This is a genomic window from Streptomyces sp. NPDC058701 (genome assembly GCF_042715295.1).
GTDB lineage: Bacteria > Actinomycetota > Actinomycetes > Streptomycetales > Streptomycetaceae > Streptomyces.
In genome coordinates this window covers 57,672-173,014 of sequence record NZ_JBHXSY010000011.1, presented here as the reverse complement: position 1 = coordinate 173,014, position 115,343 = coordinate 57,672, and the positions used below count along the sequence as shown (strand labels likewise).

The 115,343-nt window shown below is 73.5% G+C and carries 91 protein-coding genes, 1 tRNA gene, 4 pseudogenes and 1 riboswitch (2 of these 97 cut by a window edge); of the genes and pseudogenes, 43 read left to right on the top strand and 53 right to left on the bottom strand.

Features of this window, described 5'->3' with window-relative positions:
• The 7 genes from ACFWW8_RS15120 to ACFWW8_RS15090 form a co-directional block, all read right to left on the bottom strand.
• On the bottom strand, positions 1-985 hold the 5' portion of the coding sequence (locus tag ACFWW8_RS15120; protein WP_386528459.1) for a hypothetical protein. Its footprint begins 1,010 nt before the window's first position; 985 of the gene's 1,995 nt are visible here — the first part of the coding sequence; its start codon is at positions 983-985; its stop codon lies beyond the left edge, outside the window.
• Between the two features lie 195 nt (positions 986-1,180).
• A complete protein-coding gene (locus ACFWW8_RS15115; RefSeq protein ID WP_386528457.1) occupies positions 1,181-2,239 on the bottom strand; it encodes a signaling protein in 1,059 nt (352 codons plus the stop codon).
• 166 nt (positions 2,240-2,405) lie between these two features.
• A complete protein-coding gene (locus ACFWW8_RS15110) occupies positions 2,406-4,544 on the bottom strand; it encodes a 3-hydroxyacyl-CoA dehydrogenase NAD-binding domain-containing protein (protein WP_386528455.1) in 2,139 nt (712 codons plus the stop codon).
• Complete coding sequence (locus ACFWW8_RS15105) at positions 4,541-5,767, bottom strand: thiolase family protein (RefSeq protein WP_386528452.1); 1,227 nt, start codon at positions 5,765-5,767, stop codon at positions 4,541-4,543. Before ACFWW8_RS15105 ends, ACFWW8_RS15110 begins: the two co-directional genes overlap by 4 nt.
• A gap of 236 nt (positions 5,768-6,003) precedes the next feature.
• Entirely contained in the window at positions 6,004-7,326 is a 1,323-nt protein-coding gene (locus ACFWW8_RS15100) for a ribonuclease D (RefSeq protein WP_386528449.1), read from the bottom strand.
• Between the two features lie 146 nt (positions 7,327-7,472).
• Positions 7,473-8,135 carry a response regulator transcription factor gene (locus tag ACFWW8_RS15095; RefSeq protein WP_267720058.1) on the bottom strand — a complete coding sequence of 221 codons (663 nt, stop codon included), beginning with the start codon at positions 8,133-8,135 and terminating at the stop codon, positions 7,473-7,475.
• Positions 8,136-8,479: 344 nt separating this feature from the next.
• On the bottom strand, positions 8,480-9,136 hold the full coding sequence (locus tag ACFWW8_RS15090; protein ID WP_386528446.1) for a DUF3000 domain-containing protein: 657 nt from the start codon (positions 9,134-9,136) through the stop codon (positions 8,480-8,482).
• A gap of 187 nt (positions 9,137-9,323) precedes the next feature.
• Here ACFWW8_RS15090 and hemE point away from each other — a divergent pair, with 187 nt between their 5' ends.
• On the top strand, positions 9,324-10,331 hold the full coding sequence (hemE, locus tag ACFWW8_RS15085) for a uroporphyrinogen decarboxylase (RefSeq protein ID WP_386528443.1): 1,008 nt from the start codon (positions 9,324-9,326) through the stop codon (positions 10,329-10,331).
• A 157-nt stretch (positions 10,332-10,488) separates the two neighbouring features.
• Here hemE and ACFWW8_RS15080 read toward each other — a convergent pair whose 3' ends face one another.
• Both ACFWW8_RS15080 and ACFWW8_RS15075 read right to left on the bottom strand, forming a co-directional pair.
• The gene (locus ACFWW8_RS15080; RefSeq protein WP_386528440.1) at positions 10,489-11,871 is read right to left on the bottom strand and encodes an FAD-dependent oxidoreductase; all 1,383 of its coding nucleotides are present in this window, start codon (positions 11,869-11,871) and stop codon (positions 10,489-10,491) included.
• An 86-nt stretch (positions 11,872-11,957) separates the two neighbouring features.
• Entirely contained in the window at positions 11,958-13,070 is a 1,113-nt protein-coding gene (locus ACFWW8_RS15075) for a DUF4349 domain-containing protein (RefSeq protein WP_386528437.1), read from the bottom strand.
• Between the two features lie 139 nt (positions 13,071-13,209).
• Here ACFWW8_RS15075 and hemG point away from each other — a divergent pair, with 139 nt between their 5' ends.
• Together hemG and hemQ are read left to right on the top strand one after the other, a co-directional pair.
• Positions 13,210-14,679, top strand: a complete 1,470-nt coding sequence (gene hemG, locus ACFWW8_RS15070; protein WP_386528434.1) for a protoporphyrinogen oxidase — start codon at positions 13,210-13,212, stop codon at positions 14,677-14,679.
• Positions 14,680-14,702: 23 nt separating this feature from the next.
• On the top strand, positions 14,703-15,416 hold the full coding sequence (hemQ, locus tag ACFWW8_RS15065) for a hydrogen peroxide-dependent heme synthase (protein ID WP_383919705.1): 714 nt from the start codon (positions 14,703-14,705) through the stop codon (positions 15,414-15,416).
• Positions 15,417-15,524: 108 nt separating this feature from the next.
• Here hemQ and ACFWW8_RS15060 read toward each other — a convergent pair.
• From ACFWW8_RS15060 to ACFWW8_RS15045, 4 genes and pseudogenes are all read right to left on the bottom strand, one after another.
• A pseudogene (locus tag ACFWW8_RS15060) lies at positions 15,525-15,734 on the bottom strand (alpha/beta hydrolase); the annotation flags it as partial.
• A gap of 192 nt (positions 15,735-15,926) precedes the next feature.
• Entirely contained in the window at positions 15,927-16,976 is a 1,050-nt protein-coding gene (locus ACFWW8_RS15055) for a TIGR04222 domain-containing membrane protein (RefSeq protein WP_386528430.1), read from the bottom strand.
• The gene (locus ACFWW8_RS15050; protein ID WP_386528429.1) at positions 16,973-18,388 is read right to left on the bottom strand and encodes a DUF692 domain-containing protein; all 1,416 of its coding nucleotides are present in this window, start codon (positions 18,386-18,388) and stop codon (positions 16,973-16,975) included. Before ACFWW8_RS15050 ends, ACFWW8_RS15055 begins: the two co-directional genes overlap by 4 nt.
• A gap of 119 nt (positions 18,389-18,507) precedes the next feature.
• Complete coding sequence (locus ACFWW8_RS15045) at positions 18,508-19,260, bottom strand: aminoacyl-tRNA hydrolase (RefSeq protein WP_386528426.1); 753 nt, start codon at positions 19,258-19,260, stop codon at positions 18,508-18,510.
• A gap of 71 nt (positions 19,261-19,331) precedes the next feature.
• Here ACFWW8_RS15045 and ACFWW8_RS15040 point away from each other — a divergent pair, with 71 nt between their 5' ends.
• Together ACFWW8_RS15040 and ACFWW8_RS15035 are read left to right on the top strand one after the other, a co-directional pair.
• A complete protein-coding gene (locus ACFWW8_RS15040) occupies positions 19,332-20,006 on the top strand; it encodes an AIM24 family protein (RefSeq protein WP_386528423.1) in 675 nt (224 codons plus the stop codon).
• A gap of 107 nt (positions 20,007-20,113) precedes the next feature.
• The gene (locus ACFWW8_RS15035; protein WP_386528420.1) at positions 20,114-20,305 is read left to right on the top strand and encodes a hypothetical protein; all 192 of its coding nucleotides are present in this window, start codon (positions 20,114-20,116) and stop codon (positions 20,303-20,305) included.
• Between the two features lie 22 nt (positions 20,306-20,327).
• Here the strand turns inward: ACFWW8_RS15035 and ACFWW8_RS15030 are convergent, their stop codons facing one another.
• The 3 genes from ACFWW8_RS15030 to ACFWW8_RS15020 form a co-directional block, all read right to left on the bottom strand.
• Positions 20,328-21,233 (bottom strand): polysaccharide deacetylase family protein, encoded by a 906-nt coding sequence (locus ACFWW8_RS15030; protein ID WP_386528417.1) that lies wholly within the window; start codon positions 21,231-21,233, stop codon positions 20,328-20,330.
• Between the two features lie 17 nt (positions 21,234-21,250).
• Positions 21,251-22,081, bottom strand: a complete 831-nt coding sequence (locus ACFWW8_RS15025) for a PPK2 family polyphosphate kinase (protein ID WP_386528573.1) — start codon at positions 22,079-22,081, stop codon at positions 21,251-21,253.
• 798 nt (positions 22,082-22,879) lie between these two features.
• Positions 22,880-24,256 (bottom strand): alkaline phosphatase PhoX, encoded by a 1,377-nt coding sequence (locus tag ACFWW8_RS15020; protein ID WP_386528414.1) that lies wholly within the window; start codon positions 24,254-24,256, stop codon positions 22,880-22,882.
• A 182-nt stretch (positions 24,257-24,438) separates the two neighbouring features.
• Between ACFWW8_RS15020 and ACFWW8_RS15015 the strand changes: the two genes are divergently transcribed.
• Positions 24,439-25,080 (top strand): GNAT family N-acetyltransferase, encoded by a 642-nt coding sequence (locus ACFWW8_RS15015; RefSeq protein ID WP_386528411.1) that lies wholly within the window; start codon positions 24,439-24,441, stop codon positions 25,078-25,080.
• Between the two features lie 92 nt (positions 25,081-25,172).
• On the opposite strand, the gene ACFWW8_RS15010 is transcribed toward ACFWW8_RS15015, so the two are convergent.
• Entirely contained in the window at positions 25,173-25,598 is a 426-nt protein-coding gene (locus ACFWW8_RS15010) for an OsmC family protein (protein ID WP_386528408.1), read from the bottom strand.
• A gap of 61 nt (positions 25,599-25,659) precedes the next feature.
• Positions 25,660-26,715 carry a cell division protein ZapE gene (zapE, locus tag ACFWW8_RS15005; protein ID WP_386528571.1) on the bottom strand — a complete coding sequence of 352 codons (1,056 nt, stop codon included), beginning with the start codon at positions 26,713-26,715 and terminating at the stop codon, positions 25,660-25,662.
• Between the two features lie 96 nt (positions 26,716-26,811).
• Between zapE and ACFWW8_RS15000 the strand changes: the two genes are divergently transcribed.
• The 6 genes from ACFWW8_RS15000 to ACFWW8_RS14975 all read left to right on the top strand — a co-directional run bounded on the left by ACFWW8_RS15000 (position 26,812) and on the right by ACFWW8_RS14975 (position 33,512).
• The gene (locus ACFWW8_RS15000) at positions 26,812-27,594 is read left to right on the top strand and encodes a pyrimidine reductase family protein (protein ID WP_386528405.1); all 783 of its coding nucleotides are present in this window, start codon (positions 26,812-26,814) and stop codon (positions 27,592-27,594) included.
• Between the two features lie 137 nt (positions 27,595-27,731).
• Positions 27,732-28,199, top strand: coding sequence for an indole-3-glycerol phosphate synthase (locus ACFWW8_RS14995; RefSeq protein ID WP_386528402.1), 468 nt, complete (start codon positions 27,732-27,734; stop codon positions 28,197-28,199).
• 91 nt (positions 28,200-28,290) lie between these two features.
• On the top strand, positions 28,291-29,694 hold the full coding sequence (gene murC / locus ACFWW8_RS14990; protein WP_386528399.1) for a UDP-N-acetylmuramate--L-alanine ligase: 1,404 nt from the start codon (positions 28,291-28,293) through the stop codon (positions 29,692-29,694).
• Between the two features lie 15 nt (positions 29,695-29,709).
• Entirely contained in the window at positions 29,710-30,117 is a 408-nt protein-coding gene (gene msrB, locus ACFWW8_RS14985; RefSeq protein WP_386528396.1) for a peptide-methionine (R)-S-oxide reductase MsrB, read from the top strand.
• A 476-nt stretch (positions 30,118-30,593) separates the two neighbouring features.
• Positions 30,594-32,654, top strand: a complete 2,061-nt coding sequence (locus ACFWW8_RS14980) for a phosphocholine-specific phospholipase C (RefSeq protein ID WP_386528393.1) — start codon at positions 30,594-30,596, stop codon at positions 32,652-32,654.
• Positions 32,655-32,756: 102 nt separating this feature from the next.
• Positions 32,757-33,512 (top strand): alpha/beta fold hydrolase, encoded by a 756-nt coding sequence (locus ACFWW8_RS14975; RefSeq protein WP_386528390.1) that lies wholly within the window; start codon positions 32,757-32,759, stop codon positions 33,510-33,512.
• Between the two features lie 96 nt (positions 33,513-33,608).
• On the opposite strand, the gene ACFWW8_RS14970 is transcribed toward ACFWW8_RS14975, so the two are convergent.
• The 3 genes from ACFWW8_RS14970 to ACFWW8_RS14960 form a co-directional block, all read right to left on the bottom strand.
• Positions 33,609-34,256 carry a hypothetical protein gene (locus ACFWW8_RS14970; RefSeq protein WP_386528387.1) on the bottom strand — a complete coding sequence of 216 codons (648 nt, stop codon included), beginning with the start codon at positions 34,254-34,256 and terminating at the stop codon, positions 33,609-33,611.
• Between the two features lie 250 nt (positions 34,257-34,506).
• Complete coding sequence (locus ACFWW8_RS14965; protein WP_386528385.1) at positions 34,507-36,534, bottom strand: RICIN domain-containing protein; 2,028 nt, start codon at positions 36,532-36,534, stop codon at positions 34,507-34,509.
• A 615-nt stretch (positions 36,535-37,149) separates the two neighbouring features.
• A tRNA-His gene (locus tag ACFWW8_RS14960) sits at positions 37,150-37,222 on the bottom strand.
• A 545-nt stretch (positions 37,223-37,767) separates the two neighbouring features.
• On the opposite strand from ACFWW8_RS14960, the gene ACFWW8_RS14955 reads away from it, so the two are divergent.
• Positions 37,768-38,928 carry a M24 family metallopeptidase gene (locus ACFWW8_RS14955; protein ID WP_386528382.1) on the top strand — a complete coding sequence of 387 codons (1,161 nt, stop codon included), beginning with the start codon at positions 37,768-37,770 and terminating at the stop codon, positions 38,926-38,928.
• A gap of 25 nt (positions 38,929-38,953) precedes the next feature.
• Here ACFWW8_RS14955 and treZ read toward each other — a convergent pair whose 3' ends face one another.
• Positions 38,954-40,702: a malto-oligosyltrehalose trehalohydrolase gene (gene treZ / locus ACFWW8_RS14950; protein WP_386528379.1), complete on the bottom strand. Its 1,749-nt coding sequence runs from the start codon at positions 40,700-40,702 to the stop codon at positions 38,954-38,956.
• Positions 40,703-40,812: 110 nt separating this feature from the next.
• On the opposite strand from treZ, the gene ACFWW8_RS14945 reads away from it, so the two are divergent.
• Positions 40,813-41,376, top strand: a complete 564-nt coding sequence (locus ACFWW8_RS14945; protein WP_386528376.1) for a DUF1707 and FHA domain-containing protein — start codon at positions 40,813-40,815, stop codon at positions 41,374-41,376.
• Positions 41,377-41,466: 90 nt separating this feature from the next.
• Positions 41,467-41,955, top strand: a complete 489-nt coding sequence (locus ACFWW8_RS14940; protein ID WP_386528374.1) for a GNAT family N-acetyltransferase — start codon at positions 41,467-41,469, stop codon at positions 41,953-41,955.
• Here the strand turns inward: ACFWW8_RS14940 and ACFWW8_RS14935 are convergent.
• Positions 41,952-43,262 (bottom strand): M14 family zinc carboxypeptidase, encoded by a 1,311-nt coding sequence (locus ACFWW8_RS14935; protein ID WP_386528371.1) that lies wholly within the window; start codon positions 43,260-43,262, stop codon positions 41,952-41,954. The two genes, ACFWW8_RS14940 and ACFWW8_RS14935, sit on opposite strands and share 4 nt — an antisense overlap.
• 141 nt (positions 43,263-43,403) lie before the next feature.
• Entirely contained in the window at positions 43,404-45,779 is a 2,376-nt protein-coding gene (gene treY, locus ACFWW8_RS14930; protein ID WP_386528368.1) for a malto-oligosyltrehalose synthase, read from the bottom strand.
• Positions 45,780-45,861: 82 nt separating this feature from the next.
• On the opposite strand from treY, the gene ACFWW8_RS14925 reads away from it, so the two are divergent.
• Complete coding sequence (locus ACFWW8_RS14925; RefSeq protein ID WP_386528366.1) at positions 45,862-47,142, top strand: MFS transporter; 1,281 nt, start codon at positions 45,862-45,864, stop codon at positions 47,140-47,142.
• A 79-nt stretch (positions 47,143-47,221) separates the two neighbouring features.
• Here ACFWW8_RS14925 and glgX read toward each other — a convergent pair whose 3' ends face one another.
• Positions 47,222-49,336, bottom strand: coding sequence for a glycogen debranching protein GlgX (gene glgX / locus ACFWW8_RS14920; RefSeq protein ID WP_386528364.1), 2,115 nt, complete (start codon positions 49,334-49,336; stop codon positions 47,222-47,224).
• Between the two features lie 274 nt (positions 49,337-49,610).
• On the opposite strand from glgX, the gene ACFWW8_RS14915 reads away from it, so the two are divergent.
• Positions 49,611-50,876: an SAV2148 family HEPN domain-containing protein gene (locus tag ACFWW8_RS14915; RefSeq protein ID WP_386528362.1), complete on the top strand. Its 1,266-nt coding sequence runs from the start codon at positions 49,611-49,613 to the stop codon at positions 50,874-50,876.
• 257 nt (positions 50,877-51,133) lie between these two features.
• Entirely contained in the window at positions 51,134-51,847 is a 714-nt protein-coding gene (locus ACFWW8_RS14910) for a 3'-5' exonuclease (RefSeq protein WP_386528359.1), read from the top strand.
• Positions 51,848-51,932: 85 nt separating this feature from the next.
• On the opposite strand, the gene ACFWW8_RS14905 is transcribed toward ACFWW8_RS14910, so the two are convergent.
• Positions 51,933-52,784, bottom strand: a complete 852-nt coding sequence (locus ACFWW8_RS14905) for a phosphotransferase (protein WP_386528356.1) — start codon at positions 52,782-52,784, stop codon at positions 51,933-51,935.
• 88 nt (positions 52,785-52,872) lie between these two features.
• On the bottom strand, positions 52,873-53,538 hold the full coding sequence (locus ACFWW8_RS14900; protein WP_386528568.1) for an HAD family hydrolase: 666 nt from the start codon (positions 53,536-53,538) through the stop codon (positions 52,873-52,875).
• 454 nt (positions 53,539-53,992) lie between these two features.
• On the opposite strand from ACFWW8_RS14900, the pseudogene mgt reads away from it, so the two are divergent.
• The 3 genes and pseudogenes from mgt to ACFWW8_RS14885 all read left to right on the top strand — a co-directional run bounded on the left by mgt (position 53,993) and on the right by ACFWW8_RS14885 (position 57,009).
• Positions 53,993-55,230: pseudogene (gene mgt, locus ACFWW8_RS14895) on the top strand (macrolide-inactivating glycosyltransferase).
• Positions 55,231-55,250: 20 nt separating this feature from the next.
• Positions 55,251-55,826: a DUF1697 domain-containing protein gene (locus ACFWW8_RS14890; RefSeq protein ID WP_386528353.1), complete on the top strand. Its 576-nt coding sequence runs from the start codon at positions 55,251-55,253 to the stop codon at positions 55,824-55,826.
• Between the two features lie 163 nt (positions 55,827-55,989).
• Positions 55,990-57,009: a ketopantoate reductase family protein gene (locus ACFWW8_RS14885; RefSeq protein ID WP_386528351.1), complete on the top strand. Its 1,020-nt coding sequence runs from the start codon at positions 55,990-55,992 to the stop codon at positions 57,007-57,009.
• 18 nt (positions 57,010-57,027) lie between these two features.
• Here ACFWW8_RS14885 and ACFWW8_RS14880 read toward each other — a convergent pair whose 3' ends face one another.
• The 14 genes from ACFWW8_RS14880 to ACFWW8_RS14815 form a co-directional block, all read right to left on the bottom strand.
• Complete coding sequence (locus tag ACFWW8_RS14880; protein ID WP_386528348.1) at positions 57,028-57,792, bottom strand: sirohydrochlorin chelatase; 765 nt, start codon at positions 57,790-57,792, stop codon at positions 57,028-57,030.
• Positions 57,793-57,800: 8 nt separating this feature from the next.
• Positions 57,801-58,703, bottom strand: coding sequence for an ABC transporter permease (locus tag ACFWW8_RS14875; protein WP_386528345.1), 903 nt, complete (start codon positions 58,701-58,703; stop codon positions 57,801-57,803).
• Positions 58,690-59,508 carry an ABC transporter ATP-binding protein gene (locus ACFWW8_RS14870; protein ID WP_386528344.1) on the bottom strand — a complete coding sequence of 273 codons (819 nt, stop codon included), beginning with the start codon at positions 59,506-59,508 and terminating at the stop codon, positions 58,690-58,692. Before ACFWW8_RS14870 ends, ACFWW8_RS14875 begins: the two co-directional genes overlap by 14 nt.
• A gap of 34 nt (positions 59,509-59,542) precedes the next feature.
• Positions 59,543-60,691, bottom strand: a complete 1,149-nt coding sequence (locus ACFWW8_RS14865) for an ABC transporter substrate-binding protein (protein ID WP_386528342.1) — start codon at positions 60,689-60,691, stop codon at positions 59,543-59,545.
• Between the two features lie 215 nt (positions 60,692-60,906).
• Positions 60,907-62,256 carry a sulfate adenylyltransferase subunit 1 gene (locus tag ACFWW8_RS14860; RefSeq protein WP_386528340.1) on the bottom strand — a complete coding sequence of 450 codons (1,350 nt, stop codon included), beginning with the start codon at positions 62,254-62,256 and terminating at the stop codon, positions 60,907-60,909.
• A 2-nt stretch (positions 62,257-62,258) separates the two neighbouring features.
• Positions 62,259-63,200, bottom strand: a complete 942-nt coding sequence (gene cysD / locus ACFWW8_RS14855; RefSeq protein ID WP_386528338.1) for a sulfate adenylyltransferase subunit CysD — start codon at positions 63,198-63,200, stop codon at positions 62,259-62,261.
• On the bottom strand, positions 63,197-63,742 hold the full coding sequence (gene cysC, locus ACFWW8_RS14850; RefSeq protein WP_386528335.1) for an adenylyl-sulfate kinase: 546 nt from the start codon (positions 63,740-63,742) through the stop codon (positions 63,197-63,199). The genes cysD and cysC overlap by 4 nt, the downstream gene beginning before the upstream one ends.
• Before the next feature lie 44 nt (positions 63,743-63,786).
• Positions 63,787-64,488 carry a phosphoadenylyl-sulfate reductase gene (locus ACFWW8_RS14845; protein WP_386528333.1) on the bottom strand — a complete coding sequence of 234 codons (702 nt, stop codon included), beginning with the start codon at positions 64,486-64,488 and terminating at the stop codon, positions 63,787-63,789.
• The gene (locus tag ACFWW8_RS14840; protein ID WP_386528331.1) at positions 64,485-64,664 is read right to left on the bottom strand and encodes a hypothetical protein; all 180 of its coding nucleotides are present in this window, start codon (positions 64,662-64,664) and stop codon (positions 64,485-64,487) included. Before ACFWW8_RS14840 ends, ACFWW8_RS14845 begins: the two co-directional genes overlap by 4 nt.
• Positions 64,661-66,370 (bottom strand): nitrite/sulfite reductase, encoded by a 1,710-nt coding sequence (locus ACFWW8_RS14835; protein ID WP_386528329.1) that lies wholly within the window; start codon positions 66,368-66,370, stop codon positions 64,661-64,663. The genes ACFWW8_RS14840 and ACFWW8_RS14835 overlap by 4 nt, the downstream gene beginning before the upstream one ends.
• 221 nt (positions 66,371-66,591) lie before the next feature.
• Positions 66,592-66,675: a putative leader peptide gene (locus ACFWW8_RS14830; RefSeq protein ID WP_312847410.1), complete on the bottom strand. Its 84-nt coding sequence runs from the start codon at positions 66,673-66,675 to the stop codon at positions 66,592-66,594.
• 231 nt (positions 66,676-66,906) lie between these two features.
• Positions 66,907-67,470: a GNAT family N-acetyltransferase gene (locus ACFWW8_RS14825; RefSeq protein ID WP_386528327.1), complete on the bottom strand. Its 564-nt coding sequence runs from the start codon at positions 67,468-67,470 to the stop codon at positions 66,907-66,909.
• A 5-nt stretch (positions 67,471-67,475) separates the two neighbouring features.
• Positions 67,476-68,738, bottom strand: coding sequence for a GAF domain-containing protein (locus ACFWW8_RS14820; protein ID WP_386528566.1), 1,263 nt, complete (start codon positions 68,736-68,738; stop codon positions 67,476-67,478).
• 373 nt (positions 68,739-69,111) lie between these two features.
• On the bottom strand, positions 69,112-70,755 hold the full coding sequence (locus ACFWW8_RS14815; RefSeq protein ID WP_386528324.1) for an acyl-CoA dehydrogenase family protein: 1,644 nt from the start codon (positions 70,753-70,755) through the stop codon (positions 69,112-69,114).
• Positions 70,756-70,772: 17 nt separating this feature from the next.
• On the opposite strand from ACFWW8_RS14815, the gene ACFWW8_RS14810 reads away from it, so the two are divergent.
• Entirely contained in the window at positions 70,773-71,888 is a 1,116-nt protein-coding gene (locus ACFWW8_RS14810) for a YihY/virulence factor BrkB family protein (protein ID WP_386528321.1), read from the top strand.
• Between the two features lie 85 nt (positions 71,889-71,973).
• Positions 71,974-72,732, top strand: coding sequence for a helix-turn-helix domain-containing protein (locus ACFWW8_RS14805; protein ID WP_386528318.1), 759 nt, complete (start codon positions 71,974-71,976; stop codon positions 72,730-72,732).
• On the opposite strand, the gene ACFWW8_RS14800 is transcribed toward ACFWW8_RS14805, so the two are convergent.
• Positions 72,651-73,064 (bottom strand): VOC family protein, encoded by a 414-nt coding sequence (locus ACFWW8_RS14800; RefSeq protein WP_386528317.1) that lies wholly within the window; start codon positions 73,062-73,064, stop codon positions 72,651-72,653. The two genes, ACFWW8_RS14805 and ACFWW8_RS14800, sit on opposite strands and share 82 nt — an antisense overlap.
• A 352-nt stretch (positions 73,065-73,416) precedes the next feature.
• Between ACFWW8_RS14800 and rsgA the strand changes: the two genes are divergently transcribed.
• A complete protein-coding gene (gene rsgA, locus ACFWW8_RS14795) occupies positions 73,417-74,526 on the top strand; it encodes a ribosome small subunit-dependent GTPase A (RefSeq protein WP_386528315.1) in 1,110 nt (369 codons plus the stop codon).
• A gap of 203 nt (positions 74,527-74,729) precedes the next feature.
• On the top strand, positions 74,730-75,263 hold the full coding sequence (locus tag ACFWW8_RS14790) for a putative immunity protein (RefSeq protein WP_386528312.1): 534 nt from the start codon (positions 74,730-74,732) through the stop codon (positions 75,261-75,263).
• Between the two features lie 345 nt (positions 75,264-75,608).
• Here ACFWW8_RS14790 and ACFWW8_RS14785 read toward each other — a convergent pair whose 3' ends face one another.
• Positions 75,609-75,791: a DUF1737 domain-containing protein gene (locus ACFWW8_RS14785; RefSeq protein WP_386528309.1), complete on the bottom strand. Its 183-nt coding sequence runs from the start codon at positions 75,789-75,791 to the stop codon at positions 75,609-75,611.
• 198 nt (positions 75,792-75,989) lie between these two features.
• On the opposite strand from ACFWW8_RS14785, the pseudogene ACFWW8_RS14780 reads away from it, so the two are divergent.
• Both ACFWW8_RS14780 and ACFWW8_RS14775 read left to right on the top strand, forming a co-directional pair.
• Positions 75,990-76,049: pseudogene (locus tag ACFWW8_RS14780) on the top strand (hypothetical protein); the annotation flags it as partial.
• Positions 76,050-76,275: 226 nt separating this feature from the next.
• On the top strand, positions 76,276-76,926 hold the full coding sequence (locus tag ACFWW8_RS14775) for a hypothetical protein (protein WP_386528306.1): 651 nt from the start codon (positions 76,276-76,278) through the stop codon (positions 76,924-76,926).
• A gap of 35 nt (positions 76,927-76,961) precedes the next feature.
• Here ACFWW8_RS14775 and ACFWW8_RS14770 read toward each other — a convergent pair.
• Positions 76,962-77,126: pseudogene (locus ACFWW8_RS14770) on the bottom strand (ATP-dependent helicase C-terminal domain-containing protein); the annotation flags it as partial.
• A gap of 1,088 nt (positions 77,127-78,214) precedes the next feature.
• Here ACFWW8_RS14770 and ACFWW8_RS14765 point away from each other — a divergent pair.
• Entirely contained in the window at positions 78,215-78,949 is a 735-nt protein-coding gene (locus tag ACFWW8_RS14765; RefSeq protein WP_386528303.1) for a dienelactone hydrolase family protein, read from the top strand.
• Between the two features lie 600 nt (positions 78,950-79,549).
• Here ACFWW8_RS14765 and ACFWW8_RS14760 read toward each other — a convergent pair.
• A complete protein-coding gene (locus tag ACFWW8_RS14760; RefSeq protein WP_386528302.1) occupies positions 79,550-80,035 on the bottom strand; it encodes a DUF456 domain-containing protein in 486 nt (161 codons plus the stop codon).
• A gap of 24 nt (positions 80,036-80,059) precedes the next feature.
• A complete protein-coding gene (locus ACFWW8_RS14755) occupies positions 80,060-81,037 on the bottom strand; it encodes a helix-turn-helix domain-containing protein (RefSeq protein WP_386528564.1) in 978 nt (325 codons plus the stop codon).
• A gap of 200 nt (positions 81,038-81,237) precedes the next feature.
• Between ACFWW8_RS14755 and ACFWW8_RS14750 the strand changes: the two genes are divergently transcribed.
• From ACFWW8_RS14750 to ACFWW8_RS14735, 4 genes are all read left to right on the top strand, one after another.
• A complete protein-coding gene (locus tag ACFWW8_RS14750; protein ID WP_386528299.1) occupies positions 81,238-85,005 on the top strand; it encodes a S8 family serine peptidase in 3,768 nt (1,255 codons plus the stop codon).
• Positions 85,006-85,839: 834 nt separating this feature from the next.
• Positions 85,840-86,949 carry a protein phosphatase 2C domain-containing protein gene (locus ACFWW8_RS14745; RefSeq protein ID WP_386528296.1) on the top strand — a complete coding sequence of 370 codons (1,110 nt, stop codon included), beginning with the start codon at positions 85,840-85,842 and terminating at the stop codon, positions 86,947-86,949.
• 84 nt (positions 86,950-87,033) lie between these two features.
• Complete coding sequence (locus ACFWW8_RS14740) at positions 87,034-88,776, top strand: pyruvate dehydrogenase (protein WP_386528293.1); 1,743 nt, start codon at positions 87,034-87,036, stop codon at positions 88,774-88,776.
• Between the two features lie 172 nt (positions 88,777-88,948).
• Positions 88,949-89,380, top strand: a complete 432-nt coding sequence (locus tag ACFWW8_RS14735) for an ATP-binding protein (RefSeq protein WP_386528561.1) — start codon at positions 88,949-88,951, stop codon at positions 89,378-89,380.
• A gap of 35 nt (positions 89,381-89,415) precedes the next feature.
• On the opposite strand, the gene ACFWW8_RS14730 is transcribed toward ACFWW8_RS14735, so the two are convergent.
• Positions 89,416-90,501, bottom strand: coding sequence for a DUF2637 domain-containing protein (locus tag ACFWW8_RS14730; protein WP_386528291.1), 1,086 nt, complete (start codon positions 90,499-90,501; stop codon positions 89,416-89,418).
• A 215-nt stretch (positions 90,502-90,716) separates the two neighbouring features.
• On the bottom strand, positions 90,717-91,577 hold the full coding sequence (locus tag ACFWW8_RS14725; protein ID WP_386528288.1) for a (2Fe-2S)-binding protein: 861 nt from the start codon (positions 91,575-91,577) through the stop codon (positions 90,717-90,719).
• Positions 91,578-91,706: 129 nt separating this feature from the next.
• On the opposite strand from ACFWW8_RS14725, the gene ACFWW8_RS14720 reads away from it, so the two are divergent.
• Positions 91,707-92,405: a GntR family transcriptional regulator gene (locus ACFWW8_RS14720; RefSeq protein ID WP_386528285.1), complete on the top strand. Its 699-nt coding sequence runs from the start codon at positions 91,707-91,709 to the stop codon at positions 92,403-92,405.
• 81 nt (positions 92,406-92,486) lie between these two features.
• Here the strand turns inward: ACFWW8_RS14720 and ACFWW8_RS14715 are convergent, their stop codons facing one another.
• Together ACFWW8_RS14715 and ACFWW8_RS14710 are read right to left on the bottom strand one after the other, a co-directional pair.
• Entirely contained in the window at positions 92,487-93,266 is a 780-nt protein-coding gene (locus ACFWW8_RS14715) for a hypothetical protein (protein WP_386528282.1), read from the bottom strand.
• Between the two features lie 165 nt (positions 93,267-93,431).
• The gene (locus ACFWW8_RS14710) at positions 93,432-95,111 is read right to left on the bottom strand and encodes a PucR family transcriptional regulator (protein ID WP_386528558.1); all 1,680 of its coding nucleotides are present in this window, start codon (positions 95,109-95,111) and stop codon (positions 93,432-93,434) included.
• 253 nt (positions 95,112-95,364) lie between these two features.
• Here ACFWW8_RS14710 and ACFWW8_RS14705 point away from each other — a divergent pair, with 253 nt between their 5' ends.
• The 7 genes from ACFWW8_RS14705 to ACFWW8_RS14675 all read left to right on the top strand — a co-directional run bounded on the left by ACFWW8_RS14705 (position 95,365) and on the right by ACFWW8_RS14675 (position 105,028).
• On the top strand, positions 95,365-96,258 hold the full coding sequence (locus tag ACFWW8_RS14705; RefSeq protein WP_267720136.1) for a xanthine dehydrogenase family protein subunit M: 894 nt from the start codon (positions 95,365-95,367) through the stop codon (positions 96,256-96,258).
• Between the two features lie 2 nt (positions 96,259-96,260).
• On the top strand, positions 96,261-96,872 hold the full coding sequence (locus tag ACFWW8_RS14700) for a (2Fe-2S)-binding protein (RefSeq protein WP_386528278.1): 612 nt from the start codon (positions 96,261-96,263) through the stop codon (positions 96,870-96,872).
• Positions 96,873-96,874: 2 nt separating this feature from the next.
• Entirely contained in the window at positions 96,875-99,277 is a 2,403-nt protein-coding gene (gene pucD, locus ACFWW8_RS14695) for a xanthine dehydrogenase subunit D (RefSeq protein ID WP_386528277.1), read from the top strand.
• Between the two features lie 319 nt (positions 99,278-99,596).
• Positions 99,597-101,060, top strand: a complete 1,464-nt coding sequence (locus ACFWW8_RS14690) for an NCS2 family permease (RefSeq protein ID WP_386528274.1) — start codon at positions 99,597-99,599, stop codon at positions 101,058-101,060.
• A 71-nt stretch (positions 101,061-101,131) separates the two neighbouring features.
• Positions 101,132-102,283, top strand: coding sequence for an XdhC family protein (locus tag ACFWW8_RS14685; protein WP_386528272.1), 1,152 nt, complete (start codon positions 101,132-101,134; stop codon positions 102,281-102,283).
• A gap of 157 nt (positions 102,284-102,440) precedes the next feature.
• Positions 102,441-103,703 carry a YncE family protein gene (locus ACFWW8_RS14680; RefSeq protein ID WP_386528269.1) on the top strand — a complete coding sequence of 421 codons (1,263 nt, stop codon included), beginning with the start codon at positions 102,441-102,443 and terminating at the stop codon, positions 103,701-103,703.
• A gap of 89 nt (positions 103,704-103,792) precedes the next feature.
• Positions 103,793-105,028, top strand: coding sequence for a GNAT family N-acetyltransferase (locus ACFWW8_RS14675; RefSeq protein ID WP_386528266.1), 1,236 nt, complete (start codon positions 103,793-103,795; stop codon positions 105,026-105,028).
• A 110-nt stretch (positions 105,029-105,138) separates the two neighbouring features.
• Here ACFWW8_RS14675 and ACFWW8_RS14670 read toward each other — a convergent pair whose 3' ends face one another.
• On the bottom strand, positions 105,139-107,355 hold the full coding sequence (locus ACFWW8_RS14670; RefSeq protein WP_386528264.1) for a germacradienol/geosmin synthase: 2,217 nt from the start codon (positions 107,353-107,355) through the stop codon (positions 105,139-105,141).
• A gap of 229 nt (positions 107,356-107,584) precedes the next feature.
• Entirely contained in the window at positions 107,585-111,202 is a 3,618-nt protein-coding gene (cobN, locus tag ACFWW8_RS14665) for a cobaltochelatase subunit CobN (protein ID WP_386528261.1), read from the bottom strand.
• A gap of 53 nt (positions 111,203-111,255) precedes the next feature.
• A riboswitch (cobalamin riboswitch) is annotated at positions 111,256-111,334 on the bottom strand.
• Between the two features lie 371 nt (positions 111,335-111,705).
• On the opposite strand from cobN, the gene cobG reads away from it, so the two are divergent.
• From cobG to ACFWW8_RS14650, 3 genes are read left to right on the top strand one after another with little or no spacing between them, the layout of a single operon-like run.
• Positions 111,706-113,007 (top strand): precorrin-3B synthase, encoded by a 1,302-nt coding sequence (cobG, locus tag ACFWW8_RS14660; RefSeq protein WP_386528258.1) that lies wholly within the window; start codon positions 111,706-111,708, stop codon positions 113,005-113,007.
• Positions 113,004-113,651 carry a precorrin-8X methylmutase gene (locus ACFWW8_RS14655; RefSeq protein WP_386528256.1) on the top strand — a complete coding sequence of 216 codons (648 nt, stop codon included), beginning with the start codon at positions 113,004-113,006 and terminating at the stop codon, positions 113,649-113,651. The genes cobG and ACFWW8_RS14655 overlap by 4 nt, the downstream gene beginning before the upstream one ends.
• A complete protein-coding gene (locus tag ACFWW8_RS14650; RefSeq protein WP_386528254.1) occupies positions 113,648-115,177 on the top strand; it encodes a precorrin-2 C(20)-methyltransferase in 1,530 nt (509 codons plus the stop codon). Before ACFWW8_RS14655 ends, ACFWW8_RS14650 begins: the two co-directional genes overlap by 4 nt.
• A 60-nt stretch (positions 115,178-115,237) precedes the next feature.
• Here ACFWW8_RS14650 and ACFWW8_RS14645 read toward each other — a convergent pair whose 3' ends face one another.
• Positions 115,238-115,343: the 3' end of a cobalt-precorrin-6A reductase gene (locus ACFWW8_RS14645; protein ID WP_386528252.1), read on the bottom strand. Its footprint extends 728 nt past the window's final position; 106 of the gene's 834 nt are visible here — the last part of the coding sequence; its start codon lies off the right edge, out of view; it ends in the stop codon at positions 115,238-115,240.

Here is a 115,343-nt window from a genome sequence, read left to right as displayed (position 1 = left end):
TGTCGCTGTCGCCGTGGCCGATGAAGACGTGCTTGACCTCGGCGCGCTGGAGCATGTGCACGTTCTTGCCCGCGTTGCCGGGGTAGAGGGCGACGCGGAGCTCGTTCATCTCGATCCGGGCCAGGTTGTCGGCCTTGGGAACGCAGATGACGGGGATCGACGTCGCGTCCAGGTAGCGCAGGGTGGCGCGCTCGCGCAGCACGATGATGGGCCGCAGGTCCAGTTCCTCCAGCGCCTCCAGCCACATGTTCACCTGGTACATGAAGTCTTTGGAGATGGCGGCGAAGGTGAAGTAGAGCGCGACCTGGGGGCGGTACTCGGCCAGCTGGTGGTTGAGCTCGTCGAGGGCCTCGTCGACGGTGGGCAGCTTGAGCGCGTTGCGCGCGTCGGGCACCAGCACCAGCAGGGAGAGGTAGGCGAGGAAGACGGTCGCGATCATGCCGTAGGTGACCCAGCGCCAGTTGTCCGTCGCGATGGTGGCGAGTGCGCCGCCCATCAGCGGGATGTCCATGTGCAGGGTCTTGCGGACGTGCTTGTCGACCAGGAACGGGTGTGGCATGCGGCGGATGCCGAGCGCCTCGAGGTCCAGCCCGCGGCTGGTGAACGGCAGCTCGTTGCGCATCTTGCGGACGTGCTTGAGGAGCGCGCCGTACGCGAGCTGGAGGATGAAGAGCAGCAGCAGCCCGATGGTCGTCATCTGCGCCACGAAGGACTCGATGTCGGCGATGGCCCCGCACAGGCCGAGCAGCAGGAACTGCCGGATGAGGAAGCGCATGGTGAGGCCGAAGCGCGAGTCGCGCAGCCGCTCCAGCGTCGTCGATTCGCTGTTGTGGAGCAGTAGGTCGGAGGCGTAGCTGACGGCCGCGCAGTACGCGAACATCGGGAGGGAGGCGAGGGCGACGGCGGCCATCATGCCGACGAAGCTGAGAATCAGCCCGGCGGTGATCAAGATGCCGAGAACGGCTTGCCGTCGTTTGGAGCCCATGGTGCGGTGCCTCCCCCGAGGAGGTTTGAGAATCCCGTGAAGTGTCGGAGTAGTATAAGCAGCCTTATGGAGGGCTGAAGAACTACAGGTGAACCCCGGGCCAATGCTTGGACATGACCCTCTGTAAAGGTCACATAAAGGTAACGGGGTCTTCGTCGGGCGCGGATGACGGGCCTTCGATCCGAAGGCGGCATCTCACCCGGTGAAGCGATAGAGCGTCAGTTCTCGACGGTCTTCGTTCTTCACGGAAAAGCCGATGCACAATCCCGCCCGGCCTCCCGCCAGGGTGACGGCCATTCCCTCGGGCTCCCGGTACGGGAGATCGGGCGCCACGGTGACGCGATGACGGCCCTGCGCCTTTCCGGTGGTGATGTCGATCGCCGAAACGTACGTATTGCCGCCGTACTTCCGGGGATTCTTGCCTTTTTTGTCCGTATACGGGTTTCCGGTCAGTATGTAGATGAAGTTCCCGTGCAGGGCGCAGCCCTGGAACCATTCCTCTTCCTTGACCTGGACGCCCGCTTTGACGAACTGTGCGGATTCCGTGCGCCCGGCGAGGAAATCCTCCATCTGGTATACGGCGAATCGCCGTTCACCGCCCCGTTCGTGACTCACCAGCACCCGGTTGCCGGCCAGGTCGAGGGAGGGGGAGACGTCGGAGGCGCCCGGCACCGGATCGAAGTGGGTCACGGCCGAGTCCGAGCTGTCCAGGATCGCGCCGTCCTTGAACGGCATACGGGCCACCGAGCGGCCGTAGCCGGTCCGCGGGTCGGCCTTCCCCTCCACCCACAGGTAGGTGCGCTTGCCCGCCGGCTCGACCGCGAAGGAAATTCCGTGCCCGAAACCGCGCAGATACATATGGCCGGAGACCTTCCCGGCCGCGGTCAGCCGCGTCAGACACATGTCCCCGGCCTCCTTGCGGTCGGTGGCGGCCAGCGGTTCGTCCTCGTCCGAAAGCCGGATTCCGGCCTGAAGGGTCTGGAGCGTGTAGACGAGACCGTTCGCGTCGTCGAACGCGAATGACTGCGGACCCGTCGTGTTGAAGAGGCGCACCGGCGCCAGCACCTCGGTGCCGGAGCGTATGTCGAATTCACCGGCGATCGCCGGAAGCCCGTTCTGCTCGTCCGTTAGGTCCGGCTCGTCCGGTTCGGGGCCCCGGGGCCAGGCCAGGCTGCCCGCGGTAATTCCGGCGGCAACGGCGCCCCCGGCGAACAGGAGGGTCCGCCGGCTGAAAGGTGTCTGGTTGTCCGCCATGTCCGGCATTCTGTCATCAGGCCCGGCCGGCCCCCGCATCGGCCCCCGGCCAGGCCCTATCGCAACGGCAACGGGCGTCCGTTCCCCGAGGGGGACGGACGCCCGCCGTGCATTCACCTCGTTATGCGGCGGTATGTCAGGCCAGAACCCGCCACACCGCGATTCCTCAGACCGGGACGCTCGCCAGGCCGGGGGCGAGGAACTTCTTGCCGTTCACGCGCTCCGAGACGCCCTCGCGGTCCAGGTACGGCGTGATGCCACCCAGGTGGAAGGGCCAGCCGGCGCCCGTGATGAGGCAGAGGTCGATGTCCTGGGCCTCGGCCACGACACCCTCCTCCAGCATCAGGCCGATCTCCTGGGCCACCGCGTCCAGGACGCGGTCGCGGACCTGCTCCTCGGTCAGGACGCTGTCGCCCTGGACCAGGAGGGCGGCGACCTCGGGGTCGAGCTCCGGCTTGAAGCCGTTCTCGGCCGAGTAGACGTAGAAGCCGCGCTTGCCGGCCTCGACGACCCGCTTCAGGTTGGGGGAGACGGTGAAGCGCTCCGGGAAGGAGCGGTTCAGGGTCTCGGAGACGTGCAGCCCGATCGCGGGGCCGACGAGCTCCAGCAGCACCAGCGGGGACATCGGCAGGCCGAGCGGCTCGATGGCCTTCTCGGCGGTGGCCACCGGGGTGCCCTCGTCGATGACGTTCTGGATCTCGCCCATGAAGCGGGTCAGGATGCGGTTCACGACGAACGCCGGGGCGTCCTTGGTGAGGACCGCGGTCTTCTTCAGCTTCCGCGCCACACCGAAGGCCGTGGCCAGCGAGGCGTCGTCGGTCTGCTCGCCGCGGACGATCTCCAGCAGCGGGAGGATCGCGACCGGGTTGAAGAAGTGGAAGCCGACCACGCGCTCCGGGTGCTGGAGCTTGGAGGCCATCTCGGAGACCGACAGCGAGGAGGTGTTGGTGGCGAGGATCGCGTGCGCCGGGGCGACCGCCTCGACCTCGGCGAACACCTTCTGCTTGACGGACATCTCCTCGAACACGGCCTCGATGATGAAGTCCGCGTCCGCGAAGCCCTCGGCCTTGTCCAGGACGCCCGTCACCAGGGCGGTCAGGCGGTTGGCCTTGTCCTGGTTGATGCGGCCCTTGCCCAGCAGCTTCTGGATCTCGGCGTGGACGTAGCCCACGCCCTTGTCGACGCGCTCCTGGTCGATGTCGGTGAGGACCACCGGCACCTCCAGGCGGCGCAGGAACAGCAGCGCCAGCTGCGAGGCCATCAGGCCCGCGCCCACGACGCCGACCTTGGTGACCGGGCGGGCCAGGGACTTGTCCGGGGCGCCGGCCGGGCGCTTGGCGCGCTTCTGGACCAGGTTGAACGCGTAGATGCCGGAGCGCAGCTCGCCGCCCATGATGAGGTCCGCGAGCGCGGTGTCCTCGGCGTCGAAGCCCTTCTGCAGGTCGCCGTCCTTGGCGGCCTCGATGATCTCCAGGGCGCGGTAGGCGGCCGGGGCCGCACCGTGCACCTTGGAGTCCGCGATGGCACGGCCGCGGGCGACCGCAGCGTCCCAGGCCTCGCCGCGGTCGATCTCGGCGCGGACGACCTCGGTGGTGCCCTTCAGCACGCCCGCGGTCCACAGGAGCGACTGCTCCAGGAAGTCCGCGCCCTCGAACAGCGCGTCCGCGATGCCCAGGTCGAGGACCTGCTTGCCGCGCAGCTGCTTGTTCTGGTTCAGCGAGTTCTCGATGATCACCGAGACCGCGCGGTCCGCGCCGATCAGGTTCGGCAGCAGGGCGCAGCCGCCCCAGCCGGGAACCAGTCCGAGGAAGACCTCGGGCAGCGAGAAGGCCGGGATGGCCTTGGAGACGGTGCGGTAGGAGCAGTGCAGGCCCACCTCGACACCGCCGCCCATCGCCGCGCCGTTGTAGTAGGCGAACGTCGGGACGGCCAGCGCGGAGAGGCGCTTGAAGACGTCGTGCCCGCCCTTGCCGATGGCGAGCGCCTCGTCGTGCTTCTTCAGCAGCTCGACGCCCTTGAGGTCGGCGCCCACCGCGAAGATGAACGGCTTCCCGGTGATGCCCGCGCCGACGATGGAGCCCGCGGCGGCCTCCTGCTCGACCTGGTCGATCGCCGCGTTCAGGTTGGCGAGGGACTGCGGGCCGAAGGTGGTCGGCTTGGTGTGGTCCAGGCCGTTGTCCAGCGTGACGAGCGCGAAGCGCCCGGCGCCGAGCGGCAGGTCCAGGTGGCGGACGTGCGCCTGCGTGACGACCTCGTCCGGGAACAGCTCGGCCGCGCCCTTCAGGAGCTCAGTGGTGGTGCTCACTTGGCGTCTCCCTCGGTGGTGAAGTGCGGGTTCTCCCAGATGACGGTGGCGCCCATGCCGAAGCCGACGCACATGGTGGTCAGGCCGTAGCGGACGTGCGGCTGCTCCTCGAACTGACGGGCCAGCTGCGTCATCAGGCGCACGCCCGAGGAGGCGAGCGGGTGACCGAAGGCGATGGCGCCGCCGTACTGGTTCACGCGCGCGTCGTCGTCGGCGATGCCGTAGTGCTCCAGGAAGGCCAGGACCTGTACGGCGAAGGCCTCGTTGACCTCGAAGAGGCCGATGTCGTCGATCGTCAGGCCGGCCTGCGCGAGGGCCTTCTCGGTGGCCGGGATCGGGCCGTAGCCCATGACCTCCGGCTCGACGCCCGCGAAGGAGTACGAGACGAGGCGCATCTTGACCGGGAGGTTGTTCTCCCGGGCGAAGTCCTCGGACGCGATGATCGCGGCGGTGGCGCCGTCGTTGAGACCGGCGGCGTTGCCCGCGGTGACGCGGCCGTGGGCGCGGAACGGGGTCTTCAGGCCGGCCAGGTTCTCCAGCGTGGTGCCCGGGCGCATCGGCTCGTCGGTGGTGACCAGGCCCCAGCCCGTCTCGCCCGCCGCCTCGTTGGTGTTGCGCACCGACACCGGTACCAGGTCCTGCTGGATCTTGCCGTCGGCGTACGCCTTGGCGGCCTTCTCCTGCGAGCGCACGGCGTACTCGTCGGCGCGGAGCTTGGTGATCGTCGGGTACCGGTCGTGCAGGTTCTCGGCGGTCATGCCCATGAACAGGGCGGACTCGTCGACCAGCTTCTCCGAGACGAAGCGCGGGTTCGGGTCCACGCCCTCGCCCATGGGGTGGCGGCCCATGTGCTCGACGCCGCCGGCGAGGGCGACGTCGTACGCGCCGAAGGCCACGCCGCCCGCGACCGCGGTCACGGCGGTGAGCGCGCCGGCACACATGCGGTCGATGGAGTAGCCCGGGACCGACTGCGGGAGGCCCGCGAGGATGCCGGCCGTACGGCCCAGCGTGAGGCCCTGGTCGCCGATCTGCGTGGTCGCGGCGATGGCGACCTCGTCGATCTTCTTGGGGTCCAGGTCCGGGTTGCGGCGCAGCAGCTCCCGGATCGCCTTCACGACGAGGTCGTCGGCCCGGGTCTCGTGGTAGATGCCCTTCGGGCCCGCCTTGCCGAACGGGGTGCGGACGCCGTCGACGAAGACGACGTCCCTGACGGTACGAGGCACGTTGGCTCTCCTCCAGGTGCGGGGTTGCACTGCTGCGCGGGAACGCGCTCGGCGGGTGCCGCTGAGCGCGCGCTCACCTCGCCCATGCTACTTGCGGGTAACTCATGTGGACACCCCCTCCGGGAGGAGCGGCGAAGGTCACACTCGGACGGCCCCGGAACGAGCGGAGCCCCCGGCCGGTGGGCCGGGGGCTCTGCCCGTACGGAACGGTGCGGATCGGTGCGGAGCGGCGGTGATCAGTCCGCGGTACCGGGCTGGTCGGCCGGCTCGGGGGCCGGCGGCGCCGTCGCGGCGAGGGCCGTGACGAGCGCCGGGGTCACCTGCTCGATCTGCCAGGGGCGGGCGCCGTGGCCCGCCAGGGCCTCCGCGATCACGGCCGGGTCGAGCCGCGACGGCGGCTCCCAGCACAGCCGGCGGACCGTGTCCGGGGCGATCAGGTTCTCCTGGGGCAGGTTCAGCCCCTCCGCGATCGCCGAGACGGCGGTGCGGGCCGCCGACAGGCGGGCCGCGGCCTCCGGGTCCTTGTCCGCCCAGGAGCGCGGCGGCGGCGGACCGGCCGCGCTGGCGCCCGGCTGCGGCAGCTCGCTCTCGGGCAGACCCTTCGCCCGGTCCACGGCGGCCATCCACTGGTCCAGCTGGCGCCGCCCCATCCGCTGCCCGAACCCGGGGAGCGCCGACAGCGCCTGGACGTTCGCGGGCAGGCCGAGCGCGGCCTCGACGATCGCCCCGTCGCTCAGCACCTTGCCCGGGGACACGTCACGGCGCTGCGCGATCCGGTCCCGGGACTCCCACAGCTCCCGAACGACCGCCATCTGCCGGCGCCGGCGCACCTTGTGCATGCCGGACGTACGGCGCCACGGGTCCTTGCGGGGCGGGGCGGGCGGGGCCGCGGCGATGGCGTCGAACTCCTGGCGGGCCCATTCCAGCTTGCCCTGCCGGTCGAGCTCCTTCTCCAGTGCGTCCCGCAGGTCCACCAGCAGCTCGACGTCCAGCGCGGCGTAGCGCAGCCACGGCTCCGGGAGCGGGCGGGTGGACCAGTCGACCGCGGAGTGGCCCTTCTCCAGGGCGTAGCCGAGCACGCCCTCGACCATCGCGCCGAGGCCGACCCGGGGGAAGCCCGCGAGGCGTCCGGCCAGCTCGGTGTCGAACAGGGAGGTGGGCACCATGCCTATGTCCCGCAGGCACGGCAGGTCCTGGGTGGCGGCGTGCAGGATCCACTCCGTGCCGGACAGGGCCTCGCCGAGGTCGGACAGGTCGGGGCAGCCGACCGGGTCGATCAGTGCGGACCCGGCTCCCTCACGGCGCAGCTGCACCAGGTAGGCGCGCTGCCCGTAGCGGTAGCCGGAGGCGCGCTCGGCGTCCACGGCCACGGGGCCGGTGCCCGCGGCGAAGGCCGCGACCACACGGGCGAGGGACTCCGCGTCGGCGACGACCGGGGGGATCCCCTCGCGGGGTTCGAGCAGGGGGATCGGCGGCCCGTCGGACGGAGCTCGTTCGTCCGGGGGGCCGCCCCCGGTGGTGGTGCGCGCGTCTGCTGCGGTCTCTTGGGCGTCGGTCACCGGTCAAGGGTATCCGTGGATGTGACGCACCCGTCGCCGGAACGTTCCGGCGACGGGTGCGGAGGGTGGGGGCGGACGGCTCCCCGGGCTTCCCCGGGGGCACCCCCGGCCACCGCTGGAGTTCGCCCGGGAGCCTCGGGGCGGGATCAGTGGATGATTCCGGTCCGCAGGGCGACGGCGACCATCCCGGCCCGGTCGCCGGTGCCCAGCTTGCGGGCGATCCGGGCGAGGTGGGACTTGACGGTCAGGGCGGACAGGCCCATCGATACGCCGATGGCCTTGTTGGACTGGCCCTCCGCGACGAGGCGCAGGACCTCGACCTCGCGGCCGGAGAGCTCTCGGTAGCCGCCCGGGTGGCTCGGGGCACCCGGGGGGCGGCGGTGCATGCGGGCGGCGGCAGCGCCGATGGGGGCGGCGCCGGGCCGGGTGGGGAGCCCGATGTTCGTCCGGGTACCGGTGACGACGTAGCCCTTCACTCCGCCCGCGAGGGCGTTGCGGACGGCGCCGATGTCGTCGGCGGCGGACAGGGCCAGGCCGTTGGGCCAGCCGGCGGCGCGGGTCTCGGAGAGCAGGGTGAGACCGGAACCGTCGGGCAGGTGGACGTCGGCCACGCAGATGTCGCGCGGGCTGGCGACGCGGGGACGGGCCTCCGCGATGGACGAAGCCTCGATCACGTCGCGAACTCCGAGGGCCCACAGATGGCGGGTCACGGTGGAACGCACGCGCGGGTCGGCCACGACGACCATGGCCGTCGGCTTGTTCGGGCGGTAGGCGACCAGGCTTGCGGGCTGCTCGAGAAGAACGGACACCTAGGCCTCCTGGGGGAGTGGCGGGACGGCCGGCTAGGGGAAGGAAGCCGGTGCGAACCGTGCGGATGGTCACTGACTCCTTCGGCACGTCACCCGCCCGGCTTTAGGGAATGATCACGATTTGGTGAGTAACAATTCGGGCAATTCGGACGGACGATCGATCATCGGGTGATCAGAAGCCCACAACGGACGCCCGGATCTGCCACTCGGTTCCGGGTTTCGAGCGGCCGTACGAGGCCGCCCGCGGATCCCACCCGGCCCGCAGGGGCTCCGCACGGCTCCGGGCCGGGGCCCGGGTACGGGTCCGCGCACGGACTCCCGCGCGCCGCCGTACGGCCCCGCGCCTACGGGTGGTGCGGACCGCGCCGCTGTGGCAGGGAGACCACGCCGGTGACCGTGTCCGTCGGGCCCACCGGGGGCAGCCCCGCGATCTGGCACAGCAGCTCGCACCACGCCGACAGGTGCGCCGAGGTGTCCGGCACCCCGCCCGCCCCCTCGCGGGGCGTCCACGAGGCCCGGATCTCGATCTGGGTCGCCGGCCGCCGCTCCGCGAGCCCGCCGAAGTAGTGCGAGCTCGCCATGGTGACGGTGCCGCTCGGCTCCCCGTACGTCAGCCCGCGCGCGTCGAGCGCCCCGGTCAGCCAGGACCAGCACACCTCGGGGAGGAGCGGGTCGGCGGCCATCTCCGGCTCCAGCTCGGCCCGTACCAGCGTCACCAGGCGGAACGTCCCGTGCCAGGCGTCGTGCCCGGAGGGATCGTGGAGCAGGATGAGCCGGCCGTCGGCCAGGTCGTCCTCGCCGTCGACGACCGCCGCCTCCAGCGCGTAGGCGTGCGGAGCCAGCCGCTGGGGTGGTTTCGTGGGGTCGATCTCGATCCCCGCACGCAGCCGCGCCTTCTTCAAGCCGTCGACCGCCCGCCGGAACGGGAGCGGGACGGCGCTCTCCTTCGCGCTGTCCGTACCGTCAGCGCCATCTGAAAATCGTCCCTGAGCCGCAGCCATGCGGGGAAGACTAGGCGGAACGGGAGCCCGTACGGCGCAGGGACACCCGCACCGGGCCGGGCACTTCGTCATACGTGCGAGGATTCGGGGCGTGAGTGCCAACGACCTTCCCCTCGCTCGAGGCTCCGCCCGAGCTGGGGAGACCCCGACCACGGGCCAGCCGAGTCAGACGTACGATTCCGCCTTCATGAAGGCGTGCCGGCGGGAGCCGGTGCCCCACACCCCGGTGTGGTTCATGCGGCAGGCGGGGCGCTCACTGCCGGAGTACCGCAAGCTGCGCGAGGGCACCCAGATGCTCGAATCGTGCATGCGTCCGGACATGGTCACCGAGATCACGCTGCAGCCGGTGCGCCGCCACAACGTGGACGCGGCGATCTTCTTCTCCGACATCGTGGTCCCGCTGAAGGCCATCGGCATCGACCTGGACATCAAGCCGGGCGTCGGCCCGGTCGTCGCCCGGCCGATCCGCCGCCGCGAGGACCTCGCACAGCTGCGCGACCTCACCCCGGAGGACGTCTCGTACGTCACCGAGGCGATCGGCATGCTCACGGGTGAACTGGGCTCCACTCCGTTGATCGGATTCGCGGGTGCTCCGTTCACCCTCGCGAGCTACCTCGTGGAGGGCGGCCCGTCCCGCAACCACGAGCACACCAAGGCCCTCATGTACGGGGACCCGCAGCTGTGGGCGGACCTGCTGGACCGCCTCGCCGAGATCACCTCGGCCTTCCTCAAGGTCCAGATCGAGGCGGGCGTCTCCGCCGTCCAGCTCTTCGACTCCTGGGTCGGCGCGCTGGCCCCGGCCGACTACCGCCGCTCGGTCATGCCCGCCTCGGCGAAGGTCTTCGAGTCCGTCGCGTCGTACGGCGTCCCGCGCATCCACTTCGGGGTGGGCACGGGCGAGCTGCTGGGCCTGATGGGCGAGGCCGGCGCGGACGTCATGGGCGTCGACTGGCGCATCCCGATGGACGAGGCCGTCCGCCGGGTCGGCCCCGGCAAGGCGCTCCAGGGCAACCTGGACCCCGCCGTGCTCTTCTCCACCCCGGAGGCGGTCGAGGCCAAGACGGACGAGGTCCTCGCGGCGGCCGCCGGCCTGGAGGGGCACATCTTCAACCTCGGGCACGGCGTCCTCCCGACGACCGACCCGGAGGCCCTGACGCGCCTGGTGGACTACGTCCACACCAGGAGCGCCCGCTGAGCCGGACGGCACCGACACAACCGGGACGCCGGTACCGCACCGTGCACGACACGGCGCGGACCGGCGTTCCGCGCGTCCGGCCACCGGCCGAGCCGCCCGCCGGGTCCGCCGTCCCGCCGGGTCCGCTGCACGCCGGATCCGGTACACGCCGGGTCCGCTACACGCCGGCGGCGCGCACCGCCGAGACCGCCTTGCGGGCCGCCACCAGCACCGGGTCCCAGACCGGGGAGAACGGCGGGGCGTAGCCCAGGTCCAGCGAGACCATCTGGTCCACCGTCATGCCCGCCGTGAGGGCGACCGCCGCGACGTCCACGCGCTTGGCCGCGCCCGCGCCGCCGACGATCTGCACGCCGAGGAGCCGGCCCGTGCGGCGCTCCGCCAGCATCTTCACCGTCATCTCCGTCGCGCCCGGGTAGTAGCCCGCCGTGTTGGTCGAGGTGATCGTCGCGGTGACGAAGCGCAGGCCCACGTCGAGGGCATCCTTCTCGCGCAGGCCGGTCCGGGCGATCTCCAGGTCGCAGACCTTGCTCACCGCGGTGCCGACCACCCCGGGGAACGTGGCGTAGCCGCCGCCGACGCCCGAGCCGATGACCTGGCCGTGCTTGTTGGCGTGCGTGCCCAGCGGAATGTGCCGGGTGCGGCCCGAGACCAGGTCCAGGACCTCCACGCAGTCCCCGCCCGACCAGATGTTCCCGTGGCCGCGGACCCGCATCGACAGGTCCGTGAGCAGGCCGCCCGACAGGCCGAGCGGCAGTCCGGCCGCGCGCGCCAGCGCGGTGCGGGGCTCCACGCCGATGCCCAGCACGACCACGTCCGCCGGGTACTCGTCGCCCGCCGCCGTCGCCACCGCCCGGACCCGGCCCTCGTCGTCGGTCAGGATCTTCGTCACCTCGGCCCGGGAGACCGTGGCGATGCCCATGCCGTTCATCGCGCGGTGCACCAGGCCGCCCATGTCCGGGTCCAGGGTGGCCATTGGCTGCTCGCCGCGGTGCAGGACGGTGACGTCGAACCCGCGGCCGACGAGCGCCTCCGCCATCTCCACGCCGATGTAGCCCGCCCCGACGACGACCGCGCGCCGGCCCTCCGTGCGCTCCAGGCTCGTCATGAGCCGCCGGCCGTCGTCCAGGCTCTGGACGCCGTGCACCCCGTGGGCGCCGATGCCGGGCAGCCGGGGCCGGACCGGGCGGGCGCCGGTGGCCAGGACGAGCTGGTCGTAGCCGGTCCAGGACTCGGACCCCGATTCCAGATCCCGGGACCGGACCCGCTGCCCGGCCAGGTCCAGTTCCACGACCTCGGTACGGGTGCGCACGTCGATGCCGCGGGCCCGGTGCTCCTCGGGCGTACGGGCGACGAGGTCCTCCGCCCCCGCGACCTGGCCGCCGATCCAGTACGGGATCCCGCACGCGGAGTACGAGGTGAAGTGCCCGCGCTCGAAGGCGGTGATCTCCAGCTCCGCCGGGCCCTTGAGCCGCCGCGCCTGCGACGCCGCGGACATCCCCGCCGCGTCGCCCCCGACCACCACCAGTCGTTCCGCCGCCATCGCCCGTACCGTCCTTCCGTCACCCGTCACCGTCGTCCGGGGGAACACGCTACGGGCGAAGGCGTGTTCCCCCTACCCGGCCGGCCTCAGGCCTGTCCGTCCGCCCCGGACCCGGTGCCGCTCCCGGCGGGGGAGTCGGCGGAGGAGTCGGCGGGGGACGAAGCCCTCGCGCGGGACGGAGCGGCACCGGGGGCGCCCGCCGGCGGCGCGGGCGTGCCCCACGGCCCGGCGGCACCCTGCGCGGGGACCAGCGCGGCGGCGGACGCCGGGCGCGGCTTCGCGGGCCGCAGCCTGCGGTAGACCCGGAACGCCAGCGCCAGCAGCGCCGCCGCGACCGCGAACGGCAGCACCGCGGCGATCGCGAGGACCAGGTACCGCACCAGGGTGGAGAAGACGTCCCAGCCGCCGCGCAGCGCGTCGGAGAAGCCCGCCTCGTCCTCCTTCTTCTCCGCGGCCTTCGGGGCCGGTTCGGACACCGAGAGGGTGATCGTGCCCAGCGCGGTCCGGTCCTTCAGCGCGCCCTGCTGGGCCAGCAGCGACTCCAGATCGGACTGGCGCCGGCTCAACTCGCCCTCCAGCATCACCACGTCGCTCAGCGCCGAGGCCCGGTCCATCATTTCGCGCACCCGGACCACGCTGGCCCGCTGCGACGTGACCCGGCTGTCGATGTCGGCGACCTTCTCGCCCACGTCCTGCGTCTCGACCTTGCGGTTCAGCAGCTTCCCGCCGCCCTCCAGCGAGCCGATCACGGCGTCGAAGCGCTCGCCCGGCACCCGCAGCGTCACCGTCGAGGTGACCAGGCCGTCCTTGCCGCGCCCCGTGGACTCGTCGCTCACGTAACCGCCCGACCGCTCCGCCTCCGTGCGGGCCGCCGCGAGGGCCTTCTGCGGCTCCTCCGTCTCGATGGCCAGCGTCGCCGTGCGGATCACGTGGGCGCGGACCGGGGCGGGCTGCGGCTGGGCCTTGGCGTCCGCCGCCGGGGGCGCGGCGGTTCCGGCACCCGGCTTGACGGCGGCCGCCCCGCCCTCCTGCGCCGCGCCGTCCTGCGGACCGGCCGCCGGGGCCCGGTCGGCGGCGGCCGGCCGCGCGGCGGACCTGTCCTCGGCGGAGCCGGCCCCGCAGCCGGTGAGCGCGAGCGCCGCGGCCAGGGAGAGGACGGCCAGAGCGGCCGCGGAGCGGTGTCCGCGCACGGAATGCATGATGGTGAACCCCCGGAGATCGGCTGGTGTTGCCGGTTCGACGTCCGGGGGCCAGGTGCGGGTTTCACCCGCGCGGTTCCGGCCCGGTCCCGATGCGGTCACGGTCCGGCGTCGGTGATCGGTCTGAGACGATGTGTCCATGCACGAAGCGGACATGCGTACGGACCGGCCGGACGTCCCCGGGGCCCCGGACGGCTCCCCGGGCCACGTCGTCGTGGTCGGCGGGGGCATCGCGGGCCTCGCCGCCGCCCACCGGCTGCTCGCCGACGGCGTCCGCGTCACCCTGGTGGAGGCCGGACCACGGCTCGGCGGCAAGCTGCGCGCCGGCGAGCTCGCCGGCCTGCCCGTCGACCTCGGCGCCGAGTCCGTGCTCGCCCGCCGCCCCGAAGCCCTCGAACTGGCCCGCGCGGTCGGCCTCGGCGAGGCCCTGCAGGCGCCCGCCACCGCCACCGCCCACCTGTGGACCCGCGGCGAGCTGCGGCCGATGCCGCGCGGGCACGTCATGGGCGTCCCCGGCGACCTGGGCCCGCTGGCCGCGTCCGGGGTGCTCTCCCCGGAGGGCCTGGCCCGGATCGGGGCCGAGCACGAGCAGCCGCCCACCGAGATCGGCGAGGACGTGGCCGTCGGCGCGTACGTCGCCGCCCGGCTCGGCCGCGAGGTCGTCGACCGGCTCGTGGAGCCCCTGCTCGGCGGGGTCTACGCCGGCGACGCGTACCGCATCTCCATGCGCGCGGCCGTCCCCCAGCTCTTCGAGGCCGCCCGCACGCACGCGCTGCTGGGCGACGGCGTACGGGAACTGCAGCGCCGGGCGGCGCAGCAGCCCCAGGCGGCCGGGCCCGTCTTCGCCGGCATCGACGGCGGCATCGGCCGGCTCCCGCTCGCCGTGGCCGACGCCTGCCGCGCGGCCGGGGCGCGGATCCTCCTGGACACCCCCGTCCGCGAGGTGACCCGTACCGCCGGGGGCTGGCGGGTGGTGGCGGGAGCGGAGGCCGTCGAGGCCGACGGCGTGATCCTGGCCACGCCGGCCGGAGCCGCCGCACGCCTGCTCGACGGGACCGTCCCGGCGGCCGCCGCCGAGCTGCGCTCCGTCGAGTACGCCTCGATGGCCCTGGTCACGATGGCCTTCCGCCGCTCCGAGCTGCCGGCCTCCGTCACCGGCGGCGGTGCCAGCGGCTTCCTGGTCCCGCCCGTGGACGGCCGCACCATCAAGGCCTCCACCTTCTCCAGCAACAAGTGGGCCTGGGCCGGGACCGACCCCGAACTCTTCCTGCTGCGCACCTCCGTGGGCCGCCACGGCGACGAGGCGGACCTGGCCCGGGACGACGCGGACCTGGTCGGCGTCTCCCTCGCCGACCTCGGCGCGGCCGTCGGCCTCGCGGCCCGCCCGGTCGCCTCCACCGTCACCCGCTGGGACGGCGGCCTGCCCCAGTACCCCGTGGGCCACCTCGCCCGGGTCGCCCGGATCCGCGACGCCGTCGCGGCCCTGCCCGGCCTCGCGGTGTGCGGGGCGCTCTACGACGGAGTGGGCATCCCGGCGTGCGTCGCCAGCGCGCACGCGGCCGCCGACGCGGTGACCGCCGTGATCGGCACCCCTGGCACCGACCACTGATCAGCACACGGGACAATGGACACATGACTGCACCAGAGAAGATTCCCAACGCGGGGAAGAAGGCGAAGGACCTCAACGAGGTCATCCGCTACACCCTGTGGTCCGTCTTCAAGCTGAAGGACGTACTCCCGGAGGACCGCGCCGGCTACGCCGACGAGGTCCAGGATCTCTTCGACCAGCTGGGCGCCAAGGACATCACCGTCCGCGGCACCTACGACGTGTCCGGCCTGCGTGCCGACGCCGACGTCATGATCTGGTGGCACGCCGAGACGGCGGACGAACTGCAGGGCGCCTACAACCTGTTCCGCCGCACCAAGCTGGGCCGCGCGCTGGAGCCGGTGTGGTCGAACATGGCCCTGCACCGCCCGGCCGAGTTCAACAAGTCGCACATCCCGGCCTTCTTGGCCGACGAGAACGCACGCGACTACGTCAGCGTCTACCCCTTCGTCCGCAGTTACGACTGGTACCTGCTGCCCGACGAGGACCGCCGCCGCATGCTCGCCGACCATGGCAAGATGGCCCGCGGCTATCCCGACGTGCGCGCCAACACCGTCGCCTCCTTCTCCCTCGGCGACTACGAGTGGATGCTGGCCTTCGAGGCCGACGAGCTGTACCGCATCGTCGACCTCATGCGCCACCTGCGCGCCTCCGAGGCCCGCATGCACGTCCGTGAAGAGGTGCCCTTCTACACCGGGCGCCGCAAGTCCGTCGCCGATCTGGTGGCCGGACTCGCCTGATACCTCCCCTGGGGGGAAGAACCGGCGTGCGCCCCTGACTGAGGCGCTGCCGGTGGATCGGGAGGCACAGCCCCCGAGTCGACGCAGCCGGAGACCCCGCCCGGAAGTTCAGACGGCAGGCGGCAGAAGTGCCCCGCGGGCACTCGCTGCTCGGCCGTCCAGCGACACCGGTGCGGGCTCCGGATGCGGTCCACACGTGACACGCCGTCCCGCGGCGTCACCTGGCAGCAGGTACCGCTCCACGTGACGGTCCACGCAGTCGTCGCGTCCGCCGACCACTCCGTGGTGGCCCGAGTCCCGCCCCGTGACCAGCACCGCCCCGGCGCCGAGACGCCGCCGGAGCTCCGGCGCCCCCCCCGGCCGTGTAGCCGGCCGTCGCGTTCTCCGCCGCCGCCGCCGCGCCCGCCTCCGAGGAGTCCGGGGCGGCCTGCGCGGCCGGCGGGCCCGGGTCGCCGCACAGCAAAGCCGCCAGGGCCGGTTGCCGTACCCGCGGACCGTCGTGACGGGCGTTCAGGAACTGCTGGAGCAGCTGGAGCCGGACGAGCTGCCGCAACTGGACCCGGAGCTGCTCGAAGAGTCGGACCCGCTGCTCCCGCAACTGCTGCCGCCCCCGCCCCCGCCGCCGCCCGAGGAGCCGCAGCCGGAGCCCGAGGAGCAGCCGGCGCCGCCCCCGGAGCAGCCGCCCGAACCGCCGCCGCCCCCTCCGCCGTCGCTCCCGGCGCACCAGAGGACCGGCAGGACGTCGGCCGACGACCCGTGGTCGTGGGACCCGTGGCGGCCGCGGTGACCGCGCGCCTGGGCCGCCGCGAGCCGGGTGCCGCGCGCCGCCGGCACCAACTGCTGCCGCAGGAACGGGTCGCGCAGGCCGCGCAGCCCGAACAGCGCGGTCTGCACGTGCGGGGTCGGGTCGTGCGCGTACGAGCCGCGCAGCTCGCGCAGCGCCCGGACGCCCGCCGGGGTCAGCCGGCTCCGGGCCCGGGCGGAGCCGATCAGGCCCGCGACGATCCCGCCCAGCAGCGCGGGCACCACCTTCACGGCGAACGGCACCGCCGGGCCGGGCTCCAGGACGTACGCGAGGAAGGTCAGCGGCAGCGAGAGGGGGATCAGCACCGCGCACACCACGGTCTGGACCAGCCCCCAGCGCCGCCAGGTGCGCCCGGCGCCGGGCGGGGACAGCAGCCCGCGGGCGGCCAGCGCGTCGCCGGTCTCCTGGACGCCGGGGTCGAGCATGGCGGCGTACCGGACCTGGTAGAGCCAGCCGGAAGGGGCCCACTGGTGCGCCTGGAGCACGGCGCGCTCGGCGATGTCGCCGGCCCGCGCCCCGGGCCGTACGTGGACGATGCCCGGGCCGCCGACGACCAGCCGGCCGTCCCCGAGGAGGGAGACGAGCGCGGTGTCCACCACGCCGCCGGGCCCGCCGGACAGGAACGCGGCCTCGGACAGGTCGTGGAGGCCGGCGACCGGCCCGGCCGCCGGGGTCCGGGAGCGGCGCAGGCCGCGGAAGAGCAGGACGGTGGAGGCGCCGACGCAGAGCCAGACGGCCAGGGCGAGGAGGTTCATGCCGCTCTCCCCATCAGGGCGCGGGCCCAGCGCACGATGCGGCCGGGCGGCCGGGCTCCGGCCCGGTCCTGCCACCAGGCGGTGAGCCGGCGCCGGGCGGCCGGGTCGGCCGGCAGGTCCCGGATGAGGAGGTGCTCGGCGAAGTCCAGCGCGTCCCGGCGGTACCCGCCGGTCATGGGACGACCCTTGGCGTACGCGGAGAACGACTCGCGGAACGGTCCGTCGCCGCCGAGGATCGCGGGGAGTTCGGGGGCCAGCCCGGCCACCACCCCGGCCCGCTTGGCGATGAGGGCGCGGGCCTGCACGCGGACGCGCTGCCGGTCGAACCCCTCGGGGACGGGCGTCGCGGCCACCAGGGCCGACAGCAGGGCGGCCTGCCGGAGCCCGACGCACGTCCGGGCGGCCTCACCGGCCGGGGCGGGCGCGGAACCCGGCTCCACGGCGTCGCCGCCGTGGCCCGCCGGGTCACCGCCGGACCCGTCGGCCGGAGCCGCCTGCGGCGCGGCCGTCGCGTCCGTCACCGCGGTGACTCCGGCCGCCGCGGTGACTCCGACTGCCGCGGTGACGCGTACGCGCGGCGGCGCGGCGTCCCGGCCGGCGGCCGTCAGCACCGTGCGGATCGCGGTCAGTTCCCCGGCGAGCTCCGCCTCCGGCGGGAAGTCGTCGTCCCGCTCCAGCAGCACGCCCGGCGGATCCACCCGGGACCGCAGTCCCGCCAGCAGGTCCAGCACCACCGGCGGCACCGGGTGCGCGTGCGTGTCGTGCCAGACACCGCCCCGCTCCACCCCGCCCGCCACGTGCACGTACGCCAGCGCCTCCAGCGGGATCGCGTCCAGAACGGCCGCCGGGTCCTCGCCCCGGTTGACCCGGTTGGTGTGCAGGTTGGCCACGTCGATGAGCAGCCGGACACCGGTCCGGGCCACCAGCTCCGAGAGGAACCGGCCCTCCGACATCTCCTCGTCCGGCCAGGAGATCAGTGCGGCGATGTTCTCCAGCGCCAGCGGCACGGGCAGCGCGTCCTGGGCGATCCGTACGTTCTCGCACAGTACGTCCAGCGCGTCCCGCGTGCGCGGAACCGGCAGCAGGTGGCCCGCCTCCAGCGCGGGCGAGGAGGTGCGGACGAACGCGATGTGCTCGGTGACCAGCGGCGCCCCCAGCGCCACCGCCCGCTCGGCGAGCGCCGCCAGCTTCCCCGGGTCGGGGCGGTCCGCGCCGCCCAGCCCCAGGGAGACCCCGTGCGGTACGACGCGCACGCCGCGTTCGCGCAGCCGCACCAGCGCGGCCGGGAGGTGGCCCGGGCAGATGTTCTCGGCCACCACCTCGACCCAGTCCAGGCCGGGCAGCCGCTCGACGGCGTCCGAGATCTCCGGCCGCCAGCCGATGCCCACCCCCAGGTGTGCCATGGGCTCCATGTCCCCCGCCCCCTCTCATCGGACCTTGTGCCGGTGTCTTCGCCCCGGCCGGGTCACGCCAATCGCGCGGGGGGACGTTCAGAGCAACATTTGAGGTTCCGCGGGGCCGCGGAACCGCCTCAGAGCCGTGCCCGCAGCGCCGGATGGTCCGCGACCACCGTGCACGAGCCGGGCGCGATCTCCGTGAAGCCGGCGTCGCGGACCACCGGCAGCCCGCTCCCGCTCAGCTCCGCCCACCGCTCGCGCGGAGGGGTCCGTACGGCCAGCCGGAAGCCGGACTCCCGCCAGGCGGCCCGCTCCGGTGCGGTCAGCTCCCACCAGGCGAGCTGCGCCGCGTGCCCGGCCTGCGCCATGGCCTTGCCGGCCGACATGTCCAGGCCGGGGTTGAGCCACAGCACGGGCAGGTCCGCCCCGGCGGGGGGCGGGGCGAGCCCGGGGTCGTCCAGGTCGGTGCCCGAGACCTGGAGCTTGGCCAGCTCCTTGGGCCAGCCGTCGAGGGGCACAGGCGGGAAGACCCGTACCTCCGCGGCGTCGCCGTGCACGGTGACGCCCGGAAGGGTCCCGGCCTTGCGCCACTCCGCGCCGCGCGCCCGCCGGACCACCTTGCGGATGCGGGCGTCCTGCCAGTCGCGGACCGCTTCGGCCCACTCGCCCTCGCCGTGCGCCCGCTCGTCGGTCAGCAGGACGAGCACCGCGCGGGCCGCGGTCTCCAGGGCGTCCGTGCGGGCGGGCGGCTCGGCCTTCTCGATCCGCACGACCAGCGGCAGAACGAATTGCGGGGCCTCGTCGCGGACGGCGTGCTCCTGGCGGAAGGGACGGTCGGACCCGACGGCGGGTACGTCCGTGGTGTCGTGCGCGGGCTGGCTGCTCATCCTGTCAAGGATGCCAGCCTCCGCCTTCAGGATGATGCCCAGGGGGCTCGCTCCGGGCGAGGATCGAAGCCATGAAGAGTGACCTGTTCGCGTCCGAGAACCTCGCCCGGCCCGCCACCGCCCCGGGCATGACCCTGCAGAACGCCAAATCGGTGAAGTACGCCGTCGACGGCGAGATGCTCGCGCGCCAGGGCTCGATGGTGGCCTTCCGGGGCAGCCTCCAGTTCGAGCGCAGGGGACAGGGCATCGGCGGCATGCTCAAGCGCGCCGTCACCGGCGAGGGCCTCGCGCTGATGACGGTGCGCGGGCAGGGCGAGGCCTGGTTCGCCCACCAGGGCGGCAACTGCTTCATCGTCGACCTGGAGCCGGGCGACGCCCTGACCGTCAACGGCCGCAACGTGCTGTGCTTCGACCCCACCCTGTCCTACGAGATCAAGATGGTGAAGGGCGCAGGCATGGCCGGCGGCGGCCTCTTCAACAGCCTCTTCACCGGCACCGGCAAGCTCGCCGTCGTCTGCGACGGCGCCCCGATCGTCATACCGGTGACCGCGCAGGCGCCCGTCTACGTGGACACCGACGCGGTCGTCGGCTGGAGCGCAGGGCTGGAGACGGGCCTGCACCGCTCCCAGTCGGCCGGGTCGATGATCCGCGGCGGCTCCGGCGAGGCCGTCCAGCTCATGCTGCGGGGCGAGGGCTTCGTCATGGTCCGCCCGAGCGAGGTCACCGAGCGGACCGGGGCGCACTGACCCCCGGGGGACGCCCTCCCCGGCCCGTCCGCCCTGGGCCGGGCCGCCCGCGGTCGCACTGCTGCCGGCCCCGCCGTCCGGCGGCCCGGCTGAGTAGGCTCGTACCCATGGAGCAGCAGGAAGTGACCCCGTCGTACTGTGCGGCCCCGGCGGCGCCCGCCGGACGGGTGGCCGGGCCGCCGTACGCCGATTGCGTGGAGTGCGGCAGGCCCACCGAGTACGGGGTCGCGACCCCGGGCATCGTGCTGTGCCCCGTGTGCGAATGGCAGGAGGCACAGCGCACCGCCTGCTCCGGCTGAGCCTCCCCCCCGCCCGCTCCCGCTACGTGCCGATGAGCTCGGACACCTTCACGAAGCGGTAGCCCCGCTTGCGCAGCTCCGGGACGATCTTCCGGACGGCCTCCTCGGTGACCGGGGCGGCGCTGCGCGTGCAGTGCATGACCACCACCGAGCCCGGTTTGACCCCGGCGAGCACTTGCTCGGCCACGGCGTCCGGGTCCTTGGCGAAGGCGTCTCCGCTGACCACGTCCCACTGGACGGCCGTGATCCCGGCCGTGGACAGGGCCCGCAGGGACCGGTCGTCGTAGCAGCCGCCGGGGAAGCGGAAGTACGGGACGGTGTTGACCGCGCCGGCCGTGCGGAAGGCGGCGAAGGCCCGGTCCACGTCGGCCCGGGCGGCCGCCGCGTCGAGCGCGGGCAGCCCGTAGCAGGGGGACGTGAAGGCGTGGTGGCTGTAGGAGTGGTTCGCGATCTCGAAGTTCGGGTCGGTGCCGATGGCCTTCGCCTGGTCCGGGTACTCCTCGGCCCAACGGCCCGTCATGAACACCGTCGAAGGCACCTTGAGGGTGCGCAGCGCCGAGATCAGCGCGGGGTTGTCGAAGTGCTCCCCGTCCGCGGCGCGGGGCCCCTGGTCGGAGGTCATGTCGGCGTCGAAGGTCAGCGCGACGGTCTTGTCGGCCTGCTGGCGCGCCCGTTCGAAGACCGGGGTCAGACCGTTCGGACCGGGCGCCATGGTCGGGGGCTTGGCCGGGGGGCCGGCCTGCGGGGCGGACGGGCCGGGGGCGGCGGGCGCCTTCCCGGACGGGGAGGCGGTGGCGGAGGCCGTCGCCGCCGGCGTGCCCATGCGGGCTTCGCGTCCGGCGTCCGACGCGCCGGTGCCGCCCCCGCAACCCGCGAGGGCGGCACCGAGCGCGGCTACGGCTGCCGCTTTGCGCACAGAAAGAGTCACGCAGGCAAAATATATGACTATGTGGCAATCAGACGTGCACGGCACTCCTCCACGTCGAAATCACCCTTCGGGTACTGCGGACCGATGGCCTCCAAGTGCTCCAGCAGCAGTTTGCTGACCGCCCAGTTGCGGTACCACTTGCGGTCCGCGGGGACGAGGAACCAGGGCGCGGCGTCCGTGGAGCACCGCTCCATGGCCTTCTCGTAGGCCTCCTGGTACGCGGGCCACAGGCCCCGCTCCTCGATGTCGCCCTCATTGAACTTCCAGTGCTTGTCCGGGTTGTCGAGCCGTTCCAGGAGCCGCTCGCGCTGCTCCTCGTAGCTGATGTGGAGGAAGACCTTCACGACGGTCACGCCGTCGTCCGCGAGGGTCTGCTCGAACCGGTTGATCTGCCCGTACCGGCGGCCGAGCACACTGCGCGGCACCAGTTCGCGGACGCGGGCGATGAGGACGTCCTCGTAGTGGGAGCGGTCGAAGATGCCGATCTCGCCGGGCTGGGGGAGGGCCTGCGTCACGCGCCAGAGGAAGGGGTGGCTGTGCTCCTCGGGGGTGGGCGTCTTGAAGGCCCGGATGCGGCAGCCGGACGGGTTGAACTGGCCGATGACGTGCTTGACGGTGCCGCCCTTGCCGCTGGTGTCCATGCCCTGGAGGACGACCAGGACGCGCTGCGGGCTGCCGGCGGTGCTGGCCGCGTAGAGCCGTTCCTGGAGGGAACCGAGCCGCTCCGCCATGGCGGCGGTGGCCGCCACGCCCGCCGCCTTGCCCGTGGGCCCGGCGGGGGTGGCGCGGGGGTCGAAGCGGCGCAGGTCCACCCGCTCGCCCGCCGGAACCCGCAACACCTCCCGCAGCTCCGGACCGTCCCCGGCCCCGGGCCACTCCCGCCCCTTCCCGCCGCGAGGCTCCGGCCCGGTCCCGCGAGGCTCCGCCCCGGGCCGGTCGGTGACCTCGGCCCTCGCTTCGGCCCTGCCCTTGCCCTTGCCCCTGGCCTCGGCCTTCTCGGCTCCCGCGTGGTCCGCCTCCGGCCGACCGCCGGCCTCGGTCGCGGCCCCGGTCCTGCTCCTGGCCTTGGGCTTGCCCTTCCTGGTTCCCGAGTCGTCCGCCTCCGGGCGGTCCGTAGCCATGGTCCCGGGGCCGGTGCCGTCGTCGGCGCCGGGCCGCTCGGAGGACGAGCTCTCGGGCTCCTTCTTCCCCTTGGCCTTCGCCTCGGCCTTCGTCCTGGCCTTCGCCTTGGCCTTCGTCTTGGCTTCGGCCCTGCCGCCGATGTCCGGCCGGGCGCTGTCATCGCCCTCCGGCCGGTCCGGGGACGCGCCCTTGCCCTCGGCCTTCGCCTTGCTCTTCCCCTTGCCCTTGCCTTCGGCCTTCGCCTTGCCCTTGGCCTTGCCCTTCGGCTCGGTGTCGGCGCCGGTTTTCGGTCCGGGACCGGCCTCCGCCTCCGCCTCGGCCTTCGGCCGGGTCCGCTTCTTGGCGCTCGGGGTCTTCCCGCCCCGGTCGGCCGGCTCGCGGGCGTCCGGGAATGCGGGGCCGTCCGGGTCGGGCTGCCGGTTCCGCCGGTCCGTGTGCTTCTTTGCCACGCCACCTACCCCCATCGTGTCGATTCCGTTCGATCTTCCCTCCGATCGAACGGAATCGCGATGTGGCGGCCGGTGTCAGTGCCAGGGGCCCGTCACTGCGAACGTCGTCCCCGGGGCGTAGGCGTTCACGTACATCGTCCGGCCGTCGGGGGAGAAGGTGACTCCGGCGAACTCCCCCCACTCCGGCGCCCCCGGCCGCCCGACGTCCTGCGCGTTGCGCGCGACCGGGTAGACCTCGCCGCCGACCGTGACGCCGAAGACGTACTGCGCCCCGCCGCCGTCCTCGCACACCATCAGGCCGCCGTCCGGTGCCAGGCAGATGTTGTCGGGGGAGTCCCCGGGCAGGGTCGTGTCCGAGGCCGGGCCGAAGAGGACGTCCAGTCGGAGCCGGCCGCGCCGCGGGTCGTAGAACCACACCTGGCCGTGGTGGTCGGCGGCCGATCCCTCGCGGCTGCGGGCGTAGCTGGAGACGAAGTGCACCCCGCCGCCACCCCAGTAGCAGCCCTCCAGCTTCTGCGCGTGCGTGATCCCGCCCGGCCCGAAGTCCTGGAGCCGGATCGGGGTCGTCGTCGCCCCCGGGTCGGGTACGGGCACCCACCGCGCCGGGAACTCCGCCCCGGGCCGGTCCACCACCGACAGGTCGGCCAGGCCCGGTACGCGCAGGGCCTCCAGGGCGCCGCCCGCCCGCAGCGAGCCGGGGCCGCCGAGGGGCCGCTCGGGCAGGAAGCGGTAGAACAGCCCGAAGGGCTCGACGAAGGCGTCCTCGGTCTCGTAGACGATCCCGCTGTACTGGTCCACGGCGACGGCCTCGTGGGCGAACCGGCCCAGCGCGGTGAGCGGGACGGCCCCCGAGCGGTGCGGATGGGCGGGGTCCACCTCGAAGACGTAGCCGTGGTCCAGCGTGTAACCGGAGGTGCCGGCGCGGTCCTCGGTCTCCTCGCAGCTCAACCAGGTGTTCCAGGGGGTCCGCCCGCCCGCGCAGTTGACGGCCGTACCGGCCAGGGCGACTCGCTCGCCGACGACCCGGCCGGCGCCGTCCAGCTCCAGGACCGTGCAGCCGCCCAGCGCCTGCGGGTCGTACGTCAGTCCCGCGACGGCGGGGACGCGCAGGGCGGCGGTCGTGCGGTTCTCGTGGTTGCGGACCAGCCGGACCCGGTTGCCTCCGGCGGTGGAGCCGACACCGCCGCCGGCGCCCGCGGAGAAGGCGGCCATGCCGTCGCAGTTCCCCGGCACGGGCCCCTCGCCGGAGCGCAGCGGGTCGCCCGCGCGGGAGAGCACCCGGTAGGAGAACCCGGCGGGCAGGTCGAGCAGCCCGCGCGGATCGGGCAGCAGCGGTCCGTACCCCCGGCCGGTGGCCGGGGCGGCTCCGGCGCCACCGGCGAACAGGGCGCCGAGCGCGCCGGTGAAGGCGATCCCGCCGGCGGCGAGCAGGCTGCGTCGGGTGACGGACATCGGCAACTCCCGGCGGCGGTAATGGAGATGTGAACGGCCCGTGCTACCACGGCGGCCCGCCCGCCGGGGGCCGACGCGAGCGCTCCCGCCCGGGCGTCACACCACCGGGTCCGCGGGTTCCGCCGCCCGGCGCCGGTGGAAACGCGCTCGACGTCCGGGCGCGGATTCGGCAGGCTCCTGCCATGGAACGCGACGTCTGGCCCCTGTACGGGCTGCGCATCACGACCCCGCGGCTGGAGCTGTGCCTGCCGGACCTCGCCGGCCTGGCCGAGCTGGCGGCGGTCGCTGCGGACGGGGTCCACGACCCCGGGCGGATGCCGTTCACCGTGCCGTGGACCGACGCGGCCCCGGCGGAACGGGGGCGGGCGGTGTTCCAGCACGTGCTGGGCACCGTCGCGGGCTGGACCGTACGGGACTGGACGCTCAGCCTGGCGGTGCGGTGCGCGGGGTCGGTGGTCGGCCGCCAGGACCTGTCCGCCGCCGAGTTCGCCGTCACGGGCGAGACGCACACCGGCTCGTGGCTCGGCGCCGTCCACCAGGGCCGCGGCATCGGTACGGAGATGCGGGCGGCGGTGCTGCACCTGGCGTTCGAGGGGCTCGGTGCGCGGAGCGCCACCTCGGCCGCGATGACGGACAACGCGGGCTCGCTGCGGGTCTCGGAGAAGCTGGGCTACCGCCCGGACGGGCTGGAGACGGTCTCCGTACGGGGGACCGCCCGGACCCTGCGCCGACTGCGGCTGGACCGCGCCGACTGGGAGGCCCACCGCACGGTGCCGGTGGAGCTGGCGGGCCTGGACGGGTGCCGCGGGCTGTTCGGACCCTGAGGGCTGTCCCGAGCGCCGCAACGGCCGGGGCGTGCCGGGCCGGAGCGGCGAACGGCCGCCGGTCCGCGAACGGGCCGGACCGGCTCCGGCCGTCAGACCAGTTCGGCGGAGAGCGTGATCGTCGTGCCGGTCAGGGCCTGGCTGACGGGGCAGTTCTTCTTGGCGTCCTCGGCGGCGGCGGCGAAGCCCTCCGCGTCCAGGCCGGGTACCTCGGCGCGCACCGTCAGGTGGATGCCGGTGATGCCCTCGCCGGGCTGGAAGGTGACGTCGGCCTTCGTCTCCAGGCGGGTGGGCGGCGTGCCCGCGCCGTCCAGGCCGTGGGAGAGCGCCATCGAGTAGCAGCTGGAATGCGCGGCGGCGATCAGCTCTTCGGGGCTGGTCTTGCCGTTGGCCGCCTCGGCGCGCGAGGGCCAGGAGACGTCGTACGAGCCGAGACCGGAGGAGTCGAGGCTGACGACGCCCGAGCCCTTGAGGAGGTTGCCTTCCCAGACGGTGTGCGCGTGACGCGTGGTGGCCATGGTGGATCCCTTCGCAGAAGTGGGAACGGCCGGGCCGCGAAAGGGCCCGACCGTGCCAAACCTACTGGGACACCAGGGGCTTCGCGTCGCGTGCCAGCGCGGTGAGCCGCGAGATCGCCCGGAAGTACTTCTTGCGGTAGCCGCCGTTCAGCATCTCGTCGCTGAACAGGCGGTCGAACGGCACGCCCGAGGCGAGGACCGGGACCTCCCGGTCGTACAGCCGGTCGGCGAGCACCACCAGCCGCAGCGCCGTCGACTGGTCCGGCACCGGTCCGACCTCGGTGAGACAGACCGCCGAGAGCCCGTCCGTCAGCGCGCCGTAGCGGCTCGGGTGGACCCGGGCCAGGTGCTCCAGCAGGGCCGGGAAGTCGTCCAGGCTCGCGCCCGGGGTCGCGTACGCGGCCTTGGTGACCTGCTCCTCGGAGAAGGGAGCCGGCGCCTCCGGGAGCCCCCGGTGGCGGTAGTCCTGGCCGTCGATCCGCAGCGGTCGGAAGTGCGCCGACAGCCCCTGGATCTCCCGCAGGAAGTCGGCGGCGGCGAAACGCCCCTCGCCGAGCTTGCCGGGCAGCGTGTTGGAGGTGGCGGCCAGCGCGACCCCCTGCTCGACCAGGCGGCTGAGCAGGGAGGACACCAGGACGGTGTCGCCCGGGTCGTCGAGCTCGAACTCGTCGATGCACAGCAGCCGGTGCCCGCCGAGGGTCTGCACGGTCTGCTGGAAGCCGAGCGCGCCGACCAGGTTGGTGAGCTCCACGAAGGTGCCGAAGGCCTTGAGCGCCGGTTCGGCCGGGGTGGCGTGCCACAGGGAGGCGAGGAGGTGGGTCTTGCCGACGCCGTAGCCGCCGTCGAGGTAGACGCCGCGGGGGCCCGTCGGGGCCGCGGGCTTCTTCGCGAACCAGCGCCGCTTGCCGGAGCCGGTCGCGTGGGCGCCGCCGAGGCCGGCGGCGAAGCCGCTCAGCACCGTGACGGCCTCGGTCTGGCTGGGCTGGGCCGGGTCCGGGTCGTAGGTGTCGAAGCGCACCGAGTCGAAGCGCGGCGGGGGCACCATCTCGGCCACCAGCCGTTCGGCGGGCACCCGGGGCTCGCGGGCACACAGCGACTGCGGGCCGGCGTCGGCTATGGGAGGCCGTTCGGCGGGCCGCGCGGCGGCTGAACCCGAGGTGGAGGGAGAGGTCGACACAGCACTCAACTCTACGGGGCGTGGCACACTGCACCGATGCGACGCCTGTTCCCTGTGACCGATCAGACACCGGCCCCACCCCGGGATCCGGCCGACCGCGCATGGTCGCTGGACGAGCTGGCGGAGGCGTACGCGTACCCCTCCCTCGGTGCCGGTGAGCACTGGCTCCGGGCCAACATGGTCTCGACCCTGGACGGGGCGGCCCAGCACGACGGCCGCTCGCAGCCGATCTCCGGCGAGACCGACATGCGGATCTTCGGCACCCTGCGGGCGCTGGCCGACGTCGTGGTCGTCGGTGCTGAAACGGTTCGCCAGGAGGGGTACCGGCCGGCCCGGGCGCGGGACGCCTTCGCCGCCCGGCGCGAGGCCGCGGGCCAGGGGCCGGCCCCCGCGATCGCGGTGGTCACCGCCAGCCTGGACCTGGATTTCACCCTGCCGCTGTTCACCTCGCCCCTGGTCCCCACCCTGGTGGTCACCGGGGCCGCAGCCCCCGCCGACCGCGTCGCCGAGGCGGTCGAGGCCGGTGCCGAGGTGGTCGTGGCGGGCGACGGGACCGGCGTGGACCCGGCGCGGGCGGTACGGGAACTGGCCGGGCGGGGGCTGCGCCGCCAGCTCACCGAGGGCGGACCCCGGCTGCTCGGGCAGTTCGTGGCCGCCGACGCGCTGGACGAGCTGTGCCTGACCATCTCGCCGATGCTCACCGCCGGCAGCGCCCAGCGGATCTCCGGAGGCCCTTCGGTCGCGGTTCCGCACCGGCTGGCGCCCGCCTGCGTACTGGAAGAGGCCGGGTTCCTCTTCACGAGCTACCGTCGGATCTGACAAGGGGCGGAATTTGTCGTTCCGCTTAGCTTCCGCTGGGCATATACCTGCGCAAGCCCCGTGCGACAGCGGGGCAGGATGGTTTCCGCAGGGGCCGGCCCGCCAGCCGGCCTCGGCCCATGAAGGAGAGGGCGTCCGTGTTCACGAGCGTATTGATGATCGAGCAGCCGCTGACCACGGTGGACGTGGACTTCGTCACCAGCCTGCACGGAGACGACGCGGTCTCCTTCGTCGTCCTCATGCAGCCCCGGGGCGACCAGGACCGACTGCTGCGCGCCATCGACGACGTGGCGCTCGGCGAGCTTCCCGAGGCGGTCCGCGAGGGTGAGGAGCCCGAGGGCGACGCCGCACAGGGCCCCGCCGCACACGCCCTGGCGCACTCCCTGAACGCGCTGCGCGGCAAGGGTGCCAAGGCCACCGGGCAGATCATCGGGCGGCACCCGCTCGACCGGCTGAAGGACGTGGTCGAGGAGACCGGGGCCGACGAGGTGATCGTCCTGACCGCCCCGCACTTCGTGGAGGAGTTCTTCCACCGGGACTGGGCCTCCCGCGCCCGCCACAAGGTGGGCGTTCCGGTGCTCAAGCTCTTCGCCCACAACGAATAGGCTGGGCCCGCGCCCCGCAGCGCGTCCGTGGACGCGGTCGCGGACGCGCGACCCCGTAGGACACGCACGATCGATTCCTGGAGCGACCTGAATGAAGCCCGGCCTGCCGACCGCCATGGAACGGCCCCACTTCATCGGCATCGGCGGCGCCGGCATGTCCGGCATCGCGAAGATCCTCGCCCAGCGGGGCGCACAGGTCGCCGGCAGCGACTCGCGCGATTCGGAGACCGCCCGGGCGCTGCGCGCGCACGGGGCCGTCGTCCACATCGGGCACGCCGCCGGCCACCTCGCCGACGACTCCACCTGCGTGGTCGTCTCCAGCGCCATCCGCGCCGACAACCCCGAGCTGGCCCGCGCCGCCGAGCTCGGCATCCCCGTGGTGCACCGCTCCGACGCCCTCGCCGGCCTGATGGACGGCCTGCGTCCGATCGCCGTCGCCGGCACGCACGGCAAGACGACCACCACCTCGATGCTGGCGGTCTCCCTGTCGGCCCTGGGCCTGGACCCCTCGTACGCCATCGGCGGAGACCTGGACGCCCCCGGCTCCAACGCCCACCACGGCGAGGGCGACATCTTCGTCGCCGAGGCGGACGAGAGCGACCGCAGCTTCCACACGTACACCCCGCAGGTCGCGATCATCCTGAACGCGGAGCTCGACCACCACGCGAACTACGCGTCGATGGAGGAGATCTACGAGTCCTTCGAGATCTTCGTCTCCAAGATCGTGCCCGGCGGCACCCTCGTCGTCGCCCACGGCCAGGCCGGCGCCGCCGAGATCGCCCGCCGGGTCCGCGGCAACGACGGCCTGAACGTCGTCACCTACGGCGAGGAGCCGGAGGCCGACGTCCGGATCACCAAGATCACCCCGCGCGGCCTGGCGAGCGAGGTCACCGTCGTCATCGGCGGCCGGATGCTCACCTTCACCGTCTCCGTCCCCGGCCGCCACTACGCGCACAACGCCGTCGCCGCCCTCGCGGCCGGCGTCGCCCTCGGCATCCCGGCGCACAACCTGGCCTCCGCCCTCGGCAAGTACACCGGGGTCAAGCGCCGCCTCCAGCTCAAGGGCGAGGCCGCCGGGGTCCAGGTCATCGACTCCTACGCGCACCACCCCACCGAGATGACCGCCGATCTGGAGGCCATCCGCGGCGCCGCCGGGGACGCCCGCATCCTGGTCGTCTTCCAGCCCCACCTCTTCTCCCGCACCCAGGAGCTGGGCAAGGAGATGGGACAGGCCCTCGCGCTGGCCGACGCCTCCGTGGTCCTCGACATCTACCCGGCCCGCGAGGACCCGATCCCCGGCGTGACGAGTGAGCTGATCATCGCGGCCGCCCGGGCCGCGGGCGCCGACGTCACCGCCGAGCACTCCAAGGACGCCGTCGCCGACGTCATCGCGGGAATGGCCAAGCCCGGTGATCTCGTTCTCACCATGGGCGCGGGCGACGTCACGGACCTGGGACCCCGGATCCTGGAAACGATCGCCCGGCTGTCGAACTGAGGGAGCGGGAACGTCATGGCGTACGAGGTCGAGAAGACGGACGAGCAGTGGCAGGCGGAGCTGACCCCCGCCGAGTACCAGGTGCTGCGCCTCGCCGGCACCGAGCCGGCCTTCCGCGGTGAGTACACCGACACCAAGACGGAGGGCGTGTACTCCTGTCGCGGCTGCGGTTCCGAGCTGTTCCGCTCGACGGAGAAGTTCGAGTCGCACTGCGGCTGGCCGTCCTTCTTCGACCCGAAGGACAGCGACGCGGTCGAGCTGGTCCACGACCGGTCGCACGGCATGGTCCGCACCGAGGTCCTCTGCGCCGCGTGCGGGTCCCACCTGGGCCACGTCTTCGAGGGCGAGGGCTACCCGACCCCCACCGACCAGCGGTACTGCATCAACTCCATCTCCCTGAGGCTCACCCCCGCGGAGAGCTGAGGCGGTCCTCCGGGGCCCGGCCCGGGCTCCGGCCCGGGACCGGTCCCTTCGGACGTCCGGGACCGCCGGGGCCTCCGCGACCCCGTCCGGTGCAGGGTGCGGCCGCTGGGCCCCCGCCCCGAAGTGCCGGCGCTCCGGGGGCTGTTGCGCGGCGGGTGGCTGCGCCTACCGTCTTCGCCAGGCGGCGCGCGGTCGCCCGGACTCGGTCCGCGCGCTGTTCGGGCACGGCTGTCCGCTGCTCGGAGCGCCGTTCTGCGCACCCTGCGCGCGGGTCCGCCGTACCTCCGCGCGGGTCCGTCCGCACGTTCCTGCGGGTCCGTCCGATCATCCGAACGGGTCCGTGCGTTCCTCCCGGCGGGGCCGTGCGTTCTCCCGCTGTACGGCCCGGCGTCAGCCGGGGATCGCCGTCCGGCCCCCCTGGGCCGCTGTCCTTGGGGCGCCCCTCGACTCCCCTCACCCCCGGAGGTCGTCACACCATGGCAGAAGTCAACCGCCGCAGGTTCCTCCAGATCGCCGGTGGCACCGCCGCCGTCGCGCTGCTGAACGAGAGCATCGCGCGGGCCGCCGCCATCCCGGCGCAGGGCGCCACCGGAACGATCCAGGACGTCGAACACGTCGTCGTCCTCATGCAGGAGAACCGTTCCTTCGACCAGTACTTCGGGTCGATGAAGGGCGTACGGGGCTTCGGCGACCCGCGGCCGGTCCTCCAGGACAACGGCAAGTCCGTCTTCCACCAGTCCAACGGGACGAAGGACATCCTCCCCTTCAACCCGCAGGTCGACGACCTGGGCATGCGGTTCGTGGAGGGGCTCAACCACGACTGGGCCGGCGGCCACCAGGCCTACAACAACGGCAAGTACGACCAGTGGGTGCCGGCCAAGACCGCCACCACGATGTCGCACATGACCCGCGACGACATCCCGTTCCACTACGCCCTGGCCGACGCCTTCACCGTCTGCGACGCCTACCACTGCTCCTTCATCGGCGCCACCGACCCCAACCGCTACTACATGTGGACCGGGCACACGGGCAACGACGGCACCGGCGGCGGCCCGGTCCTCGGCAACCAGGAGGCCGGCTACGGCTGGAAGACCTACCCCGAGCGCCTGGAGTCCGCCGGGGTCTCCTGGAAGATCTACCAGGACGTCGGCGACGGCCTGAACGCCGCCGGTCACTGGGGCTGGATCAGCGACGCCTTCCGCGGCAACTACGGTGACAACTCCCTGCTCTACTTCAACTCCTACCGCAACGCCCAGCCGGGCAGCGCCCTCTACGAGAAGGCGCGTACCGGCACCAACGTCAAGGCGGGCGAAGGGTACTTCGACAAGCTTCGCGCGGACGTGCTGGGCGGCACCCTGCCCCAGGTCTCCTGGATCGCGGCCCCGGAGGCGTTCAGCGAGCACCCGAACTGGCCGACGAACTTCGGCGCCTGGTACATCGCGCAGGTCCTCGACGCGCTGACGGCGAACCCGGACGTGTGGGCGAAGACGGCCTTCTTCATCACCTACGACGAGAACGACGGCTTCTTCGACCACGTCGTCCCGCCGTACCCCCCGGCCTCCGCGGCCTGGGGCCTGTCCACGGCCGACGTGACGCGCGACCTCTACGCCGGCGGCGGCGGATACGCGGCCGGGACGTACGGGCTCGGCCCGCGCGTCCCGATGATCGTCGTCTCCCCGTGGAGCAAGGGCGGGTACGTCTGCTCGGAGACCTTCGACCACACCTCGGTGATCCGCTTCATGGAGAAGCGCTTCGGCGTCAAGGAGCCCCAGATCTCCCCGTGGCGGCGCGCGGTCTGCGGCGACCTCACCTCCGCCTTCGACTTCACCCGGTCCGACGCCTCCCCGGCCGCGCTCCCCCCGACGGACGGCTACCTCCCGCCCGACCGCGACACCCACCCGTCGTACCACCCCGTGCCGCCGGCGACGGGCGCCCTGCCCAGGCAGGAGGCGGGCTCCAAGCCGACCCGCCCGCTCGGATACAGCCCGTACGTGGACGGCAGGGCCACCGTGTCCACCGGCAAGTTCACGCTGACCTTCGCCGCCGGTCCCGCCCTGGGCGCCCACTTCCACAGCACCTCGGGCAACCGGACGGACGGGCCCTGGCCCTACACCGTCGAGGCGGGCAAGACCCTCTCGGACACGTGGAGCACCAGTGCCTCCACCGGCAACCAGGTCAACCTCACCGTCTGGGGCCCGAACGGCTTCCTGCGCACCTGGAAGGGCCCGGCCAAGAAGGCCGGCCCCGAGGTGACGGCGCGTCATGCGGACGCGAGCGGAAACCTGGTGCTGAGCCTCGCCAACTCCGGGACGGCCGCCGTCCACCTCACCGTGACGAACTCCTACGGCGGCGCCGCCCAGACCTTCAAGGTCAACCCGGGCGCCACCGTCTCGCACACGGTCGACCTGCGCACCACCGGCCGCTGGTACGACGTCAAGGTGGTCTCCGACGCCGACGCGACCTTCCTGCGCCGCTTCGCGGGTTACGTGGAGACGGGCGCCCCGGGCGTCTCCGACCCGGCGCTCAGGACCGTCTGACCCGTTCCGCCGCGGCAGGCGGCGGATTCACGGTGTGATGGTAGGTCCGGTGGGCAGTACGTACGGCGTCGGCATCTCCACCCCGTCACCGAGGGAGAACGCATGGCCATCGCCCACCGCAGGATCGGCACCGGACCCGTCCGCGTCATCGTGCTGCACGACTGGTTCGGCACCTGCGCCACCTGGGGATCCGTACTGGACCACCTGGACCCGGACGGGTTCTCGTACGCCTTCCTCGACTGCCGGGGCTACGGGGACCGGCGGGACGTGGCGGGCCGCTACAGCCTCCCCGAGATCGCCGACGACGTCCTGGAACTCGCCGATCAGCTGGGCTGGGACACGTTCTCGGTGCTCGGCCACTCGATGGGGGGCAAGGCGGCGCAGCAGGTGCTGGTACGGGCTCCCGAGCGCATCGAGAAGCTCGTCGGGGTCGCGCCGGTACCGGCTTCGCCCTACGCGATGGACGACGCGACGCACGCCCTCTTCCACGGCGCCGCCGAGGACCCCGGCAAGCGCCGGGCCATCCTGGACCTGGTCACCGGTCACCGTGCGAGCCGCCACTGGCTGGAGCGGATGGTCGCCCACTCGCTGGCCGCGTCCCGGCCCGAGGCCTTCGCCGGCTACCTCGCGAGCTGGCAGCCGCTGGACCTGTCCTCCGCCGTCAAGGGCAACACCGTGCCGGTACTCGTCCTGGTCGGGGAGTACGACCTCGCGCTGACCCCAGAGGTCATGCGGGCGACCTGGCAGGCGTGGTACCCGAACTGCCGGATCCGTACCCTGCCGGGCACCGGCCACTACCCGCCCCAGGAGACCCCGGTGGCCTTCGCCACGGCGGTCGAGGCCTTCCTCGTGAGCTAGGTGCATGGCCCGGGCCCACCCGCTGCGGGGCCTTCGCCGTTCGGCGGACCCCGGTGGGGGACGGGGTCCGTACGGTGGCGCGCCGGCGCGGGCGGCTCAGCGCAGGCGGCGGGCGCGGCGGCGGCGCAGCAGGATGCCCGCGGCCGCGCCGGTCAGTGCGGTGACCGCGACGCCGGCGGTGGTCCACCACAGGGCCGGTCCGGAGGCGGCGGGTTCGGCGGCGTCCGGGGCGGGCGCGCCGGACTGCGGCGTGGAGGCGGTCGGGGAGGCGGCCGCCGTGGGCGTCGTGGCGGAGGTACCGGTGGCCGTCGCGCCGGTGGCCGCGGTCCCGGCGGAGGGGCCGGCGGACGACGGCGCGGGCGCCGGGTCCACCACGGGGACGCCGACTTCGAGCTCGCCGTGGCCGAGGGCCGGGAAGCCCACGTCGACGCTGACCTTCCAGGTGCCGGGCGGCAGGGCCTCGGCGGTGGTCCAGCCCGCCGGAGGGGCGAGCGGGTCGCGGATCAGGCGGAAGGGCCCGAGCGTGCGGGTGCCGTCGACGCTGACCGCGTTCACGGTGGCGGCGACGGCCTCGTCGACGGCGTCCCCGTCGTTCTCCCAGGTGACGGCAGCGGTGACGCGGCCCTCGCGCTGGCCGGTGACCACCACCTTGACGGTGTCGCCGTGGGCCAGTGCGGGTGCGGGCGCCAGGAGGACGAGGCCGAGGGCGGCCACGAGGGCCGGGAAGACGGATCTGGTACGCATCGTTGCGGTGCTCCGGGTGGGGTGAGGGGTCGGTGGACGGGGTCGCGCGGAGCGGCCGCCCACCGGAGGACGGGTTCGGGCGGGGCTACGGCCCCGCGGGGGCCGTAGCGACCGCCGGCCCGGCCGTCGGATCCACCGGCACTCCGTCAGGTCGGCCGGTGGATCCGTCGGTCGGGCGGGGTCGGACCGTCGGCCGGGCTCGGGTCAAGGGGCATCGGCCGTATCGTCGGTCGGCTCTTCGGGCAGACCGTCAGCCGGCCTTCTGGACGGTCCAGAGCTGCGCGGCACCGCCGTCCGCGCGCTGGAGGTCGAGCAGCCAGCTCCCGTAGTACGGGCGGCGGCTCACGGTGAGGGCGAAGCCGCCCCCGGGGTCCGTGACGGTCACCGCGCCGCCGCGGGTCGTCAGCCGCCAGGACTGCGCGGCGTCGGCGGCGCAGGTGCGCTGGGCGACCCACATGCCGGCGGAGGGTGCACCGCCGGGCTGCAGGCACTTGCCGGACGCCGCGGACCGGATGCGGACCTGGCCGCCGCCCGCGTCGTCGAAGTACCACTGCTGCTGCGCGTACCCGTTGGCGCGGGAGCCGACGAGCACGGTGCCGTCGGCGGTGCGGCCGCCCCACAGTTCGGCGGCCATGCCGGTGCTGCCGTTGCCGAGGGTGTAGCGGCCGCCGGGGGTGGTGGCGCCGCCGCCCGCCTTCGGGGTCGTGAAGGAGGCCGCCTTACCCGGGCCGCTGTCCCGGCCGGAGCCGTCGCGCACGGACACGGTCACCTTGTACGTGGTGTCCGGCTTGAGGCTGTGGATGCGCAGGACCTGCGACTGCACCCAGGCGAGGTGCTTGCCGTTGACCAGGACCTGGTACCAGGCGGCGCCCTCGACCTTGGGCCAGCTCACCACGACCGAGGTGGACTGGACCTGGGCGGCCGTGACGGCCGGTCCGCCGCCGGGCTTCTTGGTCGGGGTGGGCGAGGGCTTCTTCGTCGGGCTCGGGGTCGGGCTCGGGTTCGGACCGGGGTCGGTGCCGCCTCCGCCGCCGCCCTTCGCCTTCATCAGGAACTGGTTGTCGGCGATGTTCCAGTGCGTGGCCAGGTAGCTGCCGGCCTTGGGACTGGTGTGGAAGTAGTCGTCGTGGTTGCAGTCCAGGATGTTCTCGGCGGCCTGGTTGGTGCAGACGTTGCGCATCTTCGGGTAGTTCGGCGAGTCCGAGTAGCACATGACGTCAAACTCGTCGGTGCAGTGCGCGCCGAGACTGGTGTTGGGGGCGCTGTTGTTCACCGCGCCGAGGTTGTGGCCGAGTTCGTGCGCCGCCGTGTGCCCGCCCCAGCACCCGGAGTCCGTACGCCCGTAGGACGGGCCGAAGTTGCTCTGGTTGTTCTGTCCGGGCCGCTCGTCGCCGGCGAACGTGCCGATGCCGCAGTAGACCTGCGAGTCGGCGAAGATCATGTACTTGCGGTCCCGGCGGTCCAGGCCCTTGCTGGCGAGCGCCGCGTTGGTGGCGCTGAACTCGGCCAGTGCCGAGTCGGGGAGCTCGATGTTGAGCACCGTCGGCGTGCAGTCCGCGTTCGTCACGTAGCGGATGTGGCGCACGCCGCCGGTCTCCTGGGCGCTCGCCGAGTAGATCAGGTCGGCGTCGGCCGCCCACTTGCGGAACGAGGCGGCGTACTGGGAGAACCGGTCACGGCCGGGACCGTGGACGTACACGACCTGGACGCGGTTGCCGGAGGTGCCGTCGCCCTCGCACTGGACGGTCTGGCCCGCGGGTCCGGCGGCCACCGCGCTCTCGGCGGCCGAGGGGGCGGCGGGCGCGGGCGCCGAGTCCTTGGTGGCGGCCGCGTCGGCGGCGGGCGCGTCCTGAGGACGCCCGCCGTCCTGCGTGGGGGCCGGGTCCTCGGTCGCGGGGCGGGACGGGTCGGCGGCCGCCGCGGTGGTGGCGACGGCCGGCGGTATCTCCTTCTTGATGTCGACGCCCTTGGGCGGGGCGTCGGGTCCGTGGGTGCACAGTCCGGTGTCGGTGCGGTAGACGCCCACACACCGGTCGCCCTTCGGAGCGGCCTTGAGGCCGTCGTAGACCATCCCGCGCGCGTTCTCGTTGGCGGGTGCGGCCGCGATCGGCTCCGGCTCCTGGTCCCGGGCGGCCGCGGCGGCCGGTACGACCGTCTCCGCGTCGGCCCCCGAGGCCTGCGCGGGGGCCGCGGCCTGGGCGCCGTCGCCGATTCCGGAATAGGCGATACCCGCCGCGATCACGGCCGCCGTGGCCGTGGCGGCGGTCAGGAGAATCAACCGCCGGGGTCTGCGCCGGTGTTCCCGCCGCCTGCGTCCTGTCATGCGCACCTCAAATGATGATCGGAGTGACTGGGTCCGCGGAAGCCTGCCAGACGTACGCGCCGGAGAATTCGGACAAAGGGGAGCGCGACCCGGGAAATCATTCCGTTACCTGTCGGCCGGATTTGACGAACACTCAATTGCCTTTGTGTGGAGGCTAGTTGCTGTCGCCAGCCCCTAATGGTCCAGGCCTTTATCGGGTCGTTGTTATCGAATCGAAATAATCGGAGAAGGTCTATTGACTGGAATTCAGTCGAGGATTCACCTAATTACTACCTGCCGAATTCCCTCCGTCACGACCCGTGAGGAACCGGCCGGACATCGCGGGCGACCCGCGGCGGACGGGACGATCGCCGGTCCCGCCGCCCTCCGGCCGGACGGCTTCCGCTTCGGCGCGGGGCAAAAGCGGCGCGGTCGGTAATGGCCGGCGGACGTGCCGACCGGGTGCCGGGGGGCTGTCTGCCGTGGCCGGTGATCCGCCCGGCGGGGAAGGGACGCTCGGCGTGCCGCCCCGGACATGGAAAAACCCCTGGCGGGTACGAGGAGACCTCGTACCCGCCAGGGGATCAACAGGGTGAGTGACGGGACTTGAACCCGCGGCCACCTGGACCACAACCAGGTGCTCTACCAACTGAGCTACACCCACCACGAAGGGTGGCGGACCACCCGTTCGATGTGCATCCACAGCATAGCCGATCAGCGGGGTGGTTCCGCGACGCCTTATTCCGCCACCGGAGCCTACGCGGCGGCGTGCGCGACGGCCGCCGCGGCGAGCGCCCGCACGATCGGGTGCGGCTGCCCGACGTGGGCCCGCTCACAGTGACCGGGATCGGCGAGGAGGCGCCGGCCGGGCTGGTCCCGCCGGGCACCACCTCGCCGCGCGCGTCTCCGTCCGGCTGGACGACCTCACCGACGCCCACCGGCCCGACGCCCCCGGTGGGGGACCGCCGCTCACCGCCGCCCGGGGCGCCCCGCGCTACGACGGCACCGGCCTGCCGGCCCTGCGCGCCCCCGCCACCGCCGGGCACGGCCTCGTCCTGCTGCCCCACCGGGTCGCCGCGGCCGCCGGCGCCGGGGTCGTCGTACCCCTGGCCGCCCCGCGCCCGGTGCACCGTACGGAACTGCTCCCGCCCGGCACTCCGACCGGCGCGGCCGCTGCGCTCGCCGCACGCCTCGCGGCAGGATCGCCGTATGACTCCCGACCCCACGCACGCGACGCCCGACCCCGCGCCCGCCGAACCGGCCCCCTTCACGGCCGCGGACTACGCCGCCCGGATGGCCGCGGCCGCGCGGACCGCGGCCGAAGCGGGCCTGGCCGGCCTGCTCATCGCCCCCGGGCCCGACCTCACCCACCTCACCGGCTACCGCCCCACCGCCGAGACCGAGCGGCTGACCGTGCTGGTCCTGGCCGCCGGGCGGGAGCCGGTGCTCGTCGTGCCGGCGCTGGAGGCGCCCGACGCGGAGAAGGCCCCCGGAGCCCCCGCGCTGACCCTGCGCGACTGGGCCGACGGCAAGGACCCGTACGCCGCGACCGCACCGCTGCTGGACGCCGCCGGACGCTTCGGCGTGAGCGACAACACCTGGGCCCTGCACCTCCTCGGCCTTCAGCGACAGCTCCCCGCCAGCTCGTACGCGCCGCTCACCGACGCGCTCCCCATGCTCCGCGCGGTGAAGGACGAACGGGAACTGGAGCGCCTGGCCGCGGCGGGAGCCGCCGCCGACGCCGCGTACGCGCAGATCCTCCACCTCCCCTTCGCCGACCGCCGGGAGACCGACGTCGCCGCCGACCTGGCCGCCCTGCTGCGCGCGCACGGCCACTCCCAGGTCGACTTCACCGTGGTCGGCTCCGGCCCCAACGGCGCCAACCCGCACCACGAGGCCGGCGACCGGGTCATCCGCCGCGGCGACATGGTCGTCCTGGACTTCGGCGGTCTGCGGTACGGCTACGGCTCCGACATCTCCCGCACCGTCCACGTCGGGGAGCCCACAGCGGAGGAGCAGCGGGTCCACGACATCGTCCGCGAGGCCCAGCAGGCCGGCTTCGCGGCGGTCCGGCCGGGCGCCGCCTGCCAGGACGTGGACCGCGCGGCCCGCGCGGTCATCACCGAGTTCGGGTACGGGGACCGCTTCATCCACCGCACCGGCCACGGCATCGGCGTCACCACCCACGAACCCCCCTACATGGTCGAGGGCGAGGAGCGGCCGCTGGTCCCCGGCATGTGCTTCTCCGTGGAGCCCGGCGTCTACCTGCCCGGCCGCTTCGGCGTCCGCATCGAGGACATCGTGACGGTCACCGGGGACGGCGGGCGCCGCCTGAACAACGCCCCGCGCGAACTGGCCGTCGTCGAGTAGCCGGCCGGCCCCGCGGCGGCGGCCGTCACGGGCCCAGGACGGCCGCCGACTCGCCCGGAACGTGCACCCGGCCGTCCGGGCCCGGCTGTTCGAGGGGCTCCCAGGCGGCCAGCACCCGCACCCCGTTGCGCCCCAGCGCGATCGTCGCCGGCTCGGAGGAGAGGTTGACGACCACCCGTACGTCACCGCGCCGGAACGTCAGCCACCGCCGCTCCTCGTCGAAGGCGACCCGGACCGCCGCGAGGTCGGGGTCGCGCAGGTCCGGGTGCGTGCGGCGGAGCGTGACGAGGGTCCGGTACCAGGCCAGCAGACGGGCGTGCGCGCCCTGACCCGGCTCCGTCCAGTCCAGGCAGGAACGGTCCCGGGTGGCGGGATCCTGCGGGTCGGGGATCTCCTCGGCCTTCCAGCCGTGCGCGGCGAACTCCCGCCGCCGGCCGTTGCGCACGGCCTCGGCGAGGTCGGGATCGGGGTGGTCAGTGAAGTACTGCCACGGGGTGCCCGCGCCCCACTCCTCGCCCATGAACAGCATCGGCACGAACGGCCCGGTCAGCGCCACCGTCGCGGCGCACGCCAGCAGTCCGGGGGAGAGCGAGGCGGAGAGCCGGTCGCCGAGCGCCCGGTTGCCGATCTGGTCGTGGGTCTGGGTGTAGCCGAGGAACCGGTGGGCCGGGGTGCGGCGGCGGTCCACCGGCCGGCCGTGGGTGCGGCCGCGGAAGGAGGACCAGGTCCCGTCGTGGAAGAACGCCCGGGTCATCGTCTTGGCGAGGGCGGCGAGCGGGGTCGCCGCGAAGTCCCCGTAATAGCCCTGGGATTCACCGGTGAGCGCGCAGTGCAGGGCGTGGTGGAAGTCGTCGTTCCACTGCGCGTGCAGGCCCAGCCCGCCACTGCCGCGCGCGGTCGTGGTGCGCGGATCGCACTGGTCGGACTCGGCGATGAGGAACAGCGGACGCCCGGACTCGGCCGCCAGCGCGTCGACGGCGGCAGCCAGCTCCTCCAGGAAGGGCAGCGCCCGCCCGTCGGCGAGCGCGTGCACGGCGTCGAGCCGGAGCCCGTCGACGCCGTAGTCGCGCAGCCAGGCCACGGCGCTGCCCAGGAAGTACGCGCGGACCTCGTCCGAGCCGGGCGCGTCCAGGTTGACCGCGGCACCCCACGGGGTGTGGTGGGTCTCCGTGAAGTACGGGCCGAAGGCGGGCAGGTGGTTGCCCGAGGGCCCGAGGTGGTTGTGGACCACGTCCAGCACGACCCCGAGGCCGGCCGCGTGCGCCGCCTCGACGAACCGGGCGAGGCCGGCCGGGCCGCCGTACGGTTCGTGCACCGACCAGGGCGCGACCCCGTCGTACCCCCAGCCGTGCCGGCCCGGGAAGGAGCAGACCGGCATCAGCTCCACGTGCGTGACGCCGAGGCCGGTCAGGTGGCCCAGGCGCTCGGCGGCGGCGTCGAAGGTGCCCTCGGGGGTGAAGGTGCCGACGTGGAGCTCGTACAGGACCGCGTCCTGGAGCGGCACCCGCGGGGGTGGCGCGCCGTGGGGCGCGAGGGCGGCCGGGGCGATCACGGCCGAGAGCCCGTCGGGCCCGTCCGGCAGCCGCCGGCCGCGCGGGTCGGGGCGCGGGACGGTGTCCCCGCCCAGCAGGAACCCGTACCGGCTGCCGTCGGCGGCCGGGGCCTCCACCACCCACCAGCCGTCCCGGTCCGGATCCGGTGCCATGTCGTACGTCGCCTCGTCGAGTCGCATGGCGACATGACCTGTCAGTGGTGCCCACACCTCGAACTGCACGGACGGTCCCCTCGTCTCCGGCGGTGTCCCGCATGCGTATCCTGCCCATCATTCCGGGCCGGGCGGGGGAGTTCTGGACACTCCGCCCCCGACGGGCCGACAATCACCCTGTGACGTCGAGTTTCGAGTTCCCCGCCTTCCCCGCGCCGCGGCTCTCCGACGCGGAGCGCGACCGGGCGTTGGGCCAGCTCCGGGAGGGCGCTGCCCTCGGCAAGCTGTCCCACGACACGTTCCTGCGCCGGATGGAACTCGCCCTGGTGGCCCGGCGCTCCGAGGACCTCGCCGTCCTCACCGCCGACCTCCAGGGCCGGGGCGGCCGCGAAAGCCCGTGGACCCGTCGGCTGTTCGGCTGGGTGGGCCGGGTGTCCGCGGTGAGGGTCGGCGTCCGGCGCGCGTGGGCCGCGGAGAAACTGCCCCGGCTGCTGCTCCCGCACCCGAGCGCGGGCGTCCTGCGGATCGGCCGCGACCCGGGCAGCGGCCTGCGGCTCACCCACGAGACCGTCTCCCGGGTGCACGCGGAACTCAGCCTGCGGGACGGCGCGTGGGTGCTGAAGGACCTGGGCTCCACCAACGGGACCACGGTCAACGGGCACCGGGTGACGGGCTCGGCGGTGGTCCGGGACGGCGACCAGATCGGCTTCGGGGAGATGGTCTTCCGGCTCGCGGCGAACTGACGGGCCCCGGGACCGGTATCCCGCGGGTCCGGTGATGGGTGCGGCGGCCCGCGCGTGCGGAGCGCGGGCGGCGCCCCTCAGGATGGCGGCATGGACCACACCACCCCCGTCGTGCGCCGCGCGCGCCCCGCCGATCTGCCCCGCCTGGTCGAGCTCGTCCACGAGCACGTCGCCTACGAGAGGGCGGCGCCCCGCCCGCCCGGCCTCGCCGGGCGGCTGGGCCCGCTGCTGTTCGCCGAGGGCGCCCGGCTGTGGGTGCTGCTCGCCGAGACCCCGGAGGGCGAGGTCGCCGGATACGCCGCCTGCTCCGCCGAGTTCGCCTTCTGGGACGCCCGCTCCCACCTCCACATGGACTGCCTCTACCTGGCCGAGGAGGCTCGCGGCCACGGGCTCGGCGCCGCCCTGATGGACGGGGTCGCCGGGCTTGCGGACGAGCTCGGCCTCGCCGAGGTGCAGTGGCAGACCCCCGAGTGGAACGAGGGCGCCGTCCGGTTCTACGACCGGCTCGGCGCCACCGGCGCCCCCAAGCGCCGGTACACGTGGACCCCGCCCGCTCCGCCCGCTCCCCCCGCCCCCTAAGGGGGACTCGCCGCGAGGCGTTCGTACGCGGCCAGCACGGTCCGGGACTGGTGCTCGACCTGCGTGGCCACCGGGACCCAGCGGGCCTGGAAGCGCGCCGCGAACTCCTCGCACCACCCCGTGACGAGCCGGTCGAGGGCCGGCGCCGCCGCGTCGTCCCGCGCGCGCAGCACCCGCAGCAGCATCGCCGCGGCGCGCAGCGACAGCCGCCGCCCGAACGCGTCGATGCTGGCGACGTACGCGGCGGTGGCCTCGGTGGGGGCGCCCGGGCCGGTCCACTCGGCGGCGATCCGGGGGATCAGGGCGAGCGTCCAGTCCACCGCGCGCAGCAGGGGCGCCGCGTCCGGGTCGCCGTACGGGGACTGCCCGGACCGCGTGGCGTCGCGCACCCCTGCCACCAGCGCGGCGTCCTGCGTGAGCCGCTCGGACAGCATCCGCAGGGCCCGGCGCGGATCGGGGTGCGGGGCCGGGTCGTCCACCAGGTCCGAGGCCCACATGGGGACCTCGACGATCGCGGTGGTCCCGGCGTACCGGTCGGCGTGGTACCAGGTGCTGAGCCGGGTGTCCTCCGGGTGGAAGACCCCGGCGGCCTCGCTCCCCGGCTCCGGGATCACGAAGATCCCGGGCCCGGGGGAGAGCCAGCCGGCCGCGTCCGACGCCCCGTTCTCCACCGGGATCCGCAGCTCGGCGGCCGATTTGGCGAAGGGCTCCGCCAGGCCCGGTATGTCACGGGTGAGCTGCACCCAGGAGCCGCCGAGGTCGGTGGCGTGCAGCGAGACCTGAAGGACCGGCCGCAGCTCGTCGATCAGGGCGGTCAGGGCCAGGGTCTCGGGCGGCAGCCGGTCCGGGGGCAGTAAGGACGGCGCCCACTCGGGCTGTTCGGGACCCGGGGGCCGGAAGAAGTGCCGGTGGTACTCCAGGAGCGAGTACGGACGGGGCGTGCGGTGCAGCCGCGCCCCGTCCGGGTCGGCGCAGAGCAGGAAGTGCCAGCCGCAGCCCGCGCGCGGCCCCGGGTCGTACAGCAGGTGCCGGGCGAGGGAGAGCGCGGTCGCGCCGCCGACGGGCTCGTTGGCGTGCGCGCCGGCGACGACCAGGACGTTGCGGCCGAGCCCCGCGGGGGCCCCTGCCGCCGGGCCGGTGCCGGGGCCGTCCGCCGGTCCGACGGACAGCACCCAGAGCGGCTGCCCGGCCCGGGACGTGCCCGCTTGGCGGAGCCGGACCTGGCCGGGATGGTCGTCCGCCAGCGCGCGGGCGGCCAGCGCGAGTTCGAGCGGCGTGGGGTAGTGCATGTCGCGAAGGAGGGTCACAGGGGATGCCATGCCCGCCCGGCGCGCCCCCTACCGCTCCGGGCGCCCCGCACTTCCCCGAATGCCCCGCGAACCGCCTGGCCACGCCGTCCGCACCGGTCGTCCGGCCGCCCTTCGCACACCCGCCCGGCCGCCGCCCGGTCACTCCTGCCGGAGCAGCAGCGCCACCGGCCGGGCGGCCAGGAGTTCACCCAGTGCCGCCTTTCCGGCGTACGGGGCGCCGCGCGCGCCGTCCGGCCCGGCCAGCGGGACCCACCGGCCCGGCGGAAGGGGCAGTACCGTGTCGCGCCAGCCTCCGGCCCCCGCCAGCCGGTACGCGAGCCGGGTGGCCACCGCGACGAGCCCCGGCGAGCGGGCGAAGGCCAGGCAGTGCTCCGCCGCCGGCCCCCGGGCGGTGAGGGGGGCGTACCCGGCGAACAGCGACGGGCGGGCCCGGCGCAGCCGCAGGACGGCGGCCGTGAGGGCGAGCTTCTCCTCGGCGGGGCCGCTCGGGGCGGCTCCCGCGTCCAGCCGGGCCAGGGCCTCGCGGGGGAAGCGGGCCGGCCGCCGGTTGTCGGGGTCGACCAGGGCCCGGTACTCGGTCTCGGCGCCCTGGTAGACCTCCGGGACCCCGGGCATCGCCAGGTGCAGCAGCGCCGTCCCGAGGAGGTTGGCCCGAGCCGCCTCGGCCAGCTCGGGCGGGAGCCCGCCGCCGGTCCGGGCGTACTCCGGGACGGCCGCCTCGTACGCCTCGTCCGGCTCCGTCCAGCTGGTGTGCAGGGCGGCCTCGCGGACCGCCTTGAGCAGGGCCTCCGCCAGGCGGTCCGCAGCCTCGGGGGCGTCCCCGAGGCCTAGGGCGGTCTGCCGGGCCACCCATGCCAGCTGCGGGTCCGCGCCCGCGGGGCGGCCCATCAGCTCCGGTGCCTGGGCGAGCGCCGCGATCCGGGCCCGGACGTCCGCGCTGCGTTTGGTGTCGTGCGTGGACAGCACCGTGCCGGACCCGGGCCAGTCCCGGGCCAGGGCCGCGCAGTACGCGTGGAACTCCGCGGGCGGGACGGCCGGGTGGCCCGGCTCGCCGCCCACCTCGGTGGCCGACAGCAGGGGGGCGTACCGGTAGAAGGCCCGGTCCTCCAGGGACTTGGCGCGCAGCGCCGCCGAGGTCTGGGCGAAGCGGGCGGCGAAGGCGGGCCGGTGCAGCAGCAGCTCGCGTACTCGGCCCAGGGCGTCCTTGCCGCCGGCGGCGCTCCCGCCGCCGGCGTCCTCCCCGCCCGCGTTCAATTCGACCGCGTCCCTCCCGGCCGGGTCCTCCCCGCCCGTGCCCGCGTCCTCGCCGGCCGCCGCGAGCGCCGCGGCGGCCCGTTCCACGGCGCCCGGGTCGGGCTCCGGAGCCTCGGGATAGGGCCGGTAGACGGGATAGGCGATGAGCAGCTCCCGCACCGCCGGACCGAGGTCCGGGCCGGCCATGCGCTCCAGCGCGGCCAGTTCGGCGGCCAGGTCACCGGTCAGCACCTCCCGCGCGGCGGCCGCGGCCGTCCGCTCCCACGGCGCCGTCCCGGTGAAGCCGGCATAGCACCGGGCGAGTTCGGCGGCGCCCGCCGGGTCGGTGAACACCCCGTCCACCCGGTGCAGCGCGTCGTACCCGGTGGTCCCCGCGACCGGCCAGGCGGACGGCAGCCGCTCGTCGCGGGCCAGGATCTTCTCCACCACCACCCAGCAGCGCGGCCCGGCGGCGCCCCGCAGCCGCCGCAGGTACTCCCCGGGGTCCGCCAGCCCGTCCACGTGGTCGACCCGGAGCCCCTCCACGACCCCGTCCCGGACCAGCTCCAGCACCTTGGCGTGGGTGGCCGCGAACACCTCCGGGTCCTCGACCCGGACCCCGATCAGCTCCGAGATCGTGAAGAACCGACGGTAGTTGAGGGCGGTGCGGGCCTCCCGCCACCAGGCGGGCCGGTACCACTGGGCGGCCAGCAGCTCGGGCAGCTCCAGGCCCGCGGTGCCCTCGCGCAGGGGGAACTCCTGTTCCCCGTGGCGCAGCACGTCCCCGTCCACCACGAGCGCGCAGTCGGCGGCCGGCCCGGGGAGCACGGGCAGCAGGACCTGCCCGCCGCCCGCCTCCCAGTCGATGTCGAACCAGCGGGCGTACGGGGAGTCCGGCCCGTCCCGCAGCACCTCCCACAGCGGGCGGTTCAGCCGCAGCGGCGACGGCACCGCCATGTGGTTCGGCACGATGTCCAGGACCAGGCCGAGCCCGTGCGCCCGGGCGGTCGCCGCGAGCGCCCGCAGACCGGGCTCGCCGCCCAGCTCCGCCCGGACCCGGGAGTGGTCGGTGACGTCGTACCCGTGGGCCGAGCCGGGCACGGCCTCCAGCACGGGGGAGAGGTGCAGGTGGGACACGCCGAGGGAGGCGAGGTGGGGCACGACGGCCCCGGCCGCCTCGAAGGGGAACTCCGGGCGCAGCTGGAGGCGGTAGGTCGACGCCGGAGTGACGGGTTCCGGAACATCAGATTCCGAACGGAGGCTTGACTGCGGCTGGCTCATGAGAACGTACGTACCCAGCCTGCCGGATTCCGTGCCATGACCCAATGCATCCGGGTGACTGCGGCGGGTTAACGTTGCTCAAGTGGTTGGAACCGTCAACACCTATCGAAACGTCATCGCCCTGACCGGGCCCCTACTCCCCTTCGTGTCGTTCTTCGCCCGACTGCCCGTCGCGATGTCCCAGTTCGGAAGCTTCCTCCTGGTCGCCGAGACCAGTGGCTCCCTCGCCACCGCCGGCATCGTCGGCGGCTCCCTCTCCGTGGGTCAGGTGCTCTGCGGCCCCCTGCTCGGCAGGCTCGCCGACTGGTACGGGCAGCGGCGCGTGGTCCTCACCGCCGCCGCCGTCAACGCGCTGGCCACGGCCGCCCTGGTCGCCGGGGCGCTCACGCACCTCGCCACGGTCCCGCTGGCCGTGCTCGGAGCCGTCACCGGCGCCTCCGTACCGCTGATCGGACCGCTCGCCCGGACCCGGTCCGTGGCCTTGGCCCGCCGTGCCGATTCCGACGAGAGCGTCGTGGGCGCCGTCCATGCACTCGAAGGCACCCTGGACGAGGTCTCGTTCGTCCTCGGGCCCGCCCTCGTGGGCCTCGCGGCACTGCTCGCCCACCCGGCCGTGGCCCTCGGCGGCGCCGCCGGGCTCGTCGCCGTCTTCGGCACCGCCTACGCGCTGCACCCGACCGCCGCCGTCACGGCCGGGTCTCCCGCGCCGGCCCGCACCGCCGGGGACCGGGCCCGTCCGCCCGGCGTGGTCTACGCCGTACGGGGCTCGCTCGCCCTCCAGGGCGTCATGTTCGGCGCCTGCCAGGCGGGGATCGCCGCGCTCACCATCCGGCTGGGCGTTCCCGACCAGGCGGCCGTCGTCTACTCCGCGATGGGGGTCGTCAGCGCCGTCGTGGGGCTCGCCCTGGGCGCCCTCCCGGCCCGCTTCGGGCTGCGGCTGCGCTGGTGCGCGGCCACCGGCGCGGCCCTGGTGCTGTCGGTGCCGCTGCTGTTCACCGACAGCCTGTGGCCGCTGTACGCCGTCGTCACCGTCCTCGGCGCCGCCTATGCCCCGCACCTGATCACCGCCTTCGCGCTCATCGAGCGGGCCGTGGAACCGGCCGGGCTCTCCGCGTCGATGGCCTTCGCCGCCAGCTGCCTGGTGGCCGGGCAGGCCACGGCCCTCTTCGCGTGCGGCCGCCTCGCCGAGTGGTACGGGCCCGCCGGGGCCTTCGCCGTGGCGGTCGGCGCGGCCGCGCTGTGCCTGACCCTCGCCCTCCTCACCCGGGTGCCGTCCGGCCGGACCCACGGCACGGCCCTCATCCCGGCCCGGAAGACCGCCTCTCCGGTCCTCGGAGAGGCGGCCGCGCCCGCCGGGCGCTGAGGCGCCCGGCGCCGTCCGCGCGACCCGCCGCAGCGGCCCACTGCAAACGGCGCCCGCCGCGACGACCCGTCGCAGGCGGTTACGCCGGCCTCTGGAGCACCACCAGGCACCGTCCCGTCAGGGCCACCCGGTCCCCGGCCGCGAACTGCGGCCCGGTGCCGGGTGGCAGTACCTCCGGCCGGGCCGTGTCCACGACCAGGCGCCACTGCGCGCCGTGGCCGGCCGGGACGGTGAAGTCCTGCGGATCGGCCCCCGCGTTGAACATCAGCAGGAACGAGTCGTCGGTGATCCGCTCCCCGCGGGTGCCCGGCTCCGAGATCGCCTCCCCGTTCAGGAACACGGTCAGCGCCTTCGCGTGCTGCGCCTGCCAGTCGCGGGCCCGCATCTCCTCGCCGTGCGGGGTGAACCACGCGATGTCGGACAGCTCGTCGTGCGTCCCCTCCACCGGCCGGCCGTGGAAGAAGCGCCGCCGCCGGAAGACCGGGTGGTCGCGGCGCAGCCACACCATCCGCCGGGTGAACTCCAGCAGGGACGGCGCCGGTTTGCCCGGTTCGGGCCAGTTCACCCACGCCAGCTCGTTGTCCTGGCAGTACGCGTTGTTGTTGCCGCCCTGCGTACGGGCGAACTCGTCCCCGTGGCTGAGCATCGGCACGCCCTGCGACAGCATCAGCGTGGCGATGAAGTTGCGCATCTGGCGCTCGCGCAGCTCCTGGACCCCAGGGTCCTCGGTCGGACCCTCCACCCCGCAGTTCCACGACCGGTTGTGGGTCTCCCCGTCCCGGTTGCCCTCCCGGTTGGCCTCGTTGTGCTTGTCGTTGTAGGACACGAGGTCGTTCAGGGTGAAGCCGTCGTGGCAGGTCGTGAAGTTGATGGAGGCCAGCGGACGCCGCCCGTCGTCCTGGTAGAGGTCCGAGGAGCCCGTCAGCCGCCCGGCGAACTCGGCCAGCGTGCGCGGCTGCCCGCGCCACAGGTCCCGTACGGTGTCGCGGTACTTCCCGTTCCACTCCGTCCACAGCGGCGGGAAGTTGCCTACCTGGTAGCCGCCCTCGCCGAGGTCCCAGGGCTCGGCGATCAGCTTCACCTGGCTGACCACCGGATCCTGCTGGACCAGGTCGAAGAACGAGGACAGCCGGTCCACCTCGTGGAACTGGCGGGCCAGCGTCGCCGCGAGGTCGAAGCGGAAACCGTCCACGTGCATCTCGGTCACCCAGTACCGCAGCGAGTCCATGATCAGCTGAAGCACGTGCGGGGACCGCATCAGGAGCGAGTTCCCCGTGCCCGTGGTGTCCATGTAGTGCCGCTGGTCGTCCGTCAGCCGGTAGTAGGAGGCGTTGTCCAGTCCGCGGAAGGAGAGCGTCGGGCCCAGGTGGTTGCCCTCGGCCGTGTGGTTGTAGACGACGTCGAGGATCACCTCGATCCCGGCCTCGTGCAGCGCCCGTACGGCCGACTTGAACTCCAGTACCTGCTGGCCGCGGTCGCCGGAGGCGTAGCCGTTGTGCGGGGCGAAGAAGCCGATGGTGTTGTAGCCCCAGTAGTTGCTCAGCCCGTCGTCGACCAGGCGGTGGTCGTTGACGAACTGGTGCACCGGCATCAGCTCCAGCGCCGTCACGCCGAGCTTGGTGAGGTGCGCGATGACCGCCGGGTGGGCGAGCGCCCCGTACGTGCCGCGCAGCTCCTCGGGGAGCTCCGGGTGGTGCATGGTGAGGCCCTTGACGTGCGCCTCGTACAGCACGGTGTGGTGGTACTCGTGCCGCGGCGGCCGGTCGTCGGCCCAGTCGAAGTAGGGGTTCACCACCACCGAGCTCATGGTGTGCGGGGCCGAGTCCAGGTCGTTGCGCGAGTCGGGCCGGCCGAAATGGTAGCCGTACACCTGTTCGCCCCAGTCGACGTGACCGGCGATGGCGCGGGCGTACGGGTCCAGCAGCAGCTTCGCCGCGTTGCAGCGCAGCCCGCGCTCGGGCTCGTACGGGCCGTGGACGCGGAACCCGTACCGCTGGCCCGGCATGATGCCGGGCAGGTAGGCGTGGCGGACGAAGGCGTCCGTCTCGCGCAGCTCCACGGCGGTCTCCGAGCCGTCGTCGTGGAGAAGGCACAGCTCAATGCGGCGGGCGGCCTCGGAGTAGACCGCGAAATTGGTGCCGGCGCCGTCGTAAGTGGCACCCAGCGGATACGCCTGTCCAGGCCATGCCTGCATAGAAAACGACTCTTCCCATCCTGCTCCGGCTGATCCGGCTGGACCACGTCACTGCCAGATCTTCCCCGAAAGTGGCCCCCCACGCGTGGACTTGGGTTGCTCCTACCGGGTGATGCGGAGAGCTGACGGTCGGGTCAGCGGACTGTGTGGGCATCGGATAATGGGTCAACAGGCGGCCGGTGTACGGGCCATCGGGCTGCAACGGGCCGCGCGCGCGGAGTACCCTTCCGTGATCACTGGAGACGGGCGTCCAGACGCAGAAGGCGGTGCACGGGTGAGCTCGGGAGGTCTGGAGCTGCCCCCTGGTGACAGTGGTCACGAGGGTGGCCCGGCGGACGCCACCGGAGGCGGGGCGGCCGGGGTCCCGGCCGGAGCGGTCTCCCTGGCGGGCGGACCGGACGAGGCCCGCGAGGTGCGGGCCGGAGCCGAGCTCGACTGGGGCGCGGAGGCCTGGAGCGAGGTCCGCACCCGGGCCCAGCGCGCGGGCCGGGCGTACATCTGGCTCAACCTCGTCGAGCAGCGCCTGCGGGCGGTGGTCGGCGCCGTGCTGCGGCCGATCTACGAGCCGGTGCACGGCGGGGACGACTGGGTGGTCGCCGCGGCCGGACCCGCCGGGCAGGAGTGGGTGCAGCGGGCCGTCGCCGTGCGCGAGGTCAGCCGGCGCAAGGGCTACCTGCTCGACCCGGCCGACGACAACGTGCTGAGCTTTCTGACGCTGCCGCAGCTGCGGGAGCTGATGGTCCAGCACTGGCCCTGCTTCGAGCCGTACTTCGACGACCGGCGCGAGGTCGAGCTGGCCCTGGACGAGCTGGAGGTCACGCGGAACGTGGTCTCCCGCAACCGGGCGCTGTCGCGCGCGGTCCTGGAGCAGGCGGAACGCGCCTCGGCGCGGCTGCTGGAGGTCCTGGGCGGGGGCGCGGGCAGCCCGTCGGCCGACCGGCTGCCGATCGACGCCGTCGAGGACCTGGTGGGCGACCGGTACGCGGACGTCATCTCGGTGCACCCGGACCGGGTGCGGCTCCAGCGGCAGCTGCCGGCCGAGGACCTGTTCGGCGGCGCCCGCCGGCTGGACGCGATCGGCATAGGCCTCAACCTGCTGGTGCAGAACTTCTCGGGCCGAAGACTCGTCCGGCTCAGCGAGGCCGGCTGCCGGGTGCGGCTGGTGTTCCTGAACCCGGCGAGCAGCGCGGTCAAGCGGCGCGAGCGGGAGCTGGGGCTGCGCAAGGGTGAGCTGAGCCGCTCGGTGGAGATGAACATCCTGCACGTGCGGCGGGTGCGGGCGGGGCTGCGCGACCCCTCGCGCTTCGACATCCACGTCTTCGACGAGACCCCGCGGTTCACCGCCTACCTCGTGGAGGGGGAGTCCTCGGGGATCGCGGTGGTCCAGTCGTACCTGCGGCGGGCCCGGGGCATGGAGGCTCCGGTCCTGGTCCTGCGCGGCGGTGGGCGCGGGGTGCCGAAGGACTCCGAGCACGGGCTGTTCACGACGTACCGGGAGGAGTTCGAGTCGGTGTGGGAGGACTCCCGGCCCGTTTCGTGACGCCCGCGGGGGCGCGGCGCAGGGGGCGGCGAGGGGGCGGTGAGGGGGGCGTCGTCCGGCTTGTCAGTGCCCCGTGTCAGGCTGAAAGCCGTTGACCGAAGGCGTACGGGGGAGGGGCACGGGGTGGAGGACTGGCACGGCACGGGGGACCGGTACGGCGGTCTGCCGATCGGATGCGGCCCGGAGAAGGCCGGCGCGGAGCCGGGGACACGGCTCCGGATGCAGCCGGCGGTCACCGCCGGAGCGGGGGCAGTGCGATGAGCTGGATCAGCGGGCCGCTGGTGGCCTTCGACCTGGAGACCACGGGCACCGACGTGGAAACCGACCGCATCGTCACGGCGGCGGTCGTACGGCTGGACCCGGACGGCGCCGTCGCGGACGAGCGGACCTGGCTGCTCGACCCGGGGATCGCGATACCCGAGCAGGCGTCGGCGATCCACGGGATCTCGACGGAGCACGCCCGGGCGCACGGCGTACCGGCCATCTCCGCCGTCGAGGAGATCGCGCGGGCCGTCGCCGACGGACTGCGCTCCGGGACACCGCTGGTGGTGATGAACGCCCGCTACGACCTCTCGCTGCTGGACCGCGAGTGCCGTCGGCACGGGGTGGCGTCGATCAGCGAGCGGCTGGGCGACGCGCCCTCGCCCGTCATCGACCCGCTGGTGATCGACAAGCACGTCGACAAGTACCGCAAGGGCAAGCGGGCCCTGTACGCACTGTGCGCCCACTACGGCGTGTCGCTCGACGACGCGCACGACGCGAAGGCCGACGCCGTGGCCGCGGCCCGGGTGGTGCGCCGCATGGCCGAGAGGCACCGGCCCGTCGGCGCGATGGCCCTGGCGGACCTGCACGACCTCCAGGTGCGCGCCGCCGCCGAGCAGTCGGTCTCGCTCCAGGCCTACCTGCGGCGCACCGCCGACCCGACGGCGGTGGTCGAACCGGCCTGGCCGCTGATCCCCCGGAGCCGGTGACCGCACCGGCCGCGGGATCCGGCCGGTACGGACCGGTCGCCGGGGTCGCCGGGGCCGTCGCGGCCGCCGGGGCGGGCCGTCCGGACTAGAAGGCGTGCCAGCGCAGTTCCCGGTCGCCGTCCCGGAGCGAGGCCACCCGGCGGCGGAACTCGGCGAGCGCGGCCGGGTTGGCCGGTGCGTGCTGGGAGACCCAGGCGCAGCTGGCCGTCTCGCGGGCCCCGCGCAGGACCGCGCAGCCCTCCCAGTCGCGGACGTCCCACCCGTACGCCGTCACGAACTCCCGGTACGCGTCCGCGGGCAGGCCGTACCGGTCGAGCGACAGGGCCATCACCACCAGGTCGTGCTCGCGCAGGTCGGCGGAGACCGTCTCCAGGTCGACCAGGACCGGCCCGTCCGGGCCCACGTGCACGTTACGGGTCAGGGCGTCGCCGTGGACGGTGCCCGGGGTCAGGTACGGGGTCAGCGCCGCGACCTCGCCGGCGTACGCGTCGCGCCGGGTCCGCAGGTAGGCCGCGTCCGCCGGGTCGACGGCGTCCCCGGCCAGCCGCAGCCAGCGCTCGACCCCGCCCAGCAGGTCCCGCGGCGGCAGGGCGAACGGCGGTGCGGGCAGCGCGTGGACGGCGCGGAGCAGGGCCGCGAGGTCCTGTGGGCCGGGCGGCCGGACCGCCTCCGGGAGCCGGTGCCACAGCGTCAGCGGATGCCCGTCCACCAGCCGCGGCTCCGGCTCGGCCGCGCGGACGGCCGGGACGCCGGACGCGGCGAACCAGCCCGCGACCGCGAGTTCCCGTTCGGCGCGCTCCAGCAGCGCCGCCTCCCGGCCGACCTTCACCACCAGGTCCCCGACGGCGAAGACGGCGTTCTCGCCGAAGGCGAGGAGGGCCGGCGGCTCCGTGAGGCCCGCCGCCGTCAGTACGTCCCTGGCCTGCGCCTCGTCCATGCCGTTCGTCTCGTCCCTTGCCGCAGCGTCGTGGATCCGCCCAGTCTCGCATCCCCGGGGGCGGCGCCGGCGCCCGTACCGGGGCGGGTCAGGCGGGCGCTCCGCTTCCCCGTGACCGGTCGACGAGGCCGGGGAGTTCGAGCAGGGAGCCGATGGAGTGGTCGGCGACCTGCCGGACGGTTTCGTCGTCGGCCCACCAATGGCCCCACGGCCCGCGGCGCAGGTGCGCGGTCATCAGACCGGCCCGGGCCGCGGGGAAGACGTCGTTCTGCGGGTGGTCGCCGACGTACAGCGTCTGCTCGGCGGGGGCCCGGGCGGCGCCGACGACCTGGTGGAAGAAGTCCGGGCCGGGTTTGGAGACGCCCCACTCGGCGGAGGTGACGACCAGGTCCGCGGGCAGGCGCAGGGCTCGCAGCATGTCGCCCGCCTTCGCGGACTGGTTCCCGGCGACGACGACGCGGACGCCCAGGTCGCGCAGGGCGCCGAGTGCGGGCCGGACGTCGTCGTAGAGGTCGCTCTCGTCGAGCCGCTCGCCCCGTCCGGCCGCCTCGCGGGCCGCGTACTCGGCGTCCGGATCGAAGCCCGGCTTCAGGAGCCGCAGGGCGTCGGAGTTGTCCCGGCCGTCCACGACGACGGCGCCGACGAGCGCCGACACCGTGTGCCGCGGAACACCGAGCCAGTCCGCCCAGCTGCCCCAGTAGCGGTCGTCGCGGGTCAGGGTCTCGCCGATGTCGAGCACGACGCTGCGGATCATGCCCGCCACCTTAGGGGGAGTCGTCACCACTCGCTCCTGCCGTGCGGTGTCCGGCGCGCTTGCCCGCCGCGTTGTCGGATCGCCCGTGTACGTCCGGTGCGCGGGCGACCTCCCCTTGCGGGCGTACGCACCGGACACCGAGGCGAGCGGTCCGGCTTTCGGGAGCGGCAGGCGCGGGCTGAACGACCGGGCCGGGTAGGCGGTCAGCGCAGGCCGCCCGGCCGGCCGCGCGCAGGCGAGCACGCCGAGGACCCCGCTCGGCGACGGCTTCGCCCACGGTCTCCGTCGGGAAGCCACATGCTGCTGCGCCGCTCTGCGCATTCCCACGGTGCCGGTCCGTCCCCGTGTCCAGATCCGCCCGTGCGGGACCGTGTACCGGGGAGGAACCGTGCGGGTGGCGGCGTGGTGGCCGTGACACGGGGTCGGGTTTCCGGGGCGCGGGTCGGATTTCTAGCTGCACGAGACGTCTCGTCTCGTTAGGCTCGGATCATGACCCCCGCGAAGCCCGCCCACATCGCCATGTTCTCCATCGCCGCCCACGGACACGTGAACCCGAGCATCGAAGTGGTGCGGGAGCTCGTCGCACGGGGCCACCGCGTCAGCTACGCCATCCCCGCCTCCTTCGCCGAGAAGGTCGCGGAGACCGGCGCCACCCCGGTGATCTGGACCTCCACCCTCCCCACCGACGACGACCCCGACGCCTGGGGCACCGAACTCATCGACAACATCGAGCCCTTCCTCGACGACGCCGTCCAGGCGCTCCCGCAACTCGCCGCCGCCTTCGCCGGCGACGAACCGGACCTCGTCCTCCACGACATCACCTCCTACCCGGCGCCCGTGCTCGCCCATGGCTGGGGCGTCCCCGCCGTCTCCCTCTCCCCGAACCTCGTCGCGTGGGAGGGGTACGAGGAAGAGGTGGCCGAGCCGTTGTTCGCCGAGCTGAAGGCGTCCGCGCGCGGACGGGCGTACTACGCGAGGTTCGCCGCCTGGCTGACCGCGCACGGCCTCGACGGGGACGTCGACCGCTTCCAGGGCCGCCCGCGCCGCAGCATCGTCCTGATCCCCCGGGTGCTCCAGCCGAACGCCGACCGCGTCGACCCCTCCGTGTACACCTTCGTCGGCGCCTGCCAGGGCTCCCGTACGGACGCCCGCGAAGGCTGGACGCGCCCGGAGTCGGCGGAGGGCAGGAAGGTCCTGCTGGTCTCGCTCGGTTCCACCTTCACCAAGCAGCCCGCCTTCTACCGGGCGTGCATCGAGGCCTTCGGGGACCTGCCCGACTGGCACGTCGTCCTCCAGATCGGCGCCTTCACCGACGAGGCCGAACTCGGCCCGGTCCCCGCCAACGTCGAGGTCCACCGCTGGGTGCCGCAGCAGGACATCCTGCGCCAGGCCGACGCCTTCATCACCCACGCGGGCGCCGGCGGCAGCCGCGAGGGCCTCGCGACCGCCACGCCGATGGTCGCCGTACCCCAGGCCGTCGACCAGTTCGGCAACGCCGACGTGCTCGCCTCGCTCGGCGTGGCCCGGCACGTCCCGATGGCCGAGGCGGACGCGGAGACCCTGCGGGAGGCGGTCCGCGGCCTCGTCCGGGACCCCGCGGTCGCGGCCCGCTGCGCGGAGGTCCGCGCGCGGATGGCCGAGGAGGGCGGCACGGCGCAGGCCGCCGACCTCATCGAGGCCGAACTGTCATAGCCGGTGCCTAAGGTGCCCCCATGACGAAGAAGGCCTCGGCAGTGACATACGCCGCGCTGCTGCGCGGGATCAACGTCGGCGGGAGCAGGAAGGTCCCCATGGCGGAGCTCCGCGCGGTGCTGGAGGGACTCGGACACGGCGGCGTGCAGACCTACCTGCAGAGCGGCAACGCCGTGTTCAGCAGTGCACGGCAGGACCCGGCGGCGCTCGCCCGGGAGCTGGAGGCCGCCATCGAGGCGCACTTCGGCTTCCGGGTGCCGTGCCTGGTGCTGGACGGGGCGTACCTGAGGGCCGTCGCCGGGGCCTGCCCCTTCCCGGCCGCCGAGCTGGAGGGCAGGCAGCTGCACGCCACGTTCTGCTCCGAGCAGCCCGGGCCCGAGCGGTTCGCCGGGCTCGACGCGGCGGCGTACCTCCCGGAGGAGTACCGGGTCGGCGACCGGGTCGTGTACCTCTACGCCCCGAACGGGCTGGGCCGCTCCAAGCTGGCCGAGGCCCTCGCCAGGCCCGCCGTCGTCAAGGGGATCGACGCGACCACCCGGAACTGGAACACGGTCGCCAAGCTCGTCGAGCTGACCCGGGAGCCTGGCCCGGCCTGACCCTGCCCCGACCGAATCCGAGCCTGTCCCGACCGAACCCAACCGAACCCGACCGAACGCGGCCCGCCGCGGAGCCGGTTCGGTCACGGCGGTTCGGGCACGGCGGCCCGGAGGGTACCGCCCCGGCGGCTCCCGCGGACACGGGGTGTGCCAGGCTCGGGGCATGCGGTACATCATCATCGGCGCGGGCGCGGTAGGCGCCACCATCGGCGGACGGCTCGCGGAGGCGGGCGGCGAGGTCGTCCTCGTCGCGCGCGGCGCGCACGCGGACGCCCTCCGGGCGGACGGACTGCGGCTCACGACGGCCGACGGGACCCGCGTGCACCGGCTGCCCGTCGTCGGCGAACCCGCCGAGCTGGGCGAACTGCGCCCCGACGACGTGCTGCTGCTGACCGTCAAGACGCAGGACGCGATCGCCGCGCTCGACGCGTGGGGCGACGCCGAGGTCTCCGGCGGCGGCACGGCCGCCCAGCGGCTGCCCGTGTTCTGCGCGCAGAACGGCGTGGAGAGCGAGCGCCTCGCCCTGCGGCGCTTCGCCCGGGTCTACGGGGTGTGCGTCTGGCTGCCCTCCACCTTCCTGGAGCCGGGCGTGGTCTCCGCCCTGTGCGCGCCGCTGACCGGCGTCCTGCACCTGGGGCAGGCGGCCGGCGGAGCCGACGCGACGGCCGCGGCCGTCGCCGCGGACCTCGTGAAGGCCGGGTTCGAGGCGCCCGTGGTCGCGGACGTGATGCGCTGGAAGCACGCGAAGCTGCTGGGCAACCTGGGCAACGCGATCCAGGCGACGACCGGCCCCGAGCCCGACCCGGCCAAGGCGGCCCTGCTCCTGCGGGCCGTCCGCGAGGCCGAGGCGGCCTTCCTCGCGGCGGGCATCCCGTACGCCTCCGAGGCCGAGCAGGCGGACGCCCGCGACGGCAAGGTCGAGCAGCCCGCCGGGGTCCGCGGCGGCTCGTCGTGGCAGAGCCTGGCGCGCGGGACCGGCTCGGTGGAGGCCGACTACCTCAACGGGGAGGTCTCCCTGCTGGGACGGCTGCACGGGGTGCCGACACCGGTCAACGACGTGCTGCGGCACGCGGCCAACATCTTCGCCCGCGAGGGGCTGCCGCCGGGCGCGATGTCGATCGCGGACCTGACGGCTCTGGCGGACGAGGCGGCGTCCCGGCGCGACCCCACGGAGACGGCCTGACCGGTACGGCGCTACGGCCTACGCCACCAGCGTCCGCAGGCTGACCGGCAGGCGGGCGGCCGCGTCGTAGCGGTGCAGCAGCAGGCGGGCCAGCTCCGGGGCCGCGCCGAGCACGTCCGCGACGCGGTCCGCGCCCGCGGCCCGCGCACCGGTCACGATGCGGTCCGGGAGCCGGCCGGGGGCGATGACGTACGGGGCCACCACCACGCGGTGGTGGCCCTCGGCGCGCAGCTCCCGTACGGCGTCCTCCGTACGGGGCAGGGCGGCGGAGGCGAACGCAGGCCGCACGGCGCACCAACCGGTGTGCCGCCACTCCCGCGCGGTTTCAGCGATCACTGCGATCGCCTCCGGGTCGGAGGAACCGGCGGACGCGAGCACCACCGCGGTGGTGGCGCGGTCCGCCGGGGTGACGCCGGCTTCGGCGAGCCGGCGTTCGAGGGCCGAGAGGAGCAGCGGGGACGGGCCGAGGACCTCGGCCACCCGCACCGTGAGCCCCGGCAGCCGGGCCGTCGACTCCGACAGCACGGCCGGGACGTCGGCCTTGGCGTGGAAGGCCCGGGTCAGGAGGAGCGGCAGGGCCACCACCTCCCGGACACCGGAGGCGTGGAGCGCGGACAGCACCTGGTCGACGCGCGGGGCGTTGAAGTCCAGGAAGGCCGTCTCCACCCGCAGCCCGGGCCGCAGCTCCCGCGCACGCCGGGTGAGGGCGTGCACGGTCGCCGCGTGCCGCGGGTCGCGGCTGCCGTGGGCGATGACCAGCAGGACGGGTCGTGCGCGGCGCATGGCGGTGCTCAGCTCTTGACCAGCAGGCCGCGGGTGCGCAGCACCCACCGCTCGACCGGGCTGAAGATCAGCAGGTCGATGGCGATGCCGACCACCAGGATCAGCAGGATCGCGAGGAACACGCCCGGCAGGTCGATGTTGTTGCGGCCGTTCTCCAGCAGCTGGCCGAGACCGAGGCCCAGGTCCGGGGAGCTGGCGATGATCTCGGCGGCCATCAGCGAGCGCCAGGAGAAGGCCCAGCCCTGCTTCAGGCCTGCCAGGTAGCCGGGCAGCGCGGCCGGCATGACGATGTGCCGTGCGCCGCGCAGGCCGGTGGCGCCCAGGGTACGGCCGGCCCGCAGGAACAGCGGCGGGACCTGGTCGATGCCGGACACGAGGCCGTTGGCGATCGACGGGACCGCGCCCAGCAGGATCACGGTGTACATCATGGCGTCGTTGAGGCCGAACCAGAGCACGGCCGGCGGCACCCAGGCCACCGAGGGCAGGGACTGCAGGCCCTGCAGGATCGGTCCGATCGCGGCGCGGACGAACTTCACCCGGGCGACGATCAGGCCGAGCGGCGTCCCGATGGCCAGGGCCAGCAGGAAGCCGAGCAGACCCCGCGAGACGCTGGTCCAGATGACCTCCAGCAGCGTGCCCTTGACCCACATGTCGGCCAGGCTGTCCCACACGGCGGAGAGGGCGGGGAGCTTGGTCTCGTCGGTGACCTTCGCCGCGACGAGGATCTGCCAGACCAGGAGGACGAGTCCGACGGCCAGCAGCGGCGGCAGGACCTTCTTGACGAGGACCTCGCGGACCGGGGTCCGGTGGGTCTCGACCGCGTCCAGCGCGTCGAGGCCCGCCTCCAGGCCCGCCAGGTCGTCCGCCTTGTCCTTGGCCGCGACCTTCGGGGTGGTGTCAGTGCTGGCCATGGCGGCGGATCTCCCCACGCAGGTGTTCAGTGATCTCAAGGGACAGCTCCGCGACGTCCGCGTCCTCGATGCGGCGCGGCTGCGGGATGCCCACGGTCCATTCCTTCGCGATCCGGCCGGGACGCGAGGAGAGCAGGACCACGCGCTGCGCGAGCCGCACGGCCTCGCGCACGTTGTGCGTGACGAAGAGGACCGACAGGTTCCCGGCGGAGCCGCTCGTGTTCGCAGCGTCCCAGATGCGGGTGAGCTCGCCGTGCAGCACGTCGCGGGTGATGGCGTCCAGAGCCGCGAACGGCTCGTCCATCAGCAGCAGTTGGCTGTCCTGGGCCAAGGCCCGGGCGAGGGCGACGCGCTGGCGCATGCCGCCCGACAGCTCGTGCACGCGCTTGCCGTACGCGCCGCCGAGGCGGACCAGCTCCAGCAGCCGCTCCGCCTCCGGACGGCGCTCGGCCTTGGCCACCCCGCGCAGGCGCAGGGCGAGTTCGATGTTCTTGCCCGCGGTCAGCCACGGGAAGAGGGCGTGCTCCTGGAACATGAGGGACGGACGGCCGCCGGGGGTCGCGATGGACCCCGCGGACGGCTTGTCCAGACCGGCGACCAGGTTCAGCAGGGTGGACTTGCCACACCCCGAGGCCCCCAGGATGGTGACGAACTCCCCGGGAGCGACATCGAGGCTGATGTCGTCCAGGACGAGCTGTGATCCGGCCGGGCCGGAGAAGGACTTCGAGACGTGCTCGATGCGCGCGGCGTGCGCGTGCTGCTCCGCTACGGTGCCCTCGGCAGCCTTGGCAAGCGTCGTGGCCATGGTCGTCACCTCCTGGGTTTGCTGGACTACGGGGTTACTTGGCGCCGAGACCGGCGTCGGAGACCTCGGGCTTGCCCGCGGACTTGAGCACCTTGTTCAGGAGCGTCAGGTCGTAGATGCCGGCCAGGTCGGGCTGCTCGATGAGCTTGGCCTTGACCGCCCACTCGGACTGTGTCTTCAGCGTCGACGCCAGCGGGTCGTCGGTGATCGCGATGCTCGGCCACGCCGGATCGATGATCTTGGCGTCCAGCGGCTTGCCGCCCTCCGCCGCCAGCTTGGCGTTGGCGGACGCCTTCGCCTTGTCCGGGTTGGCGTTGATCCACTCGTTGGTCTTCACCGTGCCCCTGAGCACGGCCTCGACCACGTCCGGGTGCTCCTTGAGGAACTTCTGCGACACGATGATGTTCGTGATGACGAACTTCTTGTCGGGCCACAGGTCGGTCTCGTCGAGGAGGACGGCCGCGCCGTCGGAGACGAGCTTGGAGGCCGTGGGCTCCGGCACCCAGGCGCCGTCGATCGAGCCCTGCTTGAAGGCGTCCGGGGTGACCTTGTTGTCCGTACGGACCACGGAGACGTCGCCCTTGCCGGACTCCGGGTCGACCGTCCAGCCCTTCTCGGAGATCCAGTTGAGGAACGCGACGTCCTGCGTGTTCCCCTTCTGCGGGGTGGCGATCTTCTTGCCCTTGAGGTCGTCCAGGGTCTTGATCTTCGCCGGGTTCACGACGAGCTTGACGCCGCCCGAGGCGGAGCCGGAGATGATCCGCAGGTTGGAGCCCTTGGACTTGACGTAGCCGTTGATCGACGGAGAGGGGCCGATGAAGCCGATGTCGAGAGAGCCGCCGTTGAGGGCCTCGATCTCGGACGGGCCGGCGTTGAAGGCCTGCGGCTTGATCGTGGTGCCGCTCAGTTCCTTCTGGATCAGGCCCTCCTGGAGGCCGACCAGGGCGGTGGCGTGCGTCAGGTTCGGGAAGTATCCGAGGCGGACCTCGGAGGCGGAGAGCTTCTTGGCGTCGGCCACGTTGGCGGCCTTGTCCTTCGGCTCGTCCTTCGCGGCCTCGGAGCCGTAGCCGCAGGAGGCGAGCGCACCGACCAGGAGCGGCAGGGCGGCAGCGGCGACGATGCCGCGGCGCAGGCCGGCCTTACGGGAAAGCGCAGTACGAGTGGTGGTACCGGTGGCAGGCACGGGAGGGTTTCCTCTCGGAGCGCCGTGCGATCACGACGCAGGTCTTCGTCTGTCGAGCGGGGACGGGTACGGCACGTGGGGGGTGTGGGCGCGCATGCGGTGCGCGTACGTCATCGCGCACATCGCGCCACCCCTCCCTGGCCGCTGCCGAGGGAGCCGCTGCCCACACGGCCGCCCTCCTTGGCGAAGGTCGAGTAGATGTCGGACAGCATGGGTTAGAAGTCCCACCCTTCCTCGTCCGCCTGGACGGTCGTCTCGGCCTGGGAGGCGAACGACTCGCCCGCCATGCCGGCCGCCAGGGTCGTACCGTCGGCCGGGTCGATCAGCAGGAAGGACCCGGTGCGGCGCGAGTCGGCGTACGCGTCGAGCGCGAGCGGCTCGGCGGTGCGGACGACGACGCGGCCGATGTCGTTGGCCACCAGCTGCCCGGGATCCGGGTGCTGGGACAGGTCGTCCAGGGTCAGCCGCGAGGGGATCTCCTTGACGATCGCCTTGACCGTGCGCGTCGTGTGCTTGATCAGCACCCGCGCGCCGACGGCCAGCGGCTGGTCCGCCACGTGGCAGACCGTCGCCTCGACGTCCTGCGTGGTGGCCGGGGCGCTCGCGGACGGCGCGATCAGGTCGCCGCGCGAGATGTCGATGTCGTCCTTCAGCCGCAACGTCACCGACTGCGGCGCCCACGCGATGTCGACGCTCTCGCCGAGCGCGTCGATGCCCTCGATGGTGCTGGTGCGGCCCGACGGCAGGACCGTCACGGCCTCGCCGACGCGCAGCACGCCGGAGGCGATCTGGCCCGCGTAGCCGCGGTAGTCCGGGTGCTCCGCGGACTGCGGGCGGATCACGTACTGGACCGGGAAGCGCGCGGGGCACGCGGTCAGGTCGTGGCTGACCGGGACGGTCTCCAGGTGCTCCAGCACCGTGGGGCCGCCGTACCAGTCCATGTTCGCGGACGGCTCGACCACGTTGTCCCCGGCCAGGGCCGAGATCGGGATGGCGGTGATCTCCGGGACGCCCAGGTCGGAGGCGTACGCGGTGAACTCCTCGGCGATCGCGGCGAAGACCGACTCGGCGTAGTCCACCAGGTCCATCTTGTTGACGGCCAGGACCACGTGCGGGACGCGCAGCAGGGCCGCGACGGCCGCGTGCCGGCGGGTCTGCTCGATCACGCCGTTGCGGGCGTCGACCAGGACCACGGCCAGGTCGGCGGTGGAGGCGCCGGTGACCATGTTCCGGGTGTACTGCACGTGCCCGGGGGTGTCCGCGAGGATGAACCGGCGCCGCGCGGTGGCGAAGTAGCGGTACGCGACGTCGATGGTGATGCCCTGCTCCCGCTCGGCCCGCAGGCCGTCGGTGAGCAGCGCGAGGTCGGGAGCCTCCTGGCCGCGCTGGGCGGAGACCGCCTCGACGGCCTCCATCTGGTCGGTCAGGACCGACTTCGAGTCGTGCAGCAGCCGGCCCACCAGGGTGGACTTGCCGTCGTCGACGGAACCGGCGGTCGCGAAGCGCAGCAGGGTGGTCGCTGCGAGGTCGGCCAGGTTGGCGACCTGATCGGTGGTGCTGGTCATGTCTAGAAGTACCCTTCGCGCTTGCGGTCTTCCATCGCGGCCTCGGACATCTTGTCGTCGGCGCGGGTCGCTCCGCGCTCGGTGAGGCGGGAGACGGCGATCTCGGCGATCACGGCGTCCAGCGTGGCGGCGTCGGAGTCGACGGCGCCGGTGCAGGACATGTCGCCGACGGTGCGGTAGCGGATGAGACGCCTCTCGGGCGTCTCGCTCTCCTTGGGGCCGCCCCACTCGCCCGCCGTCAGCCACATGCCGCTCCGCTGGAACACCTCGCGCTCGTGGGCGAAGTAGATCTCCGGCAGCTCGATGCCCTCGCGGGCGATGTACTGCCAGACGTCCAGCTCGGTCCAGTTGGAGAGCGGGAAGACGCGCACGTGCTCGCCCGGGGCGTGGCGGCCGTTGTACAGCTGCCACAGCTCGGGGCGCTGGCGGCGCGGGTCCCACTGGGAGAACTCGTCGCGCAGGGAGAAGACGCGCTCCTTGGCGCGGGCCTTCTCCTCGTCGCGGCGGCCGCCGCCGAAGACCGCGTCGAACCGGTGGCTCTGGATCGCCTCCGTCAGCGGCAGGGTCTGGAGCGGGTTGCGGGTGCCGTCGGGGCGCTCGCGCAGCTTGCCCGCGTCGATGTAGTCCTGGACGGACGCCACGTGCAGGCGCAGACCGTGCTGGGCGACCGTGCGGTCGCGGTACTCCAGCACCTCGGGGAAGTTGTGGCCCGTGTCGACGTGCAGAAGCGTGAAGGGGACCGGCGCCGGCGCGAACGCCTTCAGCGCCAGGTGGAGCATGACGATGGAGTCCTTGCCGCCGGAGAAGAGGACCACCGGCTTCTCGAACTCGCCCGCCACCTCGCGGAAGATGTGCACGGCCTCCGACTCGAGCGCGTCCAGGTGCGACAGCGCGTACGGGGCGTCGGAGCCGGAATCGGTGTGCAGGTGTGCGGCCGTGGTCATGCCAGACCCCTCTCGGTGAGCAGCGCGTGCAGGGCCGAGGCCGACTCCCGCACGGACTGCGTGTGCGACTCGATGCGGAGGTCCGGGGACTCCGGGGCCTCGTACGGGTCGTCGACCCCGGTCAGACCGGAGATCTCGCCCGCCGCCTGCTTGGCGTACAGGCCCTTCACGTCACGCTCCGAGCAGACCTCGACCGGCGTGGCCACGTGGACCTCCAGATACGGGGTGCCCTCGGCGGCGTGCCGCTTGCGGACCGCCTCGCGGCTGTCCGCGAACGGCGCGATCACGGGCACGAGCGCCGTGACGCCGTTGCTCGCGAGGAGTTCGGCGACGAAGCCGATCCGCTGCACGTTCGTGTGCCGGTCCTCCCGGCTGAAGCCGAGTCCGGCGGAGAGGAACTCGCGGATCTCGTCCCCGTCGAGCACCTCCACGCGGCGGCCGCCGGCGCGCAGCCGCTCGGCCAGCGCGTAGGCGATCGTGGTCTTGCCGGCGCTCGGCAGCCCGGTCAGCCACACGGTGGCGCCCTGGTCGCTCACGCTCATCTGGTTCTTCTCCGTCGGTTCCGTACGAGTGGGGGGTGTCGTCATCAGCCGTGCAGTCCGCACTCGGTCTTGCCCAGGCCGGCCCAGCGGCCGGACCGTGCGTCCTCGCCCTCCGCCACCCTGCGGGTGCAGGGGGCGCAGCCGACGGAGGCGTAACCGTCCGTCAGCAGCGGGTTGGTGAGCACGCCGTGCTCGGCGACGTAGGCGTCCACGTCGTCCTGCGTCCAGCGGGCGATCGGCGAGACCTTGACCTTGCGGCGCTTGTCGTCCCAGCCGACCACCGGAGTGTTCGCCCGGGTCGGGGACTCGTCGCGGCGCAGGCCCGTCGCCCAGGCGTCGTACGCGGTCAGGCCCTCTTCCAGCGGCTTGACCTTGCGCAGCGCGCAGCACAGGTCGGGATCGCGGTCGTGCAGCTTCGGGCCGTGCTCGGCGTCCTGCTCGGCGACGGTGCGGCGCGGGGAGAGCGTGATGACGTTGACGTCCATCACGGCCTCGACCGCGTCCCGGGTGCCGATGGTCTCCTCGAAGTGGTAGCCGGTGTCGAGGAACACCACGTCCACGCCGGGGAAGACGCGGGACGCCAGGTGGGCGACGACCGCGTCCTCCATGGAGGAGGTCACGGCGAACTTCCGGCCGAAGGTCTCGGCCGCCCAGGTGAGGATCTCCAGCGCGGAGGCGTCCTCGAGGTCCCGGCCCGCACGCTCGGCCAGCCCCCTCAGGTCCGCCGTCTCCTGAGTCGTCGTCATATCTCGTCCCCTCCAGTGCCGTTGGCCTGAACGCCCCGGGACAGCAGCCCGAGGTACTTCAGCTGGAAGGCCCGGTTGCAGGCCCTGCATTCCCAGGCGCCGTGACCGCTCTCGTTGGGGAAGAGGTCCTCGTCGCCGCAGTACGGGCAGTAGAACGGTGCGGCGCGCTCGCTCATGACAGGGCCTCGTCGCTCGCGCGGGTGACCCAGGCGGCGAAGCGCTCGCCGTCCTCGCGCTGCTCCTGGAAGCGCGTGACGACCCGCTCCACGTAGTCGGGCAGACCGGCCGAGGTGACCTTGAGGCCGCGGACCTTGCGGCCGAAGCCGGCCTCCAGGCCGAGGGCGCCGCCCAGGTGGACCTGGTAGCCCTCCACCTGGTTGCCGTCGTCGTCCAGCACCAGCTGGCCCTTGAGACCGATGTCCGCCACCTGGATGCGGGCGCAGGCGTTCGGGCAACCGTTGATGTTGATCGTCAGCGGCTCGGAGAACTCCGGCAGGCGGCGCTCCAGTTCGTCGATCAGCGAGGCGCCGCGCGCCTTCGTCTCGACGATGGCCAGCTTGCAGAACTCGATGCCGGTGCAGGCCATGGTGCCGCGGCGGAACGGGGACGGCTTGACCCGCAGGTCCAGCGCCTCCAGGGCCGCGACCACGGAGTCGACCCGGTCGGCCTCGATGTCGAGGACGATCATCTTCTGCTCGGCCGTCGTGCGCAGACGGCCCGAGCCGTGCTGCGCGGCGACGTCCGCGATCTTGGTGAGGGTGGCGCCGTCCACGCGGCCCACGCGGGGCGCGAAGCCCACGTAGAAGCGGCCGTCCTGCTGCTCGTGGACACCGACGTGGTCGCGCCACTGGCCGGAGGGCTGCTCGGGGGCGGGGCCGTCCGTCAGCTTCCGCTGCAGGTACTCGTCCTCCAGGACCTGGCGGAACTTGGCCGGGCCCCAGTCGGCGACGAGGAACTTCAGCCGGGCGCGGGTGCGCAGCCGGCGGTAGCCGTAGTCGCGGAAGATCGAGATGACGCCCTCGTAGACGTCGGGGACCTCGTCGAGGGAGACCCAGGTGCCCAGGCGCACACCCAGCTTGGGGTTCGTGGAGAGGCCGCCGCCGACCCAGACGTCGAAGCCGGGGCCGTGTTCGGGGTGGTTCACGCCGACGAAGGCGATGTCGTTGATCTCGTGCGCCACGTCGAGCAGCGGCGAGCCGGAGATCGCGGACTTGAACTTGCGGGGCAGGTTGGAGAAGTCCGGGTTGCCGACGATGCGGCGGTAGATCTCGTCGATGGCGGGGGTGCCGTCGATGATCTCGTCCCGCGCGATGCCGGCGACGGGCGAACCGAGGATCACGCGGGGCGTGTCACCGCAGGCCTCGGTGGTCGAGAGGCCGACCGCCTCCAGACGGCGCCAGATCTCCGGGACGTCCTCGATCCGGATCCAGTGGTACTGGACGTTCTGGCGGTCGGTGAGGTCGGCGGTGCCGCGGGCGAACTCCTCGGAGATCTCGCCGATGACGCGAAGCTGCTCGGTGGTCAGCCGGCCGCCGTCGATGCGCACGCGCAGCATGAAGTACTTGTCGTCCAGCTCCTCCGGCTCCAGGATCGCGGTCTTGCCGCCGTCGATCCCGGGCTTGCGCTGGGTGTACAGACCCCACCAGCGCATGCGGCCGCGCAGGTCGTTGGGGTCGATCGAGTCGAAGCCCGCCTTGGAGTAGATCGTCTCGATGCGTGTCCGCACGTTGAGACCGTCGTCGTCCTTCTTGAACTGCTCGTTGCCGTTGAGGGGCGTGTGGTGTCCGACGGCCCACTGGCCCTCACCGCGGTGACGGCCGGTCTTGCGGCGCGCGGCTGCTGCGGGAGCGGCTGCTGCGGGCGTTTCGGGGGTGGCGGCCATGGCGGTACGTCCTTCTTCGGCGGCTCAAGGCGGGGGCAGGGGAGAGGGCGGCGCGCGCCCCCGTCACGTCGGCGTCGCTGAGTGGGTGCGGCTGGTACCCGCGCCCGTGCCGGGGTGGCCGGCGGGCAGGGCGGTGTGCGGCCTTCAGGGGACTGCGGTGATCGACGCTTCCGCGGCGGCGATGCCGGGTGTGCGGCGATGTGCGGCGGTGGCTGGTTCCGTCAGCGCGCCGGACAGATGGCGCTGGACATGCGGCCGAGGTCGACGTGCCGCCGACTCACCAAGGCAATTCCAGCTCCATTCATGACGGAAGCGTGTCATGTGCCGATTGGACGAGTCCACTACTGTCCACGATATGGACGAAGTCGTCTCGTATCGCGGGATGACGTGATCGGGGTCACTCACCGGGCCCCTTCCGGTTCTCGCCCAGCCCCCTCCGGACGCGCCCCGGAGCCCGCGAACGGGCCGGCGGGGGCGCCGCGCGGGCTACCGGGGGGCGGCCCGTGCGGGCTACCGGGAGGCGGCCGGTGCGGAGGCTACGCGCCGGGCCACGGCCCGGGGGTCTGCGACTCCTCCTTCGATTCCGTTTCCGTCGCGAACAGCGTGAATCCGCGCCGCTGGTAGTTCGCCATCGCCGTGGGGCCGTCCTGGCTGCACGTGTGGACCCACACGCGTCGCGTCGGTTCCCGGTCCGGCCAGCGGGACGCCAGGTCCCAGGCCCGCGCGACGCCCAGGGAGAGGAGGTGCCCGCCGATGCGGCGGCCGCGGAACTCCGGGAGCAGACCGAAGTACACGATCTCCACCACGCCGTCGGCCTGCGGGTCGAGCTCCACGTAACCCGCCGGCGTGCCGCGGTCGTACGCCACCCACGTCTCCACCCCGGGCCGGGTCAACTGCTCCACCCACTGCGCGCGGGTCAGGGCGAGCCGGTCCGTCCAGTGGATGTCGCCGCCGACCGAGGCGTAGAGGAAGCGGCTGAACTCGGGGGAGGGGACCTCGGACCGGACGACGGCGACCTCCGGGCCCGGGTCGGCGGCGGGGACCAGGTCCCCGGGCGAGGTCATTTCCAGGGACCAGGTGGTGAGGGTGATGGTGCTCATGCAGGTCAGGGAATCACGCCGGGCCCGGTACGGACCAGGCGGGCCCGGATCACCGCCGGTGCGGTGGAGTGGGCCAGCAGCGCCGCCGGATCGCCGGGGCGGACCACCTCCACCTCCACGTCCTCGCCGAAACGGTACGGCCGGTGGGCGAGGACGCCCGCGAGGTGGCGCCGCACCCGCGACAGCTCCGCGCGGACCGTCACCGTGCGCGTCGGATCCCCGAACAGCTCCCCGGCCAGTTCCGCCGCCGTCCGGCCGCGGGGGCGCTCCGCCAGCAGGAACAGCAGCTCCGCATGGCGCGGGCTCAGCTCCCGCGACCAGCTCCCCGCGGCCCCGCACACCGTCACCGAGCAGGTCCCCGGCCGACTGAGGTCGAGGACGACCCGGGTCGCCGCCGCGGGCTCCCGGACCTCCGCGACCCGCAGCAGCCAGCCGCCCGGCAGCGGCTCCACCACGCACTCGCCGAGCTGCGGCACCCACACCCGGCCCGCCCCGAACTCCCTCGGCAGCGGCACCCGGTCCGTCGGGGCCAGACCCGTCACCGCCGCCGTCCAGCCGTCGGGGTCCACGGCCAGCGCCCGCCCCGGCAGCCGGGCCAGCAGCGGCGCGGCCACCGAGCGCAGCCGCTCCAGGGACTCCAGGTGGCGCAGGCGCAGCTCCCGCTCCGCGAGCCGGGCCACCGAGCTCACCCACGCCAGCGTCGCGGGGTGCATGGTGGCCAGCGGCCCGCTGACGTCGACCACGCCCAGCAGCCGCCCGTCGCGGGGATCGCGCACGGGCGCGCCCGCGCAGGTCCACTCGTGGTGGCTGGAGACGAAGTGCTCCGCCGAGAAGACCTGGACGGGGCGCCGGGCCACCAGGGCCGTGCCCACTCCGTTCGTGCCGACCACGGCCTCGTCCCAGTCGGCCCCGACCGAGAACCCCAGGCGGTCCGCCTTGCGCAGGATCGAGGCGTGGCCCTCCCGCCACAGCAGCCGGCCGTCCGCGTCGGCGACGACCATGATGTGCAGGGCCCCGTCCAGCGCGGGCAGCAGCCCCTCCCGCAGTACGGGAAGGACCTCCCGCAGCCGCGAGGCGCGGCGCCGCTCCTCGGTCTCGGCGGCCGACAGCATGCGCGAGCGCGCGTCCCGGTCCGGGTGCACCCCGCGGGCCAGCATCCGGCGCCAGGACTCGGCGATCTCCGGCCGGGGCGCCGCCGGCAGCCGGTCACCGGCGAGCGCCGCCGCCCGCACCCCCTGGAGCAGGCGCGCGGCCTGCCGCGCGTCCATGGCCGAGATGCGTGCCACATCGACCGTGCCGCCTGCGGTGTCGGCCACCGGAACCTCCCCGTGCGAACAGGACGTACGACGGAGCCGCCCGGGCGGTCCGCGGATGCCGCGCCCCCCGGCCCCGGCGGGCGGCTGCCGACTCACAGGGTGCAACGTCATGCAACTCTCGCCAAGTCCCGGTCGCCCGGCCGACACTGTCCGAACGCCGCCGAGCGGCGTGACAGCTCCTCCTCGGGGCTTCACGGGTCAGGGGCGGTGCCGAGTCGGCGCGGCGCCGCCCCTGGTCCCGTCCGACGGGCCCGGATCCCGTGCTCGGAGCGGTGCGGGGACCTTGGGGGGTGCCCGCCCTCCCCCTGCCGTCCCCTGCGACGGCCTAGTGCGCGATCCGCGCCCGTTCCACGACGGCGCCGAGGTCCAGGCTGTGCGGCAGCGTGCCGAACGCCGCACCCCAGTCGCCGCCGAGCCGCGAGGCGCAGAACGCGTCGGCCACCTCCGGCGGGGCCCACCGCACCAGCAGCGAACCCTGGAGCACCAGCGCCATGCGCTCCACCACGCGGCGGGCCCGCGCCTCGATGCCGTCCAGGTCGGCCAGCTCCGTGAGCAGCCCCTTGATGGCCGAATCGAGCCGGTGGTCCGCGCCCCGGGCCAGGCCGACCTCGGTGAGGAACGCGTTCAGCGCGTGCGGTTCCCGCTGGAGGGCGCGCAGTACGTCCAGGGCCTGCACGTTGCCCGAGCCCTCCCAGATGGAGTTCAGCGGGGACTCGCGCAGCAGTCTCGGCATGCCGGACTCCTCGACGTAGCCGTTGCCGCCCAGACACTCCAGGGCCTCCGCCACCATCGGCGTACAGCGCTTGGTCACCCAGTACTTGGCCACGGGAACCGCGAGGCGCAGGAACGCCTTCTCCCCGTCCGTGCCCGCGTCGTACGCGGCGGCGAGGCGCAGGGTCAGGGTGGTGGCCGCCTCCGACTCCAGGGCGAGGTCCGCGAGCACGTTGCGCATCAGCGGCTGGTCGATGAGCACCGCTCCGAAAGCAGAGCGGTGCTCCGCGTGGTGCACGGCCTGCGACAGTGCCTGCCGCATCAACGAGGCGGAGCCGATGACACAGTCCAGCCGGGTCGCCGCGACCATCTCGATGATCGTCCGCACCCCCCGGCCCTCTTCGCCCACCCGCCGCGCCCAGGTCCCGTCGAACTCGACCTCGCTCGACGCGTTCGACCGGTTCCCCAGCTTCACCTTCAGCCGCTGGATCGCGAAGACGTTGCGCGTGCCGTCCGGCAGCACCCGCGGCACCAGGAAGCAGGTCAGCCCCCCCGGCGCCTGCGCCAGCACCAGGAACCCGTCGCACATGGGCGCCGAGCAGAACCACTTGTGGCCGGTGAGGAGGTACTCCCCGGAGGCGTCCAGGGGCACCGCCGACGTCGTGTTCGCGCGGACGTCGCTGCCCCCCTGCTTCTCCGTCATCCCCATGCCGAACAGCACCCCGGCCTTCTCCCCGGCCGGCCGCAGGCCCCGCTCGTACACGTGGGAGGTCAGCCGCGGCTCCCACTCGGCGGACAGCTCCGGATCGGCCCGCAGCGCCGGTACGGCGGCGTGCGTCATCGAGACCGGGCAGCCGTGCCCCGCCTCGGCCTGGGACCACACGAAGAACCCGGCCGCCCGGCGCAGGTGCCCCGCCGGGCGCCCCCAGGCGTCGGTGAGCCCCGAGGTCACGGCGTGCCCGAGCAGCCGGTGCCAGGCCGGGTGGAAGTCCACCTCGTCGATCCGGTTCCCGTAGCGGTCGTGCGTGCGCAGCTCCGGCGGATGCGCGTTCGCCTGCTCACCCCACTCCTGGGCCTGCGCGGAGCCCGCGGCGCGCCCGAGGACGGTGAGCTCTTCCCCCACCTCTCCCAGGAGTTCGGGGTACGCGGAGGCGAGGTGCCGTTCCACGCCCTCCGTGAGGGCGCGATCGCCCCCGTAGACGTCGTGGCCCACCAGGGGCGGGGCCTGGTTGCTGACTGTGTGGGTGGTGGCTGCCATGCGGATACCGTAAGGACGTGCAGCCAGCAAAAGAAACACCCGAGCGGATCCCAGGACGGCTCCACCGGGCCCGCGCCCTCTACCGCAACGTCTCCAAGCGGAAGATGGCCTGGCTGCTGCTGAAGGACACCGTCAACTCGTGCATCGAGTACCGCATCCTCGGACTCGCGGCCGAGGCGGCCTTCTTCACCCTGCTCTCGCTGCCCCCGCTCTTCCTCGGCCTGCTCGGCCTCCTCGGCTACGTGGACGGCTGGACGGACACCCAGTCCGTCCAGAGCATCGAGGAGAACATCCTGCGGGCCGTCGGCACGGTGCTCTCCGACCGAGGCGTCAACGACATCGCCAAGCCCATGCTGGACGACGTCACCAGCCGGGGCCGGCCCGACCTGATCTCGCTCGGCTTCGCCTTCGCGCTGTGGTCGGGCTCCCGCGCCGTCAACGTCTTCATCGACACCATCACCGTGATGTACGGGCTCGACGGTCAGCGCGGAATCGTCAAGACCCGGCTGCTGGCCTTCCTGCTGTACATCATCGCCCTGCTGATCGGCGCGATCGTGCTGCCGCTGATGGTCGTCGGCCCCGACGCCGTCGTCCGCCTGTTGCCCTGGAGCACCGAGGTGATCGCGGTGCTCTACTGGCCGACGGTCACCCTGCTGTCCATCGTCTTCCTGACCACGCTCTACCACGTGTCCGTCCCGGTGCGCTCGCCGTGGATCGAGGACGTGCCGGGCGCGCTGGTGGCCCTCGCCATGTGGGTGCTGGGCTCGTTCCTGCTGCGGATCTACCTCACCAACACCGTGGAGGGCCCGACGATCTACGGATCGCTGGCCGCGCCGGTCGCCATCCTGCTGTGGATCGGCATCTCGGCCTTCGCGGTGCTCGTCGGCGCCGCCGTCAACGCCGCCATCGACCGCGTCTGGCCGTCCGTGGCGACGGCCGCGGCCCGCGAGGCGAACGAACGGGTCCGCGAGGCGGAGGCGGCGCAGCTGATCGCGCGGGCCGCCGCGTGGCGGGCGATGGCGGAGGGCGAGTCCGAGGACGACGAGGACGACGGGATGCCGTCGGAGTTCCCCGAGCGGTGGTCGAAGTTCCTCCCGCCGGAGGACTACACCTCCCGGATCCGCAAGCACTGACCGGCGGGCCCCCGCCGGACACGCCTCGGCGGGGGGCCCTCCGGGCGTACGGGACGACTGTGACGGCACCCCCTAGCCTGGTCACATGTACGAGGAAGCACGCTCGGCGGCCGTCCCCGGAGCCGTGCTGTGGCGGGCCGGGGCCCCCGGCGGCGGCGCCGGGGGCATGGTGCTGCCCGACGGCTGCATGGACCTGCTGTGGGCGGACGGCCGGCTGCTGGTCGCCGGCACCGACACCCGCCCACACCCGGCCGGTGAGGTCCCGGGGGGCGCCTTCGCCGGGATCCGGTTCGCGCCCGGCACCGCCCCCGCCCTGCTCGGCGTCCCCGCGCACGTCCTGCGGGACCGGCGCGTGGACCTCGCCGAGCTCTGGCCGGCCCGCGAGGTGCGCCGCCTCGCCGGGCTCGTCGGGTCGTACGGGGATCCGTGCGCGGGGCTGGAGGCGCTGGCCGCGCGGCGGGCCGCCGGGGCCGGACCGCCCGATCCGCTCGCCGCGGAGGTCGCGGCCCGGATCCGGGCGGGGGAGGCGGTGGCCGCGATCGCCGCGGCGGTCGGCCTCGGCGAGCGGCAGCTGCACCGGCGCTCGCTCGACGCCTTCGGGTACGGCCCCCGCACGCTCGGCCGGGTCCTGCGGCTGCGCCGGGCCCTCGCCCTCGCCCGGTCCGGCACGGGCTACGCCGAGGTCGCGCACGCCACCGGGTACGCCGACCAGGCGCACCTGGCCCGCGAGGTCCGCGCACTGGCGGGGACGACGCTGACCGCCTACACCGCGGCCTCCGGCCCGGACTCCGAGGCGGCGAACAGCGAGACGCCGCAGCCGTCCGGGTCGAGGACCACGGCGTAGCGCTGGCCCCAGACGGCGTCCCACGGCTTCAGGTGGCCGGGGTACCCCGCCGCGGTCAGTTCGGCGTACAGCGCGTCCACCTCGGCGGGGGAGTCGCACAGGAAGGCGAGGTCGCGGCGGCCGTCGCCGGCGGGCCGGACCCAGGACGGGTCGAAGGAGCGGACGACGTCCTCCGTGTCCCAGCCGATCCGCAGCCCGCCGGGGAGCACGGCCTCCACGTGCGGCTGTTCCTCGGCGCCCGCCGGGACGTCGACGCCGAGACGGCGGTAGAAGGCGAGCGAGGCGGCCATGTCGGAGACGACCATGCCGATCATGTCGAGTCGAGGAGTCATGACGGCAGCCTAGGCACCGTCCCGGGTGCCCGTCTTGAAGGAAACGGACATCGCGGCGCGCCGAGGGCGCGGCCCGGGCGGGGCGGCCCTGACGCCCCCCGCCGCGGGGGCGGCGGAAAAAGAAGTGGCCCCCGCGCGGGGGGCCTTGTTACGGTGGATCCGTTCCCGCCGACCGGTGTGGAACGCACAGTTCGTGCATGACCCGGAGGTGAGTTCATTGATGACTGTCGTCGCGCAGGGCGCTGCCCGCACTCAGAAGACCGTCAATGTCACCTCCGTGGTCTCCGGCTGACCTCACATACCTCCACGCGCCGCGCGCGTGACGCCGGGGCCACCCTGTGAAGGGTTCCCCTTGTCTTTCTCCTCTTCTTCCTTCCCGCAGGCCACCCCGCACGCCCTCGCCCCCTACGGCTGGGACGCGGCGTGGGAGGCCGAGTTCGCCCCGTACGCCGAGCAGGGCCTGGTGCCCGGCCGCGTCGTACGGGTCGACCGGGGCCAGTGCGACGTCGTGACCGCGGACGGCGCGGTCCGCGCCGACACCGCCTTCGTCACGCCGCACGATCCGCTCCGGGTCATCTGCACCGGCGACTGGGCCGCCGTCGAGACGCACGGCAACCCGCGGTACGTGAAGGCGTACCTGCCCCGCCGGACCGCCTTCGTACGGTCCACGTCCTCGCAGCGCTCCGAGGGCCAGATCCTCGCCGCCAACGTCGACCACGCGATCATCGCCGTCTCGCTCGCCGTCGAACTCGACCTTGGGCGCATCGAGCGCTTCCTGGCGCTGGCGTGGGAGTCGGGCGCGCTGCCGCTGGTGGTCCTCACCAAGGCGGACCTGGTCCCCGACCCGGCGACGCTCGCCCACCTGGTCCAGGACGTGGAGAACACCGCGCCCGGGGTCCAGGTGCTCACCGTCTCCTCCCGCACGGGGGAGGGCACGGACATCCTGTCGGCCGTCGTCGCGGGCGGCACGAGCGTCCTGCTCGGCATCTCGGGCGCCGGCAAGTCCACCCTGGCCAACACCCTGCTCGGCGCCGACGTGATGGAGGTGCAGGAGGCGCGCGAGATCGACGGCAAGGGCCGCCACACGACGACGACGCGCAACCTGCTCGTCCTCCCCGGCGGCGGCGTCCTCATCGACACCCCCGGACTGCGGGGGGTGGGGCTCTGGGACGCCGAGGCCGGCGTCGGCCAGGTCTTCGCGGAGATCGAGGAGTACGCGGCGCACTGCCGTTTCCACGACTGCGCGCACGAGGCGGAACCGGGGTGCGCGGTGCTGGCCGCCCTGGCCTCCGGGGAACTGGCGGAACGCCGTCTGGAGAGCTACCGCAAGCTGCTGCGGGAGAACCAGCGGATCGTCGCGAAGACGGACGCGCGCCTGCGGTCGGAGATCCGCCGGGACTGGCGCCTGAAGTCGGCGGAGGGCCGCGCCAACTACGCCGCCAAGCGCACCGGCCGCGCGTAGTTCCACTGCCCGGGGCCGGCCGCCCGGGGCCGGCCGACAGGCCGACGGAGCCGGGGCGTCGCCCGACGTCCCGGCCCGCGGTGCCCGTCCCCGCGGGGGCCGCCGGGGCGAGGGTGGCGAGGGCGGCGTGGGGGTGCCATGCGTGCGCGCGCCGGACTCGGCCGGCGGTGCGCAGGGCGCGGGGTCTGCGGCACGATGGGACGGTGGCGACCAGGACGGAAGAAATCGAGCTGAGCAACGACGAACTGCGCGAGATCACGGCCTACGCGGCCGCGTGCGCGTGCAGGGCACTGTCGATCTTCGAAGCGGACCTCCCCGCCGACACGCGCCCCCGCGACGCCATCGACGCGGCGCGCGCCTTCGCCGGGAGCGGCCGGCGCACGGCCGCGCTGCGGCAGAGCGCATGGGCGGCGTACAAGGCCGCACAGGAGGCCGGTTCGCCCGCCGCGGCCGACGCGGCGCGAGCGGCGAGCCACGCGGCCGCTGCCGCGTACCTGCACCCCAGGGCCAGCGCCCACCAGGTGAAGCACATCCTCGGAGCCGCGGCCCACGCGGCGCGGGCGGAAGAACTCGCGGCCGGGGACGACCGGGCCGTCGCCGAGGCGACCCTGGAGTGGGCGGGCCGGCACGCCCCCGCCGCCGTCGGCGCGGTGCTCGGCCGCCTGCCCGCCGCGCCTCCCGGCGGCGGGCGCGTGGGGGAGTTCATCCGCGACCTCGACACCGCCCTGCGCCCCTGAGCCCGCCGCCGGGCCTGACCCCGGACCCGCCCGGCGGGCGTACGGGCCCGGCGCGCGGTTCAGACGGGCGGTGTGGTGGGACAGGGGCGTGTGGGGGTCGTCCCGGCCGTCGGGCGTCAGGGCGTCGGGGCGTGGTCGGTGTGGACCGTCGCCGCGGCCAGCCGGGGCACTGCGTGGATCAGGGCGTGCTCGGCGGCCACCGCCGGCGCGTGCGCCCGTACCGCCGTCGCCACAACGACTCTCCGAGCAGGCCGCACGGGCCCAGGTCAGCTTCACAACTCACCCAACCCGTGCGGCCCTTCCCACGTCACGGGTCGATCGCGACCACCACTGCTCACAAAGTCCCTACCGTGCTGGCCAGACCAGCGCCTGGGCGACGATGACGCTCTCACCGTTGAAGGTGACGGCGGGGCCTTCGTGCAGTTCGTAACCAAGACCAATCGCTTCGCTCACACGGTGGCAGAACGCGGCGTCGTCCGGGCCAGTCAAGACTCGGTAGACAGGCAATCCGTCTGGTGGTGTGCTCATGCGGAGAAGGATCCCAGACGCACACGCCCGCCGAGCCAGCGGGCCAGCATGGCCCGGAGCCCATTGCGCCCAAGGCCGGCAGCGCACGATCTGACATGGATGTTCCTCAAGCCCTGACTACGAGCTGGTGACCGGGGAGACCGACGAGGCCGTCGCCGGCATCGCCGACCTCGGCCAGGGCGTTCCCGTCCCCGGGGCGTGCCGTGGTTCCCCGCCGACGTCGAGGAGTGGTCGGTGCGGTGGGTGCTGCTGCACCTGATCGAGGAGACCGCACGCCACGGCGGCCCCGCCGACATCATCCGCGCGAGCCTGGACGACGCCGCCCTCTCCCCGCTGACGGCCGCCGCGGAGCAGTGGCCCGACCCGTGGTTCGAGCCCTGGGAGCCCGCCGCGCCCGCCGGCTGGGGGTCCGGCCGTCCCAAGTCGCGCCCCATCGGCTGGATATGGCCGAGGCGCTCTTGCGGACCGGTCCTACGCTGGAGGCATGGCCACCCATCCCTTGCTGAGACAAGGCCCCGACTCGACGGATCTGGTCCTGCGTGCCGGCCGGACCGGGCCGGTGTGGAACGTGCTGATCTCGGCGGGGTTCGCGCTGTTCATTCCGCTCGTCCTGGGCGTGCCGACCCTGCTCGTCGCCTTCTGGATGGTGCTGGCCGGGGCGCGGGCGTCGACTGTGTTCGTGGTGGTGGGGGTGATCGCCGGGCTGGAGTACCTGCTCGGGCTAGCGCTGGCCTTTGCCCGGGCCCGGGACATCCTGCGGGTGGAGTTCGCGCCGGCCGGGGTGCCCGCGTCCCTGCGGTTGGTCCGGGCCGCCGGGCCGGACGACTGGCTGCCCGTCGACACCCTGCGCGAGGTGCAGCTGACGCACAAGGTGGTGGAGCCGTACCAGGGGGACCGCAAGCCGGCCGTCTCCACGCTCGCGCTGGAACTCGTCCTGCGGGGCGGCCGGGAGCGGCTCGACCCGCTCCCGTTCGGCGGCGACCCGCAGCGGCTCGCCGACGCGTTAGAGGTTCTGCTCGGCCCGGCCGCGGCCGTGGTGGAGCTGCGCACCGAGCGCAGCACGCGCGATGAGCCGCGGTCCCACTCGACCTGGTTCTCCGGCGGTTCGGCCTCGGCCAACTCAGGTGGCGGCTGACCCCGGGCTGCCCGTGGCGCTCCCCGGTCGGGCGTGTTGGGCCACCGGGTCGGCTCGGCCGCAGCCGGGTCCTCCGGCCACGGGTGGCGGGGGTGGCGGCCGATGAGCTCGGCCCGCACGGCGCGGTAGCCCTCGCGCCAGAACGACGCGAGGTCGCCGGTGACGGCGGCCGGGTGCCCAGCCGGGGAGAGCAGGTGGACGCGATGTCGATGCCGTACGACACCGTGGTGTCGGTGCCGACCACGGTGACCACCGCGGTGCCGTCCTGCGCGCCGACCGCCGCGACCCAGCTCCTGCCGCGCGGTCGATGTCCTGGCCTACCCGATCCGGACCGGCCGCTCGGTCCGGCGCGTGGGCATGATCGCGAGCGCTGGGCCCCGCTTTCCACGCGCGGCCGGGGCGGCGGTCGGCTGGGACGAGGACTTCGAGTTCCTCGCGGAGCGCGGGGACGAGGACGAAGCGGGGCCTCGAACCCCTACGGACATCCCAGAGCCGATGCCGCCCAGTTTTCGGAGGGTGGTGAGTCCTGTGGTGTGCCATTCACCAGCCGGAATCCGTTCCACTCGACGTTCCACACCTCGCCACGGAGGTTCTCGAACTCCACGAAGCTCCCTGGGGCATGTTCGAGGAGGCCGAGCTCCCTCAGCAGTAACGCCGTACGTACTGAACCCGCGGGAGGGACCCACGCTGCCACCGCCAGTCCTCGTGTTCCCGTACCGCATTCGCAGGTACGGGACTGGCAACCGGGTGATGACCGTCGGCCGCAGCACGTGCTTGAACCGCAGGACAGCCTCCTCCAGGTTCTCGGCCCCGCGGAACTCGCACTGATACGCGGGGAAGACCGCTGAGACGACCTCGTTCAAGGCCTCATTCCGCCCGTGGTGGTATCCGTGCACCGGGGGCGAAGCCGCGGCCACAGCGTCGAACCGGTAAATCCCGTAGGAGAACCCGGGGACGACGGTGAGTGGTCGGACGTCGGATCCGCGCCCGAGCTGGTGCTGCCTCGCGCATGCGAGAACGGCCCTGGCAAGGCCTCCGTCGTGCGCATCGATCGAGTTCATCGGCAGCAGCGTGCCGGCGTCGGCTTTTGCCCGGTGGGCTAAGCTCTGCGGCTATGACTACCGGGACGGCATTGCGCCACACACGGATTGGTGACCCGGCGCTCTTCTGAGCGCCGTACGGGCCGGTGCGGGCCCGCTGTTCGATCGAGAATCGTGCGCTGCTGCGCGGGCTCCGCCTCCGTCGTGTTGATCACAGGCTCTACGCATCAACCACGACAGGAGAATTCATGCCCATCAAGACACTGCAGATTCCCACCACGGACGGTCAGGCTGACGCCTTCGCCGCCTTCCCCGACAACGGCGAGCAGCACCCAGGTGTACTGATGTACGCGGACGGCTTCGGCATCCGGCCCGTGCTGAGGGAGATGGCCCGCGAACTGGCCGGGCACGGGTACTACGTGCTTGTCCCCAACATCTTCTACCGGCACGGCCCGGCACCGGTGATCGGCCTTCCCGAGCACATCGGAGAGGAGGTCCGGCCCGCGATCATGGCCCAGTTGATGCCGTTGATCGAGTCACACACCGCCGAACGCGTCCTGAGTGACGCCGACGCCTACCTCAGGTTCCTGACCACCCAGCCCGAGGTCGCCGCCGGGCCGGTCGCGGTGACCGGCTACTGCATAGGCGGCCTCCTGGCGATGCGCACCGCAGCGGCTCACCCCGGCCAGGTGGCCGCTGTCGCCGCATTCCACGGTCCCGTGGGCGCGGACGGGCCCGACGCCCTCGCCGAGATCACCGCCCGGGTCCACTTCGGCCACGCCGAAAGCGACCTGACACCCGAGGTCCTGGGCGAGCTCAACCGGGCACTGGACGCCGCGAAGGTCGACTACACCTCCGAGATCTACCCCGGCACCGTCCACGGGTTCACCATGTCCGACACCGACGCATTCAACCCCGCCGGGCTGCAGCGCCACTGGGAGCGCCTGCTCCCCCTTCTCGACCGCGCACTGGCCAACAGCTGAGGTTCCGGATCGGAAGCGGAGATCGGACGGCCCGGGCTCGACGTGCCGCTTGCAGAACCACCGTGCGATCGTCCAGCCGGTGCGCGGGTGCAGCTCCAACACCTTGTGGTGGGAGGCCGCCCCGCACACCCCCTGTGCGTTGCGGTGGTTCAGGGGCGGCGGGCTGAAGCCCGCAGCGGCGGCATAGACGGGGAGGGCGAACTCCCCGGCCGCAGGGGTACCGCGCTTTCCTCGGGCCCGGTGACCGTGATGCGGGGCCGGTAGACGTACGGGCGCAGACGGGGAGCCTCGCAGCCCGGCGCCCCGCCCGGGCCCCAGTCGCGCGCCGCGCTGGGCGGCTCGTAGCGGGGCGCGTCGTCGGCGACCAGGGCGTCGAACCGGGGGCGGCCCGTCGCCGAACTCCGGCCCAGGGCTCGGGCGGCGGTGCTCAGCAGACGGTCAGCCGGGCATTGCGGTGGGACACGAAGACCTCCGTGCGGTGAGTTCCTGGACAGCTCCCACCACACCGGAGGTCTTCGCCACGTTCAAGACGCGCCGAGTGTCAACAACGCTCGTGATCAATACAGGACCCGCCGGACGCCCCGCGCCCCGACGGACGGTCTACGCCCCGGCCACCACCGCCCCCACCCAGGCCCCCACCACCGCCAGGCACGCGAACAGCTCGACCAGCACGCTCGTCCCCGCGTCCCGCATCACCGACCGCACCGAGGCCCACGCCTCCCCGTGCGCCCCGAGCCGGCGCCGCTCGCACAGGTAGACGCCGCCGATGAAGCCCGGAACCGCCCCCACCACCGGGACCAGTACGAAACCCAGTACCGCCCCCGCACCCGCGTACACGGCGGTCCGCAGGGAGACCGCCGCGCCCAGCAGCCGCCGCGGCGGGAGCAGCCACTTCACCACCTGCACCACCAGCATCAGAGCCGTCGCCGCGACCAGCAGGGTCCACGCCAGGTCGGACCGCTCGCGGAGCGCCCACCACATCAGCCCCGCCCACACCAGCCATCTGCCCGGCACCCCGGGGACCATCACCCCCGCCACCCCGAGCAGCAGCACCAGCCCCACCAGGAGCAGCTGCGGCAGATCCATCTGCCCAGCCTGACCGACCGGGACCTATCGGGCCACCCAGCCCCGCTCGTACGCGTGCCAGCCCAGCTGCAGCCGGGTCGTCACCCCCGAGACCTCCATCAAGCCCTTGACCCGCCGCTGCACCGTGCGCAGGCCCAGCTCCAGGTGCTTCGCCACGCTCGCGTCCGTCATGCCCGCCAGCAGCAGCGACAGGATCTCCAGGTCGGTGGTGTCGGGGCTGCCGCCGGACTCCTCCGCCGAGCCCGCCGCGCCCAGCCGCAGCGGCAGGGACTCCCTCCACACCGCCTCGAACAGGCCCGTCAGGGACTCCAGCAGCCCCGACGCGTGCACCACCAGCGCCGCAGGCTCCGCCCCGCGCGCCGTCAGCGGCACCATGGCGAGGGTGCGGTCCGCGATCACCAGCTTCGTCGGAACCTGCCCCGTCACCCGGACCCGCTCACCCCGCGCCAGCGCCGTCGACGCCTCCCGGATCCCGCTCGGCAGGGTCAGCACCTCCCGCTCGATCACCACCCGGTAGTCGACCCCGCGCACGGCCGCCCGGTCCTCCGCCTCGTTGTCGGTGCCCGTCACCACCTGCGGGCGGCCGGTGACCAGCGCGCACACCTCCTCCACCGCGCCCAGCTGGAGCTGGTGGAAGCGGTGCGCCACCGCGCTCGCGCCCTGCACCACCTCCACCAGGTCGTGCACGGCCGGCTCGGCGGCCTCCGCCCGGTACTCCTCCGCCAGCAGCACCGCCGCCAGCTCCGCCTGCTCCAGCTCGTGCCGCTGCTGCGTCAGCAAGGCTCCCAGGGCGACTCCCGGCGGCGCCGCCACCCAGCGCCCCGGCCGGGCCGAGGACTGGGCGGCCAGCCCGTGCCGTTCCAGGTGCCGCAGCGCCCGTTCGGTCTGCGGCACCGGCAGCGTCAGCCGGTGCGCGAGGTCGGGCACCTCCGCCGCCCCCAGCGCGACCAGCGCGCGGTACGCCGACTCCTGGCCCTCGTCCAGGCCTATCGCACCCAGCAACCCGTCCACCCCACCTCTCCACGCGGCGCCTGGCGGGAAGCGGCCACGGCGCAAACCCGCCGCGGACATCATCGCCGCACCCCCCGCCACTCTGCCAAGGTCATGCCACCGCAGCACCAACATCCGCTGGCCAGAAGCCATTTACGCGGCAGCTTTGCCGTGCAATGCAGTGGTTGGCCGGAATTCACCTGGGGAGAGCGATGCGCCCGATATCGCGTACGGCGCTGGGAGCGGCCACGGCGGCCGTCCTGGCCGTCACCGCCGTGGGCCCGTCCACGGCACAGCCGAGCGACGGAGCGCCGGACAGAAGACCCGTCACCGGAAGCGAAGCGGCCGGGAAGCAGCCCGCGGCCCCCGTCACCGTGACCCTGGTCACCGGCGACCGGGTCCTCGTCTCCACCGACGCCGCCGGCCGCACCGCCGCCACCGCGATGCCGCGCGAGGACGGCTCGCAGCCGCTCGTACAGACCCGCCAGTCCGGCAAGGACCTCTACGTCTACCCCGAGAACGCCGTCGCCGCGCTCGCCTCGGGCAAGGTCGACCACGAGTTGTTCAACGTCACCGGCCTCGTCCGGCAGGGCTACGACGACGCCCGCAGCAAGAAGCTGCCGCTGATCGCCGTCTACGACGCCTCCGTCGACGTGGCACGCAGCGCCCCGCCCGCACCCCGCGGCGCCGACCGCTCCCTGGTCCTCGACTCCATCGGCGCCGTCGCGCTCTCCGCCGACAAGCAGCGGGCCGCCGCCGTCTGGGCCGACGTCACCGGTACGGACGCCCGCGCCCGCGCCGCCTCCGGCCCGCTGAAGAAGCTGTGGCTCGACGGCAAAGTGCAGGCGAACCTGGAGCGCTCCACCCGCCAGGTCAACGCACCCGCGGCCTGGGCCGCCGGGTACGACGGCAAGGGCACCAGGGTCGCCGTCCTCGACACCGGCACCGACCTGGAGCACCCCGACCTCAAGGGCCGCGTCGGAGCGTCGAAGAACTTCACCGACTCCGACACCGACGGCGACCGCCAGGGCCACGGCACCCACACCCTCTCCACCGTGGGCGGGTCCGGCGCCGAGAGCGGCGGAGCGAAGAAGGGCGTCGCCCCCGGCGCCGAACTGCTCAGCGGCAAGGTCCTCAACGACCAGGGCTACGGCCTGGATTCGTGGATCATCGCCGGCATGGAATGGGCCGTCGCCGCCAAGGCCGACGTGGTCTCCATGAGCCTCGGCGACCCCTCCCAGACCAGCTGCGACGACCCGATGAGCGCCGCCGCCGAACGCCTGGCGCAGAACACGGGCACCCTCTTCGTGATCGCCGCGGGCAACACCGGCCCCGGCAACAACACGGTGTCCGCGCCCGGTTGCGCGCCCAGCGTGCTGACCGTCGGCGCCGTCGACCGCGACGACACCACGGCCTCCTTCTCCAGCCGCGGACCCGCCGGACTCCAGCACACCCTCAAGCCCGAGATCGCCGCCCCCGGCGTGGGGATCTCGGCCGCCGCCGCCGGCGGACGCGGGGTGTACGCCTACCAGTCCATGTCCGGCACCTCGATGGCCACCCCGCACGTCGCGGGCGCCGCCGCCATCGTCAAGCAGCGCCACCCGGACTGGACCGCCCAGCAGGTCAAGGCCGCCCTCGTCGGCTCCGCGAACACCAAGGTCCCGGGGGACGTGCGGCAGACCGGCGGCGGCCGCCTCGACCTCAAGGCGGCGATCGGCACCGCCGTCCTCAGCGCCCCCGCCGTACAGGGCGGCTCGTACAACTGGCCGCAGGACCGCAGCGACCGCACCAGCGTCCAGGTCCCGTACACCAACACCGGAACCCGGCCCGTCACCCTGGACCTGGCCGTCGAGAAGGTCACCGGGAACGACGGCTCGGCCGTCCGCAGCCAGGTCGCCCACCTCGACCGCCGCACGGTGACCGTCCCGGCCGGCGCCACCGTCAGGGTGCCGCTCACCTTCGACCCGGCCGCGAAGCTGGAGCGCTCCCAGTACGGGGACGTCACCGGCCGCCTCGTCGCCACCGCGAACGGCGTCCGCGTCTCCACCCCCTTCTCGCTCTACGTCGAGCCCGAGACGGTGACCCTGCGGGTCAAGCTGATCGACCGCTCGGGCAAGCCGGCCGCCGGACCGTCCTCCCTGGACGTCATCGGCACCGACGACGCGAGCGGCGAGCGCCGCTTCAACGAGGGCGCCACCGACCAGGTCTACCGCGTGCGCCCCGGCGCGTACTTCCTCTCCGCCTTCGTGGGCACCCCCGACGCGGGCGAGGGCGCCGAGCTGACCGACTCCCTCACCTACCTCGGACGCCCCCAGGTCGAGCTGAGGAAGGACACCACCGTCGTCCTGGACGCCCGCACGGCCGGCCGGCTGGACATCGCCGGCGCCAAGCCCCTGGAGGCCCGCAACACCACCCTCGGCTTCGCCCGGAGCTGGGACGACACCTGGCTGCACGCCGGCACCGCCATGGGCGGCCGGACCATCCGCGGCTACTACGCCTCCGTCGAAGGGCGCGCCGAGGACGGTGCGTTCGAGTTCGGCAGCTACTGGCGGGCCGGGGCGCCCGTGCTCTCCGAACTGAAGGTGGCCGGCGGCCCGGTCCTGCACCCGATCACCGCGTCCACCGGCAGCGACAACCTCGACGGTCACGGCAACGCGCCCCTGGTCGACGCCGGTTCCGGCACCCCCGAGGAGCTCGCCGCGGTCGCCGCCAAGGGTGCGATCGTCCTGGTCAAGGCCGTGGACGGGGCCCTGTACGACATCGCCCGGAACGCCGCGGACGCGGGCGCCGTGGCTGTGGTCGCCCACCGCGACGCCCCCGGCCGCTGGGTCGCCTCCACCGGCTTCGCGGGTGCCCCGGTGCCCGTCCTCGCCCTCCAGTCCGGCGAGGGCCGGGCCCTGCTCGCCCGGCTCGCCGCCGGCAAGGTCACCCTGTCCTGGAAGGGCACGGCGAAGAGCCCGTACGTCTACTCCCTCGCCTTCCCGGAGACCGGGCAGGTCCAGGGCAACCACACCTACCGGGTCCGCGACCGCGACCTCGGCCAGGTCGACGCCACCTACCACTCCATGGGCGTGGCCGCCGACTTCATCGACATCTCCGGCGCCTACCGGCCCATCGGCAGCGCCGTCTCCTTCGGCTCCGTGGAGACCGTCGCCGCGCCGGGCCGGCGCACCGAGTACTACTCGGCCGGTGACACCTCCTGGGACCAGCTGCTCTCCAGCAGCTTCCCCTGGGGCGAGTTCATGACCGGCGAGCAGCACGGCTACGCCAAGGGCCAGAAGACCAGCGCCAGTTGGTACGACGGAGTGACCGCCCCGGTCGCGCCCCGCGACCGCACCGGCAAGGAGGCGCTGGCCGCCGAGCGGCAGGGCGACCTGATCGGCTTCGCCCCGGCGATGTGGGGCGACAGCTCCCACTTCGCGCAGCCGGGCTCCTTCGGAGACATCGGCGGCCTCCAGCTCAAGCGGAACGGCGAGGTCGTCGGCGACAGCTGGTACCCCTTCGGCGTCTTCGAGGTCCCGGCCGACGAGGCGCGGTACGAACTGACCCAGAGCATCGAGAAGATCGGCCCGCCCGCCCGTACCTGGCAGCGGTCCACCGCGGTCCGGACGACGTGGGGCTTCACCTCGAAGCGGGACCCGTCGGCGTACTCGCAGGGCCTGCCGCTCCTCTTCCCCCGGTACGCCGCCCCGCTCGACGGGAGCAAGACGGTCCCGGCGGCGAACGGCCAGCGCGTCGGACTGGGCGTGACGGGGCACGCGGGCTACGCGCCCGGGGCGCTGAAGTCCGCGAAGCTGTCGTACTCCTACGACGGCGAGAACTGGACCGCGGCGAAGGTGACCGAGCGCGGCGGCAGGTGGACCGCCGTCGTCGACCACGTGGGAGCTTCCGGCAAGCCGGTGTCGCTGAAGGTCGAACTGACCGACGCGAACGGCGTGTCGGTGACCCAGACGGTGACGCGGGCGTACGACGTCCGCTGATCCGTACGGGTAGAGCGGGAGGGGTCCACCGGACGGCGGTCCGGTGGACCCTTTTCGCGCGTTCCGTGTTCTCCGCCCCCGCGGGAGGCCGACAATGGGGGCATGAGTCAGCAGGGCGCGGACGACTGGTGGCAGAAGCTCTACGACGACCCGGACGCGGGAGCGGACCCCGATCCGGGGGACACGCTCGACCACCGCTTCCGCTCGGCGGCGGTCCTGACGACGCCCCCGACGGTCCCCCCGCAGGCGTCCCCGGACGCCACGCAGGACACGGGGGCGGCGCCACCCGGGGCGACGGGACCTCCGGTGGGGACGGTACCGCCGGGGGCTGGAGCGGCGTCCTCTCCGGCCGGGGAGGCGGCCCCTTCGGGTGGGGATGTGGTGCCGTCGGGGGCCCGGGGGGAAGCCCCGCCGGACCCGGCCCCGGCCCCGCCGCCGTTGCTCTCGCCGGCGCCGCGTCCGTCGGGGCGGGCGGAGGAGGGCACCGTTCCGCCGGTTCCGCCGCTCCCGCCGGGGGAGCCGTCCGCGGAGCCCGGCCCGCCGCCGGCCCGGCCGGCCGCCGCGGGACCACCGGCGCCACCGCCGATGCCCCGGCTTCCGGCATCCGGCGTCTTCGGGCCGCCCGGACCGCCCCCTCCGCCGGAGGCCCGCCGCACGGAGCCCCCGGCCGCCGACGGGCGCCGGGCCGACACTCCGGCACCGCCCGGCGCGGCACCGGCCGCCGTCCCCGCCGCCGCGGGGCCGCCGCCCGCTGTGCCGCCCGCCGCGCCGGGACCGTCGCCGGTCCGGCCCGCCGAAGCCTTCTTGCCCGGGCCCCGGCAGGGTTCGGCCTCCGTGCCGCCCGTGCCGGACGGCCCGCCGCCCCCGCCTCCCGCACCCGCGCCCGCCCCGCCCGCCGCCGCGCCCGGAACGCTGCCCCCGCCCCGGGACCCCCGGGCGGGCGGCGCCACCGGCTACGTGCTCGGGGGAGTGGAGGTGCCACCCGTACCGGTGACGGCCCCCGCGGCCGCCCCCGCACCGGAGTCCGGGCCGCCCGCCCGGCCCGGCGGGGCGCCGTACGGGGGAACGCCGGAACCCGCCGCCGCCCGCCCGGAGGTCCGCCATCTGGGCGACCGCGCCCCGACCTACGCCGCCGAGCCGGGCGCGCTGCCCGCCGCCGACCCGGCGGCCCTCGCCGGGCTGACCCCCGACACCGTCATGGACGGGGCCCGGTACGGCACGTACACCCTGCGCGCCGCCTCCCTGCGCGGCGACTCCGCCCGCTACCGGGGCGAGCCCCGCCGGGACCACCTGCTCACCGCTCGCTTCGGGACCGGCGACGACGCCCTGGTCCTCGTGGTCCTCGCGGGCGGCGACCGGGCCGCCCCCGGGGCCGCCGAGGCCGCCGCCGGGCTGTGCCGGACCGTCGCGGCGGCCGTCGGGCGCAGCCAGGAGCGGCTGGCCGCCGACATCCGCGGGGGGCACCGCGAAGCCCTGCGCTCCGGACTCCAGCGGCTCACCGACCGGGGCTACGGGCGGCTGCGGGCACACGCCGCCGAGCGGGGCCTCGCCGAGGAGGCGTACACCGCGGGGCTGCGCGGGCTGCTGCTCCCGGTCGACCCGCAGTGCCGCACCCGGGTCTGCTTCGGGTCCGGAGCCGGCGGGCTGTTCCGGCTCCGGGCGGGTGCGTGGCAGGACCTGGAACCCGACGCCCCGGCCGCGTCCGAGGAACGGGACGGCGACTTCCGCTTCCGTGCCTCGGTGGCCCGGCCCGGGGACACCCTGCTGCTCTGCTCGGGCGGGCTCGCGGATCCGATGCGGGAGGAGGCCGTCCTGTCGGCGGAGCTCGCCGCCCGCTGGTCGGGACAGGAGCCGCCGGGCCTCGCCGCCTTCCTCGCGGACGTCCAGCTGCGCCTCAAGGGGTACGCCGACGACCGCACGGCCGCCGCCGTCTGGGAGGCGTAACCGGCGCATGCGTGGCTGGATGGGAGGCACACGCAACGGAGAACCGGACGGGAACGGACCGGACACCGGAGAGGGCGCCTCCCCATGGCCAAGCAGAACGTCGCGGAGCAGTTCGTCGACATCCTCGTACGCGCGGGCGTCCGACGGATGTACGGAGTCGTCGGCGACAGCCTCAACCCGGTGGTCGACGCGATCCGCCGCACGGGTGACATCGACTGGATCCAGGTCCGGCACGAGGAGACGGCCGCCTTCGCCGCCGGTGCGGAGGCCCAGATCACCGGCCGTCTCGCCGCCTGCGCGGGCTCGTGCGGTCCGGGCAACCTGCACCTGATCAACGGCCTCTACGACGCCCACCGCTCGATGGCCCCGGTCCTCGCGCTCGCCTCGCAGATCCCCTCCTCGGAGATCGGCCTCGGCTACTTCCAGGAGACCCACCCCGACCGGCTGTTCTCCGAGTGCAGCCACTACAGCGAGCTGATCTCCAACCCCCGCCAGATGCCCCGGGTGCTCCAGAGCGCCATCCAGCACGCGATCGGGCGCAGCGGTGTCGGGGTCGTCTCGCTGCCCGGGGACATCGCGGGCGCGCCCGCGCCGGAGAAGACCGCCGAGCAGGCGCTCGTCACCGCCCGCCCCACGGTCCGGCCCGGAGACGCCGAGATCGAGAAGCTCGTCCGGCTCGTCGACGAGGCGGAGCGCGTCACGCTCTTCTGCGGCAGCGGCACGGCGGGGGCGCACGCCGAGGTGATGGAGTTCGCCGGCCGGGTCAAGGCGCCCATCGGGCACGCGCTGCGCGGCAAGGAGTGGATCCAGTACGACAATCCGTACGACGTCGGCATGAGCGGCCTGCTCGGCTACGGCGCGGCCTACGAGGCCACCCACGAGTGCGACCTGCTGATCCTGCTCGGCACCGACTTCCCGTACAACGCGTTCCTCCCCGACGACGTGAGGATCGTCCAGGTGGACATCCGCCCGGAACACCTGGGCCGCCGCTGCGCGTTGGAGCTGGCCGTATGGGGCGACGTACGGGAGACCCTGCGCGCCCTCAACACCCGGGTGCGGGCCAAGACGGACCGCCGATTCCTGGACCGGATGCTGAAGAAGCACGCGGACGCGCTGGAGGGCGTGGTCAAGGCGTACACGCGGAAGGTGGAGAAGCACACCCCGATCCACCCCGAGTACGTGGCGGCCGTCCTCGACGAACTGGCCGACGACGACGCGGTGTTCACCGTCGATACGGGCATGTGCAACGTGTGGGCCGCGCGCTATCTTTCCCCGAACGGCAGGCGGCGTATCATCGGCTCCTTCAGCCACGGCTCCATGGCCAACGCCCTCCCGCAGGCGATCGGCGCACAGTTCACCGACCGGAGCCGTCAAGTGGTGTCGATGTCGGGCGACGGCGGATTCTCGATGCTGATGGGAGATTTCCTCACCCTGGTGCAGTACGACCTGCCCGTCAAAGTGGTCCTGTTCAACAACTCATCCCTCGGGATGGTGGAGTTGGAGATGTTGGTTTCCGGCCTGCCGTCCTACGGGACCACGAACACGAATCCCGACTTCGCCGCGGTCGCCCGCGCCGCCGGCGCCTACGGGGTCCGGGTGGAGAAGCCCAAGCAGCTCAGCGGAGCTTTGAAGGACGCGTTCCGGCACAAGGGGCCCGCTCTGGTGGACGTGGTGACCGACCCCAACGCCCTGTCCATCCCGCCCAGGATCAGTGCCGACATGGTGACCGGTTTCGCACTTTCCGCCAGCAAGATCGTGCTGGACGGCGGGGTGGGCCGGATGATCCAGATGGCTCGATCCAACCTGCGCAACGTGCCCCGCCCGTAAGTCCGAAGGAGTGCGGACCGGTCCGAGGGGCATGCATCCCGTAGGCCTGTTCGAGAGTCATGGACGCGGGAGGTACATCGCCGTGCGGGTGGGGGCGAAGACCGGAAAGCTGTGGAAGAGGGGGCGGCCCGTACCGCGAGAACCGTCGACCGGCGCCGAGGACGGGGGAGCGGTGGACTCGCTGCGGATCACGCGGAGCGTGCGCCGGGCGGACCTCAAGGCGGTGGGCGAAGTCCGCCGGGCGTTACGGGAGTTGCTGCGCCACCGGTGCCGGACCGACGCCGCCGACGTGGCGGAGCTGCTGATCACCGAACTGGTCACCAACGCCCTCGTCCACACCGACCAGGGCGCCGAGGTCTCCGCCAGCCTCGGCGGCTCCCGCCTCCGGGTGGAGGTCCGCGACTACGCCGCCCGCCGCCCCCGGCCGCACGTACCGACCGCCGACGACGGTACGCACGGACGGGGCCTGGCGCTGGTGCAGGCGCTCGCCGACGCCTGGGGCGTCGACGGGCCGGCCGCGGGCGGTGGCAAGGTGGTGTGGTTCGAGCTGCACGCGACCCGTACCTCCGGGTACGAGGCGGCGTACGGCGCGGGGCCCGCCTGAACGAGCGGGCCCCGCGCGGAGGCGACCGGCGGCCGTCAGCCGAACTGCTGCTCCAGGTCCTTCAGTTTGCGCTCCAGGGAGTCGAGCCGGGGAATGGTCTGAGTGTCGTCCTCGGCGGTGAGGTCCACCGTCCGGGGCCCGGTCACCTCACGTGACTCGGATCCCGACACGGCCTGCAGGGAGGGCCTTGCGGCGCTCCCTCCCAGGGGTAGCCGGGGCGGCGGGGTCAGCTGTCCCGGTTCCGCTATGGCCGGCTCCGCGCCGACCGGCGCGGAGCCCGGTCCGGGGGCCAGCCCCGGCATGTCGCCCTCGCGGGCGCGGGTTCGCCCGAACGCCCTGTTCTGCCGGCCCAGTGCCTTGATGTGGGCGCGGTCCAGGCGGTGCTGCTCGCGCCGGCGGTGCCGGTCGTTCTCCTTCTCCTTCTTGTCCTCGCGCACCTCGTCCACGGCCTCGTCGAGGGTGCGGACCCCTTCCAGCAGCATCAGGGACCACGCGCCGAAGGTCTCCCGGGGAGCCCGCAGCCAGCGGACCATCCGGATCTGCGGCAGCGGCCGGGGGATCAGGCCCTGCTCGCGCAGCGCCGCCCGGCGGGTCTGCTTCAGGGCCCGGTCGAAGAGGACGGCCGCCGAGAGCGACATCCCGGCGAAGAACTGCGGAGCCCCGTCGTGGCCCAGACCCCTGGGCGCGTGCACCCAGTTGAACCACGCGGCCGCCCCCGCGAACAGCCAGACCAGCATGCGCGAGCCCAGGGCCGCGTCGCCGTGGCTGGCCTCGCGGACGGCGAGCACCGAACAGAACATGGCGGCGCCGTCGAGCCCGAAGGGGACGAGGTACTCCCAGCCCCCGGTGAGGTTGAGGTTCTGCCGGCCGAAGCCGACCAGCCCGTGGAAGGAGAGCGCGGCGGCGACCGCCGCGCAGCAGAAGAGCAGGACGTACGAGGCGGTCCCGTACACGGCCTCCTTGCGCCGCCGCCGCTCCTCGCTGCGCTCCCAGCTGTCCTCGGCCGCGGCCTTCTCGCTCTCGCGCTTCCCCCGGGCCAGTACCGCAACTGCCGCAAGCACGCCCAGGATCAGCAGGCTGCCGGGCAGCAGCCAGTCCAGCGATATGTCGGTCAGTCTCATGCGGATGTCCCTTGCCTCGCGTCTGCGGTCGTGCGGCTTTCCGGGCGCCATAGTGGCGCAGCCGGTCCGCCGTACACGCGGGTTTCGGGACAAGTGGACGCCATCGGGGGGCGGGGCCCGCCGGATAGGGTGTTGTGTTTCGAACTGACGCCCGTGCAAGGTGAGTTGAGTTCGATTTACGGTCACCCCCGCGGGTGGGTTCGGCGCGGCACCCCTCAGGCCGTGAGCCGGGCGACGCGGTCCGCGTCGCAGGTGCGGGGGCAGGTCGCGCAGGTGTCGTCGGGGCGGATCGTGTAGAAGAAGCAGCAGCTGGCCCGGTCCCGGGTCGGCAGCTCCGTACCGTCGGGGCCCGTGAGCGTACGGAAGCCCGCGCCGCCGGTGTACGGGGCGGTCGAGCCCGGGAGCAGGGCCTCCAGCTCGGACATGGCCCGCTGCTCCTCGCCGAGCAGCGTGCCGACGTACCAGAGGCTTTCGACGACCTCGTCCGTGACCATGCCCCACAGGGCCCGGCGGCCGCGCCGCATGCGCGGGCCGAAGCCTTCCAGCACGGGTCCGAGGTGCCGGGCCACCGCAGCCCGCACCTCGTCGCGCAGCGCCTCCTCGTCGGACACGACCCGGGCCCCGGGGAGGGTGGCCGCCGGATCGTCCGGCAGGCAGGCGAAAGAGTCGACGCGCACGGCCATCCGGCCGAGCGTCCGGTGGAAGGTGACCCCGGCCACGGGAAGGTCCGGCACCCGCCGGTGGAGGAACCAGGGCAGGGTGATCAGCAGGCACGCGGGCCACGCGTACCGGTGCAGGCCGAAGCTCGCCACCACGTCGGGGCGCGCCTGGTGCCCGTAGTCCTTCAGCACCTGGGCGTTGTCCCAGGCGAGGAAGGCGTCGAGCGCGGGCCCCCCGGCCGCGAGCTCGTCCGCGCCGACCCATCCCACACCGCGGGGGACGGGTTCGTGCGCGGCCGGCTCGACGACCTTCAGCCCGCCGTAGACCTCGGCCAGGCGTGCGTACGCATCCGCCACCGGAGAGCCTTCCGTGGCGGGTGTGACGCGCGCCGAGGCGCCGAGGACCGTGACGGTCATGGGGACCACCGATTCAAGCGATCGTTAAGAGGTTAGCCTTACCTTACCCGACCGAGAGGGGAGCGTACCCTCACGCCTCGCGGGCGTCCCCTATTCTCAGGACGGGCCGAGACCTGTGAGGAGGACCGAGTGCACGAAGCGACGCAGGCCAGGGGTGACGCGGAGGCTGTGCCGCCGACGATTCCGGCGCAGAAGATACCGCGAAAGGTGTTGCGCCATTCGGTGCGCGGCCAGGTCCTCGACGCGCTCCGCGCCGCGCTGGTCGACGGCGAACTGGTGCCGGGGGAGATCTACTCGGGTCCGGCCCTGGGCGAACGTTTCGGCGTGTCGGCGACCCCGGTGCGCGAGGCGATGCAGCAGCTGGCCCTGGAGGGGGCGGTGGAGTGCCTGCCCAACCGGGGCTTCCGCGTCCTGTCGCGCACCCCGCGCGAGCTGGCCGAGCTGGCCGAGGTGCGGGCCCTGCTGGAGGTCCCCGTGATGCTCCGGCTGGCCCGCGAGGTGCCCGCGGCCGACTGGGAGGCCCTGCGGCCCGCGGCCGCCGCCACGGCCGCCGCCGCCGCGGTCGGCGACCTGCCCGGCTACGCGGAGGCCGACCGCGCCTTCCACCGCGAGGTCCTCGCACGGGCCGGCAACGACCAGCTGGTCCACGTGGCGGAGGAACTCCACCGCCGCGCCCAGTGGCCCCTGCCGGGGGCACCGCGCGTGCGCCGCGCCGAGCTGGTCGCCGACGCGGCCGAGCACACGGCGCTGCTGGAGGCCCTGATCGCCGGCGACCTCCCGGTGGTGGAGTCACTCGTACGGGAGCACTTCGCGGGCTCCGCCGGCTGACCGGACCCGGCCGGCCGGACCCGCCTGACCGGACCCGGCCGGCCCGACCCCGGTCGTACGGATCCCCGTCGTACGGACCCCTTACGCGGGGGCCGGGTCCGGGTGGAGCTGGTCCGCCAGCCAGGTGGGGATACCCCCCAGCAGGTGGAAGAGCCGGCGGGCCTCCGCGCGCAGCCGGGCGGCCTCGGGCTCCGGCGCGGCCTCGGCCAGGGCCGCCAGCGCCGGGGCCGTTCCGATGAGGAAGCCCAGCTCCTCGCGGATCCGCAGCGACTCGGTGAAGCCCTTGCGGGCCTCGGCCACCTCGCCGTCCCGCAGCGCCAGCGCGGCCAGGTGGCGCCAGGTGAACGAGAGCAGCAGCGTGTCCCCGTGGGCCTCCGCGCCCGCGTGCGCCCGGTGGTACGCCGGGCGGGCCGACTGCGGGGCGTCCGCCAGGTGCTCGGCCACGAGCCCGCGCCGGAAGTCCAGCAGCGGCCGGGTCCGGGACCCGGCGGAGAGCAGGGCGGCGGCCCGGCCCAGCGCCGAGCGTGCCTCGTCGGCCCGGTCGCGCACGCCCAGCACGGTGGCGGCGTACGCCAGGTGGCCCCGCTCGCAGGCGGCCGCACCCCGGTCGTCGTCGTCCTGCGCGACGGCCTCGGCGACCCGCAGCGCGTCCTCGGCCTCGGCCCAGCCCTGCCCGGTGAACAGGCAGCGCTCGACCAGCAGCGCCGTGCGCTGCACGGCCGCCCCGGCATGGTTCAGGTGCGGCGTCAGCAGGGCCGCCGCGTCGGTCCAACAGCCGCGCGAGCGCAGCCGCCATATCGCCCGCTGGAGGGGGTCGTCTCCCCCGGTAGATCCGGCACCGGACATGGCGGTATCCGCCACATTGCCCTCCCCAAAGCAACCAAGCAGCACATCGTTGAGCCCTGGGGCGAAATGAGAGCACGGATCCACGGCTCCGGCCAAGGGGTCGGGTGAACTCTTTCACAAAGTCCGGACGGATCATCAGCCGCCCCCGGCCCGGGCCGTGCGGTCCGGGAGCGGATCTCCTCAGCTCATGCGCAGTGCGAGGAAGAAGTCGAGCTTGTCCTCCAGCCGGGACAGGTCCCGTCCCGTCAACTGCTCGATCCGTCCGACCCGGTACCGCAGCGTGTTGACGTGGAGGTGCAGCCGCGTCGCGCAGCGGGTCCACGAACCGTCGCAGTCGAGGAAGGCCTCCAGCGTCGGAATGAGCTCCGCGCGGTGGCGCCGGTCGTAGTCCCGCAGCGGGTCCAGCAGGCGCGCCGTGAAGGCGCGCCGCACGTCGTCGGGCACGAACGGCAGCAGCAGGACGTGCGAGGCCAGCTCATGGTGACCCGCCGCGCAGACCCGGCCCGGGCGCGCCGCGGCGACCCGGCGGGCGTGCCGGGCCTCCTCCAGCGCCCCGCGCAGCCCCTCGGCGGAGTGCACGGCCGCGCTGACGCCCAGCGTGAGCCGCCCGTCGTCGGCCAGGCCGGCCTGCAGGGGGTCCCGTACGACGGCCAGCAGCTCGTCGGCGTGCAGGGCTGCGTCGGGTCCCTTGTCCTCCCCGGCCTCCCCGGACGGCGCGGGCAGCGGCACCAGGGCGATGGCCTCGTCGCCCGCGTGGGCCACGGCGATCCGGTCCGAGGGCTCGGGCCCCGACAGGGTCGGGTCGACGAGGATCTCCTCCAGCAGCGACTGGGCCACCGGACCCCCGGCGATGTCGCCGCCGTCCCAGTCCACCCGGGCCACGACGACCTGCCAGTGCGGCGCTCCGCCCAGTCCGGGCAGCAGCACCGGGGCCGCGACCCGCAGGCGGGCGGCGATCTCGGCGGGCGCGGCGCCCGTCTGGACCAGCTCCAGCACCTCCTGGGCGAGGCGGCGGCGCACCGTGCGGGCCGCGTCGCGCCGGTCCCGCTCCACGGCGATCAGCTGGGTGACGCCCTGCAGCAGGTCGAGGCGCTCGGCGGGCCAGTCGCCGGCGTCGGCCTCGACGGCCAGCAGCCAGTCCGACAGGACGCTCTCGCGCACGTCGCGGGCGGCAGGACCGGCCGCGCCGCGCCCGTGTCCCCTGATCGGGAAGAGCGAGTACGTCATACCCTGGAGGGAGATCCGGTGCGGGCCCCTGCGGCCCGTCCGGACCGCAGCGAGGTGCTCGCTCGCCAGCGCCGCACAGACGCCCGGGGCGAGCGGCTCGCCCGCCCCGGCGATCTGCCGGCCCGTGGGGGACAGCACCCAGGCCCGGAGATCGAGGTCGGTGGTGAGCAGATCCAGCACCACGTCCGGTCCGCCGCCGGTGGGTCCCGACGTCATCAGGCGGCGATGGCGGTCCACGACCGCCGCGAGGTCCCCGGCGCGCTCCCCGGAGACCTGGCGCACCACGTACTCGGTGATGGTGGCGAATGCAATGTCCTCGTTCACGGCGAACAGGGGCAGGCGGTTGCGCAGACAGGCCGATACCAGGTCGTCCGGGATGGCTCCGAGCTCGGCCTCGCCCGCGGCGAGGCCCGCCACGCCCGCGCCCGCCAGGATTCGTACGAACGGCTCGGAATCGGCCGAATTTCTTCGCCAGGCCAGGCCGGTGAGCACGAGCTCGCCTCCGGAGAGGTATCGGCTGGGGTCCCGCAGGTCGGTCGTCATGACCCCGCGGACCGTCCGGTCGAGTTCGTCCTCGCCGCCCAGCAGCCGCAGCCCCAGCGCCTCGGTTTCCAGCAGTGCGCGCAGCCGCATGATGTCGCCGCCGATCTGTCTCGAATGTTGCCGTTGGAAATCGGGCAGTCGTCGCATCCTGCCTTTCATACGAATCTACAAGACGAGGGAGGCCCCCAGCCAACTCCTTCATGGTTTCGGTGACTGCACCCGGGGGACGCGCGGCTTGTGTACTGACTCCACACCGCGTTAACAGCACGTGAACGACCAGTCGAGGGCCATGGGGCCTCCTGGCTTGAAGTGAACGACACGATGAAGAAGAAGAGAGCCGCACATGGACTTCCTTCGCCCCGCCAGCTGGGAGGAGGCGCTCGCCGCTAAGGCCGAGTTCCCCACAGCTGTGCCGATTGCGGGTGGCACCGATGTGATGGTCGAGATCAACTTCGACCACCGTCGGCCGGAGTACCTCCTGGACCTGAACCGCATCGGTCTCCTGCGGGAGTGGGAGGTCGGCGAGGACGTGGTTCGTCTGGGCGCCTCCGTCCCGTACACGCAGATCATGGAGAACCTCCGCACGGAGCTTCCGGGACTCGCGCTCGCCTCGCACACGGTCGCGTCCCCGCAGATCCGCAACCGCGGCGGTGTCGGAGGCAACCTCGGTTGCGCCTCTCCGGCCGGCGACTCCCACCCGGCGCTCCTCGCGGCCGGTGCCGAGGTCGAGGTGGAGTCCGTACGCGGCTCCCGCCTGATCCCGATCGACGAGTTCTACACCGGCGTCAAGCGCAACGCGCTCGCCGCCGACGAGCTCATCAAGACCGTCCACATCAAGAAGGCGGACGGCCCCCAGCAGTACTCCAAGGTCGGCTCCCGCAACGCGATGGTCATCGCGGTCTGCGCGTTCGGCCTGGCGCTGCACCCGCAGACCCGCACGGTCCGCACCGGCATCGGATCGGCCGCGCCGACCCCGATCCGGGCGAAGGCCGCCGAGGAGTTCCTGAACGCCGCGCTCGAAGAGGGCGGTTTCTGGGAGTCCGGCAAGGTCATCACCCCGTCGATCGCCAAGCAGTTCGGTGACCTCGCCTCCGGCGCGGCCAACCCGATCGACGACGTCCGCGGCACGGCGAAGTACCGCCGTCACGCTGTAGGCATCATGGCTCGCCGCCAGCTCGTCTGGACCTGGGAGCAGTACCGCGGCACCACCGGCCGCTCGCTTGAAGGGGCTGCGTAATCATGCGCGTCAATTTCACTGTCAACGGCCGTCCGCAGGAAGCCGACGACGTCTGGGAGGGTGAGTCCCTCCTCTACGTCCTGCGCGAGCGCATGGGCCTGCCCGGTTCGAAGAACGCCTGCGAGCAGGGCGAGTGCGGTTCCTGCACCGTCCGCCTCGACGGCGTGCCGGTCTGTTCCTGTCTCGTCGCCGCCGGCCAGGTCGAGGGCCGCGACGTCGTGACCGTCGAGGGCCTGGCGGAGTTCTCCAAGCAGCGCGAGCAGCACGGCCACGGCGGTGCCTGTGGCACCGGCGGCGGCTGCGGCGGCCAGGGCGGCGTCACCCTGGACGCGGCCAAGCAGTGGCAGGCCAAGCCCGCGGGCGACTCGCAGACCGGCGAGGGCGTGGAGCTCTCCACCATCCAGCAGGCGTTCATCGACGCCGGCGCCGTCCAGTGCGGTTTCTGCACCCCGGGCCTCCTGGTCCAGGCCGACGCGCTGCTGGAGGAGAACTCCTCCCCGTCCGACCAGGACATCCGTGAGGCCCTGTCCGGCAACCTCTGCCGCTGCACGGGCTACGAGAAGATCCTCGACGCGGTCCGCCTCGCGGCCGCCCGTCAGGGAGAGGCGGTCTGACCATGGCTCAGAACACGCGCACGGTTCCGGCGGGTACGCCGACCAACGTCACGCAGAAGCACAACAAGGGCGGCATCGGCGAGTCCACGCTGCGCCCCGACGGCACCCTCAAGGTGACCGGCGAGTTCGCCTACTCCTCGGACATGTGGCACGAGGACATGCTCTGGGGCCAGACGCTCCGCAGCACCGTCGCCCACGCCGAGATCGTCTCCATCGACATCTCCGAGGCCCTCGCGCTGCCCGGCGTCTACTCGATCCTGACGTACGACGACCTGCCGGCCGAGATGAAGAACTACGGCCTGGAGATCCAGGACACCCCGGTCCTGGCCAACGGACGGGTGCGCCACCACGGGGAGCCGGTCGCCCTCGTGGCCGCCGACCACCCGGAGACCGCCCGCCGCGCGGCCGCCAAGATCAAGATCGACTACCGTGAGCTGCCGCTCGTCACGGACGAGGCCTCCGCCCTCGCCGAGGGCGCGCCGCTGATCCACGAGGGCCGCGACGACCACCACATCGGCCACGTCCCGCACCCGAACATCGTGCACCGCCAGCCGATCATCCGCGGCAACGTGGAGGAGGCCCGCAAGCGCGCGGACGTCATCGTCGAGGGCGAGTACACCTTCGGCATGCAGGACCAGGCCTTCCTCGGCCCGGAGTCCGGCCTGGCCGTGCCCTCCGAGGACGGCGGCGTCGAACTGTACGTCGCCACCCAGTGGCTGCACTCGGACCTCAAGCAGATCGCCCCCGTCCTCGGCCTGCCCGAGGAGAAGGTCCGGATGACGCTCTCGGGCGTCGGCGGTGCCTTCGGCGGCCGCGAGGACATCTCGATGCAGATCCACGCCTGCCTGCTGGCCCTGGCCACGAACAAGCCGGTCAAGATCGTCTACAACCGGTTCGAGTCCTTCTTCGGCCACGTGCACCGCCACCCCGCGAAGCTCTACTACGAGCACGGTGCCACCAAGGACGGCAAGCTCACGCACATGAAGTGCAAGATCGTCCTGGACGGCGGCGCCTACGCGTCCGCCTCCCCGGCGGTCGTGGGCAACGCGTCCTCCCTCTCGGTGGGTCCGTACGTCCTGGAGGACGTGGACATCGAGGCGATCGCGCTCTACACGAACAACCCGCCCTGCGGCGCGATGCGCGGCTTCGGCGCCGTCCAGGCCTGCTTCGCGTACGAGGCCCAGATGGACAAGCTCGCGGCGAAGCTGGGCATGGACCCGGTCGAGTTCCGCCAGCTGAACGCCATGGAGATGGGCACGGTCATGCCCACCGGCCAGGTCGTGGACGCCCCGGCGCCCGTCGCCGAGCTGCTCCGCCGCGTGAAGTCCCGTCCGCTGCCGCCGGAGCGCCAGTGGGAGTCGGCCGGTGAGGGCGCGGACGTCCGCGCGCTGCCCGGCGGCCTCTCCAACACCACGCACGGCGAGGGCGTCGTCCGCGGCGTCGGCTACGCGGTCGGCATCAAGAACGTCGGCTTCTCCGAGGGCTTCGACGACTACTCGACCGCCCGGGTACGCCTGGAGGTCATCAACGGCGAGCCCGTCGCGATGGTCCACACGGCGATGGCGGAGGTCGGCCAGGGCGGCATCACCGTCCACGCGCAGATCGCCCGTACCGAGCTGGGCGTCACGCAGGTGACCATCCACCCGGCCGACACCCAGGTCGGCTCCGCCGGTTCCACGTCCGCCTCGCGGCAGACGTACATGACCGGTGGCGCGGTGAAGAACACCTGTGAGGCGGTCCGCGAGGCGCTGCTGGAGATCGGCCGCCGCAAGAACGGCTCGTACCACCCCGCGTGGGCGACCGCCGAGCTGCTGCTCGAAGGCGGCAAGATCGTCACCGACGGAGGCGAGGTCCTCGCGGACATCGCCGAGATCCTCGGCGACGAGGCCATCGACCTCGAGCTCGAGTACCGCCACCACCCGACCGTCCCCTTCGACCTGGTCACCGGCCAGGGCAACGGGCACGTCCAGTACACCTTCGCCGCGCACCGCGCGGTCGTCGAGGTGGACACCGAGCTGGGCCTGGTCAAGGTCGTCGAGCTGGCGACCGCCCAGGACGTCGGCAAGGCGCTCAACATGCTCTCCGTGGTCGGCCAGATCCAGGGTGGCACCACCCAGGGCCTCGGCGTGGCGATCATGGAAGAGATCATCGTGGACCCGAAGACCGCGAAGGTGCGCAACCCCTCCTTCACGGACTACCTGATCCCGACCATCCTCGACACCCCGACCATCCCGGTCGACGTCCTGGAGCTCGCCGACCCGAAGGCGCCGTACGGCCTGCGCGGCATGGGCGAGGCCCCGACCCTCTCGTCCACCCCGGCCGTCCTCGCGGCGATCCGGCAGGCGACCGGTCTGGAGATCAACAAGACGCCGATCCGTCCGGAAGCCCTCACCGGCACCCTCTAGGACGGCGCGGTCCGGGGGCCGAGAGGCCCCCGGACCCCCCAAGACTCTCCGGGCGGTGTGACCCGGGAACGTCACACTTCCACCCACACCGCCCGGAGTACACGAAGTACCGCACCGCTCGCGGTCCCTTCACCCGCAGTACCCCTGCGACCCCCCCCCGTAGTACCAGCGGTAACCCCCGCACTACCCGCAGTACACGCAGTGAACATTCGCGTCGCCTCGGGCCGTCACCCCGGGTCGTGCAGCCAACGGAGTTTCCCAAATCCCGCGTCTCCAATCTTCATGCGGGTGCCCCTTTGAACCTTGGGAGTTAGGCACCATGACCCAATCGTCTGTGGAGCCCAAGACCAGTGCGGAAGAGGCCGGCGACGGCTCTCGGAACCCCGCCGGACGGTCTTGGCTCGATCGGTACTTCCACATAACGCTCAGAGGATCCAACGTCGGCAACGAGGTTCGTGGCGGTATCACGACCTTCATGGCCATGGCGTACATCCTGCTCCTCAACCCCCTGCTCCTCTCGGGCAAGGACGTCGAGGGCACCACGATGGCCGCCTCGGCGATCATCACCGCCACGGCGTTCGCCGCGGCCGTCACCACCCTGCTGATGGGCTTCGTCGGAAAGGTGCCGCTGGCTCTCGCCGCCGGCCTCTCGGTGTCCGGCGTACTGGCCTCGCAGGTGGCCCCGCAGATGACCTGGCCGCAGGCCATGGGCATGTGCGTGGTCTATGGCGTCGTGATCTGTCTCCTGGTCGTCACCGGCCTCCGAGAGATGATCATGAACGCGATCCCGCTCGCGCTCAAGCACGCGATCACCATGGGCATCGGCCTGTTCGTCGCCCTGATCGGCTTCGTCAAGGCGGGCTTCGTCGGCAACGGCGGGGAGTTCATGCCCCCCGTCCAGCTCGGCGCCACCGGTGAGCTCTCCGGCTGGCCCGTCCTGCTCTTCGCCGTCACCCTGATCGCCATCTTCATGCTCCAGGCCCGCAAGGTGCCCGGCGCGATCCTGATCGGCATCGTCGGCGGCACGGTCTTGGCCGCGATCCTCAACGCCATCGTCGACATCGACCCGAAGGCCTGGAAGAACGGCTCGCCGGAGCTCGAGGGCTCCGCGATCTCCATGCCCGACTTCTCGCTCTTCGGCGACGTCAGCTTCGGCGGCTGGGGCGACGTCGGCTACATGACCGTCGGCATGATCGTCTTCACCCTGGTGCTCGCCGGCTTCTTCGACGCGATGGCCACCATCATCGGCGTCGGCACCGAGGCAAAGCTGGCCGACGACAAGGGCCGCATGCCGGGCCTGTCGAAGGCGCTGTTCATCGACGGCGCCGGCGGCGCCATCGGCGGCGTCGCGGGCGGCTCCGGCCAGACCGTGTTCGTCGAGTCGGCCACGGGCGTCGGCGAGGGAGCCCGTACCGGTCTCGCCTCGGTCGTCACCGGCCTGTTCTTCGCCGCGTGCCTCTTCTTCACCCCCATCACGCAGATCGTCCCCGGCGAGGTGGCCTCCGCGGCCCTGGTCGTCATCGGCGCGATGATGATGCAGAACGCCCGCCACGTGGACTGGGCCGACAGCGCGACCGCCATCCCGGTCTTCCTGACCGTCGTGATCATGCCCTTCACGTACTCGATCACGGCCGGCGTCGCCGCCGGTGTCATCTCCTACGTCGCCATCAAGGTGGCGCAGGGCAAGGCGCGCGAGATCGGCGCCTTCATGTGGGCGCTGGCCGGAATCTTCCTGGTCTTCTTCGCGCTGCACCCCATCGAGGGATGGCTGGGCGTCGGCTAGGCCCCGCCGTGACCCGTACCTGACCCTCCACGCATCCGATACTGGAACCGAACCCCTCCGAGGAGGCCCCCATGCTGGACATCGCCGAAGAACTGAACCGGTGGGTCGAGCAGGGACGTGACTTCGCCGTCGCCACGGTCGTGGCGGTCGGCGGGAGCGCGCCCCGCCAGCCTGGGGCCGCCCTCGCCGTCGACGGCGAGGGCACGGCGATCGGCTCGGTGTCCGGTGGATGCGTGGAGGGCGCGGTGTACGAGCTGTGCCGACAGGCGCTCGAGGACGGCGAGACCGTCACCGAGCGCTTCGGGTACAGCGACGACGATGCCTTCGCGGTGGGTCTGACCTGCGGCGGGATCATCGACATCCTCGTCACCCCGGTGCCCGTCGGCTCCGCCGCCCGGGAGGTGCTCGCGGCCGCGCTGGCCGCCGCCGCCCGGGGTGAGGCCGCGGCGGTCGCGCGGGTAGCCGAGGGCCCGGACGAGCTCATGGGCCGCGCCGTGCTCGTCCGTACCGAGGGGGCCCACGAGGGCGGCTTCGGCGGACACCCCGAGCTGGACCGCACCATCGCCGAGGAGGCCCGCGCCATGCTCGACGCCGGCCGGACCGGCGTGCTGGAGATCGGGGCCGACGGCAGGCTCTGCGGAGAGCCGCTGAAGGTGCTGGTCGAGTCCAGCGTCCCGCCGCCGCGCATGATCGTCTTCGGCGCCATCGACTTCGCCTCCGCCCTCGTGCGCATCGGCACGTTCCTCGGCTACCGGGTCACCGTGTGCGACGCCCGGCCCGTCTTCGCGACGAAGGCCCGCTTCCCCGAGGCCCACGAGGTCGTCGTCGACTGGCCCCACCGCTACCTGGAGGCCACCGAGGTCGACGGCCGGACGGTCCTGTGCGTGCTCACCCACGACGCCAAGTTCGACGTCCCGCTCCTCGAAACCGCCCTCCGGCTCCCCGTCGCCTACGTCGGAGCCATGGGCTCCCGCCGCACCCATGAGGACCGCAACAAGCGGCTCCGCGAGGTCGGCGTGACCGAGCTGGAACTGGCCCGCCTGCGCTCCCCGATCGGGCTGGACCTCGGCGCCCGCTCCCCGGAGGAGACCGCGCTGTCCATCGCCGCCGAGATCGTCGCCAACCGCCGCGGCGGCACCGGGGTCGCGCTCACCGGCGCGCACATCCCGATCCACCCGGACGCCTCCAGCACGGTGATCGGCCGCATAGGCTCCGTCGCTTGAAGAGCGGATCCCGCGACGCAGGCCCCGGCGCCTGAACGCCGAACGTGAGAAAAGGGCGCCACCCGCAGGGGTTGCGCCCTTTCGGCGTTTCCCTTACCTTACCGGCCGGTAACAGGAGGCACCTTCTCCATCCCTTCCCCGTATCGGAGTCGAACGGATGTCACGCACCCTGCGCACCCTGGGCCTGCTCGCCGCGGCCACCCTGCTGGCCGCCGCGGGACCGGCGACAGCCGCTCCCGCCGCGGGACCGGCGCCCGCACCTCCCGCCGACGGGCTGCGGGAGGTGCTCTTCGTCGGCAACAACTGGGAGGGCACCGCCGACGTCCTGGACTCCACCGGCAGCCTCGGCAAGGTCGGCCGGATCAACGTGATCCCCGACAAGGCGGAGCGGCTCCGCGAGATCTACCTCAACCCGGTCCGGCTCGCCTTCTTCCTCGGCGTCCGGGAAACCGCCGGCGAGGGCCACGACCAGTTCGTGGACGACATGTACACCACCCCCGACGGCACCGCCGTCGTGGTCTCCCGGCCCAGCTTCGCCGACGTCGTCTCCATCGACGTGCGCTCGGGAAGGATCAACTGGCGCTTTCCCGTCGCCGGTTTCCGCTCCGACCACATGGCGGTCTCGCCCGACGGAGCCCGCGTGGCGGTCTCCGCCTCCACCGCCAACACCGTCCACGTCCTCGACATCGCGACCGGCCGCGGGCTCGGCTCGTTCCGGACCGGGGACAAGCCGCACGAGAACACCTTCACGCGCGACGGCCGGTTCCTCTGGAACAGCTCCATCGGCGAGGTGAACACCGCCCTCGACGCACCGTGGCTGGACTGGACGAAGGGCGACCGGAAGATCACCGTCGTCGACGCGCACACCTTCCGGACGGTCCGCGTCATCGACATGCGCGAGCGCCTCGACGCCTTCGGCCGCCCGGACCTCTCCGACGCCGTCCGGCCGGTGTCCTTCAGCCCGGACGAGTCGAAGCTGTACTTCCAGGTGTCGTTCTTCAACGGTTTCCTGGAGTACGACGTGGCCACCGACCGGATCACCCGGCTCAAGACCCTCCCCGGCAACCCGGACACCAGCGCCGACCGGACCACCTGGGTCAACGACTCCCGGCACCACGGCATGTCCATGAGCCCGGACGGCGCCAGGCTCTGCGTCGCGGGCACCATGGACGACTACGCGACCGTCGTGGACCGGGCCACCCTCGCCGAAGGTCCGCTGGTGCCCGCCGACAAGCCGTACTGGGCCACGGTCGACGGAGACGGCACCGCCTGCGTCATCTCCGAGAGCGGTTCCGACCAGGTCACCGCCATCGACTTCGCGACCGGCCTCAAGCGGGTCTCCGTCCCCGTCGGGGACCACCCGCAGCGGATCCGGATCGGGCACGTCCCGGCCGGATGGACCGGCCCCGCGGCGCGCTGACCCGTTCGCGGTCGCCCCGTGGTCGCCGGGCGGGCACATCCGGCCATTATGGGGCGACCGGTCCGCCATGACCGATTAGTCTCGCGATCATGGTGGACATCCGCGAGGTACCCGAGTCCGACATCGACCGTGCTCTGGAGCTCGCGTACCTGGTCTTCCACGACCGGCCCGAGAAGGAGCGCCGCGAGAAGCACCACGCGCTCCTCACCCGCTGCGAGCGGCTCGGCGCGTACGAGGGCGGCTCCCTCGTCGGGTTCATGGCCGCGCACGACTTCCGGCTCTCCGTACCCGGCGCGGACCTGCCCTGCCCCGGGCTCACCTTCGTGTCCGTGGCCCCCACCCACCGCCGACGCGGGGTCCTCACCGCCCTGATGGCCGGGCAGCTGCGCCGTACGGCGGCCGCGGGCCGGCCGCTCGCCGCCCTGTGGGCCTCCGAGGCCGCCATCTACGGCCGCTTCGGATTCGGCGGCGCCACCACCGGCGTCACCGTCGAGATCGACTCCACCCGCCCGCTCGCCCTGCGGATCGCCCCCGACCGGCGCCCGCTGCGGCTCCTCGGCGCGGACGAGGTGCTGGCCGCCGCCGGACCCCTCCACGAGCGCGCCCGCGCGCTGCGGGCCGGCCGCCCGACCCGCGACGCCGAGCGCTGGACCGAGGAGTGGCTTTCCGAACAGGACGAGGAAGATGAGGAGTTGGGTCCGCCCCGGGTCATCGTCCTGGGGGATCCCGGCGAGCCCGTCGCCGGGTACGTCCTCTACCGCACCAAGCCCGAGGGCGGCGGCGACGGTACCGGGCGCACCCTCGGGCTGGTCCGCGTCGACGAGCTGGAGGCCGGCACCCCGGCGGTCGCCGCGGCCCTGTGGGAATGCGTCGCCGCCCTCGACCTGACCGGCCGGGTCCGGGCCTGGGGCCGCCCGGCCGACGACCCGCTGCTCCACTTCGCGGCCGACCGGGACCAGGTGCGCGTCACCGCCCAGTTCCCGGCGCTCTGGCTGCGGCTGGTCGACGTACGGGCGGCGCTGACGGCGCGCACCTGGGCCGCGCCGGTGGAACTGGTGCTGGAGCTGACGGACGCGCGGCTCCCCGCGAACGCCGGACGGTTCCGGCTCAAGGCCGGCCCGGACGGCGCCGCGTACGATCCGGCCCGAGCCGCCCCCGACCTGGCGCTGGACGTACGGGAGCTGGCCGCCTGTTACCTGGGCGGGACCCGGGCCGTCGAACTCGTCGCCGCGGGGCTGGTCGCCGAGCCCACGCCGGGAGCGGCGGCGGCGCTGGACGCGGCCCTGCGGACGGATCTGCTGCCGCACACCGCCGACGAGTTCTGAGGCGTACGGCTCCCGGACCCGAGGGGGCGGTGGCGGGGGCGGGCGAGCGGACCGCCCCCGCCACCGCCCCCGGACCGGGCGAGGACCCGGCACGATCCGGAAGAGACGGCCTAGGCGGGCAGCGAGATGCGGGCCGCGGACATGCCGAAGTCCGAGGCCCAGATGCCGGTGGACAGCCCGTCGGGCAGCGCGTGCAGGTCCTGTGGACGGTAACGGGCGATCTTCTCATGCCAGTTGAGGATGCCCGCGTGCCAGTCCTTCAGCTCGCCGACGTACGCGTCGAGGGCGGACCGTGCTTCCGCGCTCAGCTTCCAGTCGTCGTAGAGCAGCGGCAGCTGGTTCGCCACGATGTGCTCGAACTCCTCGGTGCGCTGCGTCATCAGCGCGTGGCAGATGTGCAGCGCCCGCGGGTAGTCGATGTCGAAGAAGTTCCGGGTGACGAGGACGTAGTTGTGCACCTCCCCCTCGACCTCGACCTCCTTCTGGTACGAGTAGATGTCGTTGATCAGGCAGGCGGCGTCCGAGACGGCGTTCTCCAGCGACCGGATGGTTCCGGAGGCGTAGATCTCCTCCGGGATGCCCCGGCCCTGGTGGCCGAGCCGGCACAGGTACATCGTCAACCGGCTGCCGAAGGTGCTGCGCCGCATCTCGGCGTAGTCCACCGGGTCCGGGACGCGGTTCTGGATCTGGTTGTCCACCTCCCAGAGCCAGGCCTCCAGCATGTCCACCAGGGTGTCGCGGAACTCGGTGCGCTGCTCCGTGGACATGCCGGCGCTCGTGCGCACCCACAGGTCGCCGAGCCCGCGCTCCATGGCCGTCGCCGGGGCGGGCTGCTCGGCGTGGTCCACGGGGATCATGGCGATCAGGCGCGCCGTGGCGGCCTTCGCGGCGGGCAGGTTCCGGGCCTGGGCGAAGACCACCGGGTAGTAGTCGTCCCCGTACGTGCCCCAGCTCAGCCAGCACGCGTTCAGGACGAGCGCCTCGGGGGTGGCGTCGGGGTCGATCCCCGCCGAGCAGACCGCGAAGTCGTAGCCCCGCAGCTTCTGTTCGTTCCAGATCGCCGAGCCGGGGTCGCCGGGCTGCGGGTCCAGCATGCCCATCCGCCCGCACCACGCCACCGACTCCTCGCGCGCGTGCGCCAGGTGGGGGCTGAGGGTCAGCGGGTGCGGCATGTAGATGTCGGGGATGACGGACGGGCCGGTCTTCTGGAACGGGACGTGGGTGAAGGAGCGCCGGCGCATCTCCATGGAGCGCCGCGTGAAGACCGACCGGAGGTCGAGCGCGGTGGTGCCGAGCCCGGCCGGGAGGAAGGGGAGGGTCAGGGGCGCGGTGGCCTTCGCCTCCTTGTTCATGTAGCGGCTGGAGACCATGTGCCACTCGTGGCCGCCGGACTGCCAGTCCTGGAGGCCCTTGGCGTAGGCGAGGACGGCCGCGATCTCGGCCGGGTCCATCGCGTGGTCGGCGAACAGCTGGGGCAGCTCGGCGAGGGCGGTCTGCTCGAACTGCTGGAGGCGGGAGGTGAGCAGGTCGTTGGAGGCGTCGGCGGCCTCCTGGGTGGAGCAGCCGAGGAAGGTCTCCAGCACCAGGATGGCGTTGGAGAGCTCGCCCTCGTCGGCGACCTCGCGCTCGTAGGAGAAGATGTCGTTCCTGATGTGGACGGCGTCGGAGAAGGAGTCGCGCAGCACCCCGAGCGGCCGCGAGTGCGCCACGCGCGCCGGGACCTCGGCGGAGACGTACTCGACGAGGCCGGCCGACCAGGGGGCGCCGCCCACCTTGCGGCGCATCTCGATGTATTCGAGGGGGTTCGACACCCGACCGATGTTGATGTTGGCGAGTTCCCACATCGACTCGTCGAGGAGGTTCTTCGTGGACTCGGAGAACCGTTCCCGCCAGTGCGCGGACATCGCCGGGACGGTCCGCGCCCACAGGTCGGCGAGCCCGGCCTCGACCGGGTTGGTGGGCTCGGGGAACCCGTCGGACAGGTCCATGGGCATGAAGGCCGCGAGCCTGTCGAGGTACGCCTTGGCGCCCTCGCGGTCCTGCGAGCGCTTGTACATCTCCAGGAAGTGGTCGTCGAAGAAGAACACCCACACGTACCAGTCGGTGACCAGCGACAGCGCGTCGCTGTCGCAGTCGGGGTGCGTGTACGAGCAGAGCAGCGCGTAGTCGTGCGAGTCGAGATCGCTCTCCTCCCAGACGCCGGAGCCCTCCAGCATTCCGAGGTCGCGCGCCCACGTCTTGGTGTGTACCCGCGCGTCCTCCAGGTGGGGGTTCAGTCGCGCCGGATAAGGCACGTAGAAATCCGGCAGTTGAAACGGCTGCGTCACGGCAGGGTCGGCCCTTCGTCCATGGGTACGGGGACCGGTTGGGCCCGGCCCCCGCACGAGATCAGCAGTGCCCTACCCGTGCTGCAGCCGGCCTAAGGGGTAGTTCACCGCATCAGGTGACGGACCCGCCGTTCCGCGGCGCGGCGGCCCCGCACCCGGTACGGGGGGCGGGACGGCCTTCACCGTGGAGACCGGGGCGCGGCCCCGCGGGGGGCACCCCGGGGGCGGGCTACTCCGCCTCGCCCTCCAGGTTGCCCTCCGTGTCCAGGTACACCTGGCGCAGTGCTTCGAGGACCTGCGGGTCCGGCTTCTCCCACATGCCGCGGGACTCGGCCTCCAGCAGCCGCTCCGCGATGCCGTGCAGGGCCCATGGGTTGGCCTCCTCCAGGAAGGCGCGGTTCTCGGGGTCCAGGACGTACGTCTCCGTCAGCTTGTCGTACATCCAGTCCGCCACCACGCCGGTCGTGGCGTCGTAGCCGAAGAGGTAGTCGACCGTCGCCGCCAGCTCGAAGGCGCCCTTGTACCCGTGGCGGCGCATCGCCTCGATCCACTTCGGGTTCACCACGCGGGCGCGGAAGACGCGGGACGTCTCCTCCACCAGGGTGCGGGTCTTGACCGTCTCCGGGCGGGTGGAGTCGCCGATGTACGCCTCGGGGGCCGTGCCGCGCAGCGCGCGCACCGTGGCCACCATGCCGCCGTGGTACTGGAAGTAGTCGTCCGAGTCCGCGATGTCGTGCTCGCGGGTGTCCGTGTTCTTCGCGGCCACCGTGATCCGCTTGTACGCCGTCTCCATCTCGGCGCGCGCCGGACGGCCCTCCAGGCCGCGGCCGTACGCGTACCCGCCCCACACCGTGTAGACCTCCGCGAGGTCGGCGTCCGTGCGCCAGTCGCGGGAGTCGATCAGCTGGAGGATGCCCGCCCCGTACGTCCCCGGGCGCGAGCCGAAGATCCGGGTCGTGGCGCGCCGCTCGTCGCCGTGCTCGGCCAGGTCCGCCTGGGCGTGGGCGCGGACGTAGTTGTCCGACGCCGGCTCGTCCAGCGAGGCCGCGAGCCGCACCGCGTCGTCCAGCAGGCCGATGACGTGGGGGAACGCGTCGCGGAAGAAGCCCGAGATGCGCAGCGTGACGTCGATGCGGGGGCGGCCCAGCTCCGCGAGCGGAATCGGTTCGATGCCGGTGACGCGCCGCGAGGCCTCGTCCCATACCGGGCGAACGCCCATCAGGGACAGGGCCTCCGCGATGTCGTCGCCGGAGGTGCGCATGGCGCTGGTGCCCCACAGGGACAGGCCGACGGACGCGGGCCACTCGCCGTTGTCCGTGCGGTAGCGGGTCAGCAGCGACTCCGCCAGGGCCTGGCCGGTCTCCCAGGCGAGTCGCGACGGGACGGCCTTGGGGTCGACGGAGTAGAAGTTGCGGCCGGTCGGCAGGACGTTCACCAGGCCGCGCAGCGGCGAGCCCGAGGGGCCGGCCGGGACGAACGAGCCGTCCAGGGCGCTCACCACGTGCGCGATCTCGTCCACCGTGCCCGCGAGGCGGGGAACCACCTCCCGCGCCGCGAAGGCGAGGACCGCGGCGACGTCGGCCGAGTGCCCCCCGGCGACCGCCGCGACGGCCTCCGGGGACCAGTCCGCGTCCTCCATCGCCTGCACCAGGGCGCGGGCCGTCTCCTCGACGGCGTCCGCCGAGGTGCGGGTGGCCGCGGACTCGTCCAGGCCCAGCGCCTCGCGCAGGCCCGGCAGGGCCGTCGTCCCGCCCCAGATCTGGCGGGCGCGCAGGATCGCCAGGACCAGGTTGACCCGGGCCGCACCCGTCGGGGCGCCGCCCAGGACGTGCAGTCCGTCGCGGATCTGGGCGTCCTTGATCTCGCACAGCCAGCCGTCGACGTGCAGCAGGAAGTCGTCGAAGCCCTCGTCGTCGGGACGCTCGTCAAGACCGAGGTCGTGGTCGAGCTTCGCGGCCTGGATCAGGGTCCAGATCTGGGCGCGGATGGCCGGCAGCTTCGCCGGGTCCATCGCCGAGATCTGCGCGTACTCGTCGAGGTGCTGCTCCAGGCGCGCGATGTCCCCGTACGACTCCGCGCGCGCCATCGGCGGCACCAGGTGGTCGATCAGGGTGGCGTGCACGCGGCGCTTGGCCTGCGTGCCCTCGCCCGGGTCGTTGACCAGGAAGGGGTAGATCAGCGGAAGGTCGCCGAGGGCGGCGTCGGGCGCGCAGGCCGCGGACAGGCCCGCGTTCTTGCCCGGCAGCCACTCCAGGTTGCCGTGCTTGCCCAGGTGGATCATCGCGTCGGCGCCGAATCCGCCGTCCTCCGTGCGGGCCTGGATCCAGCGGTACGCGGCCAGGTAGTGGTGCGAGGGCGGCAGGTCCGGGTCGTGGTAGATCGCGATCGGGTTCTCGCCGAAGCCGCGCGGCGGCTGGATCAGGATGAGGAGGTTCCCGCGGCGCAGGGCCGCCAGGACGATGTCGCCCTCCGGATTCGAGGACCGGTCGACGAACATCTCGCCCGGCGCCTCGCCCCAGTGCCGCTCGACGCTCTCGCGCAGCTCGGCGGGGAGCTGCGCGAACCAGCGCCGGTAGTCGGCGGCCGGGATGCGGACCGGATTGCGGGCCAGCTGCTCCTCGGTCAGCCAGTCCTGGTCGTGGCCGCCGGCCTCGATGAGGGCGCGGATCAGCTCGTCGCCGTCGCCCGACACCAGGCCCGGGATCCCCTCGACGGGACCGAAGTCGTACCCGCCGGCGATCAGCGTGCGCAGCAGCTCGACGGCGCTGGCCGGGGTGTCCAGGCCGACCGCGTTGCCGATGCGGGAGTGCTTGGTCGGGTACGCGGAGAGAACCAGCGCGACCTTCTTGTCGCGGCGGGCGATGTGCCGCAGCCGCGCGTGGCGCACGGCGATCCCCGCGACGCGGGCGGCCCGCTCGGGGTCGGCCACGTAGGCGGGCAGGCCGTCCGCGTCGAACTCCTTGAAGGAGAACGGAACGGTGATCAGACGGCCGTCGAACTCGGGCACGGCGACCTGGGTGGCGGAGTCCAGGGGGGAGAGGCCCTCGTCGTTCTCCTCCCAGTTGCTGCGCGAGCCGGTCAGGCACAGGGCCTGCAGGATCGGTACGCCGAGGGAGGCGAGGGCGCCCGCGTCCCAGGACTCGTCGTCGCCGCCGGCCGAGGCGGTCGCGGGCTTGGTGCCGCCGGCCGCCAGGACGGTGGTGACCACGGCGTCGACCCCCTGGAGCGCGGCCAGCAGCTCCGGCTCGGGGGCGCGCAGGGAGGACACGTACAGCGGCACGGGCTGCGCGTCGTGAGCCTCCACGGCCTCGCACAGGGCGTGCACGAAGGCGGTGTTGCCGCTCATCTGGTGGGCGCGGTAGTACAGCACGGCGACCCGGGGGCCGTCGGTCCGGCCGGCGGTGCGCTCCAGCGGGCCCCAGGTCGGGGAGGCCGCGGGCGGCTCGAAGCCGTGGCCGGTCAGCAGGACCGTGTCGGAGAGGAAACGGGCCAGCTGGCCGAGGTTGGCGGGGCCGCCGTGGGCGAGGTAGCCGTGGGCCTCGGCCGCGATGCCGATCGGGACCGTGGAGGCCTCCATCAGCTGCGCGTCCGGGGCCTGCTCACCGGTCAGGACCACGACCGGGCGGTGCTGGTCGGGGGCCAGCAGTACGTCGAGGCCCTCCTGCCAGGCGCGGAGGCCGCCGAGGAGGCGTACGACGACGAGGCCGACCCCGTCGAGGAGGCCGGGCAGGTCGTCGAGGGGAAGGCGGGAGGGGTTCGCGAACCGGTACGGCACGGGGCCGTCCGCCGTGTTCGCGGCGCGGGCGCTGAGCAGATCGGTGTCGGACGTCGACAGCAGCAGGATCATGCGGCGGCAGGCCTTCCTCGGGGTTTCCGCGCCCCGGGCAGTGAGGTCGGCGGGAGTTCCTGACTCACCCCGCCGAGCGCTGCGCGGGGTTCACAGTGGCGGGACCGCGCCGGAATCGCACCGGGCTTCCTCCCAGATCGCCGTCCTCGGCGATGGCGGGCCGAGCGGCCTGCCGGTGGTCATCCTAGGTGGCGTGATCCCTGGCCGGGAGTGGGGGGCTGGTCCCGCCGGTCCGCGGGCGTCCGTTGGGGCTGACGGGTCCGTCTGGGGCGGGGCTGCCGGGGCTGCCTGGGCGGGTGGGGGTGTCGGTTCGCCGGCGGCGGGCGTGCGGGTCGGTGCGGCGGGGTCCGGTCCCCGGTGCTCCGCCCCGGACCCCGCGCCTCACACGCCGGCGGGGCTGGACGGGGCTGGTGACCGGCTGTTCGCGCGCGGGCGGTGTGCCGGGCTCCGGGGTGGTGACGGACACAGGTCGGGGGGCGGGAATCGTGGGTATGCTCGCCGCCATGCCCCCGCCCCCGCCCGCCTCCGCCGTGCCGCGCGACGAACCCGTCATACGGGACCGCGGTGACGCCTGCCCCGGCGCGCTGCGGCTGCACACGGCCGACGACGGGTTCCTGGCGCGGGTGCGCATCCCCGGCGGGCTGCTCGACGGCCGGGCCGCCCTGGCCCTGGCGCAGGCCGCGCAGCGACTCGGCGACGGCCACCTCGATCTCACCTCGCGCGGCAACGTACAGCTGCGCGGCCTCGGGGCGAGCTGCGGCGGCGAGCTGGCGGAGCTGCTGGCGGCAGTCGGGCTGTTGCCCGCCCCCGCCCACGAGCGGGTCCGCAACGTCGTCGCGTCGCCGCTGACCGGCCTGGACGGACGCGGGCTGCCCGACGTGGCGCCCTGGGTTCCGGAACTGGACGGACTGCTGTGCGCCGACCCGGCCGCGGCCGCCCTGTCCGGACGCTTCCTCTTCGCCCTCGACGACGGCCGCGGCGACGTCGCCTCCCTCGCCGCGGACGTGAACCTCACCGCGCGGGACCACGGCCGGGCCCTGCTGTGGACGGCCGGCTCGCGCGACGGCGCGCTCGTCGCCGCGTCGGACGCCCCCCGGGCCGCCCTGGTGGCCGCCGCGTACTTCCTCGACGCGGCCCGCGAAGCCGGCACCCGCGCCTGGCGGGTGAACGAGCTGCCCCCCGAACACGCCCTGTCCTGCGCCCGGTTGACCGTACGGCTCGTCGCCGCCGGGATCGCCGCCGAGCGCGCCCCCGTGCCCGCCCGGCAGGCCGGCGCCCCGGCCGCGCCCGAACCGGGCCTCGTGTCCGGCCCCGGCGGGACCGCCGCGCTGTCCGTCCTGGCGCCCTTCGGGCGGCTGACCGGTGACCAGTGGCGCCGCCTGGCCGGTCTCACGGGACGGCTCCGCCTCACGCCCTGGCGCGGGATCGTCGTCCCGGGCCTGCCCGCCGACCGTGCCGGCCTGGCCCTCGCCGGGCTCGCCGACGCCGGTCTGATCACCGCCGCCGACGACCCCCGACGGTCCGTCACCGCCTGTACGGGGCGGCCCGGTTGCGCCAAGTCCCTCGCGGACGTGCGCGCCGACGCGGCCGCCGTCGTCCACGCGTCCCGCGGCCCCCTGCCCGTGCACTGGTCCGGCTGCGAGCGCCGGTGCGGCCACCCGCGGGGGACCGCCTGGGTCGACGCCCTCGCCACCGCGGACGGCTACCGCCTCTCCGTGCACGGACGGCCCCTGCCGTACCGTCCCGACCTGGCCGCCGCCCTCACGGCAGCCCGCACCACCTCCGAAGACGCAGTGAAGAGATGAGCGAGTACACAGTGTTCGAGTACGAGAAGGACGGCGCCGCGATCTACCGCCAGTCCTTTGCCACGATCCGTGCCGAGGCCGACCTCTCCGGGCTGCCCGCCTCGGTCGCCCAGGTCGCGGTGCGCATGATTCACGCCTGCGGGATGACCGACCTTCCGCAGGACCTCGGGTACACCCCCGAGGTGGTGCTGAGGGCACGCGCCGCCCTGGAGGCGGGCGCGCCGGTCCTGTGCGACGTGCAGATGGTCGCCAGCGGTGTCACGCGCACACGGCTGCCCGCAGGCAACGACGTGATCTGCACCCTCTCCGATCCCTCCGTGCCGGACCTGGCGGCGAGGATGGGCACCACGCGCAGCGCCGCCGCACTCGAAGTGTGGCGTGAACGGGGCCTGTTGGAGGGCTCGGTCATCGCCGTCGGCAACGCGCCGACCGCGCTGTTCCGGCTGCTGGAGATGATCGAGGAGGGCGCTCCGCGTCCCGCCGCCGTCATCGGCGTGCCCGTCGGCTTCATCGGTGCGGCGGAATCCAAGGACGCCCTCGCCGCGCACCCCTCCGGGCTCGACCACCTGATCGTGCGGGGCCGCCGCGGCGGCAGCGCCATCGCGGCCGCCGCCGTCAACGCCATCGCGAGCGTGGCCGAATGAGCGCCGCCGTCGAACAGGCCGCCGAGCCGACCGCCGAGTCGACCGCGGGACGCCTCTACGGCGTCGGACTCGGCCCCGGCGACCCCTCCCTGATGACCCTGCGCGCGGTCGAGGCGATCGCCGCCGCGGACGTCGTCGCCTACCACAGCGCCCGGCACGGCCGTTCCATCGCCCGTTCCATCGCCGCGAAGCACCTGCGCGAGGACCACGTCGAGGAGCCGCTGGTCTACCCGGTCACCACCGAGACCACCGACCACCCCGGCGGCTACCAGGGCGCGATGGACGAGTTCTACGAGTCCGCCGCCGCCCGCCTGGCCGCGCACCTGGACGCCGGCCGGAACGTCGCCGTGCTCGCGGAGGGCGACCCGCTCTTCTACAGCTCGTACATGCACATGCACAAGCGGCTCGCGCACCGGTACGACACCGAGGTCATCCCCGGCGTCACCTCCGTGAGCGCCGCCGCCGCCCGCCTCGGCACGCCGCTCGTCGAGGGCGAGGAGGTGCTGACGATCCTGCCCGGCACCCTGCCCGAGGACGAGATCGCCGCGCGTCTCGCCGCCACCGACTCGGCGGTCGTCATGAAGCTCGGCCGCACCTTCCCCGCCGTCCTGGGGGCCATGGAGCGCAGCGGCCGGCTCGCCGAGGCCCGCTACGTGGAGCGCGCCACCATGGACGGGGAGCGCACCGGCATCCTCGCCGACACCGATCCCGGGTCCGTCCCGTACTTCGCCGTCGCCGTCGTCCCCAGCCGGATCGGCAACCCGGGCAGCGTGCCGTCCGGGCCCGGCGGGGTCGTGGTCGTCGGCACCGGCCCGGCGGGCCCGCTGTGGCTCACCCCGGAGACCCGGCGGGCGCTGGCCGACGCCGAGGTGCTGGTCGGCTACACCACCTACCTGGACCGGGTGCCGGTCAAGCCGGGCCAGGTGCGGCACGGCTCGGACAACAAGGTGGAGTCCGAGCGCGCCGAGTTCGCCCTCGACCTGGCCCGCCGCGGGCGGCGGGTGGCCGTGGTCTCCGGCGGCGACCCGGGCGTCTTCGCCATGGCCACCGCCGTCCTGGAGGCCGCGGCGCAGCCGGAGTACGCGGACGTGCCCGTACGGGTCCTGCCCGGGGTGACCGCCGCCAACGCGGCCGCGGCCGCCGCCGGGGCCCCGCTCGGCCACGACTACGCCACCGTCTCCCTCTCGGACCGGCTCAAGCCGTGGGAGGTCATCGCGGAGCGGCTGCGCGCCGCCGCGGCGGCCGATCTGGTGCTCGCCCTGTACAACCCCGGTTCGCGGACCCGTACCTGGCAGGTCGCGCAGGCCCGCGAACTGCTGCTGGAGCTGCGCTCGCCGCAGACCCCGGTGGTCGTGGCGCGGGACGTGGGCGGGCCGGAGCAGTCGGTGCGGATCGTCACGCTCGCCGAACTGGAGCCGTCCGAGGTCGACATGCGCACGATCCTGCTGATCGGCTCCTCGCAGACCCGGGTCACGGACCGCCCCGACGGCTCCCGCCTCACTTGGACGCCCCGCCGCTACGGCTGACCCCCACCCCCCCACCCCCCCACCCCGCCACCCGTGCCGCCCGGGTGGCGGGCGGGGGTGTTACGGGGTGTGGGACAGCCAGTGGAGGGTCGCGGGGAGCGAGTGTGCTTCCGGGACGCCCCGCGGGGTCGGGGGGCGGCGTACGACGAGGACCGGGAGGCCGGCC

Bases quoted from the DNA above. Each gene is read 5' to 3' on its own strand.
- ACFWW8_RS14940 (WP_386528374.1), top strand. From the start codon at position 41,467: ATGGACCACACCACCCCCGTCGTGCGCCGCGCGCGCCCCGCCGATCTG.
- ACFWW8_RS14750 (WP_386528299.1), top strand. From the start codon at position 81,238: ATGCGCCCGATATCGCGTACGGCGCTGGGAGCGGCCACGGCGGCCGTC.
- ACFWW8_RS14700 (WP_386528278.1), top strand. From the start codon at position 96,261: ATGCGCGTCAATTTCACTGTCAACGGCCGTCCGCAGGAAGCCGACGAC.
- ACFWW8_RS14830 (WP_312847410.1), bottom strand. From the start codon at position 66,675: ATGAATGGAGCTGGAATTGCCTTGGTGAGTCGGCGGCACGTCGACCTC.
- cysC (WP_386528335.1), bottom strand. From the start codon at position 63,742: ATGAGCGTGAGCGACCAGGGCGCCACCGTGTGGCTGACCGGGCTGCCG.
- hemG (WP_386528434.1), top strand. From the start codon at position 13,210: ATGCACGAAGCGGACATGCGTACGGACCGGCCGGACGTCCCCGGGGCC.
- ACFWW8_RS14765 (WP_386528303.1), top strand. From the start codon at position 78,215: ATGCCCATCAAGACACTGCAGATTCCCACCACGGACGGTCAGGCTGAC.
- ACFWW8_RS14910 (WP_386528359.1), top strand. From the start codon at position 51,134: ATGAGCTGGATCAGCGGGCCGCTGGTGGCCTTCGACCTGGAGACCACG.
- ACFWW8_RS14820 (WP_386528566.1), bottom strand. From the start codon at position 68,738: ATGGACGCGCGGCAGGCCGCGCGCCTGCTCCAGGGGGTGCGGGCGGCG.
- ACFWW8_RS14680 (WP_386528269.1), top strand. From the start codon at position 102,441: ATGTCACGCACCCTGCGCACCCTGGGCCTGCTCGCCGCGGCCACCCTG.
- ACFWW8_RS15115 (WP_386528457.1), bottom strand. From the start codon at position 2,239: ATGGCGGACAACCAGACACCTTTCAGCCGGCGGACCCTCCTGTTCGCC.
- ACFWW8_RS14675 (WP_386528266.1), top strand. From the start codon at position 103,793: ATGGTGGACATCCGCGAGGTACCCGAGTCCGACATCGACCGTGCTCTG.
- ACFWW8_RS14805 (WP_386528318.1), top strand. From the start codon at position 71,974: ATGTACGAGGAAGCACGCTCGGCGGCCGTCCCCGGAGCCGTGCTGTGG.
- ACFWW8_RS15040 (WP_386528423.1), top strand. From the start codon at position 19,332: ATGAAGAGTGACCTGTTCGCGTCCGAGAACCTCGCCCGGCCCGCCACC.
- ACFWW8_RS15055 (WP_386528430.1), bottom strand. From the start codon at position 16,976: ATGAACCTCCTCGCCCTGGCCGTCTGGCTCTGCGTCGGCGCCTCCACC.
- ACFWW8_RS14955 (WP_386528382.1), top strand. From the start codon at position 37,768: ATGACTCCCGACCCCACGCACGCGACGCCCGACCCCGCGCCCGCCGAA.
- cysD (WP_386528338.1), bottom strand. From the start codon at position 63,200: ATGACCACGGCCGCACACCTGCACACCGATTCCGGCTCCGACGCCCCG.
- ACFWW8_RS14785 (WP_386528309.1), bottom strand. From the start codon at position 75,791: ATGAGCACACCACCAGACGGATTGCCTGTCTACCGAGTCTTGACTGGC.
- ACFWW8_RS15020 (WP_386528414.1), bottom strand. From the start codon at position 24,256: ATGTCCGTCACCCGACGCAGCCTGCTCGCCGCCGGCGGGATCGCCTTC.
- ACFWW8_RS14890 (WP_386528353.1), top strand. From the start codon at position 55,251: ATGACGAAGAAGGCCTCGGCAGTGACATACGCCGCGCTGCTGCGCGGG.
- ACFWW8_RS15035 (WP_386528420.1), top strand. From the start codon at position 20,114: ATGGAGCAGCAGGAAGTGACCCCGTCGTACTGTGCGGCCCCGGCGGCG.
- ACFWW8_RS14775 (WP_386528306.1), top strand. From the start codon at position 76,276: ATGGCCACCCATCCCTTGCTGAGACAAGGCCCCGACTCGACGGATCTG.
- ACFWW8_RS14650 (WP_386528254.1), top strand. From the start codon at position 113,648: ATGAGCGCCGCCGTCGAACAGGCCGCCGAGCCGACCGCCGAGTCGACC.
- cobG (WP_386528258.1), top strand. From the start codon at position 111,706: ATGCCCCCGCCCCCGCCCGCCTCCGCCGTGCCGCGCGACGAACCCGTC.
- ACFWW8_RS15045 (WP_386528426.1), bottom strand. From the start codon at position 19,260: ATGAGCAGCCAGCCCGCGCACGACACCACGGACGTACCCGCCGTCGGG.
- ACFWW8_RS14875 (WP_386528345.1), bottom strand. From the start codon at position 58,703: ATGGCCAGCACTGACACCACCCCGAAGGTCGCGGCCAAGGACAAGGCG.
- ACFWW8_RS14840 (WP_386528331.1), bottom strand. From the start codon at position 64,664: ATGAGCGAGCGCGCCGCACCGTTCTACTGCCCGTACTGCGGCGACGAG.
- ACFWW8_RS14980 (WP_386528393.1), top strand. From the start codon at position 30,594: ATGGCAGAAGTCAACCGCCGCAGGTTCCTCCAGATCGCCGGTGGCACC.
- ACFWW8_RS14655 (WP_386528256.1), top strand. From the start codon at position 113,004: ATGAGCGAGTACACAGTGTTCGAGTACGAGAAGGACGGCGCCGCGATC.
- ACFWW8_RS14860 (WP_386528340.1), bottom strand. From the start codon at position 62,256: ATGACCAGCACCACCGATCAGGTCGCCAACCTGGCCGACCTCGCAGCG.
- ACFWW8_RS14975 (WP_386528390.1), top strand. From the start codon at position 32,757: ATGGCCATCGCCCACCGCAGGATCGGCACCGGACCCGTCCGCGTCATC.
- hemE (WP_386528443.1), top strand. From the start codon at position 9,324: ATGAAGGCGTGCCGGCGGGAGCCGGTGCCCCACACCCCGGTGTGGTTC.
- ACFWW8_RS14705 (WP_267720136.1), top strand. From the start codon at position 95,365: ATGGACTTCCTTCGCCCCGCCAGCTGGGAGGAGGCGCTCGCCGCTAAG.
- msrB (WP_386528396.1), top strand. From the start codon at position 29,710: ATGGCGTACGAGGTCGAGAAGACGGACGAGCAGTGGCAGGCGGAGCTG.
- ACFWW8_RS15010 (WP_386528408.1), bottom strand. From the start codon at position 25,598: ATGGCCACCACGCGTCACGCGCACACCGTCTGGGAAGGCAACCTCCTC.
- ACFWW8_RS14905 (WP_386528356.1), bottom strand. From the start codon at position 52,784: ATGGACGAGGCGCAGGCCAGGGACGTACTGACGGCGGCGGGCCTCACG.
- ACFWW8_RS14885 (WP_386528351.1), top strand. From the start codon at position 55,990: ATGCGGTACATCATCATCGGCGCGGGCGCGGTAGGCGCCACCATCGGC.
- ACFWW8_RS15080 (WP_386528440.1), bottom strand. From the start codon at position 11,871: ATGGCGGCGGAACGACTGGTGGTGGTCGGGGGCGACGCGGCGGGGATG.
- glgX (WP_386528364.1), bottom strand. From the start codon at position 49,336: ATGCAGGCATGGCCTGGACAGGCGTATCCGCTGGGTGCCACTTACGAC.
- ACFWW8_RS14880 (WP_386528348.1), bottom strand. From the start codon at position 57,792: ATGCGCCGCGCACGACCCGTCCTGCTGGTCATCGCCCACGGCAGCCGC.
- ACFWW8_RS14725 (WP_386528288.1), bottom strand. From the start codon at position 91,577: ATGACCGTCACGGTCCTCGGCGCCTCGGCGCGCGTCACACCCGCCACG.
- treY (WP_386528368.1), bottom strand. From the start codon at position 45,779: ATGAGCCAGCCGCAGTCAAGCCTCCGTTCGGAATCTGATGTTCCGGAA.
- ACFWW8_RS15075 (WP_386528437.1), bottom strand. From the start codon at position 13,070: ATGCATTCCGTGCGCGGACACCGCTCCGCGGCCGCTCTGGCCGTCCTC.
- ACFWW8_RS15050 (WP_386528429.1), bottom strand. From the start codon at position 18,388: ATGGAGCCCATGGCACACCTGGGGGTGGGCATCGGCTGGCGGCCGGAG.
- ACFWW8_RS14825 (WP_386528327.1), bottom strand. From the start codon at position 67,470: ATGAGCACCATCACCCTCACCACCTGGTCCCTGGAAATGACCTCGCCC.
- hemQ (WP_383919705.1), top strand. From the start codon at position 14,703: ATGACTGCACCAGAGAAGATTCCCAACGCGGGGAAGAAGGCGAAGGAC.
- ACFWW8_RS14845 (WP_386528333.1), bottom strand. From the start codon at position 64,488: ATGACGACGACTCAGGAGACGGCGGACCTGAGGGGGCTGGCCGAGCGT.
- ACFWW8_RS14835 (WP_386528329.1), bottom strand. From the start codon at position 66,370: ATGGCCGCCACCCCCGAAACGCCCGCAGCAGCCGCTCCCGCAGCAGCC.
- ACFWW8_RS15000 (WP_386528405.1), top strand. From the start codon at position 26,812: ATGCGACGCCTGTTCCCTGTGACCGATCAGACACCGGCCCCACCCCGG.
- ACFWW8_RS14710 (WP_386528558.1), bottom strand. From the start codon at position 95,111: ATGCGGCTGCGCGCACTGCTGGAAACCGAGGCGCTGGGGCTGCGGCTG.
- cobN (WP_386528261.1), bottom strand. From the start codon at position 111,202: ATGATCCTGCTGCTGTCGACGTCCGACACCGATCTGCTCAGCGCCCGC.
- ACFWW8_RS14740 (WP_386528293.1), top strand. From the start codon at position 87,034: ATGGCCAAGCAGAACGTCGCGGAGCAGTTCGTCGACATCCTCGTACGC.
- ACFWW8_RS14730 (WP_386528291.1), bottom strand. From the start codon at position 90,501: ATGAGACTGACCGACATATCGCTGGACTGGCTGCTGCCCGGCAGCCTG.
- ACFWW8_RS14815 (WP_386528324.1), bottom strand. From the start codon at position 70,755: ATGGCAGCCACCACCCACACAGTCAGCAACCAGGCCCCGCCCCTGGTG.
- ACFWW8_RS14870 (WP_386528344.1), bottom strand. From the start codon at position 59,508: ATGGCCACGACGCTTGCCAAGGCTGCCGAGGGCACCGTAGCGGAGCAG.
- murC (WP_386528399.1), top strand. From the start codon at position 28,291: ATGAAGCCCGGCCTGCCGACCGCCATGGAACGGCCCCACTTCATCGGC.
- ACFWW8_RS14970 (WP_386528387.1), bottom strand. From the start codon at position 34,256: ATGCGTACCAGATCCGTCTTCCCGGCCCTCGTGGCCGCCCTCGGCCTC.
- ACFWW8_RS15090 (WP_386528446.1), bottom strand. From the start codon at position 9,136: ATGGCTGCGGCTCAGGGACGATTTTCAGATGGCGCTGACGGTACGGAC.
- ACFWW8_RS14800 (WP_386528317.1), bottom strand. From the start codon at position 73,064: ATGACTCCTCGACTCGACATGATCGGCATGGTCGTCTCCGACATGGCC.
- ACFWW8_RS14760 (WP_386528302.1), bottom strand. From the start codon at position 80,035: ATGGATCTGCCGCAGCTGCTCCTGGTGGGGCTGGTGCTGCTGCTCGGG.
- ACFWW8_RS14685 (WP_386528272.1), top strand. From the start codon at position 101,132: ATGCTGGACATCGCCGAAGAACTGAACCGGTGGGTCGAGCAGGGACGT.
- ACFWW8_RS14900 (WP_386528568.1), bottom strand. From the start codon at position 53,538: ATGATCCGCAGCGTCGTGCTCGACATCGGCGAGACCCTGACCCGCGAC.
- pucD (WP_386528277.1), top strand. From the start codon at position 96,875: ATGGCTCAGAACACGCGCACGGTTCCGGCGGGTACGCCGACCAACGTC.
- ACFWW8_RS15015 (WP_386528411.1), top strand. From the start codon at position 24,439: ATGGAACGCGACGTCTGGCCCCTGTACGGGCTGCGCATCACGACCCCG.
- ACFWW8_RS14690 (WP_386528274.1), top strand. From the start codon at position 99,597: ATGACCCAATCGTCTGTGGAGCCCAAGACCAGTGCGGAAGAGGCCGGC.